The organism is Candidatus Saccharibacteria bacterium (assembly GCA_016191105.1).
Classification (GTDB): Bacteria; Patescibacteriota; Saccharimonadia; order CAILAD01; family BJGX01; genus JACPPH01.
In genome coordinates, this window is record JACPPH010000004.1 from 1 (window position 1) to 111,543 (window position 111,543).

Annotated in this window: 125 protein-coding genes and 4 tRNA genes; 82 read left to right on the forward strand and 47 right to left on the reverse strand. The window is 48.7% G+C overall.

The genetic code is table 11. From position 1 onward, the window contains the following. Positions 1 to 236: 236 nt before the first annotated feature. From HYX70_01775 to HYX70_01790, 4 genes are read right to left on the reverse strand one after another with little or no spacing between them, the layout of a single operon-like run. Positions 237 to 1,574 (reverse strand): phosphomannomutase/phosphoglucomutase, encoded by a 1,338-nt coding sequence (locus HYX70_01775; GenBank protein MBI2798013.1) that lies wholly within the window; start codon positions 1,572 to 1,574, stop codon positions 237 to 239. Between the two features lie 4 nt (positions 1,575 to 1,578). Next, on the reverse strand, positions 1,579 to 2,295 hold the full coding sequence (locus HYX70_01780) for a hypothetical protein (GenBank protein ID MBI2798014.1): 717 nt from the start codon (positions 2,293 to 2,295) through the stop codon (positions 1,579 to 1,581). 8 nt (positions 2,296 to 2,303) lie between these two features. Next, positions 2,304 to 3,356, reverse strand: a complete 1,053-nt coding sequence (locus tag HYX70_01785; protein MBI2798015.1) for a peptidoglycan bridge formation glycyltransferase FemA/FemB family protein — start codon at positions 3,354 to 3,356, stop codon at positions 2,304 to 2,306. Beyond that, the gene (locus HYX70_01790) at positions 3,356 to 4,321 is read right to left on the reverse strand and encodes a peptidoglycan bridge formation glycyltransferase FemA/FemB family protein (GenBank protein MBI2798016.1); all 966 of its coding nucleotides are present in this window, start codon (positions 4,319 to 4,321) and stop codon (positions 3,356 to 3,358) included. The genes HYX70_01785 and HYX70_01790 overlap by 1 nt, the downstream gene beginning before the upstream one ends. Before the next feature lie 138 nt (positions 4,322 to 4,459). On the opposite strand from HYX70_01790, the gene HYX70_01795 reads away from it, so the two are divergent. Beyond that, a complete protein-coding gene (locus HYX70_01795) occupies positions 4,460 to 4,831 on the forward strand; it encodes a hypothetical protein (protein ID MBI2798017.1) in 372 nt (123 codons plus the stop codon). 233 nt (positions 4,832 to 5,064) lie between these two features. Then, the gene (locus HYX70_01800) at positions 5,065 to 5,343 is read left to right on the forward strand and encodes a hypothetical protein (protein MBI2798018.1); all 279 of its coding nucleotides are present in this window, start codon (positions 5,065 to 5,067) and stop codon (positions 5,341 to 5,343) included. 349 nt (positions 5,344 to 5,692) lie between these two features. On the opposite strand, the gene HYX70_01805 is transcribed toward HYX70_01800, so the two are convergent. Then, entirely contained in the window at positions 5,693 to 6,304 is a 612-nt protein-coding gene (locus HYX70_01805; GenBank protein ID MBI2798019.1) for an NUDIX domain-containing protein, read from the reverse strand. A 314-nt stretch (positions 6,305 to 6,618) separates the two neighbouring features. On the opposite strand from HYX70_01805, the gene HYX70_01810 reads away from it, so the two are divergent. Then, entirely contained in the window at positions 6,619 to 7,005 is a 387-nt protein-coding gene (locus tag HYX70_01810) for a hypothetical protein (protein MBI2798020.1), read from the forward strand. A gap of 88 nt (positions 7,006 to 7,093) precedes the next feature. Further along, positions 7,094 to 8,194 carry a tRNA (adenosine(37)-N6)-threonylcarbamoyltransferase complex transferase subunit TsaD gene (gene tsaD / locus HYX70_01815; protein MBI2798021.1) on the forward strand — a complete coding sequence of 367 codons (1,101 nt, stop codon included), beginning with the start codon at positions 7,094 to 7,096 and terminating at the stop codon, positions 8,192 to 8,194. 402 nt (positions 8,195 to 8,596) lie between these two features. Here the strand turns inward: tsaD and HYX70_01820 are convergent, their stop codons facing one another. Next, a complete protein-coding gene (locus tag HYX70_01820; GenBank protein MBI2798022.1) occupies positions 8,597 to 9,379 on the reverse strand; it encodes a hypothetical protein in 783 nt (260 codons plus the stop codon). Between the two features lie 118 nt (positions 9,380 to 9,497). On the opposite strand from HYX70_01820, the gene HYX70_01825 reads away from it, so the two are divergent. Next, positions 9,498 to 11,879: a valine--tRNA ligase gene (locus HYX70_01825; protein ID MBI2798023.1), complete on the forward strand. Its 2,382-nt coding sequence runs from the start codon at positions 9,498 to 9,500 to the stop codon at positions 11,877 to 11,879. Further along, positions 11,860 to 12,714 carry a hypothetical protein gene (locus HYX70_01830; GenBank protein MBI2798024.1) on the forward strand — a complete coding sequence of 285 codons (855 nt, stop codon included), beginning with the start codon at positions 11,860 to 11,862 and terminating at the stop codon, positions 12,712 to 12,714. Before HYX70_01825 ends, HYX70_01830 begins: the two co-directional genes overlap by 20 nt. Before the next feature lie 540 nt (positions 12,715 to 13,254). On the opposite strand, the gene HYX70_01835 is transcribed toward HYX70_01830, so the two are convergent. The 3 genes from HYX70_01835 to HYX70_01845 form a co-directional block, all read right to left on the reverse strand. Further along, a tRNA-Ser gene (locus tag HYX70_01835) sits at positions 13,255 to 13,344 on the reverse strand. Between the two features lie 3 nt (positions 13,345 to 13,347). Next, positions 13,348 to 13,509: a hypothetical protein gene (locus HYX70_01840; GenBank protein MBI2798025.1), complete on the reverse strand. Its 162-nt coding sequence runs from the start codon at positions 13,507 to 13,509 to the stop codon at positions 13,348 to 13,350. Positions 13,510 to 13,618: 109 nt separating this feature from the next. Continuing rightward, positions 13,619 to 13,711, reverse strand: a tRNA-Ser gene (locus HYX70_01845). A 101-nt stretch (positions 13,712 to 13,812) separates the two neighbouring features. Between HYX70_01845 and HYX70_01850 the strand changes: the two genes are divergently transcribed. Both HYX70_01850 and HYX70_01855 read left to right on the forward strand, forming a co-directional pair. Further along, positions 13,813 to 14,880 (forward strand): hypothetical protein, encoded by a 1,068-nt coding sequence (locus HYX70_01850; protein ID MBI2798026.1) that lies wholly within the window; start codon positions 13,813 to 13,815, stop codon positions 14,878 to 14,880. A 69-nt stretch (positions 14,881 to 14,949) separates the two neighbouring features. Next, the gene (locus HYX70_01855; protein ID MBI2798027.1) at positions 14,950 to 15,561 is read left to right on the forward strand and encodes a hypothetical protein; all 612 of its coding nucleotides are present in this window, start codon (positions 14,950 to 14,952) and stop codon (positions 15,559 to 15,561) included. A gap of 131 nt (positions 15,562 to 15,692) precedes the next feature. On the opposite strand, the gene HYX70_01860 is transcribed toward HYX70_01855, so the two are convergent. After that, positions 15,693 to 15,769 (reverse strand) — tRNA-Arg (locus tag HYX70_01860). Between the two features lie 209 nt (positions 15,770 to 15,978). On the opposite strand from HYX70_01860, the gene HYX70_01865 reads away from it, so the two are divergent. Continuing rightward, on the forward strand, positions 15,979 to 17,463 hold the full coding sequence (locus HYX70_01865) for a fused MFS/spermidine synthase (protein ID MBI2798028.1): 1,485 nt from the start codon (positions 15,979 to 15,981) through the stop codon (positions 17,461 to 17,463). A gap of 94 nt (positions 17,464 to 17,557) precedes the next feature. On the opposite strand, the gene HYX70_01870 is transcribed toward HYX70_01865, so the two are convergent. Beyond that, a complete protein-coding gene (locus HYX70_01870) occupies positions 17,558 to 18,580 on the reverse strand; it encodes a membrane dipeptidase (GenBank protein ID MBI2798029.1) in 1,023 nt (340 codons plus the stop codon). Between the two features lie 148 nt (positions 18,581 to 18,728). On the opposite strand from HYX70_01870, the gene HYX70_01875 reads away from it, so the two are divergent. Beyond that, positions 18,729 to 19,100, forward strand: a complete 372-nt coding sequence (locus HYX70_01875) for a hypothetical protein (protein MBI2798030.1) — start codon at positions 18,729 to 18,731, stop codon at positions 19,098 to 19,100. A 563-nt stretch (positions 19,101 to 19,663) separates the two neighbouring features. Here the strand turns inward: HYX70_01875 and HYX70_01880 are convergent. Continuing rightward, entirely contained in the window at positions 19,664 to 20,161 is a 498-nt protein-coding gene (locus HYX70_01880) for an NUDIX domain-containing protein (GenBank protein ID MBI2798031.1), read from the reverse strand. 174 nt (positions 20,162 to 20,335) lie between these two features. Between HYX70_01880 and HYX70_01885 the strand changes: the two genes are divergently transcribed. Then, positions 20,336 to 20,425, forward strand: a tRNA-Ser gene (locus HYX70_01885). A gap of 263 nt (positions 20,426 to 20,688) precedes the next feature. Here the strand turns inward: HYX70_01885 and HYX70_01890 are convergent. Continuing rightward, positions 20,689 to 21,273 (reverse strand): Crp/Fnr family transcriptional regulator, encoded by a 585-nt coding sequence (locus tag HYX70_01890; GenBank protein MBI2798032.1) that lies wholly within the window; start codon positions 21,271 to 21,273, stop codon positions 20,689 to 20,691. A gap of 557 nt (positions 21,274 to 21,830) precedes the next feature. On the opposite strand from HYX70_01890, the gene HYX70_01895 reads away from it, so the two are divergent. The 13 genes from HYX70_01895 (at position 21,831) to cfa (ending at position 35,368) form a co-directional block, all read left to right on the forward strand. Next, positions 21,831 to 21,983: a YHS domain-containing protein gene (locus HYX70_01895; GenBank protein ID MBI2798033.1), complete on the forward strand. Its 153-nt coding sequence runs from the start codon at positions 21,831 to 21,833 to the stop codon at positions 21,981 to 21,983. Then, positions 21,973 to 24,150, forward strand: a complete 2,178-nt coding sequence (locus tag HYX70_01900; GenBank protein MBI2798034.1) for a copper-translocating P-type ATPase — start codon at positions 21,973 to 21,975, stop codon at positions 24,148 to 24,150. Before HYX70_01895 ends, HYX70_01900 begins: the two co-directional genes overlap by 11 nt. 10 nt (positions 24,151 to 24,160) lie before the next feature. Continuing rightward, positions 24,161 to 24,421, forward strand: a complete 261-nt coding sequence (locus HYX70_01905; protein ID MBI2798035.1) for a DUF2933 domain-containing protein — start codon at positions 24,161 to 24,163, stop codon at positions 24,419 to 24,421. Positions 24,422 to 24,429: 8 nt separating this feature from the next. Beyond that, positions 24,430 to 25,527 (forward strand): ABC transporter permease, encoded by a 1,098-nt coding sequence (locus HYX70_01910; protein MBI2798036.1) that lies wholly within the window; start codon positions 24,430 to 24,432, stop codon positions 25,525 to 25,527. Next, positions 25,524 to 26,273 carry an ABC transporter ATP-binding protein gene (locus HYX70_01915; GenBank protein MBI2798037.1) on the forward strand — a complete coding sequence of 250 codons (750 nt, stop codon included), beginning with the start codon at positions 25,524 to 25,526 and terminating at the stop codon, positions 26,271 to 26,273. Before HYX70_01910 ends, HYX70_01915 begins: the two co-directional genes overlap by 4 nt. Then, positions 26,273 to 26,908 (forward strand): isoprenylcysteine carboxylmethyltransferase family protein, encoded by a 636-nt coding sequence (locus HYX70_01920; protein ID MBI2798038.1) that lies wholly within the window; start codon positions 26,273 to 26,275, stop codon positions 26,906 to 26,908. The genes HYX70_01915 and HYX70_01920 overlap by 1 nt, the downstream gene beginning before the upstream one ends. A gap of 211 nt (positions 26,909 to 27,119) precedes the next feature. After that, positions 27,120 to 27,494: a hypothetical protein gene (locus HYX70_01925; GenBank protein MBI2798039.1), complete on the forward strand. Its 375-nt coding sequence runs from the start codon at positions 27,120 to 27,122 to the stop codon at positions 27,492 to 27,494. 4 nt (positions 27,495 to 27,498) lie between these two features. Then, positions 27,499 to 29,151, forward strand: a complete 1,653-nt coding sequence (locus HYX70_01930; GenBank protein MBI2798040.1) for an FAD-binding oxidoreductase — start codon at positions 27,499 to 27,501, stop codon at positions 29,149 to 29,151. A 1-nt stretch (position 29,152) separates the two neighbouring features. Then, positions 29,153 to 30,325 carry an FAD-dependent oxidoreductase gene (locus HYX70_01935; GenBank protein ID MBI2798041.1) on the forward strand — a complete coding sequence of 391 codons (1,173 nt, stop codon included), beginning with the start codon at positions 29,153 to 29,155 and terminating at the stop codon, positions 30,323 to 30,325. 151 nt (positions 30,326 to 30,476) lie between these two features. After that, on the forward strand, positions 30,477 to 31,367 hold the full coding sequence (locus tag HYX70_01940; GenBank protein MBI2798042.1) for a class I SAM-dependent methyltransferase: 891 nt from the start codon (positions 30,477 to 30,479) through the stop codon (positions 31,365 to 31,367). Beyond that, positions 31,351 to 33,042 (forward strand): AarF/ABC1/UbiB kinase family protein, encoded by a 1,692-nt coding sequence (locus HYX70_01945; protein ID MBI2798043.1) that lies wholly within the window; start codon positions 31,351 to 31,353, stop codon positions 33,040 to 33,042. The genes HYX70_01940 and HYX70_01945 overlap by 17 nt, the downstream gene beginning before the upstream one ends. A gap of 498 nt (positions 33,043 to 33,540) precedes the next feature. Beyond that, positions 33,541 to 34,068, forward strand: coding sequence for a sterol desaturase family protein (locus tag HYX70_01950; protein ID MBI2798044.1), 528 nt, complete (start codon positions 33,541 to 33,543; stop codon positions 34,066 to 34,068). An 82-nt stretch (positions 34,069 to 34,150) separates the two neighbouring features. Continuing rightward, positions 34,151 to 35,368 carry a cyclopropane fatty acyl phospholipid synthase gene (cfa, locus tag HYX70_01955; GenBank protein ID MBI2798045.1) on the forward strand — a complete coding sequence of 406 codons (1,218 nt, stop codon included), beginning with the start codon at positions 34,151 to 34,153 and terminating at the stop codon, positions 35,366 to 35,368. Between the two features lie 63 nt (positions 35,369 to 35,431). Here cfa and HYX70_01960 read toward each other — a convergent pair whose 3' ends face one another. Both HYX70_01960 and HYX70_01965 read right to left on the reverse strand, forming a co-directional pair. After that, positions 35,432 to 36,724, reverse strand: coding sequence for a hypothetical protein (locus tag HYX70_01960; GenBank protein ID MBI2798046.1), 1,293 nt, complete (start codon positions 36,722 to 36,724; stop codon positions 35,432 to 35,434). Further along, positions 36,724 to 38,226 carry a TldD/PmbA family protein gene (locus HYX70_01965; GenBank protein ID MBI2798047.1) on the reverse strand — a complete coding sequence of 501 codons (1,503 nt, stop codon included), beginning with the start codon at positions 38,224 to 38,226 and terminating at the stop codon, positions 36,724 to 36,726. The genes HYX70_01960 and HYX70_01965 overlap by 1 nt, the downstream gene beginning before the upstream one ends. A 534-nt stretch (positions 38,227 to 38,760) precedes the next feature. On the opposite strand from HYX70_01965, the gene HYX70_01970 reads away from it, so the two are divergent. After that, positions 38,761 to 39,171, forward strand: coding sequence for an NUDIX hydrolase (locus tag HYX70_01970; GenBank protein MBI2798048.1), 411 nt, complete (start codon positions 38,761 to 38,763; stop codon positions 39,169 to 39,171). 14 nt (positions 39,172 to 39,185) lie between these two features. Beyond that, positions 39,186 to 39,794, forward strand: a complete 609-nt coding sequence (locus HYX70_01975; GenBank protein ID MBI2798049.1) for an NAD(P)H-dependent oxidoreductase — start codon at positions 39,186 to 39,188, stop codon at positions 39,792 to 39,794. Positions 39,795 to 39,946: 152 nt separating this feature from the next. Here HYX70_01975 and msrB read toward each other — a convergent pair whose 3' ends face one another. Continuing rightward, positions 39,947 to 40,336, reverse strand: a complete 390-nt coding sequence (msrB, locus tag HYX70_01980) for a peptide-methionine (R)-S-oxide reductase MsrB (GenBank protein MBI2798050.1) — start codon at positions 40,334 to 40,336, stop codon at positions 39,947 to 39,949. An 83-nt stretch (positions 40,337 to 40,419) separates the two neighbouring features. On the opposite strand from msrB, the gene HYX70_01985 reads away from it, so the two are divergent. After that, entirely contained in the window at positions 40,420 to 41,178 is a 759-nt protein-coding gene (locus HYX70_01985; GenBank protein MBI2798051.1) for a transglycosylase SLT domain-containing protein, read from the forward strand. Continuing rightward, on the forward strand, positions 41,175 to 41,354 hold the full coding sequence (locus HYX70_01990; GenBank protein ID MBI2798052.1) for a hypothetical protein: 180 nt from the start codon (positions 41,175 to 41,177) through the stop codon (positions 41,352 to 41,354). Before HYX70_01985 ends, HYX70_01990 begins: the two co-directional genes overlap by 4 nt. Positions 41,355 to 41,755: 401 nt before the next feature. Here the strand turns inward: HYX70_01990 and HYX70_01995 are convergent, their stop codons facing one another. Continuing rightward, positions 41,756 to 42,409: a flavodoxin family protein gene (locus HYX70_01995; GenBank protein MBI2798053.1), complete on the reverse strand. Its 654-nt coding sequence runs from the start codon at positions 42,407 to 42,409 to the stop codon at positions 41,756 to 41,758. A gap of 48 nt (positions 42,410 to 42,457) precedes the next feature. Here HYX70_01995 and HYX70_02000 point away from each other — a divergent pair, with 48 nt between their 5' ends. Genes HYX70_02000 through msrA form a run of 3 tightly spaced genes read left to right on the forward strand, consistent with a single transcriptional unit; the run spans position 42,458 to position 43,542 of the window. Then, positions 42,458 to 42,769 (forward strand): hypothetical protein, encoded by a 312-nt coding sequence (locus tag HYX70_02000; protein MBI2798054.1) that lies wholly within the window; start codon positions 42,458 to 42,460, stop codon positions 42,767 to 42,769. After that, positions 42,762 to 43,079: a hypothetical protein gene (locus HYX70_02005; protein ID MBI2798055.1), complete on the forward strand. Its 318-nt coding sequence runs from the start codon at positions 42,762 to 42,764 to the stop codon at positions 43,077 to 43,079. Before HYX70_02000 ends, HYX70_02005 begins: the two co-directional genes overlap by 8 nt. Beyond that, on the forward strand, positions 43,066 to 43,542 hold the full coding sequence (msrA, locus tag HYX70_02010) for a peptide-methionine (S)-S-oxide reductase MsrA (protein MBI2798056.1): 477 nt from the start codon (positions 43,066 to 43,068) through the stop codon (positions 43,540 to 43,542). The genes HYX70_02005 and msrA overlap by 14 nt, the downstream gene beginning before the upstream one ends. Here msrA and HYX70_02015 read toward each other — a convergent pair. Together HYX70_02015 and HYX70_02020 are read right to left on the reverse strand one after the other, a co-directional pair. Further along, positions 43,536 to 44,288, reverse strand: coding sequence for a prephenate dehydrogenase/arogenate dehydrogenase family protein (locus HYX70_02015; protein MBI2798057.1), 753 nt, complete (start codon positions 44,286 to 44,288; stop codon positions 43,536 to 43,538). The genes msrA and HYX70_02015 overlap by 7 nt on opposite strands. Before the next feature lie 33 nt (positions 44,289 to 44,321). Continuing rightward, positions 44,322 to 45,002, reverse strand: a complete 681-nt coding sequence (locus HYX70_02020; GenBank protein ID MBI2798058.1) for an HAD family phosphatase — start codon at positions 45,000 to 45,002, stop codon at positions 44,322 to 44,324. 91 nt (positions 45,003 to 45,093) lie between these two features. Between HYX70_02020 and HYX70_02025 the strand changes: the two genes are divergently transcribed. From HYX70_02025 to HYX70_02055, 7 genes are all read left to right on the forward strand, one after another. After that, on the forward strand, positions 45,094 to 45,510 hold the full coding sequence (locus HYX70_02025; protein ID MBI2798059.1) for a DUF4234 domain-containing protein: 417 nt from the start codon (positions 45,094 to 45,096) through the stop codon (positions 45,508 to 45,510). Positions 45,511 to 45,755: 245 nt separating this feature from the next. Beyond that, positions 45,756 to 45,995: a hypothetical protein gene (locus HYX70_02030; protein MBI2798060.1), complete on the forward strand. Its 240-nt coding sequence runs from the start codon at positions 45,756 to 45,758 to the stop codon at positions 45,993 to 45,995. Between the two features lie 287 nt (positions 45,996 to 46,282). Then, on the forward strand, positions 46,283 to 47,530 hold the full coding sequence (locus HYX70_02035; protein ID MBI2798061.1) for a DUF3137 domain-containing protein: 1,248 nt from the start codon (positions 46,283 to 46,285) through the stop codon (positions 47,528 to 47,530). 75 nt (positions 47,531 to 47,605) lie between these two features. Next, positions 47,606 to 48,028, forward strand: a complete 423-nt coding sequence (locus HYX70_02040) for a hypothetical protein (GenBank protein MBI2798062.1) — start codon at positions 47,606 to 47,608, stop codon at positions 48,026 to 48,028. Between the two features lie 66 nt (positions 48,029 to 48,094). Continuing rightward, on the forward strand, positions 48,095 to 48,733 hold the full coding sequence (locus HYX70_02045; GenBank protein ID MBI2798063.1) for a GyrI-like domain-containing protein: 639 nt from the start codon (positions 48,095 to 48,097) through the stop codon (positions 48,731 to 48,733). Then, the gene (locus HYX70_02050) at positions 48,730 to 49,155 is read left to right on the forward strand and encodes a DUF1801 domain-containing protein (protein MBI2798064.1); all 426 of its coding nucleotides are present in this window, start codon (positions 48,730 to 48,732) and stop codon (positions 49,153 to 49,155) included. Before HYX70_02045 ends, HYX70_02050 begins: the two co-directional genes overlap by 4 nt. Beyond that, positions 49,152 to 49,715 carry a TIGR03086 family protein gene (locus HYX70_02055; GenBank protein MBI2798065.1) on the forward strand — a complete coding sequence of 188 codons (564 nt, stop codon included), beginning with the start codon at positions 49,152 to 49,154 and terminating at the stop codon, positions 49,713 to 49,715. The genes HYX70_02050 and HYX70_02055 overlap by 4 nt, the downstream gene beginning before the upstream one ends. On the opposite strand, the gene HYX70_02060 is transcribed toward HYX70_02055, so the two are convergent. Beyond that, entirely contained in the window at positions 49,716 to 50,087 is a 372-nt protein-coding gene (locus HYX70_02060) for a hypothetical protein (GenBank protein ID MBI2798066.1), read from the reverse strand. A gap of 7 nt (positions 50,088 to 50,094) precedes the next feature. Further along, positions 50,095 to 50,484, reverse strand: coding sequence for a VOC family protein (locus HYX70_02065; GenBank protein MBI2798067.1), 390 nt, complete (start codon positions 50,482 to 50,484; stop codon positions 50,095 to 50,097). Between the two features lie 46 nt (positions 50,485 to 50,530). Here HYX70_02065 and HYX70_02070 point away from each other — a divergent pair, with 46 nt between their 5' ends. Together HYX70_02070 and HYX70_02075 are read left to right on the forward strand one after the other, a co-directional pair. After that, a complete protein-coding gene (locus HYX70_02070; protein MBI2798068.1) occupies positions 50,531 to 51,055 on the forward strand; it encodes a hypothetical protein in 525 nt (174 codons plus the stop codon). Positions 51,056 to 51,078: 23 nt separating this feature from the next. Then, positions 51,079 to 51,399: a hypothetical protein gene (locus HYX70_02075; protein ID MBI2798069.1), complete on the forward strand. Its 321-nt coding sequence runs from the start codon at positions 51,079 to 51,081 to the stop codon at positions 51,397 to 51,399. A 119-nt stretch (positions 51,400 to 51,518) separates the two neighbouring features. Here HYX70_02075 and HYX70_02080 read toward each other — a convergent pair whose 3' ends face one another. From HYX70_02080 to HYX70_02100, 5 genes are all read right to left on the reverse strand, one after another. Beyond that, the gene (locus HYX70_02080) at positions 51,519 to 51,974 is read right to left on the reverse strand and encodes a hypothetical protein (protein ID MBI2798070.1); all 456 of its coding nucleotides are present in this window, start codon (positions 51,972 to 51,974) and stop codon (positions 51,519 to 51,521) included. A 2-nt stretch (positions 51,975 to 51,976) separates the two neighbouring features. Continuing rightward, positions 51,977 to 53,224 (reverse strand): replication-associated recombination protein A, encoded by a 1,248-nt coding sequence (locus tag HYX70_02085; GenBank protein ID MBI2798071.1) that lies wholly within the window; start codon positions 53,222 to 53,224, stop codon positions 51,977 to 51,979. Positions 53,225 to 53,485: 261 nt separating this feature from the next. Beyond that, the gene (locus HYX70_02090) at positions 53,486 to 53,809 is read right to left on the reverse strand and encodes an HIT domain-containing protein (GenBank protein MBI2798072.1); all 324 of its coding nucleotides are present in this window, start codon (positions 53,807 to 53,809) and stop codon (positions 53,486 to 53,488) included. 9 nt (positions 53,810 to 53,818) lie between these two features. Continuing rightward, a complete protein-coding gene (locus tag HYX70_02095; GenBank protein MBI2798073.1) occupies positions 53,819 to 54,835 on the reverse strand; it encodes a hypothetical protein in 1,017 nt (338 codons plus the stop codon). Beyond that, positions 54,825 to 55,352, reverse strand: a complete 528-nt coding sequence (locus tag HYX70_02100; GenBank protein MBI2798074.1) for a DUF308 domain-containing protein — start codon at positions 55,350 to 55,352, stop codon at positions 54,825 to 54,827. The genes HYX70_02095 and HYX70_02100 overlap by 11 nt, the downstream gene beginning before the upstream one ends. A gap of 109 nt (positions 55,353 to 55,461) precedes the next feature. On the opposite strand from HYX70_02100, the gene HYX70_02105 reads away from it, so the two are divergent. The 5 genes from HYX70_02105 (at position 55,462) to HYX70_02125 (ending at position 58,029) form a co-directional block, all read left to right on the forward strand. Next, complete coding sequence (locus HYX70_02105; GenBank protein MBI2798075.1) at positions 55,462 to 56,124, forward strand: GAP family protein; 663 nt, start codon at positions 55,462 to 55,464, stop codon at positions 56,122 to 56,124. A 1-nt stretch (position 56,125) separates the two neighbouring features. Beyond that, the gene (locus HYX70_02110) at positions 56,126 to 56,344 is read left to right on the forward strand and encodes a DUF2061 domain-containing protein (protein ID MBI2798076.1); all 219 of its coding nucleotides are present in this window, start codon (positions 56,126 to 56,128) and stop codon (positions 56,342 to 56,344) included. Next, the gene (locus tag HYX70_02115) at positions 56,341 to 56,646 is read left to right on the forward strand and encodes a hypothetical protein (protein ID MBI2798077.1); all 306 of its coding nucleotides are present in this window, start codon (positions 56,341 to 56,343) and stop codon (positions 56,644 to 56,646) included. Before HYX70_02110 ends, HYX70_02115 begins: the two co-directional genes overlap by 4 nt. Next, positions 56,643 to 57,350, forward strand: coding sequence for a DNA alkylation repair protein (locus tag HYX70_02120; protein MBI2798078.1), 708 nt, complete (start codon positions 56,643 to 56,645; stop codon positions 57,348 to 57,350). The genes HYX70_02115 and HYX70_02120 overlap by 4 nt, the downstream gene beginning before the upstream one ends. 454 nt (positions 57,351 to 57,804) lie before the next feature. Continuing rightward, positions 57,805 to 58,029 (forward strand): hypothetical protein, encoded by a 225-nt coding sequence (locus tag HYX70_02125; GenBank protein ID MBI2798079.1) that lies wholly within the window; start codon positions 57,805 to 57,807, stop codon positions 58,027 to 58,029. A 428-nt stretch (positions 58,030 to 58,457) separates the two neighbouring features. On the opposite strand, the gene HYX70_02130 is transcribed toward HYX70_02125, so the two are convergent. Continuing rightward, positions 58,458 to 59,930 (reverse strand): LCP family protein, encoded by a 1,473-nt coding sequence (locus HYX70_02130; GenBank protein ID MBI2798080.1) that lies wholly within the window; start codon positions 59,928 to 59,930, stop codon positions 58,458 to 58,460. Between the two features lie 88 nt (positions 59,931 to 60,018). On the opposite strand from HYX70_02130, the gene HYX70_02135 reads away from it, so the two are divergent. From HYX70_02135 to HYX70_02150, 4 genes are all read left to right on the forward strand, one after another. Then, positions 60,019 to 60,459, forward strand: coding sequence for a hypothetical protein (locus HYX70_02135; protein MBI2798081.1), 441 nt, complete (start codon positions 60,019 to 60,021; stop codon positions 60,457 to 60,459). Further along, positions 60,456 to 61,109: a hypothetical protein gene (locus HYX70_02140; GenBank protein ID MBI2798082.1), complete on the forward strand. Its 654-nt coding sequence runs from the start codon at positions 60,456 to 60,458 to the stop codon at positions 61,107 to 61,109. Before HYX70_02135 ends, HYX70_02140 begins: the two co-directional genes overlap by 4 nt. After that, a complete protein-coding gene (locus HYX70_02145) occupies positions 61,102 to 61,605 on the forward strand; it encodes a hypothetical protein (protein MBI2798083.1) in 504 nt (167 codons plus the stop codon). The genes HYX70_02140 and HYX70_02145 overlap by 8 nt, the downstream gene beginning before the upstream one ends. 119 nt (positions 61,606 to 61,724) lie before the next feature. Continuing rightward, positions 61,725 to 62,222, forward strand: a complete 498-nt coding sequence (locus tag HYX70_02150) for a VIT1/CCC1 transporter family protein (protein ID MBI2798084.1) — start codon at positions 61,725 to 61,727, stop codon at positions 62,220 to 62,222. On the opposite strand, the gene HYX70_02155 is transcribed toward HYX70_02150, so the two are convergent. Continuing rightward, positions 62,212 to 62,916, reverse strand: coding sequence for a class I SAM-dependent methyltransferase (locus HYX70_02155; protein MBI2798085.1), 705 nt, complete (start codon positions 62,914 to 62,916; stop codon positions 62,212 to 62,214). The genes HYX70_02150 and HYX70_02155 overlap by 11 nt on opposite strands. Positions 62,917 to 62,919: 3 nt before the next feature. Next, a complete protein-coding gene (murE, locus tag HYX70_02160) occupies positions 62,920 to 64,248 on the reverse strand; it encodes a UDP-N-acetylmuramyl-tripeptide synthetase (GenBank protein ID MBI2798086.1) in 1,329 nt (442 codons plus the stop codon). A 56-nt stretch (positions 64,249 to 64,304) separates the two neighbouring features. Here murE and HYX70_02165 point away from each other — a divergent pair, with 56 nt between their 5' ends. From HYX70_02165 to rpoD, 5 genes are all read left to right on the forward strand, one after another. After that, entirely contained in the window at positions 64,305 to 65,204 is a 900-nt protein-coding gene (locus tag HYX70_02165) for an arginase (GenBank protein MBI2798087.1), read from the forward strand. A gap of 45 nt (positions 65,205 to 65,249) precedes the next feature. Further along, a complete protein-coding gene (locus tag HYX70_02170; GenBank protein MBI2798088.1) occupies positions 65,250 to 66,452 on the forward strand; it encodes a hypothetical protein in 1,203 nt (400 codons plus the stop codon). A gap of 473 nt (positions 66,453 to 66,925) precedes the next feature. Continuing rightward, the gene (locus HYX70_02175) at positions 66,926 to 67,492 is read left to right on the forward strand and encodes a hypothetical protein (GenBank protein MBI2798089.1); all 567 of its coding nucleotides are present in this window, start codon (positions 66,926 to 66,928) and stop codon (positions 67,490 to 67,492) included. Positions 67,493 to 67,641: 149 nt separating this feature from the next. Continuing rightward, on the forward strand, positions 67,642 to 69,393 hold the full coding sequence (locus HYX70_02180; GenBank protein ID MBI2798090.1) for a DNA primase: 1,752 nt from the start codon (positions 67,642 to 67,644) through the stop codon (positions 69,391 to 69,393). A 71-nt stretch (positions 69,394 to 69,464) separates the two neighbouring features. Further along, positions 69,465 to 70,661, forward strand: coding sequence for an RNA polymerase sigma factor RpoD (gene rpoD / locus HYX70_02185; protein ID MBI2798091.1), 1,197 nt, complete (start codon positions 69,465 to 69,467; stop codon positions 70,659 to 70,661). 117 nt (positions 70,662 to 70,778) lie between these two features. Here the strand turns inward: rpoD and HYX70_02190 are convergent, their stop codons facing one another. Together HYX70_02190 and HYX70_02195 are read right to left on the reverse strand one after the other, a co-directional pair. After that, positions 70,779 to 71,243, reverse strand: a complete 465-nt coding sequence (locus tag HYX70_02190) for a GNAT family N-acetyltransferase (protein MBI2798092.1) — start codon at positions 71,241 to 71,243, stop codon at positions 70,779 to 70,781. After that, on the reverse strand, positions 71,240 to 71,626 hold the full coding sequence (locus HYX70_02195; GenBank protein MBI2798093.1) for a hypothetical protein: 387 nt from the start codon (positions 71,624 to 71,626) through the stop codon (positions 71,240 to 71,242). Before HYX70_02195 ends, HYX70_02190 begins: the two co-directional genes overlap by 4 nt. Positions 71,627 to 71,682: 56 nt before the next feature. Here HYX70_02195 and polA point away from each other — a divergent pair, with 56 nt between their 5' ends. Both polA and HYX70_02205 read left to right on the forward strand, forming a co-directional pair. Next, entirely contained in the window at positions 71,683 to 74,466 is a 2,784-nt protein-coding gene (gene polA, locus HYX70_02200) for a DNA polymerase I (protein MBI2798094.1), read from the forward strand. Then, complete coding sequence (locus HYX70_02205; protein MBI2798095.1) at positions 74,463 to 74,894, forward strand: NUDIX hydrolase; 432 nt, start codon at positions 74,463 to 74,465, stop codon at positions 74,892 to 74,894. Before polA ends, HYX70_02205 begins: the two co-directional genes overlap by 4 nt. A gap of 609 nt (positions 74,895 to 75,503) precedes the next feature. Here the strand turns inward: HYX70_02205 and HYX70_02210 are convergent. Both HYX70_02210 and HYX70_02215 read right to left on the reverse strand, forming a co-directional pair. Further along, positions 75,504 to 76,052 carry a hypothetical protein gene (locus HYX70_02210; protein ID MBI2798096.1) on the reverse strand — a complete coding sequence of 183 codons (549 nt, stop codon included), beginning with the start codon at positions 76,050 to 76,052 and terminating at the stop codon, positions 75,504 to 75,506. Between the two features lie 133 nt (positions 76,053 to 76,185). Next, positions 76,186 to 76,728, reverse strand: coding sequence for a class I SAM-dependent methyltransferase (locus tag HYX70_02215; protein MBI2798097.1), 543 nt, complete (start codon positions 76,726 to 76,728; stop codon positions 76,186 to 76,188). A 141-nt stretch (positions 76,729 to 76,869) separates the two neighbouring features. On the opposite strand from HYX70_02215, the gene mutM reads away from it, so the two are divergent. Together mutM and HYX70_02225 are read left to right on the forward strand one after the other, a co-directional pair. Continuing rightward, entirely contained in the window at positions 76,870 to 77,751 is an 882-nt protein-coding gene (gene mutM, locus HYX70_02220; protein MBI2798098.1) for a bifunctional DNA-formamidopyrimidine glycosylase/DNA-(apurinic or apyrimidinic site) lyase, read from the forward strand. Then, complete coding sequence (locus HYX70_02225; GenBank protein ID MBI2798099.1) at positions 77,724 to 78,314, forward strand: AAA family ATPase; 591 nt, start codon at positions 77,724 to 77,726, stop codon at positions 78,312 to 78,314. Before mutM ends, HYX70_02225 begins: the two co-directional genes overlap by 28 nt. A 94-nt stretch (positions 78,315 to 78,408) precedes the next feature. Here the strand turns inward: HYX70_02225 and HYX70_02230 are convergent, their stop codons facing one another. Both HYX70_02230 and HYX70_02235 read right to left on the reverse strand, forming a co-directional pair. Beyond that, the gene (locus tag HYX70_02230; GenBank protein ID MBI2798100.1) at positions 78,409 to 78,555 is read right to left on the reverse strand and encodes a hypothetical protein; all 147 of its coding nucleotides are present in this window, start codon (positions 78,553 to 78,555) and stop codon (positions 78,409 to 78,411) included. 9 nt (positions 78,556 to 78,564) lie between these two features. Further along, a complete protein-coding gene (locus tag HYX70_02235; protein ID MBI2798101.1) occupies positions 78,565 to 78,870 on the reverse strand; it encodes a hypothetical protein in 306 nt (101 codons plus the stop codon). A 146-nt stretch (positions 78,871 to 79,016) separates the two neighbouring features. On the opposite strand from HYX70_02235, the gene holA reads away from it, so the two are divergent. The 3 genes from holA to HYX70_02250 all read left to right on the forward strand — a co-directional run bounded on the left by holA (position 79,017) and on the right by HYX70_02250 (position 80,976). After that, positions 79,017 to 79,949: a DNA polymerase III subunit delta gene (gene holA / locus HYX70_02240; protein MBI2798102.1), complete on the forward strand. Its 933-nt coding sequence runs from the start codon at positions 79,017 to 79,019 to the stop codon at positions 79,947 to 79,949. Between the two features lie 310 nt (positions 79,950 to 80,259). Further along, positions 80,260 to 80,487, forward strand: a complete 228-nt coding sequence (locus tag HYX70_02245) for a hypothetical protein (protein MBI2798103.1) — start codon at positions 80,260 to 80,262, stop codon at positions 80,485 to 80,487. Positions 80,488 to 80,724: 237 nt separating this feature from the next. After that, positions 80,725 to 80,976: a hypothetical protein gene (locus HYX70_02250; protein ID MBI2798104.1), complete on the forward strand. Its 252-nt coding sequence runs from the start codon at positions 80,725 to 80,727 to the stop codon at positions 80,974 to 80,976. A gap of 111 nt (positions 80,977 to 81,087) precedes the next feature. Here the strand turns inward: HYX70_02250 and rpsT are convergent, their stop codons facing one another. Next, a complete protein-coding gene (rpsT, locus tag HYX70_02255) occupies positions 81,088 to 81,486 on the reverse strand; it encodes a 30S ribosomal protein S20 (GenBank protein MBI2798105.1) in 399 nt (132 codons plus the stop codon). Positions 81,487 to 82,030: 544 nt separating this feature from the next. On the opposite strand from rpsT, the gene HYX70_02260 reads away from it, so the two are divergent. Continuing rightward, on the forward strand, positions 82,031 to 82,450 hold the full coding sequence (locus tag HYX70_02260; protein MBI2798106.1) for a helix-turn-helix domain-containing protein: 420 nt from the start codon (positions 82,031 to 82,033) through the stop codon (positions 82,448 to 82,450). 104 nt (positions 82,451 to 82,554) lie between these two features. Next, positions 82,555 to 83,658 carry a DHH family phosphoesterase gene (locus HYX70_02265; protein MBI2798107.1) on the forward strand — a complete coding sequence of 368 codons (1,104 nt, stop codon included), beginning with the start codon at positions 82,555 to 82,557 and terminating at the stop codon, positions 83,656 to 83,658. Here HYX70_02265 and HYX70_02270 read toward each other — a convergent pair. Beyond that, positions 83,650 to 83,934, reverse strand: a complete 285-nt coding sequence (locus HYX70_02270; GenBank protein MBI2798108.1) for a hypothetical protein — start codon at positions 83,932 to 83,934, stop codon at positions 83,650 to 83,652. The genes HYX70_02265 and HYX70_02270 overlap by 9 nt on opposite strands. Positions 83,935 to 84,271: 337 nt before the next feature. Between HYX70_02270 and HYX70_02275 the strand changes: the two genes are divergently transcribed. From HYX70_02275 to truB, 6 genes are all read left to right on the forward strand, one after another. Then, complete coding sequence (locus tag HYX70_02275; protein MBI2798109.1) at positions 84,272 to 84,685, forward strand: hypothetical protein; 414 nt, start codon at positions 84,272 to 84,274, stop codon at positions 84,683 to 84,685. Between the two features lie 114 nt (positions 84,686 to 84,799). After that, positions 84,800 to 84,946, forward strand: a complete 147-nt coding sequence (locus HYX70_02280) for a hypothetical protein (GenBank protein ID MBI2798110.1) — start codon at positions 84,800 to 84,802, stop codon at positions 84,944 to 84,946. A 212-nt stretch (positions 84,947 to 85,158) separates the two neighbouring features. Next, positions 85,159 to 85,524: a hypothetical protein gene (locus HYX70_02285; GenBank protein ID MBI2798111.1), complete on the forward strand. Its 366-nt coding sequence runs from the start codon at positions 85,159 to 85,161 to the stop codon at positions 85,522 to 85,524. 199 nt (positions 85,525 to 85,723) lie between these two features. Further along, positions 85,724 to 86,335 (forward strand): hypothetical protein, encoded by a 612-nt coding sequence (locus HYX70_02290; GenBank protein ID MBI2798112.1) that lies wholly within the window; start codon positions 85,724 to 85,726, stop codon positions 86,333 to 86,335. Positions 86,336 to 86,462: 127 nt separating this feature from the next. Further along, positions 86,463 to 86,759 (forward strand): GIY-YIG nuclease family protein, encoded by a 297-nt coding sequence (locus HYX70_02295; GenBank protein ID MBI2798113.1) that lies wholly within the window; start codon positions 86,463 to 86,465, stop codon positions 86,757 to 86,759. Between the two features lie 19 nt (positions 86,760 to 86,778). Next, on the forward strand, positions 86,779 to 87,414 hold the full coding sequence (gene truB / locus HYX70_02300; GenBank protein ID MBI2798114.1) for a tRNA pseudouridine(55) synthase TruB: 636 nt from the start codon (positions 86,779 to 86,781) through the stop codon (positions 87,412 to 87,414). A gap of 42 nt (positions 87,415 to 87,456) precedes the next feature. On the opposite strand, the gene HYX70_02305 is transcribed toward truB, so the two are convergent. After that, positions 87,457 to 87,744 carry a GIY-YIG nuclease family protein gene (locus tag HYX70_02305; protein MBI2798115.1) on the reverse strand — a complete coding sequence of 96 codons (288 nt, stop codon included), beginning with the start codon at positions 87,742 to 87,744 and terminating at the stop codon, positions 87,457 to 87,459. Positions 87,745 to 88,258: 514 nt separating this feature from the next. On the opposite strand from HYX70_02305, the gene rpsO reads away from it, so the two are divergent. The 4 genes from rpsO (at position 88,259) to HYX70_02325 (ending at position 93,825) form a co-directional block, all read left to right on the forward strand. Beyond that, positions 88,259 to 88,525, forward strand: coding sequence for a 30S ribosomal protein S15 (gene rpsO, locus HYX70_02310; protein ID MBI2798116.1), 267 nt, complete (start codon positions 88,259 to 88,261; stop codon positions 88,523 to 88,525). 300 nt (positions 88,526 to 88,825) lie between these two features. Further along, positions 88,826 to 90,967, forward strand: coding sequence for a polyribonucleotide nucleotidyltransferase (gene pnp, locus HYX70_02315; GenBank protein MBI2798117.1), 2,142 nt, complete (start codon positions 88,826 to 88,828; stop codon positions 90,965 to 90,967). Positions 90,968 to 91,019: 52 nt separating this feature from the next. Further along, positions 91,020 to 91,601: a uracil-DNA glycosylase gene (locus tag HYX70_02320; protein ID MBI2798118.1), complete on the forward strand. Its 582-nt coding sequence runs from the start codon at positions 91,020 to 91,022 to the stop codon at positions 91,599 to 91,601. A gap of 145 nt (positions 91,602 to 91,746) precedes the next feature. Then, on the forward strand, positions 91,747 to 93,825 hold the full coding sequence (locus tag HYX70_02325; GenBank protein ID MBI2798119.1) for a ribonuclease J: 2,079 nt from the start codon (positions 91,747 to 91,749) through the stop codon (positions 93,823 to 93,825). Positions 93,826 to 93,846: 21 nt separating this feature from the next. Here HYX70_02325 and HYX70_02330 read toward each other — a convergent pair whose 3' ends face one another. Next, entirely contained in the window at positions 93,847 to 94,404 is a 558-nt protein-coding gene (locus HYX70_02330) for a transposase (protein MBI2798120.1), read from the reverse strand. Between the two features lie 599 nt (positions 94,405 to 95,003). Then, the gene (locus tag HYX70_02335; GenBank protein MBI2798121.1) at positions 95,004 to 96,761 is read right to left on the reverse strand and encodes an ABC transporter ATP-binding protein; all 1,758 of its coding nucleotides are present in this window, start codon (positions 96,759 to 96,761) and stop codon (positions 95,004 to 95,006) included. Positions 96,762 to 97,038: 277 nt separating this feature from the next. On the opposite strand from HYX70_02335, the gene HYX70_02340 reads away from it, so the two are divergent. The 4 genes from HYX70_02340 to HYX70_02355 all read left to right on the forward strand — a co-directional run bounded on the left by HYX70_02340 (position 97,039) and on the right by HYX70_02355 (position 102,544). After that, the gene (locus HYX70_02340) at positions 97,039 to 99,198 is read left to right on the forward strand and encodes a DNA translocase FtsK 4TM domain-containing protein (GenBank protein MBI2798122.1); all 2,160 of its coding nucleotides are present in this window, start codon (positions 97,039 to 97,041) and stop codon (positions 99,196 to 99,198) included. Continuing rightward, positions 99,195 to 100,238, forward strand: a complete 1,044-nt coding sequence (locus HYX70_02345; protein ID MBI2798123.1) for a DUF4115 domain-containing protein — start codon at positions 99,195 to 99,197, stop codon at positions 100,236 to 100,238. The genes HYX70_02340 and HYX70_02345 overlap by 4 nt, the downstream gene beginning before the upstream one ends. A gap of 630 nt (positions 100,239 to 100,868) precedes the next feature. Then, positions 100,869 to 101,900, forward strand: coding sequence for a recombinase RecA (gene recA, locus HYX70_02350; protein MBI2798124.1), 1,032 nt, complete (start codon positions 100,869 to 100,871; stop codon positions 101,898 to 101,900). A gap of 29 nt (positions 101,901 to 101,929) precedes the next feature. Then, the gene (locus HYX70_02355) at positions 101,930 to 102,544 is read left to right on the forward strand and encodes a RecX family transcriptional regulator (GenBank protein MBI2798125.1); all 615 of its coding nucleotides are present in this window, start codon (positions 101,930 to 101,932) and stop codon (positions 102,542 to 102,544) included. A 355-nt stretch (positions 102,545 to 102,899) separates the two neighbouring features. Here the strand turns inward: HYX70_02355 and HYX70_02360 are convergent, their stop codons facing one another. The 4 genes from HYX70_02360 to HYX70_02375 form a co-directional block, all read right to left on the reverse strand. Next, positions 102,900 to 103,433, reverse strand: coding sequence for a PRC-barrel domain-containing protein (locus tag HYX70_02360; GenBank protein ID MBI2798126.1), 534 nt, complete (start codon positions 103,431 to 103,433; stop codon positions 102,900 to 102,902). A 165-nt stretch (positions 103,434 to 103,598) separates the two neighbouring features. Then, positions 103,599 to 104,021, reverse strand: coding sequence for a histidine phosphatase family protein (locus HYX70_02365; GenBank protein MBI2798127.1), 423 nt, complete (start codon positions 104,019 to 104,021; stop codon positions 103,599 to 103,601). After that, positions 104,018 to 104,587, reverse strand: coding sequence for a hypothetical protein (locus tag HYX70_02370; GenBank protein ID MBI2798128.1), 570 nt, complete (start codon positions 104,585 to 104,587; stop codon positions 104,018 to 104,020). Before HYX70_02370 ends, HYX70_02365 begins: the two co-directional genes overlap by 4 nt. Continuing rightward, entirely contained in the window at positions 104,584 to 105,141 is a 558-nt protein-coding gene (locus tag HYX70_02375) for an alpha/beta hydrolase (protein ID MBI2798129.1), read from the reverse strand. The genes HYX70_02370 and HYX70_02375 overlap by 4 nt, the downstream gene beginning before the upstream one ends. A gap of 545 nt (positions 105,142 to 105,686) precedes the next feature. Here HYX70_02375 and rpsF point away from each other — a divergent pair. From rpsF to efp, 4 genes are all read left to right on the forward strand, one after another. Next, a complete protein-coding gene (rpsF, locus tag HYX70_02380) occupies positions 105,687 to 106,079 on the forward strand; it encodes a 30S ribosomal protein S6 (GenBank protein ID MBI2798130.1) in 393 nt (130 codons plus the stop codon). Beyond that, the gene (ssb, locus tag HYX70_02385) at positions 106,079 to 106,558 is read left to right on the forward strand and encodes a single-stranded DNA-binding protein (GenBank protein MBI2798131.1); all 480 of its coding nucleotides are present in this window, start codon (positions 106,079 to 106,081) and stop codon (positions 106,556 to 106,558) included. Before rpsF ends, ssb begins: the two co-directional genes overlap by 1 nt. Positions 106,559 to 106,567: 9 nt before the next feature. Further along, entirely contained in the window at positions 106,568 to 106,786 is a 219-nt protein-coding gene (locus HYX70_02390; GenBank protein MBI2798132.1) for a 30S ribosomal protein S18, read from the forward strand. A 79-nt stretch (positions 106,787 to 106,865) separates the two neighbouring features. Beyond that, complete coding sequence (gene efp / locus HYX70_02395; GenBank protein ID MBI2798133.1) at positions 106,866 to 107,426, forward strand: elongation factor P; 561 nt, start codon at positions 106,866 to 106,868, stop codon at positions 107,424 to 107,426. A gap of 2 nt (positions 107,427 to 107,428) precedes the next feature. On the opposite strand, the gene HYX70_02400 is transcribed toward efp, so the two are convergent. Then, positions 107,429 to 107,980 carry a hypothetical protein gene (locus HYX70_02400; GenBank protein MBI2798134.1) on the reverse strand — a complete coding sequence of 184 codons (552 nt, stop codon included), beginning with the start codon at positions 107,978 to 107,980 and terminating at the stop codon, positions 107,429 to 107,431. 177 nt (positions 107,981 to 108,157) lie between these two features. Further along, complete coding sequence (gene ychF / locus HYX70_02405) at positions 108,158 to 109,234, reverse strand: redox-regulated ATPase YchF (protein ID MBI2798135.1); 1,077 nt, start codon at positions 109,232 to 109,234, stop codon at positions 108,158 to 108,160. A 114-nt stretch (positions 109,235 to 109,348) separates the two neighbouring features. Here ychF and HYX70_02410 point away from each other — a divergent pair, with 114 nt between their 5' ends. Further along, positions 109,349 to 109,603, forward strand: a complete 255-nt coding sequence (locus HYX70_02410) for a hypothetical protein (protein MBI2798136.1) — start codon at positions 109,349 to 109,351, stop codon at positions 109,601 to 109,603. Between the two features lie 271 nt (positions 109,604 to 109,874). Here HYX70_02410 and HYX70_02415 read toward each other — a convergent pair whose 3' ends face one another. Continuing rightward, on the reverse strand, positions 109,875 to 110,912 hold the full coding sequence (locus HYX70_02415) for a DUF4325 domain-containing protein (protein ID MBI2798137.1): 1,038 nt from the start codon (positions 110,910 to 110,912) through the stop codon (positions 109,875 to 109,877). Between the last annotated feature and the right edge of the window lie 631 nt (positions 110,913 to 111,543).

A 111,543-nucleotide genomic window follows, 5' to 3' on the forward strand; every position in this document is an offset into this window, starting at 1 on the left:
ACGTCAATGTCACAAACAAATATTTAAACTCATCTATGGATCTCTGGGGTGTCCGAAGTGTAACTCCAAATTACTATTTCGTCGTAGTTATGGCCGGTGTGCAGATTGTCAAATCAAGTACTTCGCCAAGGCTGGCAGCTGGTTAAGACAGAGTAATTTAGGTTTTCGAGCTATCTTTTTGCTACTCTCTGGCTGCTTACAAAGATTTTTTGTTCAGAGTTCGTTTGGTGAGCCAACTATTTAATGAGGCTGGTTAGCTCATTTACTTTTTGCTCGAGCAGCCCTTGATTTGTAGCCTCTACGTTGAGCCTCAACACTGGCTCGGTGTTGCTGGGACGCAGGTTAAACCACCAATCAGAGAAGTTAACGCTCAAGCCGTCGAGCTCCGATACCTGGCCATCAGTAAACTGGGCCTTTACACGCCCGATGGTTGCAGCCTTGTCTTTGGCGTCAAAATTCATTTCGCCAGAGTCAAAATAGCTGCCGTTTAGCTCGGCCACTAGGGCCGAAAGGGGCTTTTCGGCCTGGCTCATAATGTGCAGCACAGTTAATGCTGCCAACAGCCCGCTGTCAGCAAAGTAGTTGTCTCGAAAGTAAAAATGACCCGAGGCCTCGCAGGCAAAGATGGCATTGTGATCACGCATATCGGCCTTTATAAAGCTGTGCCCAACCTTGGTGCGAATAAACTTACCACCGTTTTGTTGCACCACATCGGGCACAATATTCGAAACTATAACGTTGCCCAAGATTGTGCCACCAGGATCCAAGTGCAGAAAATATTTAGCCAAAATCGCGCCAATTTTGCTAGCCGAGATCCAATTGCCCCGCTCGTCGATCAGGAACACCCTATCGGCATCGCCATCGAAAGCTAGGCCGCAGTCTAAATTATTTTCTACAACCAACTTCTGAAGATCCTTGGTGTTTTCGGGTAGCGCCGGGTTGGCCAGGTGATTTGGAAAGCTGCCATCGAGCTCTAGAAATAGCCCATCGATCTTAAGCGGTGTTAGCTGTTGCAGTGGCGGCACCAGAATTGCGGCCATACCATTACCGGCATCGAGCCCAATTTTTAGTGACTTAAACCTATCGCCAGACAGCTTAACAGCGTGTTCTACCCAGCTGTTTAAAATGTTTTTTTGCGTGACCTTGCCAGTTTCAACGGCTTTTTTGTATTGATCAGCTTCGATCTCTTGCTCGATCTCTAGCAAACCACTATCTATGCCAATTGGCACCACGCCCTCGCCAGTGAGCTTAATGCCGTCATATTTGCCGGGGTTGTGGCTGGCTGTAACCATTGCCCCGCCGGCCAAGCCAAGGCTACCGACCGCATAGTACATCATGTCGCTGGTGATTAAGCCCAAACTTATAACCTCTCGATCTTGCTTAACCAGCCCAGAAATAATAGCCTCTGCCAAAGCTCTAGAGTCGGCGCGCATGTCCCAGCCCACTGCTACCACGCCACCGGGCAAGTGATCGGCCAGCGCTCGACCAATGGCATAGGCCACCGGCGGATTCAGCTCTTGCGGGCTCAAGCCACGAATGTCGTAGGCCTTAAATATGTTTGGATTAAATTTCACAAGTCTATTCTACCCCATAGTTTTTATTGATGTCGTCAGCTATAACCTTACTTCGGTTTCCGGCAAGTTTTTTGCCATAGGCATAATACAAAAAAGACTCAGCGTAATCTTCCTGGGGAGCACTGTCGCCATACCTGGTGGGTGCTTCGCCCTCAAAAGTTGGGGTGGAACTGTGTCCATGCACTCTTTCATCTAAAATATGGCCAACTTCATGTACCAGATTGGTTTCTGCGACCAAGCTAGCACCACTCTCCCCAGATAAGCGGGTCCAGTCACCAGGGTTGAGAAAACCAAGCTCAACTGTAGTTGTCTCTGCATCTTGCACCGAAAGTAAGCCTTTTTGTCGGTCAACAATAACGGCATTTTGTTTGCCAAGAGCCAGTCCGCCACCCTCGATTACTCCATCGGCGACATATACCTTCAACCCAGGCATGGCTTTATCGAGCGAGGTGCCAAAAACCGCCTCTAATCGGCTGGTGGCATTTTGAACAGCCTCTAAGAGCTGGGGTGGTGCTTGTTCGGATCCACACAAGATTACTTCTGCCGCATCGCTACCTTCTCCTTGTTTGATCAGGGTAGTCTGCTGGTCGGGTGGATAGAGCGATTCCAGTTTGGTCAGGACGGCTCGTTCCTCTGCGGATTTCTGTAGCTCGTTCTTGAGTTGATGTGCTCCCTCGGGAGCTCCATTGGCGGGTTCTATGTTGTGTACTGTCTCGGCCATCGTATCTCCTAGTAAAACAAATTCTTGCGTAGCCACACTTCGCGCTTTACCGCCAAACGCTCACCAAATTTTTGCCAGCGGGCGTACTTACTGGCATTTAGTGGCCAGTCGTACACGCCTACGTACTCGGTAACTTCGGCGTTAAAGCCTTGTTTAAAACGCACTAGCCCGGCTAATGGGTGGCTATCATCTTCGAGCTTATTGCGCGGCGGCATGCCGTGCAGGTCGTACTTAGTTACACCGTGCCCTTTTAGCCACTTCATAACCTCCCACTGGGCCAAGTAAGGTGCCATGAGGTTGCTGTGAGTGCGGGTGGAGCCACCGTCTTTGTAGAGCGCACGAGTGCCTAGCCAGGTGGCAAAGACACCGCTTAAGATCTCGTCGCCCATGTAAGCAAAGAACATTTGCCCCTGCCCTGCCCTGCTGTAGAGCTTCCAAAATGTACTCATGTAATTCCAGCTACGCATATGAAAACCATTGCGCTTTTGGGTTTCCAGCAACAGACCATACATGGTGCGCATGTTGGCCTCGGTTAGTTCCATTGGTCTTACTACCACCCCTTTGCGGGCCGAGAGGCGAATGTTGTAGCGGTGTTTTTGCTTGAAGCTCTGCAGAATTTCGTCTTCGCTCGGCGAGAGATCGACCACAATGGTGGATTTATTCCATTGCAGATCGAACCTAGCCTTGGCTAGACCCAAGTCAGTTAAATCGGTTAATAGAGTTTTGTCGAGCATTAGCTCGGGCTCGAATTTAACCAAGAAGGCATTCTTGAGCTCATCTTTGAGCCCACTCATTATGTCTTTGAGTTGGGCGGGGGAGCTAATGGCAGGACCTTTGGGGCAATACCAGATTTCGCCAAAATGGGGGAGGTTGCGAACCAAAAACAGCATGGCAATTTGGCGGCTGCCATCTTCATATACCAAATGTTTGGGTTGCCAGCCGAAACGGGACTTAAACTCGCCATACACCTTAGCTTGCAAGGGCTCGTCGTGCAGCGGATTGGTGGCTAGCAGTGCATCCCAATTGGCGAGTTCAGCATCTGTGGCAGTGCGAATGCTCATTAGCCCTTACCTAGTTTTTTAGCAATTCCATACAATTTGTATTTACCTTTTGAGATCGGCATATCCCAAGTGCCAGCACCTTTTACAATCTCGCCACCGAATCTGGCTTTGAACTTGGTGTGCCCTATCCAAGGATGATCCTCCCAATCGAGCGGCACCACGCCGCCATAGTCAAAAGCTCGCAGGCCATGCTTCTTGGCGTCTTCGACCGACCACCATAGCAAAGCAGGCCCGGCGTGAACTTTGCGGTTGAGATAATCGTTGGTTGCGGCGTAAACGTAGTAGCGGGTACCATTCCAGTCAATGCAGATTGAGCTAGCCACATAATCTGAGTCGGTGCGGGCAAAGTAGAGCTTGCAAGCGCCAAGGGGCATAAGGGTATTTAGCAGAGCTTCGTAGTAGCTATCGGGGTGCATGGTTATGCCTTGGCGTTTGGCGGTGATGGCTTGTTGAGCCAAAAACTTGGGTAAATCAGCTGGGTTGTTGCTAATCTCGAGTCGCAATCCCCGCTTGGGCGCGGTGTTTACATAGTTGCGATGACTGCTGCTTACGTTGCGCCAGAGTTCATCGCGCTCGGGGGTGAGATCCAAAATCATGCGGTAGCGTGGCTGCATTTCTTTGACTTCGGTTAGGCCAGCTTGTTTTAGGCTGGTTTCTGGCATATCTAAGATTGGATCCATGCGCACAAAGGCTACTTTGGCTTGTTCGGCTGCTTGTTTAACCGACTCAAGCGAGGCTTTAAAAGCCGCCTCGTCTTTTAAGGTTGGCCCATACGACAGATACAAATAATTTAACTTGGCTGCGCTAGTGCGAACAGCGCCCAGCCAGCTCCAGCCATGGCCAAAGTCTTGCAGAGTATGTCGGCCCTGAGCTTGCTGAAACTTTTTCCACAAACTGGATTGGTAAAGGTGACCGCCGAGCTGTTTGAGCTGTTCGTCCCACTGTTTATCATCAACTTCGTGCATGAGCATATTGTAACAGTTTGAATCATCACTATTCTACTTGACTAAAGGAGTGTTTTATTGTAATATCTACCAAGTTCGCTAGTCCCAAACTCTTAAGGGACTGGCAACAGCTCCTTACTATTTGACCGGGAGGTCATTATGCTAGATAGTGTTGCAAAGGCAGCGAGGGCACTCGCAGCTTGGCGAGCAGTCGAATCAGATGCTGTCGAAGACATGGATGCCGCAGTAAAGAAGGCCTCGATTGCTACGGCTCATGAAATGTTCCTTCGGGAAGTCTACGCCATTGCCTTCGATTTGGTTCCGAAGATTCTGGATCACGGTGAGATTGCCGTGGTGAGCGAAGTTCACTACAGCGCCGTTGCGGGGGGCGGTGGGTTCATCGTTCAAAATATGAACTTCGACCACCAGAGCCTCGGTGTTCTATTGATGCCAAACCAAGTTTCGATCGAGAACTGGCTTCAGCTCATGATCGATCTGCCCGAGATCCTCGAGACCTTGGGTGTCAAGTAGTTCCAAACAACGATCCGACCCAAAAGGAGGTCACAGCAATGCCCCACTCATTCGTTCTTGCCAGCCCGGCTGCGCAAGACACGCTCATTGACGCCCTAGACGCAGATAACGCAGAAGAGCAATTTCTCTACATGACTGCACTGGGCGTTGCAGACGTCTTCAATCGGATTGTCGACGAAAAGCTCGTGCCCGGTGAGACATCACTTGCGCACATTGTAGTTCGCCGCCGCTCCATGCCAGCAGACCTCGTGGTGATCACTGAGGCCGACTGGACCGAAGATCGAGTTGACTATTTCGACGAGCTTCAAGAGGGTCTGCACGACGAGCTACGTGACACATTCGCAATCTGGGATGAGTCACCGCTCAAACTCGAATCCCACCTCGTCATTGTTGGCATGCCTCCGCAAGCAGGACCTCACGGCGTCTTGCCGCGCCTGCCCGACAAAGACAGCACGCTCACGGTTCCCGAGACAGCTCGACTCGAACACTGGCGCGGGCTCTCGGGTCCGTAGTCAGAAGAGGTGCAGTAGTAAGGAGCACCCGACTCGACCCTCGTGGCCGGGTCGGAGTGACTCCCAAGCTTATAATTCGCTTGTAAGTTTAGGAGTTTACTGAACTCCGGCATTAAAGCAATCAGCAGCACCGGCTGGTCTAAACGCTTCTGTTTCGAGCACGAGCGCCGTCTTTGCACAGAACAGAAAGTGTAGACTAGTTGGTGTTAGCTAGATTGTGTCCATGCCGGACGGTTTTGCTACCTTTTGCCAAGACAAAAGGTAGTCGTGCACCGAAGGTGTATGAAAACAGATTCTTCGACTTTCTGCTGAGCAGGATCGCTCAGAATGACAGCAGCTATGGATTCGACTAAAACAGATCCTTGGTGTATTCTACCGATCGTTCTACAAACACATCTTTGGCGTTTACAATGTCAATCTCAATATCGAAACTCGTGAACACCTTGGGCTGCTTGAGCGCATCGGCCCTAGTCATCCATTTGTTGCGACCACCCTCGAACTTGGTGAGTAATTTACCCGCAGTTTTGGTGCAGCGCACCACAAAGAATATTTTGTCTTCGAGCTGATCGCCGGTTTCTTGCTGATAAACCAGTTCGTGGTAGACCCCCGAAATTTTATGATCGGCCGTTAGGCCTGTTTCTTCCATAAGCTCCCGGGCGGCGCATTGCACGATCGTTTCGCCCCAGCGGATTTTGCCAGTTGGCAGACCCCAGAATCCAAAGTAAGGGTGTTTAAGCCGTTCTTGAAACAAGTACTCTTTTTGACCTTTACTGTTCTTACGCTCAGCGCACAGAATTACCGCCACCTTGGGCTGACGCTCAATGGTGTTGTTGTCGGTATCGAGTTTGTTGGCGTGCTCTTTGCCGCGGGGTGTGAGCGCGTAGGTGCCGCGAGCCACCTTCTCGACCAATCCCAGCTCCACCAGCTTTTGAATGTGAAAGTTAAAGTGGTCACTACTCATGCCGGTGCTTTTTTGTAGCTTGGCAAAGTTGGCTTTCGGGTGAAACAGCAACTCACGCAATATCGAAGTCTGAGCGTCATGGATCTTTACTTCATGACTCATTAGTTGTCCCCTTTCTCTTATAGTTCGCGCTTGTCACCTTATTGTCTAAAACGACGAAACGCGCGCTTATCTTAAGAGAGCTCTCACCTTGCACTATAGACTGAGCTAAAAGATAAAAAAAGTAAAGTCGACTTCAGGTTTGCTTGAACTTTGTTCACATCTGGAGTAAAGTAACGGCGATCCCATTCAGCTAGACCCCTAGGAGGTTCGGGATGTTCCGAAAAGTAGCCGGCGAGAAAGTCTGGAGGCAAACCAGCTTCTGCGGTCTTGGGCACGACCTGCTCCAGGGCGGTGCTCTGATTGCCCATCGAACCACGATCGGCAAGTGCCTGAAAGTGGGCTTCGGGGTGGTGGTCGTCCACGATGCCGAGATCGGTGACAATGTCACCTTGGAAATCATGTCCCATGTGGGGCAAGGCTCCAAGATCGGCAGCAACACCACAGTGAAGTACGAAGCTCGCATCGGCGACAACTGCATCATCGGTGAGCGTTGTCTGATCGGCCGTCGTAGCATCGTTGCCGATGGATCGGCGGTGCCCAATGGCACCGTCGTGGAAGACAACACCTGGTTCGCGCCGACGTTCGCACAAGCCGGTTGACGGCGGGTCAGCTGACGGGAGTAGGGCCGCAATGCGGCTCTGCTCCCTTCGCTTTTTAGTAGATAATTAATCCTATATACTTTTATGCATGAATATTCTAGCGATCGAAACTAGTTGCGATGAAACAGCTGCTGCCGTAGTTCAGGATGGCAGCAAGGTTTTGAGTAGTGTGGTGAATTCGCAGGTCGAAATTCATGCGGCTTATGGTGGTGTGGTGCCCGAGGTGGCAGCTCGCAGTCACATCGAAGTCATCTTACCGGTGATCGAACAAGCCCTGAGCGACGCCAAAGCAACTTGGGACGACATCGATGCCATTGCCGTAACTCGTGGCCCGGGTTTGATCGGCTCACTCTTGATCGGTGTTCTTACTGCCAAAACCTTGGCGTTTGCGAAGAACAAACCACTTATTGGGGTGAATCACATTTGGGCTCATGCTTTTGCAGCCTTCTTGACCCCCACTCCCCCAGCCTTCCCTTTCTTGGCGTTGACCGTTTCGGGCGGCCACACTACCCTTTCGCTGTATCGCGAAGACTTAACTCGAGAGGTCTTGGGCCAAACGCTCGACGATGCCGCTGGCGAGGCCTTCGACAAAGTTGCCAAGCTGATTGGCCTGCCCTATCCTGGCGGGCCTCACATATCCAAGGCAGCAGAGAATGGTGACGAGAATAAATATAAGTTTCCGATAGCCAAAACTCCAGGCAAATATGACTTTAGCTTTTCGGGTTTAAAGACCGCGGTATTACGACAAGTGCAAGAGATTACCGGCGTTAACCCAGGTAACTCTAGGTCTGTCATTCTGAACTCGAGTGAAGAATCTCAGAGATCCTTCGGCAGGCCTCAGGATGACAATAAAGGCAAGCTCACTAAAACCTATACCCTAGACAAACAAGTCCAAGCCGATATTGCGGCTAGCTTTCAAAAAGCTGCTGTGCAGGCCTTGGTGCAAAAAACTTTGAGTGTCTATACCGTGACCCAGCCAGCCAGCATGGTGGTGGGCGGCGGTGTGGCCGCCAACAAATATTTGCGCACCAAACTCACACAGAGCCTACCTAACGCGCTTTTTTTGCCGTTTGAGTTGTGTACCGACAACGCGGCTATGATTGGCGCTATGGCCGCCAAAATGGCCGAGCACAAGCGTTACAGTTCGATCGACGAACTAACAGCCGATTCGAGTTTAGAAGAACTCTAGGCGGCTACTTCTCCGGCATTAAAGCAATCAGCAAGTGAAAATAGTTTTAACGCTCAGTGTTCGAGGACTGTTTGATCCGCATGCCAGCGGAGAGTTCCGCAGCTTCAGCTTGAGAGCAAGCAGGCTGCCACCGGTTGTGAGCCTATGCCAGAAGCTTTGGCAACTTTCCGCTACAAAGAAGGCCAGTGCGGACAGCACAAGATTCAGCTTTCGGCCGAATGGCCGACTTACTTTTTAGCAGTAAAAAGTTAAGCAAAAACTGCCGACATGGGCTCAAATGCTGGAAACGCCAACGGCGGCTTCATTTTCTGTTCTGCCGCAGAGACGGCGCTCGTGCTCGAACAGAAGCGTTCAGCCTTGTTGACTTTCTGATTTTCGAATGTCGGAGAAAGGAAAAGCAAATTATTTACTAACGACTTGGCGGAGGCCATCAATGCGCTTTTGCACTTCGGCCTTCTTGGCGTTGTGAGTGTCGATCTCTTTTTGCAGGCTCTGGATCTGTGTGGTCTTGTCGGCAATCTGCTCGTCGAGGCGCTTGCTCTCGCCCTCGAGCTTCTCGATCATCTGGCCCACGTTTTTGTCGACGTCTTCGACAACCTCTTCACTGCCCTCTTCTTCTGTGCTGGCCGGTTCGGTGTCAGTACTGTCCTCGTCGTCGGTTACGGTTAGGCCGTTGTCGTCTGGCTGTTCGTCGGTAGTTGCCTCGTCGCTGGCGGGTTCGGGAGAACCAATCGTTGCAGCTGGCTTGTCATCCACCTTGTCGGCTGGGCTGACTGGCATTTCGGTGGTATCGGCCTCTTCGGCTTGTACTTTATCGTCGCTGGCAGCTGGGTTAACATCGTCGTCGCTGGCTTCGGGTACTGGAGTGGTATCATCACCCATCATCTTGGCGGCAGCGGCATCGTCGCTATTGCTGGCAGCGGCATTGGCCTCCGACGGCTTGTATTGGGGTTCAAAAACCTGACCCATTTGTGGTGCATTGGTGCCAGCATCATCGGTTTTGATGTGTGAGATTGCCGGCGCTGGTGCGGCCGATTGTAGTGGTACCGTGTTGGCGGCCGGATGTGGTGTAGCGCCAACTACGGCCGGGATGTCATCGGCTATCGTGGGTGTGCCATCATCAACCATCGGTGCACGTTGATCCCACTGATCATCTATTTCGAGCGGACTATAAATATCTTTCATTGCGACTCCAATCTCCCCCATACTGTCGTACCTCTTTTGCTTATTGTAAAGATACCAAGGCCAACTGTCAAACATTCTTATGCTTGGAATTTAACCTGAAAATGGTACAATTGTGGTAATGAAAAAGGCAAACAAAGTGGAGTTAGCCAAAGCTTATGAGCCGGCCAAATACGAGGCCGACATTTATTCTTTGTGGGAGAAATCAGGTGCATTTAAGCCCAGCCCTAACGCCAAAGGCGAACCGTTTTGCATCATAATGCCACCGCCCAACGCCAATGGCAGCCTGCATGCTGGACACCTAATGTATGTGGTCGAGGATATTGCCGCTCGCTATGCGCGCATGCAGCAGCGCCCCACCCTTTGGCTACCGGGCACCGATCACGCTGGCATTGAGACACAATTTGTCTACGAACAGGTGCTGGCCAAGGAGGGCAAGACCCGTCATGATCTGGGCCAAGAGGCTTTTTACAAGGCAGTATGGGATTTTGTGGAGGCTCATAAGGGGAATATTGGCAAACAAATGCGCTCCATGGGCTTTTCGGCTGACTGGGGCAAAGAAAAATATACTCTCGATCCAGATATAGTTGGGATTGTTTACGATACCTTCGAGAAACTTCACAAGGACGGACTGATTTATCGCGGCAACCGGATTGTTAATTGGGATCCAACCACCAAATCAGCTTATGCTGATATTGAAATTACTCATCGTGAGCAAGAAGATGAGCTCTACACTCTCGACTATGGCCCCGTTCAGATCGCCACTGCTCGCCCCGAGACCATTTTTGCCGATGTGGCCGTAGCTGTTCACCCAGCCGATAAGCGTTTTAAGAACTTGGTGGGTACTGAGGCCGTTATACCCCTGGTAGATCGACCCATTCCAATAATTGCCGACGACTACGTTACTACAGATTTCGGCACCGGTGCGCTTAAGATTACACCCGGGCACGACAAAAACGACTATGAGATCGGGCTGCGTCACAACTTGCCACAAATTAGTGTGATTGATCTGGAGGGCAAAACTATCAACATGCCCGAAAAGTATGTAGGTTTGGATGTAGATGAAGCCAGAAAACTGGCTGTAGAAGACCTCAAGCAGGCTGGTAAGCTTATTAAAACCGAAAAGCTGGTTCACCAGGTGGCAATCCAAGATCGTAGTAAGGCTAGAATTGAGCCGTTGATTACCGAGCAGTGGTTTTTGCGGGTTACCGAGCTTAACAAAGCCGTGGTTAAGGCTATCGAGAGCGATCAGGTTAAATTCTACCCAGCCCGGTTCAAAAAACTAGCTCTCGATTGGTTGGCACAAGAGCACGACTGGTGCATAAGCCGCCAGATCTGGTGGGGCATTCGCATACCGGTTTACTACAAAACCTCTTCGGATCCAAGCAAAGATGCCTATATAATCGCTCGATCGGAAGAAGAAGCCGAAAAATATTATGGCAAAGGTAACTACCGAGCTGAAACTGACACCTTCGATACTTGGTTTTCATCTGGTCAATGGCCATTTGCCACACTTATGAGCACTGGTGAGTTTGACCAGTTCTACCCAACCTCGCTTATGGCCACTGCTCGCGACATCTTACACAAGTGGGTTACCCGCATGATTATGTTTGGCCTGTACAAAACTGGCGAAGTCCCCTTTCGCGATGTTTACCTCTGGGGAATGGTTACAGATGAAAAAGGCCAAAAACTGTCTAAATCTAAGGGCAACTACGACGACCCTATGAAGATTACGGCTGAGTATGGAACAGATGCCTTGCGGTTGGCTCTAAGTATTGGCATTACACCTGGAAATGATGGAAAGATTAGCGACGAAAAAGTTAAGGGCTACCGTAATTACTGCAATAAGGTTTGGAATGTTGCCCGCTTTGCGCTGAGCTCCCTACCAGACAGCTTTGACCCTAGCAAGATCGAGCTTAAAACCCCAGCCGACCACTGGATAGTCCAACAGATAAACCAAGCCATAAAAGGCTCTACCCAGAGCCTTAACAGCTACAAATACTCCGAAGCCGGGCAAACAGTCTATTCCCTACTCTGGGACGATCTGGCCGATAAGTACCTAGAGCATTCTAAGTCTGATCTAAACCCGGCAGTTTTGGTTTACGGATTGGAGACGGTTTTGCGACTTCTCCACCCCTTTGCCCCGTTTGTAACCGAGACTATCTGGCAGCAGTTGCCTTGGACCAACTCAAATCTTATAACCGAACAATGGCCGAAAGTTGTCCACAAGCCATCCACAGCTATCGCGCTGAAGTTTGATCTGGAAATCATCGAAATTCTAGCAGGCAAGCAAAAAGAAGTGGATAAAACCAAAACGCTCAAGCTCAAAAAAGAGATTGAGGCCAAGCAGAATCTTGTTAAGATCACTAAATCTAAGCTCGAAAACAGTAGTTTTGTAGAAAATGCCCCCAAAGACGTAGTAAAGGGAGAGCGAGCCAGATTGGTTGAGGCAAAAAAGCAATTAAAAGAGCTCGAGGCGGCGCTTGAAGAAGCCAACTCCTAAACCAGAACAAAAGTTTAATTTTTGGCTGCTAGCGAGCTTGGTATTAGTAGCTTTGGGGCTGTTGATTGCTACCTGGACACCTCAGATAATCAGCTGGCGAAGCAAGCTAGTCGATAAACTGGTGGCGGAGTCGAATACCCAGAATACACTTGGCTATCTGAAAGCCGCACACGCCCTGGCGCCAACCGACTCAGTGGCCACCGAGGCTTTGGCCAAATATTATGCCAGGCAGGGTAGTGGCACGGCAGTGCTCGCAACCTATGAACAGGGCATAAAGCAGCCCAATCAGATTTATCTGGGGAATTTGGCGTTGAGCCTGCAGCAATACGACCAAGCCTTGCAGCATTTTTATGTGGCTGAGCGCCAGCAGCCAAGTGCGGCTAGCTTGAGTGGCCAAGCGGCAGTTTTGTTTAATCTAGGTAGGGTAGAGGAGGGCTGTGTTAAGGCCGGCAACGCCCAAAAACTTAATCTAAATAACACCCAAGCCGCTGGAATGCTACAGATCTGTAATCTACTCAAGGCCAACCCTAATGAGGGCTCTAGGGCCGACGCTCAATTGCTAGTTCAAAATCAAATAGCCAGAGTGGGGGAGAAGTGGTTGCTGGCCACAAATGTTAAAACGCCCAATGATTGGCTAAACCTAGCTCGCCTAGCTGCAGCCCGTGGCGATGCCAAGCTTGCCATAACCCGCGCCGAAGAGGGGATTAAGCTCGATCAAGCTAGTTTGCAACTCAATGAGGTGCTGGTCCAGTACTACAAATGGGCGGGGGACAGTTCTAACGCTCAAAAATACCAGCGGCGCGCTCAGCAACTGGAGTTCGAAGCCTGGCAATAGGTTCCACAGGCAATAATTTGGTGATTTGTCAAGTTTAAGGCATAAGTACTATTTTCGGTTATAAACGAGAGACGCCCCTTGCGGGGAGCCTCTCGTCGATTGTAGACGAAAGCCCGAGGGGGGCGTGTGTTCTGGTGACCGGCTTGCGGTTAGTGAGCGGAGCTGCCGACAGACGTGTCAGTGACGAGCATGTCGCCGGCTACAAGATCGAGTGACTTGAACTTCTTTTTGCTGAGAAGACCCATTGGTGCCTCCAAGGGTGGTTGGCTGGCCAAAACCAGCAAACGGATTTGAACACTGCGATTCTACTATAAATCAGATTGATAATCAATCAAAAAAGACCCTCTTTCGGGTCTTTTTAATAGTTCCTGGCGGAGAGGGTGGGATAGCGGCTACGCCTTCTTCGCTTGTTCGTGCTCGAAGTAAACTTCTGCGCCTCAACTTCGCTACGCCGAACCCTCGCAGCTAAAGCTGCTTTCGTTGGCTTCTCACTACTGTCATCAGAAGAAAACATCCGAGACAAGCTCGAACACTTTCTTCTGGCGGAGAGGGTGGGATTCGAACCCACGAGACCGTTGCCGGCCTGACGGTTTTCAAGACCGTTCCCTTCAACCACTCGGGCACCTCTCCAGGCTATTTGTTGCTTCGTTTGTGGTTGATCCAAATATTTTTGAGCCAACCTAACGACAATGTCGAAAGTACAAAACCAATTGTTGGGATAACAGCATTCAGATAGAACTTATCTACTCCTAACAAGTAAAACAGCATGGCCATAAGTAGATAAGTGAGAATCATTATGGCAAACAACCTTGTTTTACTAGTCTCCCAAGCCTTATCTAATTCAACTCGGTTGTTGCGAGATTGCTTGAATTTCTTTTTCTAAGTCTGCCATTTTGATAATTTCTGGCGGAGAGGGAGGGATTCGAACCCTCGCGGGGGATTACTCCCCCCTACCGGATTAGCAATCCAGCCCCTTCAGCCTCTTGGGTACCTCTCCGTGCTGGCTTAAAAAGTACCGTGTAATTATACTCTACAGGTTGGGAATTGCCAAGAGTAAGTCGTGGACAGGCGCGGGGGAATATAGGATAATAAAGTTCAATGAACGACGATCCAAAACCAGGCCAAATTATTGAGCCGGGGTCAGGCTCAAACAGTACGGGCGGCAACAATGCACAACCGACTGGTTTTAGACCTGCGCCTAATCCGTTCGAAACCCATGCTGGCGCGAGTGCGGCACCAAGTGACATGCCGACAGCCCCAGCGGCACCACCACCAGTGCCACCAGTGCAACCACCGCCTCCACCCAGTATGGAGCCAGCAGTAAGCCCAGCCGAGACACCACCCACACCAGGATCTGGACACCCGGCTACACCTGAGCCAGTAGTTCCGACACCACCAGTTCCAGCAGCTCAACCCGCTCCGGTGCCCCAGCCACCCGTTGCTCCTACTGTTGCACCAACCGACAACCCATTGAATACCCAAGACGCAACTCCAACTCCGCCACCAATTGCTCAAATGCCCACAGATATGGTTAATACAGAACCACTTCCACCCGCGGCAGCGGCTCCTGTATCCCAAACCACCGAACCGCAGGCGACCCAAGATGATGGCAAAAAAGCCAAAAAACCAGGGCTTTTGGCCAAATTAGGTCTTGGCGGCAAGAAACCCGAAGCCGATAAACCTCAGCCAGCCGGCCCGCCTGTGCCCGAGGGTACGCAGATTAGCTGGCAAGCGCCAGAGTTTGTGCAAACTCACAAGCCGGTTGGCTGGTATTTGCTAGTTGCTGGATTTTTTGCGGTTCTAATTGCCCTGGCCATACTGACCCGACAATGGCTCTCGATTGGGCTGTTTGCTCTAATGGGCGCAACTTTGGCAGTCTATGCCAATCGCAAACCGCGAGTTTTAAATTATGAAATGACCAATAATCACTTAATGGTTGGCCAAAAACGATACGGCTACGGCGACTTCAATGCTTACTATCAAGGCCATGACTATAACCAGACTGTATTTGATTTGGTGCCAGACAAACGCTTTGGTACCCTGGTGAGTCTGCCGGCGCCGCACGACATGATCGATCAGATAGATGGGGTATTGGCTGGCAGCTTGCCCAAGGTCGAACCGCACGACGATGCGATCGATAAGTTCTTTCGAGCCCTTCGCTTTTAGCTATTGACTAAAAGCACCAAAAGTTGTATTATACTCCAGATCTTTGTTCATCGACGTCTGGAGATTTATATGAATACGCAAGACAAGCGCAGTGTGGCTCTAACCGGAGCCATGGTGGCCGCAGGCTTCGTGGCGTACCCCAACATGAGAAGGGGGGTTGCGCTCGGTGCCCGCCGCTGGCGCAATGATTGGCGAGCAACTGGCTTCGACATCTTGTTGTCCACCAGTGGCCAGGCGTTCTTCTGGACGCTGGGTCAGGACTTCATTGGTCTGAGCATGCGACCCAAGTGGCTACCAGGCGTGGGGCACGTGCTGGCACGCAAGTTGCAGCCACTCATGCCGCAGACTGCCAGCTTTGCCTGGACCATGAAGTTTGCCGAGATTGCCTGCGACGCCTTGAAGATGCCGGTCGAAGGCAGGCTGTACAGGCAGTCCGGCATCATTCCCGACGGCTGGGCCTGCTTGATTACTCAGCCAGGCTGGAGCTTCATCGAGGTGGCCGACAAGCTGGCCGGGGTGATCCTTTGCCCCGAGCTGGTCAATGACCACCAGCAGGTGGAGGACAGCATGAGCAGCATCTACGGCTCAGTCACCCGGTTGGCCCTGTGCTCGTTGTTCTTCTCGACCTTCGGTTCCAAGTCGCTCGAACGCAAGCGCCATCCGCAGAAGGTGTTCGGCTAGACCAAACCAACGCCCACTTCTTAGCGAGCGAATTACGCCCCTAGGAGGTGGGCGCAATTCGTTTAGTTGTCATTTCGACCAATGTAGATAAATCCGCAAGTAGATCTCTCGACTTCGCTCGAGATGACAAGTGGCGCGCCCGGCAGGATTCGAACCTGCGGCCTCTGGCTCCGCAAGCCAACGCTCTATCCAACTGAGCTACGGGCGCTTGTTAGACAACTACTGATAATCCCACAAAAGTTTGCTAATTCTTGTTGAGGTAGTCGCAAGTTGTCTTTCTCTCAATCCGACAAACAACTTATTTGATTGGTTGGACTGATTAGAGACAAATAATTTTAACTTGGGAATTATAGCTTATTTTTGTTAAGAAATAAATACTAACTGTATAGATGGGGGCGGGCAGGGTATAATCTCAATATGACAAAGCTCTTTGGTTGGTTAAAAAAATACCGGCTCAACTTTGCGGCTTTTGTAAATGGAGCTGTCGTTTTGGTAACAGAGCTAGTGGCTGTGCGGTTATTGTCGCCTTATTTTGGCAGTAGTTTTTTTGTCTGGACTAGTATAATTGGAGCAATATTGCTTAGCCTTAGCATTGGCTACTGGCAAGGTGGCAAATTGGCCGACAAAACACCAACCTCCAAGTTGTTGGTGATGATTTTGCTAACGGCCTCTTCTTTGCTGCTGGTATCAGTAGTTGTCCAGCGTGCTGTACTTGGTTGGAGCGTAGGTTTGTTGGGTGGAGAGGTTAGGGTGCAATCTTTGGTGGCTGCGCTGCTGCTTTTCGCGCCAGCCAATGTGTTTTTGGGTATGGTTAGCCCATTTATTGCCCGCCTAGAACTTCATAGGGTTAGCCTTACTGGCGAAACTGTTGGCAATATCTTTGCAGCTGGTACCGTGGGCAGTATTGTGGGTGTATTTTTGACTGGTTATGTATTGTTTGGCCTGGTTGGTAGTACGAGACTACTGATAGCAATGGCACTGCTTTGCATACTCAATACTTTTTTGGTTGACACGAAAAGCCTATTGCTTTGTAGAACTATCTTGCTGGTAACAGCTCTAGTATTGTTGTTACGACCGCCAAGCTTTAAGCAAGCCGGCTTTGAAATCCTGGCCGACGTCGATACAGCTTACAGCCGCTATATTGTGAGTAATATTAACTACAAAAATAGCAAAGCTAGGATCTTACAGACCGATCTGCGGTCTGCTCAGTCGGGTATTGACCCAGCAAAGCCCGGGGAGCTCATATTTGACTATGCCAAGGCTTTTGATATTTACAAACTGTGGTTGCAGCCCAAGCGGGCAGCTCTCATAGGCGGGGGAGCCAGTATATATGCTAGTCATTTTGCGGCTCAAAACCCCAACTCTCAGATAGACGTAGTAGAAATAGACCCGGCTTTGCAGCAGATTGCGACACAGTACTTTGATTTTGCACCGAGACCAAATATAGATCTGGTGAGCCAAGACGGCCGGGTGTTCTTGCGGGCAGCCGCAGACAAAAGTTACAACGTAATCTTCGTAGATGCTTATAACAATACTTCGATTCCATTTCAGCTGGTTACTAGGCAAATGGTTGAGCAGATGAGTCGGGTGCTGGCCGACGACGGAATTGTGGTAGCAAATGTTATAAGCCAAAACAATCCTACCAAACAGCAGTTTTTGAATGCAGTTGCCCAGACATACCAGTCGGTCTTTGTAAGTCTAAAAGTTTATCGGGCACCAGAGTTGGCTTACACCGAAGGAAAGGCTAACTATATTCTTGTTGCCCAAAAACAGACTACGGCACCGAGCCCGACCGAAGATGCGTTTATAAAGCAGCTGCTTAATCGAAAGCTTAGTTTGCGAGGTGGCGGAATGGTTTTGACCGATGAGCTAGCTCCGGTTGAACAGCTACAAATTGATTAGTTGCCATATAAGCCTATAAACGAGAGAACCCCGCCCCAAGGGGACGGGATCCTCTCGGAGCGGGGTTGTGGTATTGCAGTAGGCGGGCTGAGCTCTACTCGGGCAGGTTGGCGAGAAGCCACCGGCGAAGTGACTCGCCAAGGATGTCTTCTCGCACTTCCGCTGGTCCAAGGTGAGCCGCCACGAGACTGGTCTTGATGCGGGGCATGCGCTCGACTGTGTTGAACTGCGGCATGGTGTCAGGGCTGCGGGAGCCTTTCACACCAGTGGGGTCGAGCTTGGCACGCATCTTCTCGAACTGCACAGCTTGCGCCCCGGTGTCGACTTCGTGATAGACGGCGTCGCTGCCGATGCACACATTGGCGGAACCGAGCTCGCGGACAGCCTTGCTCAGATGCCACAGGAATGGGCCGATGCCATCGTGAGACTCATCCAGCCCGAAGGTGAGGGTGTAGATGCCCACTAGGCCACCGACGGCTACTAGTCGCTTGAGCAAGTCGAGCGGCAGGTTGCGAGGGCGCGCCGGATCGGTGGTGCCGGCAAAGATGTCGGCAATACCGCCGTGGCTGGCCATGAGCTTCGGCTTGCAGTCGGAGTTGTGTCGCAACTCTCCGAAGTGCAGAACGCTTTGGGCGCTCATCAGCCCCACATGGCTGAGGTCGATGATCATGCCCAGCTGAGCGCTCTGCTCGATCAAGTGCCAGCCCTCTTCTGTGAGGGGCTGCTGGGGTGTCAGAAACCCACCACCGAAATTGTTGGTGTCTTCGTAGCATGGCGTGAGGACTCGCACACCTGCGTCGTAGAACTGCTTGAGACCATTGGCGATGCCGTTGTCAGGCGTGGGCATGTTCTGCAAGCTGAGCACCACGCCCGTAACGCCGCTTACTCGGCTGAGATATCGAAGATCTCCCTGGCTCAAGATGAGCTGCAAGTGATCTTGTTTCTCGATGCACAAGCGAAAGTCATGGACGCTCTCGAGGGTCTGCCCGAAGTTCAGTCCAACCGGGATGGCAGCCGTGCAGATTGCGAGGTTGAGATGCTGCGGCAGTTCGGGTACGGCGATAGGCGGCTGCATGGGAAGGTTGAGAAATGCAAGAGAATCGGCATAGAAAGTCATTGCGGTCTCCTTGTGGAGTCGAGGTTGAGTAGAAACGTAAACTGCAAAGAACCCATGAAATCATCAAAAGCGTAAGCTTCAGATCATCTCACGAATGTGCTAGATATTACAATAAAAGGTTTAGAAAGTCAATGTTATAATTTTATGCTTGATAATTGTTTTGGTGGTGGTACGATTTGATTGTCCACACACGACTAAAAACAAAGAAACGGAGGAAATCGTGGGGGACACGGCGACTGGGCAGGCGCAAACGACCAGCGAGATTGCTGCGGCAATCGCTGAGAAGGAAAAAGAGGGGCGGCAAGACGTCCTGACATACGAGCAGAAAAGAGCCAAGAAGTACCAAGACCTGCTGGACAACTATCCATATGTGGGGTTGTTGCCGGCGGATTCGGTCGACTTCAACAAGACCTACCCTGGGCTTTTTCCGAAAGAAGTCTTCAATCCCGACGGCAGTCGCAAGTCGGGCATGAAGACCAAGGCAGAAAAGATGGCTGAGGCCAGTTCTGCTTCAAGCTGAGAGCAACTCGAGCTCAAAGCAACATTGGCGAGGGGCATCGATGATCTCTCGCCATCAGGGTCGCGAAGTAATGTTCGCGGCTCTTTGCATTGGCAATAATTTAGGGCGTATACTTACGGTGACCCTATCACCCTATCCGGAGGTATTGTTTGTACCAACATCATACTTACATCCAGAGACGACATTGAGCAGCACCGGCACGGGGGTGCCGGAGACTTCTCGGTGTTTGTACTCATATCCGAGGTACCGGCTCTGCACGAGCTGGGTTTCGTCCGCAGTGCCCACTGCGAAGTCTGCTTTGATTGGCACTTCCGGGTCGTAACACCGCAAGGAGTTGAACTCCACGCGGAAGAAAGCGACTTCAGGGATCTGGCCGAGGCAGTGATCGCGTTGATCGAGGTGAGCTCGTTCCTCGTTGACTTTGATCGGCAGGGTACTGCCAGGGCGGCGTGACGGCTGAAACCCGAACTGTGCACAGGAAGCTAGCTGTGCCTGGGCACCCCGTGTCCAGGCACAGCTTCTTGCCCGAGCTATTAACTAGTTTGACAGTTTGGCCAAGAACTTTAGAACAATGAATCTTGCTGTGGAGCTTTTGGAATATCTAGCTCCAGCTGTTTGGCTAGCTCTTCTAAAAACACCACTTGGGCTGGATTGAGTTTGTCTTTAGCTGTTGGCAAATCGAACCATTCGGCCTTATCGATCTCTGGGAATTCTTGCCTGCTGCCTGAACGTGGCGGCCATTCCATCTCAAATGTATTGCTTTTGATTTTGCTAACATCTAAGTCGCCTTCGACGGCCCAAGCCGAAATGATCTTGCCACTTTTGAGCTTAGCCTCGCCAAGCGCCTGGTAATTAGCGTAAGTAGTATCAACGCCTAGTTCCTCACGAAACTCACGTTTGGCGGCCTCTAGGCCATCCTCATCGCTATATTCACCCTTGGGCATGCTCCACACGCCAGCATCTTTGCGAGCCCAAAAAGGACCGCCGGGATGAACCAGCAATACTTCGACCTCTTGGCCGACCCGGCGATACAGTAATATTCCAGCACTTTGCTTAGGCATAATAACTTATTATATCAGGTTAATATTGGTATAATAACATCGTGCTTTGTGGCTTAAATACGATTTGGCAAGAGCAAGAATTGCTATTTGTTGAATCGAAGAGGATAGCTACTTGTGGATACTGGAACAGCAAAACGTGTTTTTGATGAGAAAGTTGAAGCAATAGCTGGACGTGGAGAGGTGCAGGAGTGGTTGAACTGGTCGCTCTCGAAAAGCGATAGGCCTTCACGGGTCTCGTGGGTTCGAATCCCACCCTCTCCGCCAGTAGCAAATGTCCGAACTTGTCTCGGGCATTTGCTACTGATGATGTGTGAGAACCAAAGTATTGCGTAGCGCAGGCCTAGGCGTAGCGAAACTTACCCGCAGAGTTTACTTCGGGCACGGGTGAGCGAAGGAGGCGATAGCCGCTATCCACTGCGGTGGAATTTTTTCGGAGTCTAACGACAACAAAATAGGCAAAAAGGGCCTGTCAGAACCTTATTATTGTTTTAAAGACTCGTTTTGTAGCTTAGCCCGCCCGAGGACTGTCAAATGGCTCCCTGAACTCCTAAACCGTGCGCCTCTTCAAGGGCGGTAAGATTGGAGATAACAATAATACCAAAAGAAACCCTAACTAATTTTTCAGCCTTGAGCTTTTGCAGCTCTCTACTTACTGTTTCGCGGGTAAGTCCAGTTTGTGCGGCTAATTCTCCAGCCGTGATGTTCAACTTAATTTCACCCTTCGGCGACGGCTTACCAAAGCGTTTGGCGGCTATAATCAGTTCTAACATTAGCCGACTGCGCGCACTGGCACCCATTAAGTGAGCCATTTTTAGCAAAAGCCCATCGGTACCACGATAAAGACGGCTTAACAGGTTGAATGCTACGTCAGGATTGTCGCGGGTAAAATTCACCATATCTTCTCTGGGCGCCAGCCACAACTCTACCGGCTCCATGGCTTCAAAAAAATAGCTATTCTCAGTTTGATTTATAGCCCAGGACATCGGAAAGAAAGCTGGTGGCTTGAATATATTAACGATAATAACCGTCCCTTGTTCGGTGATGTCGTATTGGCGGACTGTGCCGCTGGCCAGGTAAAACACACCTGGCGGATTCTCATCTGCCCGGACCAAAACTTCGCCTTTGCGGTATTTTCTGTTCTGATACTGCTTAAAAAAATGCTCTACTTTAGTTTGAATTTCACTGTCTATATCTCAAGTCCTCACGTTTTCGGTAGATTATGTTTTGAGAAGTAATGGTGTGTACTCCTGATCATTTACTGAGCGCACATCTTTCCATATATTATGCTAAAGAGTAACCTGATCCAGCCACTTTTTTTCGGTGGTGTAAAACCGAAAGATACATGCAGCACAGAGTCGTCTACGTTGTGGTATTTGGAATGATTGTCTACGTAATTAAGAACACCCTGCACAGAGGCATTGACAAATTTACTCTCTCCGTAATGCTTCTCGTATTGTTTTGCTTTCTCACGCATATACATTGCCTACTTGTATTTTAACAGAGATTCCGCGGCCATCTGCGAATTATTGTTATCTCGATGGGTCTAGCTTGTGATCTGGATTCCAGCTAGTTGGCATCTTTCATCACTGCGCAGTGGTCTGATAAAATTATATAGTTAAGGCTGTAAGGGAGAAAAATTATGCTAGAAGATGCCATGCACGATGAAACCATGCCGACCTATGCCATAGACGTGGTCTGTGGTATGGAAATACCCGTTAGGGGCAAAATGCTGAGAAGCGACTACAACGGGGAGACCTATTACTTCTGCTCATTGCATTGCAAGGAGCACTTTGATAACGCACCCGAGCGCTATGCGGGCTAAACTTAAGCAGATAACAAGTAACGAGGATCAGCATATGAGCAACCAAGATTTACAAACCATGGCACACGGCGGTCACGATCACCATGCGCACATGATGAAAGAGGGCAAAGCCAGCCTGTTGCAAAAATTCAAGATGAGCATGAGCATGACTATGGGCATGGAGCATACCGGTCTAGCCGGGCGCGAAATGGCCAAAGCCATGGAACTTGATATCCGTAATAAATTTTTCTTTGCGCTTGTTTTATCACTACCGATTATCGCCTACTCGCCTTTGGGTAAAAACTTTCTCGGTCTAAATTTGCCTGAACCGATCGCCGCGCCGTGGCTACTGCTAATTCTGACAACCCCAGTATTTTTTTACTCCGGCTGGATCTTCATTTACTCGACATACAAGGCATTGCTGGCCAAAACTCTGAATATGGCCGTGCTGATCGCTGTCGGCATCTCGGCCGCGTACTTTGCCAGCGTCCTGCTTACACTGCGCGGAAGTTCCGACTCCTACTATGAAGCAGCGGCGTTGTTAATCACGTTCGTACTGTTCGGGCACTGGATGGAAATGAAATCGCGGCGCGGCACCACCGACGCCTTGCAGGCCTTGTTTAACCTGGTGCCGCCCCAAGCCAGGGTGTTACGCAAAGGCGTGGAATCACTGGTTCCAACCAGTGAAGTTGTGGTTGGCGACACGGTTGTACTAAAACCCGGCGACAAAGTACCGGTTGACGGTGAGGTCGTGCGGGGAGAATCCGCTATCGACGAGGCGCTGGTGACCGGAGAATCAGTGCCGGTTACCAAGGGACCAGGCGACAATGTCATTGGTGGCTCGATCAACGGTTCAGGTACCTTGCAGTTCAAAGCCGTAAAGGTGGGCAGTGACACGGCGCTGGCGCAAATTGTGAAGATGGTGGAAAACGCCCAGAATTCAAAAGCACCAGGACAAAGAATTGCCGACAAATTTGCCGGTTACCTAGTGGTCATAGCGGTGGGTGCCGGGCTGCTGACATTCTTTGTCTGGTCTGTACTTGCTGGTGAATACTGGCTGAGCGCGCTGACCTTTGCCATCTCAACGGTGGTCATTGCTTGCCCAGACGCTCTGGGGCTGGCCACGCCGACAGCCGTAGCTGTGGGCACTGGCCTCGGCGCAAAGCACAACATTCTCATTAAAGATGCCACCACGCTCGAACAGGCTTCCAAAATCGAGGCGATAGTGCTGGACAAAACCGGTACGCTTACTGAAGGCAAGCCGCGGGTTACGGATATTGTTACCGCCAAAGCTATACAGGAGAGTGAGTTTATCAGACTGGTGGCTGCCGCCGAGAGTGGCTCCAGCCACCCGCTGGCTCAGGCTGTGCTAGATGAAGCCGCCCGTCGCAAACTTAAGCTGCCGAGCGGGCTGAGCGGTTTTAACAACATATCCGGCCACGGTGTTGAGGCGACCGTGGAGGGCAAGAAAGTGCTGGTTGGCACCGCTAAACTAATGAATGATCGCAACGTGGATCTTAAACCTTTAAATAATGATATTGATCGGTTACTCAAAAACGGAAAAACTCTCATAATCGCTGCCATTAACGGACAGGCTGCTGGCGTTCTGGCAGCCTCCGATCCGGCCAAGCCAACTGCCAAAAAAGCCATTGAAGCCATGACGCGTCTTGGTCTGGAAGTCGTCATGATCACCGGAGATAATCGCCAGACAGCGGATATTATCGCTAGGCAACTGGGCATTAAGCGGGTATTCGCCGAAGTCCTGCCTGAAGACAAAGCCAACTACGTAAAAAAGCTGCAGAAAGAGGGCAAGTTTACTGCCATGGTTGGCGATGGTGTGAATGATGCTCCAGCACTAGCCCAAGCGGACATCGGCATTGCCATTGGCGCGGGTACTGATGTAGCCATCGAAACAGCCAAAATTGTGCTGATGAAATCTGACCCGGCCGATATCCTGCGAGCCATTCGTCTAAGCAAAGCGACGGTGCGCAAAATGAAACAAAACCTCGGCTGGGCCAGCGTCTATAACTTAGCGGCCATTCCGATAGCCGCCGGCATTTTATACCCGGCGTATGGTATTTACTTGCGACCGGAGTTCGCAGCACTGCTGATGTCCGTATCGTCCATATTTGTCGCCACTAACGCGGTGCTATTAAAGCGAGCCGAGCGCCAACTCGTTGAGATTTAGGAGGAAGACCATGCGGATAAAAACACTCTACAAACAGCCAAAAGTAGCCGTACCATTCGTGATTTTAAGCATTATAGCGGCCTACTATCTCATAACCGAGCATAATGCCCATGTCCGCTCAGCTCTGCCAGTAGTTCTGTTGTTGGCATTCTTGCTACTCCATATGGGGATGCACGGTGGGCATGGCAAAGGTCTAGAAGATTCATCGTCTGCGTCGCGCAACAATCCAAGCGCAAAACCACCCCACCAAGGACACGAGGGGGGCAAATAATGTTTCTGTTGGCAAGAAAAAACCTGTTCCAAGAAAAAACCCGACTGGCCATAAGCGTAGGTGGCGTAGCCTTCAGCGTGTTGCTGATGATAATGTTACAAGGCCTGAATGCGGGTTTTAGCAATATTCTCGGTCAGTATCTCGGGTTAGTGTCAACGGACTTGTGGGTGGCCAGTGCCAACACTGGGAATATCATGGATCCGTCTTTTTTGCCGCCGACACTAGGGGAACGGCTAGAAAAAATTGATGGCGTAGCTAGTGCTCGTCCATTCGGCATGCAAAACATAACGACAAATGTAAATGGCAAAGACCTGGCGTTTTACATGATTGCCTACGATTCTTCGACTGACGCCGGGAAACCGCTGAAGGTCGGTGAAGGCCAGACGACTCCGGGCAGCGGCGAGATTGTTATTGACCGTATTGTCGCTAAGTCCAACAAGATCAAGATTGGCGACAGTATTACATTCGCGGACAAAAAATTAAAGGTTGTTGGTTTATCCGAAGGCACTTTTATATTAAGCACTTCATTTGCGTTTATAAATAAAACTGATGCCAGCGCGGTATACGCCTTGCCAACCACCACAAACTATTGGCTGGTCTCTGTAACTCCAGGTGCTGATGTGCAAAAAGTTCAAGCCGCGATCAACAGTCAAATCCCCGGCGTCAATGCCCATATCAAGGATCACTTCGTGCAGGTTAACATAAACCTAATTAGAGATATCGTTACGCCGGTCTTCGGCGCCCTGGTCGTACTTGGAGCACTGATCGGCTTGGCGGTTATTGGTCTGACCATATTCACGTCTACCATCGAAAAAGCCAAAGAGTACGGCGTTTTAAAAGCCATCGGGCTGAAAAACCGTCAGCTATATGCCGTTGTGATCGAACAAGCGTTAATTGCGGCAACGCTGGGTTTTATATTGGGAGCTGCTCTGGCCTATGCCTTAAACCCGTTAATCGTTAGCGCTGTTCCACAGTTTGTGACTCAGCTGCGGCCTTTAGACATAGCCTGGATATTTGGGATAACGGTGGTGATAGCGATCGCATCTTCGTACATTCCGCTGCGGCGGCTGAATCAAATTGATCCGGCGGAGGTATTTCGGTCATGAGTATCGTAAGCGTTAAAAATATCAGTAAAATATTCGGTAGCGGCCATACGGCTGTTAAGGCCGTGCAAAACGTGTCACTGCAAATTAAGCCGGGTGACATCGTACTAATCATGGGGCCTTCGGGTTCTGGTAAGACTACGCTTATTTCAATGGTCGGTGCGCTGATGAGTCCGACAGACGGCGATGTACGGGTGGAGGGTCAAGGCCTGGGCTCGCTGAAGCCTGGCCAGTTAGCTGATCTGAGGCTGAAAGAATTTGGGTTTATATTCCAATCGTTTAATTTGCTCTCGGCGCTTAGCGCCGAGAAAAACGTGATGCTGCCTTTGTTGGTTGCCGGCTTGTCTCAAAAGCAAGCCAGGTGCAAAGCGCGCGCTTCGCTAGAAAAGCTCGGGCTTGGTTCGCAGTTACGTAATTTACCTAAAGACTTGTCCGGTGGCGAGAAGCAGCGGGTGGCCGTTGCCCGGGCACTGGCCAATGATCCCAAAGTTATTCTGGCCGATGAGCCGACTGCTAATCTAGATAAAAAAACGGGGGTCAATGTTATGGTTATGTTGTGTGAGATCGCTTGCCGCGAAAACCGCGCTGTGATTATAGTGAGTCACGACGAACGACTTAAGGCTGTTGCCAAGCGGGTTATAACTATCGAAGATGGAAAGTTGGTGCGCGAAGAAGCAGGCCAGCATAACCGGCACTGCCGCATGCACACAGCAGCAGGGCTTCGTGGAGCCCAGAAAGGCGAAAGCTAATGGAATCGCAGGCTTATAATTTATGGTGGCTGGTGATTCTCAACGCAGCTATATTCGTTATCTTTGCGTTTAGTTTCACCAAGCCTAGAACTAAGCGTGATTGGCGCTCGCTCGGGGCGTTCTCGGCTTTCATATTGGCGCTGTTTACCGAGATGTATGGCTTTCCGTTGACCATCTACCTGCTTTCGGGCTGGCTGAGTAGCCGCTTTCCCGGCATGGATCTGTATTCGCACAACATGGGGCATTTGTGGCAGACGGTTTTTAACCTGCCTGGCGACCCCCATCTTAATTTGTTGCACATCCTCAGCATTACCGCTATTTTTGGTGGTTTCTGGATATTGGCTTCAGCTTGGAGCGTTCTGTACAAAGCCCAGCGAGCTGGCATGCTAGCCACAACAGGCTTGTACGCTAAGGTGCGCCATCCGCAGTACGTTGGATTCGTCCTTATAATGATCGGCTTCTTGCTACAATGGCCGACTATCCCGACGCTTATTTTGTTTCCGCTACTCGTGTATATGTATGACAAATTAGCTAAAACTGAGGAGAAAGAAATGCTTAGTCAGTTTGGTAGGGTCTATAAAACTTACGCGGCTTCGGTATCAGCTTTTTGGCCGGGAGGTCGCAGCGCAGCGTAACAACCCGGGGGCAAGGAGAACCCTATGAAACGCTAACGCTTGGGTATAAAATGAATGAAGGAGGATTTAGTAATGATGGACTATAACATGATGAGTGGCAGCAGCAACGGTGGCATGATGCTGTTCGCTTGGCTAACTTACGTGCTGGTTATTGCGCTGTTGGTTCTAGGCATAGTCGCGCTTTGGAAATATATAAACAAGAAATAAGAAAGTGAGCAACATGAAACGCGCTATGCAAAAAAAATTACTATTTCGTTTGGGCTTTGGTCTAATCTTTCTCTCAAGTGCTGTACAAGCGTTTGTGGCTCCCGGTGAGTTTAGGGAATTGGTCGCCAAATTACCAATGTTACCCCAACTCATTGACCCCGCCTTGTTTGTAAAATTGATCGGTGTGAATGATTTGGTCTTGTTTGTGCTCATCCTCAGCGGTAAGTGGCCGCGCCTGGTTGGTCTTTGGGCTGGACTATGGATTGTGGGCGTAATTATCGCCCAAGGAATTTGGACTTCAGAAACCATATTTCATCTTGGTATCGTAGCCTTAGCAGTTTACCACGCCGCGCCAAGTCAGTCACGAAAGGCCACGTAAACGTATGGCGCTCGATCACGCCGATTCACTCAAAAAGATTATCAAGGGAGATGTGGAGGCCGGCCAAAAAACCCTCAGCTTTTATAGTCACGACACTAGCTTGTTTGAAGTTAGGCCGCGCCTGGTGGTCTTCCCGAAAAACGCCCGCGATGTTTGCCAACTGGTGGAATTTGTTAACCGCCATAAAACCGCCGACCCCTCATTGTCTCTAACCGCCCGCAGTGGCGGCACGGATATGTCTGGCGGTGCTATTAATGATTCAATTATTGTGGCGTTTGAACGTTATATGAACCACTTTGGTAATGTGCAAGGGAGTAAAATATTAACCCAACCAGGTGTTTACTATCACGATTTGGAGCCGGTGACGCTGGCGCGTGGCTTGCTAATGCCTTCATATCCGGCATCACGTGAGATTTGCATGGTCGGCGGCATGGTAGCCAACAATGCCGGCGGTGAGAAATCTTTAACCTATGGCAAGACTGACCGCTATGTTTCGGAAGTTAAAATTGTTCTACACGACGGCAAGGAGCACACTATTAAGCCGCTAGGTGGGGTTGAGCTGCAAAAAAAGCTAGCCGAGCCAGGTCTCGAAGGGGATATTTTCAGAAGCGTGCATAAAATGGTAACGACCCATGCCGAACTCTTGTCCGCATCCAAACCTCGGGTTAGTAAAAACTCGACCGGCTACAACCTGTGGGATGTCTGGGACGGCAAAACTTTCGATTTAACCAAGCTCATTACCGGCTCGCAAGGCACGCTGGGTCTTATAACCGAAGCTACCCTTAAGCTGGTGCCGTCTCAGCCTCTTTCGGGCATGCAAGTCGCCTTTTTGCCATCACTGGAGCGACTAGGCGAAGTTATTAACTCGCTGTTGGAGTTACGGCCAACCAGCCTGGAATCTTTTGATGACCACACCTTAAAATTTGCCTTTAGATTTTTTCTGAGCTTTCGCAAAACCCTGGGCTGGCGGCGGTTTATCTGGTTGGGACTGAGTTTTATCCCAGTGCTTGGAAAGCTGCTGCGTCATATATTTCATCTGCCCAAGGTCATCTTGCTGATCGAATTTGAGGGTAAAACTCAAGCCCAAATTGACACGAAATTACGCTCGGTAGCCAATCGTCTGACGGCCTATAATATCGATAGCCAAGCGGCCGAGGATCGCCGCCACGAAGAAAAATTCTGGATTATGCGCCGCGAAAGCTTTAACCTGCTGCGTAAAAACATTAAGCGCAAACACACCGCGCCGTTTATTGATGATTTGGTTGTGCCGCCGGCTTGCTTGCCGGAGTTTTTGCCGCGGCTGATAGAAATTCTGGAGCGCTACAAACTGCTTTACACTATTGCTGGACACATGGGCGATGGCAATTTTCACATCATTCCGCTGATGGATCTGGCGGATAAGCGGGAGCGAGACAAGATCCCAAAAGTACTGAAGGAGGTTACCGACTTAGTACTTCACTACGGCGGGTCTTTGTCTGGCGAACACAACGACGGCTTAATACGCGGACCATTCCTGCCGCGTATGTATAAGCCAGAGATGATGTCGCTGTTCAAGTCCGTTAAACAGCTTTTTGACCCGCACAATATTTTTAATCCACATAAGAAAACAGATGCGGCCTGGGAATACTCCGAGGCTCATATGCGCAGGAGGTTTTAACGTGAAGGTTGTAATTGTTGGCGGTGGCTTCGGCGGAGTGCGGGCGGCTCTCAATTTGGCTAGGCGGCCGGGGTTTGATGTTACCCTTGTTTCCAAACAGAGCTACTTTGAGTATCACCCTGCTCTTTATCGTTCGGCTACCGGGCGCTCGCCACTCGAAGTTGCCATACCGTTGGCCGACTTCTTTGCCAGTGACAACAATCTTGAAGTGGTTGAGGACGAAATCGTGAGCCTAGATCACCAAAAAAAGTCTGTGACCGGCAAGTCCGGATCAGTCTTTCGGTATGACGCCCTGATTTTGGCTACGGGGGCGGTGACACAGTACTTTGGCATCAAGGGCTTGCGCGATTACTCTTACGGCATCAAAACGATCCAAGAAGCTTTGGAGCTAAAACGCCACCTGCACGAGGATTTGGTTGCTGGGCACCGCGCTGAGCGTAGCTACGTAGTCATTGGCGGCGGAGCCACCGGTGTTGAGCTGGCAGGTGAACTGGTTGGCTATCTTAATCATGTGCGCCGTCGCCATGGTATTAATACAAAATTTAGTGTCGATCTGGTTGAGGCCAGTCCGCGTGTGCTACCCAGTTTGCCAGAAAGCTTTACCAACCAGATCGAGCGACGATTGCAGCGCCTGAGAGTAAAGTTGCACCTGAAAACACTGGTAAAAAGTGAGTCCGCCGACCAGATAAAACTGCTCCGGGGCGATATTGAGTCGCATACGGTTATCTGGACAGCCGGCATAGCCAATAATCCATTTTTTGCCCAAAACCCCAACGCATTCAAGCTTGATAAGAGCGGCAAGGTGGTGGTTAACGAATACCTGGAGGCTATGCCGGGGGTATATGTGATTGGTGATAGTGCCGCGACCCAGTTTAGTGGCATGGCTCAAACCGCCATTCACGACGCTAACCTTGTAACCACCAATCTCAAACGGCAACTGAAGCACAAAACACGGCTGCCTTACCAGCCGGCCAAGCCGATCTATGCTATCCCGGCTGGGCCAGGTTGGTCTGCGGTGCTTTGGGGTAGGACTAAAATCTATGGTCGCCCAGGCTGGCTGCTGCGTCGCTTGGCTGACCTGCGGCTTTACCTAAGATTCTTACCACTTAAGAAAGCCCTGACTACCTGGAGGTACGGTTTTGATCTGGAGGAATCATGTCCGATATGTCGCTAACTCCAAAATATTTCTTGAGCCGGCCAGCTGATACTCGCTTGGCTTATGTCTTCGGGGTCTTCTTAAAAGAGTTGGATTTACTGGCCACGCCGCCGGTATTCGTGTTTTTCAGACTATGCTACTGGCCTGTTGAAAGAAGGGTGATGAACAGATGTGTTTAGCTTGCCAGCAAATTGAGAAACTACTAGCACCGACCAGAATTCAAATTAACGGCAATCGGTCTCATGACATCCAGGTACATGATGAACGCTTGTATTACCGAGTGTTGCTCTACAGATCCCTGGGCTTTGGCGAGGCCTACACGGACGGCTGGTGGGATAGCGAACGCATTAACGATCTGATTTTTAGGCTTATAAAAAATCATGTTGGGCACCGCGCTTTATGGCCTACCCTGGCGTTGTACGTAAGTGTCAACTTAACAAACAAAGTCAGTTTTGGCGGCTATGTTGCCGAAAAACACGGTGCTCGTGTAACTGTTATGACTGTGTCGAAGGAGCAGGTAACTCCCGACTGCCGCAAGCTCAAACATTTGCCTGTGACTTTTGTCCTCCAAGACTATCGGCAGGCTTCGGGTAGTTTTGACCATGTTGTTTCACTCGGTATGGTCGAACATGCTAGAACCAGTAATTACACTGCGCTCATGAAAGTTGTGGACAGGGTCATGAAACCGGCTAAGGTGCTTCTGCTGCATACTATTGGCTACAACCTTAAAACCTCTGAAGTTGATCCGTGGATTGAACGCTACACTTTCCCTGGCGGCATAATTCCTGGAAGGCACAATTTGGCAACTGTCGTTGAGAAGATGTCCGCCATCGAAGACCGGCATAATTTTGGTGTGGGCTACGATACGGCACTTCGAGCTTGGCATCATCGGTTAGAGTCAGCCTGGTCTAACCTTGAGAAAACTTATGACGAACGGCTCTACCGTATGTGGCGATACTGCCTGTTGGCCGGCGCCGACGTCTTTCGGGCGCTAAATGTAAAGTTGTGGCAAGTGGTTTTATGTCGCGGTAAGTCAGGAGGTTATGAAAGTGTCAGTTAACGATTTCTTAGGCCGAAAAACCGCCAGTGATTTAAACCGCTTGCGTGTTATTGCTTCGACTCTTTTTGAAGAAGGTTTTGCGTTTTTGGTGAGTAAGTTGAATCTTTCCTGGGCGGTAACGCTAGAATGTCGGATTAGGTGTTTTGTCAAATTCTGCCGCGGGCATTGGGTGCGTCAGCCCAGCGCCGCCGAACTGCCCGTCCGGCTGCGACTGGCGCTCATTAAGCTAGGTCCAACTTTTGTAAAACTGGGTCAGGTTTTGAGTCTACGCCCAGATATTGTACCATCAGATGTTGCCACCGAGCTGTCTAAACTCACCAGCCAGGTACCGCCAGTACCATACGAAGAAGCTAAGGCTGTCATTGAGGCGGAGCTAGGCCAGCCAATCAGCCAACTGTTCAAGGAATTTGAGCACCAATCATTGGCGGCCGGCTCACTGGCGCAGGTGCACAAGGCAGTGTTGCCTGACGGGACGCGTGTAGCGGTTAAAATTCAGCGCCCCGGTATCAAGAAGCTTATCCAAAAGGATATTAGAATTTTGACCAAGCTAGCTGGTCAGGCCGAAAAACGGCAGCCGGAGTGGCGAGCCTATCGTCTGTCTGGCCTGGTGGACGAATTCGCTGATACTATTGCTCGCGAACTGGATTTTACAACAGAGGCGATCCATGCCAAACGTTTTGCGCTGATGTTCGAGGGTGATCCCACTGTTAAAGTAGCGGCAGTGTTCGCGGATTATTCTTCGTCGCGGGTGCTAACCATGGAACTAATAGAGGGGGTACGGCTGGATAACGACAGGGCGCTGGCAAAAGCCGGCATTGATAAAACGGTTTTAGCTCAGAACGGCGTTAAGGCGTTGCTCAAGCAGGTATTTGTTGAAGGGTTTTTTCATGCCGATCCGCACCCCGGTAACTATTTTGCACTGCCGCACGGAGTTTTTGCCTTTATAGACTACGGTATGGCCGGCCGTCTGACACTCAAAGACCGGCTGGGGTTGGCTTCATTTTTTATAAGTTTTCTCGATCAGGATTCCGAGTCGGCCATCAGTCATTTACTGTGCTTGGCCGATACCAAAGAAGCTACCGATCTGCCGTCGCTAGAGCACGATATTGACGACATTTTGCACGAGTGGTATGGTATCAAGCTCAAAAAAGTAAACCTGGCGAATACCTTTTATCGCATTATCGAAAGTGGCCGCAGACACCAGGTTTATTTTCCGTCATCTTTTGCTTATCTTGGTAAGGCTCTGCTCACCACCGAAGCCATGGGACGATCGCTTGATCCAGAGTTTGATATCGCCGTCCAGCTTAAGCCTTACGCCCAAAGTATCATCAAGGCAGAACTGAATCCGGCGAAACTGAAACGTCTAATTAGCAGTCAAAGCTTGTCGCTGGCCTACTTTGCCAGGTCTTTGCCGCAGCTGGTCGGCACATTGCTTGAGCGGCTGGCTAGCGGCGAGATAAGCGTGCGAGTCAACCAATCAGAACTGAAAAGCCTTCAAAAAAGTATTAGCGCCGAAGGTTCTAAGCGACTAGCTACAACGGTACTACTGGTCGTAATCATCGCGGCCGGCATAAGCTATCTAATACAGGCCAGTATTGTTAATCTGCACTTTTCGCCCGGGATTTTTGGTCTTGTACTTTTAGTAGTTATGCTTTGGTGGATAAGGAGAAGCTAATACGAAAGCAGCTCGTGATAATGAACTATCGATGGAACAGCTACAGCCAAGCGTGTTGATTGTTGTCTTATGGCTTATGATCGCCCATTTTACCGGGCACTATCTACGCCTTAGTAATACTGGGCTTCTTTGCAATTAGTGAACTACATGACTGGCATAATTCCTATCTATTATTCCGTTTACTGGTTCACACGATCAAATATTTAGAGCGGTTTTTATTTGGCCAAAATGTGACACTGTGCAAACACAGCCGGGCTGTGTGTTCCATCTTCATATGATTTTACAAAAAAAGCACAACCGGTCTGGTTGCGAACCATTTTAGCCACCAGACTATATGGGGCAGAAACAGAGTGAAAGCTGCCATACCCGAATGTCTTGCCACGGTGGAATATTGCTGTTGCTTGCATGTACAGAAAAGTTTATGTACATTTCAGCAGATATAACATTTTTGCGTAAACAAACATTTGTTTAAACGCTTGATCAGGTTAAAATAAAGTTATGACAATTTTGCTACAAATTATTAGTTTTACATTTATTGGCCCTCTATTTGTGGAGGTGGGTGGTTACTTTTGGCACCGTTTTGCCGAGCATCAAGGTTGGCTAGGAGAGTCGGTACGGGCTCGTCACATCGTGCATCATCAAGAAGATTATCCAGTTGAGGCTCTGAGGCCGGCAAAGCAGAAATATCAGAGCGCTAACTCGTGGAGCTGGTATGTGTTGGCACTAATTTTGATGGCCTTGGCTTATGTGTTGTTTCCACCCAAATACAGCTTACTAATGATAGCTGGTGGTTTGCTGTACGCCACCTTTGTGGTTAGCAAGTTTCATAAGAGCTTTCATTTGCAACGCACCTGGCTCCAGCGCTTTGCTTGGTACAAAAAGTTAGTTAAACTGCACGATATTCACCACTATGCGCCCGTAAACTACGGCATTAATTTCTTTTTCATGGACAGATTGTTTGGAACCTACCAGGAAACCCAGCCACAAAAAGCCCTACCAACCTTTACCAAACCAAAACATGCTTAAGCTGTACAACAGATAGAAAAATGTTATACTATTGCCCAGGCAAAAGCCAAAAAACCCGAACAAACCAAAAAGGAATGACAGGATGACAACCGAACGCCAAATGAAGTTCCGCAAGCGTGCCGAAAAGCTGCTACGTGGCACCGGGGTCAAATTGATCTGGCCTGGTTCCCGCACCCCTGCTCAGCCCTGGGACATCGTGGTCCACAACGAAGACCTGTACGAACGGGTCTTCAGCGCTGGATCCCTTGGTCTGGGTGAGGCCTACATGGATGGCTGGTGGGATTGTGAGGATCTGTCCGAGATGTTCAGCCGGGTTTTGAGGGCGAACATCCAAGATCGGGTAAGCCGCAACTTGCCCTCGCTGTGGCTGATCGCCCGCTACCACTTGCTGAACCTGCAGGCCGGTCGCCGAGCCGCAGCCAACGCCAAGGCTCACTATGACATCGGCAACGACCTGTACGAGCCAATGCTGGGGCCAACCATGGCTTACAGCTGCGGCTACTGGTACCGCGAGGGCATGACGCTCGATGAGGCTCAGCGGGCCAAACTCGAGCTGATTTGCCAGAAACTCAAGTTGCCTCGAAAGGGCAGCGGCAAGCCCATGACCGTTCTCGATATTGGTTGTGGGTGGGGCAGCTTCTTGTTCTACGCCGTTGAGCACTACAACGTCACCGTTGTAGGCATTACACCGGCCGAAGAACAAGTTGCCTACATCAACGCCCGGATCAAGAACGAAGGTGTGGGCAACGTGCGTGTGGTGCAAACCGATTCGCACAGCTTTGCTCGCAGCCGGCGACGTCAGCGCTTCGATCGGATTGTGAGCGTAGGCATGTTCGAGCATGTTGGGCCCAAGAACTACCGCCAGTTCTTCGAGGACTCCAACAAGCTCCTGGCCGACAACGGGCTCATGCTGTTGCACACCATCGGCAACGAAATCCCTACTCAGGCGGGCGATCCATGGATCGACCGCTACATCTTCCCCGGGGGAGTCATTCCCAGCAACGGCCAGATCGCGGCGGCGCATGAGGGCATTCTCCACCTGGAGGACTTGCACAACTTCAGTGCCCACTACGACCCCACGCTCATGAGCTGGCATGACAACTACGAGAAGGCTCGTTCACAGCTCGACCACGACAAGTACAGCGAGCGAGAACACCGCAAGCAGGAGTACTACCTGCTGCAGTGTGCCGGCATGTTCCGGGCGCGGCGAAAGCAGCTGTTCCAGTATGTGTTCAGCAAGGACGGCATGCCCGGGGGCTACAAGAGCGTTCGCGACGAGATTTTCGCTGACGCAGCCTGAGCCCCAAGCAGTTCGGTTTTAGGTTGAGGGGGGTGGGTCTGTGGACCCACCCCCTTGGCCGAGCTACTTAATTGTTACATCGGTTTCAAATGTAAGAGATGGTTTTTGATAAGCTTCTAGCTGCACAAAATTAGTTTGTGGATCCATAAGCTTAGCAAAAAAGTCACCAGTAATTACACAGTTTACCGCGCCTACAATGCTGCCATTTTCAAAATAAAGTGCCGATGGCACTGGCAGGGAGTAGGTGCCAATCACTTCGTTAAGTGTGTGAATCCCCATGGGTGTAAGTAATAAAATGAACTTAGGGTTCTTTTTGGTGTAATCTTCAAGACTCTGTGCAGCAATCTGTGCTCTCGAAAGCGACCCCAGGGCTCTAGGTGGCACGCCCAGTTGCTTGGCCGACTGCAAATTGCAGATTGGATCTGTTAAGCAGCCATTTTTTATCACATCGAACTTTTGGGCCACTACACCTTCGCTGGTGAAGTTAAAGCTCTCGGGTTTCATTGCTATGGTTTGGTCAACGCTCAAATTAAAGTCATCTTTGGCTATTTTTTTACGCTTCTTGAAGTCTTGGGCATCAAATCTTGTAACGCCAGCCTCGACTGATACCCCACGGATGTTGTTAAAAATATAACAGTCTAGTAGGCCAAAGCCACCATAAGGCTCAAATACTACCGGATAAGTGCCGGATTTTATCTCGGCCTTGGCTCCTCGCAAGGCGTTGGCATACTCTGCAATCGTCTGGAGCTTGCTGAGTTCGGTTTGATCCACCAATCCATTGGCGCGTTCGCTCGCTCCGATCTCAGTATTGTATTCCACCCCAAACTCATTAAGTGTTTCTGAAGATTTCATATCTAGACCTTGAGAGCCTGCAAATCTTTGCCGTGCATGCTTGAGTTCTACCTCCCCCTCAATGTTATCAAGGCCATAACTTAGCTGAGTCTGCATGAAGTTCTTGGCAAGCTCGGTAATTTTTTCTGGCTGGCTTTCAATAATGTCTATAACCTCTTGGTCTGCCAGCTTTGTTGGCTTAAATGCGGACTGTACGGGTGCCAACTGGGCCTCAGTGGCCAATTTAGTGGCCGAGTTTTTAATAAACACAGCTAACTGGTTGATATCTTTGAGCCGCTCCGGGCTAGCATTGCCTTGCGCCACTCGACCATCCTGCAAAACTACCAAATACTGAATACCACTATTGTGATGTTCTTGAATTGGGCGGTAAATCATACCAAGCTGATCTTGTAAGAATCCAGCTTTGAGAGAGGTGTTTTGGTGAGCAAATAGCTGCCAATCCTTAACTTCAGCGTCACGATCGAGCTTGGTTAGTAGTTGGTCGAAGCTGTCTGCAAAACTCATTAGGCTATACTCACCTGATTAGTTGGTGCAAAAAACATTAATTGATTGCCGCCGGTGTTTACATGGGCAACTTGTTCAGATTTACCACAAAAACCAGCTACATTCTTTTGTACTTTGCCCAGTCCAAACTCTAGCGACTTAAGCGCCTCTACTACATTACCTGAGAACGAAACTGGCTTGTAAGCAGTCACCCCTTGCTCGCTCAGTTCATAAACAAACCCTGTGCCAAACATAAAGTCGCCAGTTGCGGTACTAACGGCGCCACCAGTCATTTGACGGAGCAAAACTACCTTGGGATGTTTAGCAAAGAAGCCATCATTCTTGAGCTCTACTTGCAGAGTCTCTGGATCGAGCAAGTCCTTTTGGTCGGGGTTGGCTAGCTCTTGTAGCTTAGTCATGTTCACAAAGGTATTGCTCATGCGTGGAATGGCCGGCGCATAATAGCCTTCGCTTCGTTCGCAGTTCTTATTGGTTACTCCAGTTTTACTGGCGGTAAACACATCGCTAATCGACTCACTCAAAACCCCATCTTTAATAATCGTAACTGGCTGGCGAGCATTGCCAAAGGCTCCGTAGGGGTGGAAGCCGTGGGCCAGCTCATCTTCGTGGTCCTCGATTGTTACGTCTTTAGCGGCAACCATAGTGCCAGCAATGAATTTTTTCTGTTCATTACCTAACGCACTACCGCCACTAGCCACGAGATCCGATTCGGCTGGGTGGCCCAAGGCTTCGTGAGCTACCATTCCGCCCAAATCAGCATCGACCAAAATTGGATAATGACCCGCTGCTATGCTCGGCGCACCGAGTTGACTGCGCATTTGTTCTACCAGTTCCCCAACATCTTTTTTGTGTTGTTCTATAGAGCCAAACATTAGCTCGGGTGAGTTGTCGATGAGGCGTATGCGTCCACTGGCGGTGCCGCTCTTACTCTTAATTGTGAGCGTTAGGTACATGCGACTTTTGGGCACGCACCAATCTACATCGGTGCCGTCGCTACGGACTACCCGCCAAGTATCGATATCGGCATGGAACTGCAGCAGTGTACTAGCCCCGGGGTCGATTGATTTAGCAAAACCTTCGAACTTACCAAGATTGGTAGCAATCAGTGCAGGGTCGAGCTGAGCGACATCGTAGGTTTGGTAGTGTAGTTTGTCTTGGCCAAGGTTTTCTTGGGGACCCAGTTCGTAAACTTGCTCGGCTGTGGCCAAACCGGCTGCCTCATTGGCATCGGCTATCTTGGCAAGATCGGCGGCCAAGGCTAATACACTTTCTCGACTAAGATCGTTGCTAGAGCCAAAAGCTACATGGCCCGATTTGGTAAACACGTAAATGCCGGTGCCGACATCGCCATCAATGCTTAGTTTGTCGATAGCACCGTTTTTAAATACTACATTGTAAAAATCTTTGCGGTGCAAGCGCATAACGGCGTAGTGCCCGGTGCTTTTAGCCTGGGCCATGACCGCCTCAATAACTTCATCATACTCGCGCAATAATTTGCTCATAAGTTCATTATACAGCTGATCAACAGATATGAAAACCAATTTAAAACGACGTGGCCGGCGCAGGGAGCTCTTGCGAGCACCCCGCTCCGGCCGTCGTCATCGTGCTACTCAGGATCCAAGGCCCGAAGTACTGCTGCTTCTTCGGGTGAAACCGGGAAGTCCTGAAGAAACTGAGTAGCCTTACGGCGGAAAGGATGGCTGAAGAATAGATGGTACAGACCATTAGCTCCAGGGAGCCGCCAGACCCATCCGGGCCAGCGGTCCCCACAGAGCCAATGGTGGGTAGCCACATCCAGCCGTAACAGCGCAATATGGACCGGAGGCGCCCACCAAGGGACATCTACGATCCAGACAACGTCCTTATCCTCCCGCCGAAGTAGATACCAAGTACGCATGGTGCCCTTTCAGGCCGCCCTCCCCGGTGGAGGGCTGTCGCCTTGCGCTCATGGCTTCTCCTTTCCGTAGGCGGAGCGATGACAGGCCGATTATAGGCCTGTTTTATCTGCAGCGCAAGCTTTTGCTATACTAAAAGCTATGGAAGATCACGCAGTCTATGTGGTGGTGCGCGACGGCAAATGCTTGTTTGTGCAGCGCAGTAAGCAAAAAAAGGTTCTGCCGGGCGCCTGGGCCTTTGCTTCGGGCACTGTAGAGCCAGGCGAAAGCTTGTTCCAAACCGCTGAGCGCGAGGCCATGGAAGAGGTGGGTATGAAAGTTAAAGCCAAAAAGCTGCTAACCAAACGCGACCTGCCAGACGTTGGGGTTAGATTGAACTTTGTGATTTGCGAACCTTTAGGCAAACCAACCAAGCTTGACCCAGCCGAGGCCGAGCAATTAGCCTGGATGAGCATGACTGATTTTTTTGATAAGTACACTGACGAACAAATTGGACACGGCCTGCGCTGGCTGCGCACACAGCCCAAAATCTGGAAAGCCGAAGGGTTGTAACCTATAATCTACTTATGAAACTTACTGTTATTTGTGCTAACTCGCGAAAGGATTCGGAGTCACTCAAGGTCGCCAAGTGGTTTAAAGGGGCTATTGGCAACGACGGTCAAACTGTTAACTTGATAGATCTACATGTCTCACAGTTGCCGCTAGAACTCGATAAGTTGTGGGACGAAGACCCCGACACCATGTTGATTTGGAATCCAATTAAGGACGCGCTTACAGCTGCCGAAGCCTACGTGGTGGTAACTCCAGAATGGAACGGCATGGCCAACCCCTCGTTTTTTAACCTAGTGGACTATACAGATGGCGAAATGGCCTATAAGCCCGCGCTTTTAGTAGGTGTTTCAGCCAGTCGCGGCGGTGCCTATCCAATCGCCCAAATTAAGGGCTTTGCTAGCAAGAATACTCACATCGACTTTATCCCTGAGCATGTACTTATTCGCGACGTCGAAAAAGTGTTTAATAAGTTTGAGCCCGAAGAAGAATCAAAATATGGCGATGCCTACCTAAAAGATCGTTCCAAATATGCGCTGAAAGTTTTGTATGAATATGCTAAGGCCCTAAAAGGCTTGCGCGATAGCGGCGTAATTGATCATAAAACCTACCCCAATGGCATGTAGCTAGCTCGTGCTAATCCATCGCCACGAGGCATAAACAAAATATAGCAAGAATGGTAAGTGAACCACCCAGCCAAACCACGGCACCAAGTGAGCTTGCCAGGCACCAAATAGGGTTGTTGTGAATACGCCGTTAAAAATGCATAGTGTAAGGGCTATTGTTTCTTTTTTAAATCGAGCGCAGCAGAGTTAATGCAAAATCGTTGGCCTGTAGTTTCTTTGGGGCCATCCTCGAACACATGGCCCAAGTGAGCGCCACAGTTGCTGCAAACAACTTCCGTACGATGCATGCCATGTGAGTTATCGGCGATCATTTTGACCGAGCCAGGCACTGCTTGGTCGAAACTTGGCCAGCCGGTGCCACTATCAAATTTAGTGCCGCTCTTAAACAGCTTCTGCCCGCAAACCGCGCAATGATAGGTGCCGTCGGCATGTTCGTTCCAATACTTGCCGCTAAAAGCTGCCTCGGTGCCCTTGTTTTGGGTAACCTCGCGAGTTTGTTCGGCGAGTGAATTTATTTTCTTTTTAAGCTCATCTTGATTCATAAGCTTATTCTATACTGTTCGAGCTTATGTGAGAACCAGTTCTCAGCTTTGCCTCGAACAATAGAGCACTTTGCCGTACAATAATGCTTATGGAGATAGCACCCCGACCTAGACCCAAAACTGATGACGAAATCGATGCTGGCATGCGCTCGAGAATTCGCAATCTGAGTCGAGTGGGGGCACTTGGCTTGGGCGCTATGGTTGCGGCCACTGGCTATCAAGCTACACATACCGAACCCACGCCAGCTAGCGAGAGGGTAGAGGCCGCCACAACCACAACCCTGGCACCAGAGACTACTACCACGACCGAGCAACAAACCACGCCAGCCAACTGGCTGCCCGAAGGTGTAAAAGCCAAATGGCCGCTGATAGTTGAGGTTGCCAAAGGCTACCAGATTGACCCACAACTGGTAGCAATTATCATAGCCGAAGAATCGGGTGGCAACGAACACGCTGTAAACCCCAGTGGTGCCAAGGGGCTATTTCAGTTAATGCCAGACACCGAGAAGGTTATGGCTAGCAAGCTTGGCTATACGAACTATAATATCTACGACTCCAAGACCAACCTAGAGCTTGGTACGGCACTAATCCGTTATCTCAACGACCACTACATTGCGCCAGCCGGAGTTGATCTGGAGACTCCACAAGGAATTGCTATGCTGGCTTACGGCATGAGTGGCGGCGAGGGTGATTTGCAGACATTTATTCGTACCGGCTCACTTAATTCAACCAGCTATGCTAAGCAAAACCAGGCGGTAGCCAACCTTTGGGTGAACATGTGGAGCGACCGGGGTGAGCCTACGAGCCCAACATTTGAACAACTAAGAGGAGTACAGAAGTGAGTCGAAACAAAAAATCATCTAAGTTCTTGATAGTATTAGTCTTGATTGTGGCTGTTGCAGTCGTCGTGATCTATCTGGTGGCGAAGGCCATGTCGTCGAACACTGACTGTCAGCAGAAGCTCAAAGACGTTCAGGCTTTAAGCCAAAATGGCTCAGCTGTTTCTTGCCAAAACTAAGGTAGTTGGGCTATCTCCGACATTCGAAAATCAGAAAGCCAACTAGGCTGAACGCTTCTGTTCGAGCACGAGTGCCGTCTCTGTCACAGAACAGACAGTGAAGCCGCCGTTGGCGATTCTAGATTTGAGCCCATGTCGGTGAGTTTGCTTCTTTGCTCATTCAAAGAAGCCCCGTGCGGGTAGCACATAGATTCAGCTTTCGGCCTGAACGGTCGACCATTCTTTTGAAAACACCATAAAGTTGTGCAAAAGTGTTTTGGCCTGTACTACGATTCTATCAGCGCTCAGCCAGTCGCAACTTCCTGTTGCTGTGCGGTTCGCCAGCCAGCGAATTCTCGCAACAAAGAGCGTTGCTTAGTGGCTTCGCTTGCTGATCGCAGCAACGGCCGGAAGAGCAGTTTTTAGTCGCTGCTGGCTTTTTTGGCCTCGGCAATTAACTCATTTAAATTAGTTGGGATCGGATTGTCTTGGATTAGTTTGGCCATATAGATGGTGTTGGCCACCATGTAGCGGCAGGTTTTGTTGGTGTACAGGTGCTTATCGCCACCGGCCTCTATGTAGCTGGGGCCGGGGCCGGCATTGCCCACCCAATAGCAGTCAACGTTGGGTGGCACCGTGCAGCCTAGGTGGGTGAGGTTGAATAACGTATTGGCGGCTACATCGTGAGCACCATCTTCGTTGCCAGTAACAATCACTCCGGCCACCTTGTTGTATAGCGGGAACTGGCCAGTTTTGGTATCGCCCTCGTCGTAGGTGCCGTCGAGTCGCTCCAGCACCAACTGACTAACGCTACCGCGCACCCCAAACCAAATTGGTGTGCCAATTATCAAAATGTTGCAGTCTTTGATCTTACTTAAAATCTCGGGCCACTGATCGCCCTCGCCCTCGTTGGAACTAACACCAAACTTAACGTCGTAATCACGTACTCGCACTACTTCGGTTTCGACACCTTGAGCCTTGTAAAGCTCCACGGCCTTGTCGATTAGAGCGCCGGTGTTGCTAACTGACGGCGAAGGTTTAAGGGTGCAGTTTAAGAATAGTGCTTTTAAAGCCATAGTGTTTCCTCGTTATCATTACATTTTAGCATGGGTTATAATGGTGGCATGAGTGAACTACCGCCAGATAGTGGCGATAACAATAAACCCCAAGAACCTACTGAAGGCGAAAAAATGGCTGCCGATGAGTGGGAGGGTCGCTCGGCTGATGCGGTCGAAAAAGATCGGCAAAAACTTTTGCGAAAGGTAGAGGCAGAGCAAGCCAATCATTCCCGACCTACGCCATATGAAAAAACTGGCCACCAGAGGCCAGCCTGGACTGATGACCCAGAAGAAAGGCAAAAGAATTACGAAAAATGGGTAGACGAGATTAGAAGAGAACAAGGCCTTAAACCTAAGTACGAGGAACAAGATGAGTAAAAGTATGCAAGAATTCCAAGAACAGATAAGGCTCTACGATGCCGTTTACTATTTCCCAAAAGAGTCCAAAGGATGGCAAATGCGTCATGCGCTTGGACACTTAAATAAGTCCTTGGCAGTAATCGCTACTTATTTGGATGATGTTGATCACGGCCGAGAGCCGTCGCGTGATGACATGGTCGACAAAGCGATTCCTGATTTGCTGCAGTATGCTTTAAGGCTATCAAATATGTTTGAAGTTGATCTAGAGCAGCAGTTTGCAAAACGGCAAGACGCAATAGAGGAGAGCAAGAAAAATGCCAAAAACTGAACTAGCTGACTTTGGCGGCGGCTGTTTTTGGGGTGTTGAGGAAGTTTTTCGGACTGTGCCTGGCGTAGTAAAAACCGAAGTTGGCTATGAGGGTGGCCACGTCGACCATCCAACTTACGAGCAAGTTTGTAGCCACACTACTGGGCATGCCGAGACCCTTCAAGTTACTTTTGACCCCACCAAAGCTAGCTACGAAAAGCTACTCGATCTGTTTTTTGAACACCACAACCCAACTCAGCTAAACCAACAGGGCCCAGATGTAGGTGAGAATTATCGGAGTGTAATTTTTTATCATAACGACGAACAAAAACGGGCGGCAGAGGCCAAGATTGAGCAGTTAACAGCTGCCAAAAAGTTCAAAAAGCCAATTGTAACCCAAGTGGTGCCGGCCAAAACTTTTTGGCGCGGCGAAGAATACCACCAGCAATACTTGCATAAGCGCAACTTAGGCGTTTGCTACTGAACGTTATTCTTGTCGTGGGTCTCGATTTTGTGTTCTAGTTCTTGCACACGTTTTACAAAATTACGGCGCACCTGCTTGGCAAACGAATTGTAATTTTGAATAGTATGAAACAGCTCTATAGAGTCGTTTTGCAAGTTACCCCGAACGGCTTGTAAGAGTTTGTATGACTTTGTGGGCAATTTAAGCTCAGGCAGCGGCAGATTGTTGAGGCTGCGACTAATCAGGTGGGTGAGTGCTAGCGCGTAGGCCATCTCGCGATCGTGATCTTCGGGCGAAATTTCAACAACTTCTAACTCCAATGCATTTTGCAAAAAGTCTTTGATCCTGGCCAAGGTTTTGGCGTCAATCCGAACCGGGCAAAGCGCTACTGGCAGGCCAGCAATGCCATGTTTACCACTCTCTGGGCCAAACACGGGGTGTGTGCCAAGCACCTGAACATTGGTTGGCAGTATTTTGTTCATAAGTTTAACCGGCATAACTTTTACCGAGCAAACATCAATAACCAATGTGCCTGGTCGCAGCAGAGGCTTAATTTTTAGCAACACTTCTTCTATGGCCTGGGCATTAACCGACAAGACTACAATGTTGCAGTTAGCAGCCTGCTCGAGGCTAACAAAACTAACACCTTTGGGCGGGTTGCCAACTTTCCGGCGAGTCGAAACCAACACCTCGAAATGCCGTGCCAAAATCGGCGCAATAAAGGCGCCAAAGGCGCCAAAACCAATAACTCCAATTGATTTTTTCATCTAACAGATTATAGTTGAGGTTTACGTAGCTGTCTAATCTGCGTGTTGGGCAACAATTTGGCGCAAACCTGCAATATCGATCTGGTTATAGTCGCTAATAATCTTTTCGGCTCCGGCTATGGTTTGGGCCGAATTAAAGTTATTTACGTAACCAATTATGGCCATGTTGGCGGCATGGGCGGCGCCAACATCGTTGGCTGAATCGCCAACCACCACGCACTTTTTGGCGCTTACGCCGAGTTTTTTGGCAGCTAGCTCGAATGTATCGGGGGCTGGCTTGTCGTTACTGACATCGTCTGAGGTTACCACGGCCGAGAAGTATTGCGAAAGCTGGTTGTGGTTGAGCAGCAGCTGCGAAAGTTGATGGGTGGAGCCGGTGCCAACTGCCATTGGCACCTTGTGTTCTTGCAAGGATTTGAGTAAGGGTATCAAATGAGGGCTAATAACCAAGTCGTGGGTGGAGTAGTATACCAAGCGCTTGGTGTTAATTGCAGCTGCCATTTCGAGCGGGTGGGTATCGATGTTAAAGGTTTCTTTAAACACCTTAGAGGTCACCTGAATTGGTTTGCCGAGCATCGATATAAACAAATTCCTATCGGGCTTAATGCCAAACTCGGCCAGGTACTCTTGCCAAAATTTGTAATTAACCGGCAGGGTGTCGACCAGTGTGCCGTCCATGTCGAAAATAACGCCCAAATCGTGTGCTTCTCTCATACTTTTGATTATAAGGTTCACTGCCCTGGCTGTCGAATGAAAGCTAAAATTGGGGTACAATCTAGTTAATAAAGGAGTTGAGTCAATGCATATGAAGCGAAGGTCGTTACTTGCAATATTTTTGTTAAACATAGTTACTCTCGGGTTGTACCAAATCTATTGGTACTTTATTACCAAGACGGAGATGAACACCCTAAATGCCAAAGCGCTCAAGGTGCCGTTCTTTTTGTGGTTCTTTATTCCAATTATCGACATCTGGTGGTTTTGGCGTTTTGCCAAGGCAATCGAAGCCACCACCAAGGGCGCAATTGGCCGCTGGGCAGCCTTTTTGGCACCGGTAATAATTTGGGTGGTGGTAGGCATATTCTTTGGCTTTACCCGCAGCATATTCATATCACCTCATAGCCTAGTCGATTCCTCGCTCTGGATAAGCCTGGCCATCACCAACGTTCTTATTCTTCTGCCAATCTTCTATTATCAATCCAATCTCAACAAAGTTGCACGGTAGTTTTATTGTTCGAGGATCTGCTAGCTGGCGGAGACGAGAACTATTTCTTATGATGTAGTTCTCACCAAGGCTCGAACAATAAAGCCAGTGCTTGAATTGTCTCAGTTTGCTGGTATTATGATGTCCAAGCTCATTGAGAAGTCGAGAGAGGGGAAGTGAGAGTATGGGAATGTACGGCAAGGATGATGTCGACCCGACAATCGAGCGCGAGATGCGGGAGGGTTGAAAGCCTCCCGCGACGGCTCTTGGCTGTACCGGACTTTGCTGTCGAGCTGGAACTGAGCCAGCTCGAACAGGAGCTGGTAGCCTGTGCGGGCTGTGGTTTTGCCCTCTTGCCTGGCGAGGATCGCAAGACTGTGCAGTTCGAAGACGGCTCGGAGGCTCTAGAGGCCGTGGTTCACAACACAGTGTGTGAGAACCGCTGGCGACAGCGCGTATCGTTAGAACAAACAGAGGAAGGAAAGGATCTGCCCTCCATGCCCTAGCGGGCCGAACCAGAGAAAGGAAGACGCAGATGGAGAACCATCCAAGCCCTTGCAGTAGGTGTGAGGAGGTCGGCGGGCCAACCGAAGGCATGACCCAAAGGTGTCGGTACTGTGCACAGAGCTTCTGTCTCGGACACATCGACGCTCATGAGAAACAGTGCGATGGTCCATTCCGTCCGATGCTCGATGGGTCGATGCGATGACCTGCCTGGGGAGTCCCAGGCGGGCTCCCTTCTGAGGGTTTAATGTTTTTGATTAAATCTTGAGAAGGGAAGTATAATTAAGCTATGAATTTGGAGCAGCTCAAACAAATCAGCCATTCCGTGCACCTAGCCCGTGGCGGCGGCGGCGGCTCTAGTTCGGGCGGCGGCGGAGGCGGCGGGTTCTCGGGCGGGTCGAGCTATTCGTCTAGCTCATCTGGTTCTGGCTCATCTAAACCTTTGACTGGTTGGGGCTTGTTTTTCTTCTGGGGGTTCTGGGCGGTTTTTATAATCTGGATACTCTGGGCAGTGTTTAGTAAGTCTAAGGGCGCAAAAAAGCTTGGCGGCACCCCGGAAGGCTATATAGACCCCAAAAAATCCGGCACCGACGAAGAAAAAAAGTTGGCTGAGCAGGTTTCGAGCACATTTTTTGGATTCCAAAAAGCTTGGAGTGAGTTCGATGCCAAAACTATGCAAAAGTTGTGCAGCCGCGAGTACGCCAAGCGTATGGTACTAGAACTGACTGTGCTTCAAAACTATGGCCGTAAAGACCAAATGAGTAGTGTAAAACTCAACCAAGTGTTGCTAAAAAAACAACAAGACTACTCGCAGGGCTTCGAGGTTATAACTGATGGCCAGGCCAAAGACCAGCTGATCGATCAAAAAGCCAATAAAGTACTGTTTACCGACTCTAGTCCGTGGCGCGAGTACTGGGCCTTTGTAAAAGAGGACGGTAGCTACAAGCTTGATCTCATCCGACAAGACACCGCCGAGGCTAGCAAATTCGATGCTGGCATAGCTGAATTTGCTACCCAACAAGGCTTTTACTACGACCCAGACTTTGGTTGGCTTATGATGCCCAACCGTGGCGCAATCTTTGGCCCAGCCGGCTTTGGCAATGCCGACATTAACAACCATGTGGTTGGCTATTACAAGAACAATGTAGTGGAGTTTTATAGCTACGAGCCCAAAGCTGGAGCTGGCATGCAGCCTATTACGGTGGCTCAAGCTATATTGCCCAAAAATTACGATGACATTTTGGTAACAATGAAGAGCTGGTATGGCTTTAAACCGAAGCTCAAAGGCCTTAACAAGGTTGAGACCGAAAGCGTGGAGTTCAACAAAAAGTTTGCAGTCTGGGCGGCCAATCAAGATCAGGCCACCAGCTTCGAGCTACTGGCCACCAACTTTATGGAAAAGATCTACGCGCTCGAGTTCGAGATCAACATCGAAGTGGTCGACAACGTATTGTACTTATATAGCCCCAGCAAAAACATTGCCTACCAGGACATGCTCGACGTATTGATTTGGGCTTTTGCCGAGATGAAGCTTTAGCTTTCTTTTATAGACTAATGGCGAGATAATAAACTCGAGATATCCGATAATCGAATAAGGTAGGTGTGAGTTATCATGGCGACCAAGGTCAGCAAGAAAGATGGGGCGCGGGTGGCCGAAGTTCAGAAGTGGAGTGAAGACCAGAAGGAGCAGTGGCGGAAGCTACCAGGGCTGTGTGGTCAGCTCAACACGATAGCCCTTGCCCATGGCGTACAGAGCGGGTTGGTTTACTCGAGCCCAGACTTCAGACTTTGTGCTTACGAACGGATTTGGGTAATCCGTGATTGGGAAGGCGGAGGCTCAAGACTGCTAGTCGATACCGACACTCTAGTGATCCATACCCACACCAAAGGGTTGCCAAATAAAGGCCACAGGAGACGGTTCTTGGGGATCGCTGATTCAGCCGACATCTTGTGGCTGGCTGGCCACCTTGACTTGATCGATGTTGCTCCGATCGTCAAGGACCTAAAGCATCGGATAGCAGTAAGGGGCGGGTAGAGTGACTAGCAGGGGTTCGAAGATTGGGTCTTCGGGCCCTTTCTTCGTTTGGTATACTATTAAGCAATGGATATTCAACGCTTCGATATAGCAAAGCTCTACCCAGGGCTGTATGCAGCTGAGCAAAAGCGCCCCAAAGTAGTACAGGTGCCAGCTCTGAGGATTTTGGCAGTTCAAGGCCAAGGCGACCCAGGAACTGAGTCTTTCCAGCACTCGGTCGAAGCCCTATACGCCACGACTTACGCCATTAAGTTTATGCCCAAGAAAGGTTACGAGGTCGAAAACTATGAGGATTTTAAAACTTCAGCCTTAGAGGCTCTGTGGAGCATGCAAAACGGCCAAGAGTTCGATGTTAAACGCAAAGATCTATGGCAGTGGGAGGTGTTTATAGTGGTGCCTGGATTCTTCACTCCCAATCTAGTGGCTCAGGCAACTAATATGTTAAAACCCCGTAAGCCCAACCCTAAATACGAAGATCTGCATATTAAAACGCTCGAAGAAAAGCAGGCTGTGCAAATACTACATGTGGGTAGTTATGAAAACGAAGCAGCCAACCTAAAGCTTCTACAGCAATTCTTAGATAAAAATAATCTAAAAGTCTCGGGCCCACACCACGAGATTTATCTAAGTGATCCTAGACGAGTGGCCGAAGGCCGACTTAAGACCATCTTGCGCTGGCCGGTGGTAAAAGAGAGTGTGCAATGAACAGTAGTACAAAATCTTCGGCCAAAACTCCAGCAGACTACATTAATCAGCTAGAAGAGCCGCGCAAGAGCGAAATTGCTGAACTCAATAATCTTATTCGGGCCACTGTGCCAAAACTTAAGCCATTCATGCAATCTGGCATGTTGGCTTACGGCAAATATCGATTTAGATATGCCAGTGGTCGTGAGGGTGACTGGATGGTGATAGGTCTTGCCAGCCAAAAGAACTACATATCGCTATATATTTGCTGCATTTTGGCAGATACTGGTCAATATTTAGCTGAACAATACAAAGATAAGCTACCTAAGGCCAGCATTGGTAAAAGTTGCATTCGCTTTAAGCACTTGGGGGATGCCGACGAACAGGTGATTAAGGAAATTCTAAAGAAAGCCGAAAAACTAGGAGGAATGTCGGCCGTATGAGCCCAAGCCAAGCCCTAAAACAAGCTTGTGAAGTTGCGAGCAAGCAAATTGATATGATCAAGCCTGGCCAATGGCATGTTGTTACGCCCAATACTGATTGGGATTTGACTGCTCTGGTTAAGCACATGGTTTACGAGGTGCTTTGGGTACCCGACCTAGTTGAGGGCAAGACGGTTAAAGAGGTGGGTGATAAGTATGATGGTGACATATTGGGCAAAGATGCCAAAAAAGCCTGGCTAGCAGCCTCGCAAAAGGCCGTGGCGGCATTTACAGATCCAGGCGCCATGACCAAAACAGTCCATTTAAGCTACGCCAACGTGATGGGTGAGCATTATTGCAGCGAGATTGCTAGCGATGTGTTTATTCACTCTTGGGATGTGGCCAAGGCTGTTGATACAAATACCGATCTAGATAAAGAATTGGCGGAATTTACTTACAAATTCATGCAGCCCCGAGCTGCCGAAATGCGCCAAAGTGGCCTGTTTGGCTCGGAAGTCAAAGTGGCAAACGATGCTGATTTGCAAACTAAGCTACTAGCTTTATACGGTCGTAGAAACTAGCTAGTCTATAACACGGTCGTGGGTTGTGGCTGCTTTAGATTCTTTTGATTTACCGCTGCCACCACTAAACACCGTAGCAATTACTGCAAAGCCAATCAGAATAAATATGGCTGATTCTAGCCACTGTACTGATGCAAAAAGACCCAATCGGTCGAGTAACAAGACAATACCAACGCCCATGATCCCAAGCGGGATGCCAATATGCTCACTATTGCTACCAATGGCAATCACACCCACAAATATTAACAGCATGGGCCAATATTGCCCAAGCGCACTGGTTACGGCTAGCTTTTGGCCAAGCAGTGAAAGTACGTACAGGCCCAAAACGATGATCGCTGCTCCCAACACCAATTGTGCTACGCGTGACTTCATAGCCAAATCATACTCCCTTTAAACTTTTATAAAAGCACAGCTTATAACCATCGGGATCGCGCAACACAAATTCGCGATTGCCCCAGGGCCAATCGCGCGGCTCGCTAGAAGGTTTTAAACCTTTATCAACCAATCCGCGGTAAAAGCCGTCGATTTCGTCGACGTTTAGATATATATACAATCCAGCACCCTTATCTTTAGCCAGTGCGTCGGCCTCGAACTCTTTATTGCCTTTGGCGGTGGCTTGATTTACCAGCCAGAGCTTAAAACCGTTAAGATCCATTATGGCAATGTCGTCGTCGCTGTGGTCTACACTAAGGCCTAAATCCTCATAGAACTCGGCTGATTTTAAGTGGTCGGTCACATATAGAGTAATAATATCTAGTTTCTTGATCATACTCGTATTGTAGCACTCGTCATGCCAAAGTAGTATTATGAGCTTGATGGCAAGAAGCACCAAAAAGATTCAACTTATTTGGTTGGCGGTGGCTACAATTTTGGGACTTATTTTGGTAGCCGGGCTGGTAGTGATATTGGTTAACCGCCAAAAAAAGCCCACTTACTTTAACGACAATTCGGTTAAAATTATCGACTTCGAAAGTAGCACCGGACCAGTTAGTCCACAGTATCAGTCTAGTCGGTCGCTCATAATTACACCCACCAGCTGTACCTACATTGTTACGAACTTTGGTCAAAACGCAGCTCCGGTTACCACTAATTGCCAGATAAGCCAACAAGGGTTCGAGGCTATAGCGGCTGCCTACAAAGACCAGGATGTTCAAAACAAGCTCGGTGGCAAGCAAACCCAGAATAATTTAATCGGCGGTCCAACCAATACAATTACCATTACTACTGCCGATGGCAATCAACTGAAAGCCAACGTAACACCCGAGCTTAAGAATCAGATTAGTAGTTGGCTAAAAACCGTACAACAATATGTGCCGCAAGTTGGCGAGATGCAGTACTAGTTTAAGGAAGGTATAATAAGTACATGTTTTTTATATGGAGTTCAGGCAAACGACGCAGGGCTCATAAGCTCAAAGAAAACCAATATGTGGTCTATGTTTATTCAAGCTTTAGACTCTTTTTTGTTTTCTCATCGGTGTCGAAAGGACAATATTACTTAATCGGCAAGGATAGAACAAAAGACAAAGAAATAAGTTTAGACGAGGCTAATAAACTCTGTGGTGACAAACTTCCACAAAACACCTGGTGGGAACGTTATGGCTTAGCAGTATTTGTTGGAGCTATTGGGATACTTGTTATATTTGGCGTGTTATCTAGCCTCATAAGCAACCCCTATCTATACTAGGGTTATTTATTCTTAGTAAATCTTAGTATCTTTTAGCTCATTGGCCATAAGGGCAGATCAATAGCTGACTGCAAACCGTGCAACAATATGTGCCGCAAGTTGGCGAGATGCAGTACTAGCTAGAGATTATCAAACGAGCTTGTTACTATTTCTGGATTTTTGATTCCAAGTTCTTTCGTAACAAATTCAATTTTTGGATTTTTACCTTTTAGAATCAGAAAGTTCCCGACAACCTTTATATTGTTTAAGGATATCTTCATTTGTGGATGCTTGAAGAACTTGCGACGGTTGATGATAATCCTCTTTAAGCCGAACTTTTCATCTAGGTTTGCCAGTGTTTGTTCCAAATCTTGGATAACATCCTTACTTTTTATTACGAACTTACCATGTACTTTCTCCATCACAATCAAGAAGCTACCTCTTTCATTTTCACTGATTTTTAGGATTCTATCATCGGGCTGATTGAAATATGTATAAGTGGAAGTTCTTTCTTTGCTCAGAGGGCAGCCTAAGCTTTTCAACTTTGCTTCAATCTTGTGCGGATCATTAACTCTAATTTTTAGTTCTTTTTGCATGCTTAGTCTTCAAAAATCTTAATATCTTTTAACTCATCGGGTAAAAAGCCCTTAAGGTGCTTAAAGCCCGATTCCCATTTAGTGCCTTTTTGGTAGCCAAGATCCTTCATAAGCTTAGTCGGGGCGTTGCGCAAATGTAGTGGTACTGGTGCGTCTGGGTGGTCGCCAGCAGCCTTAAATGCCTTGGCCATGGCATCTGTAACACCCCGGGACTTCTTGCTCTTTGCTAACACAACCGCACATTCAAACAAATTAAGCTGGCATTCGGGCAGGCCAATGCGCTCCACGGCCAGAAAGGTTGAAACAGCTAAGTTGAGTGCTGCCGGAGCGGCTAAGCCAATATCTTCGCTTGCAAAAATTATATTGCGGCGGGCAATAAACTTGGGGTCTTCACCCCCCTGTAGCATGCGAGCCAGATAGTATAGCGTGGCGTCGACATCAGAGCCGCGCATAGATTTGATGTAAGCAGAGATAAGATTGTAGTGATACTCGCCACCCTTATCGTACTTAGCAGTCATAGCCTGCATGGCTTGCTTAATGTCCTCGGGCTTAATAACTCGCTTTGTGATGGCTGCGGCGGCCTCCAGGCCGTTGAGAGCCATACGGGCGTCTCCTCCGCTGAGATCGGCTAACAGCTCTACGGCTTCGGGTTTAACGCCCTTGCTCTTTAGCTCTTGCACAGCCCTAACAATAATGGTTTTGATATCATCTTTGCTAAGGGGTTCCAGAACAACCACGCGCGAACGGCTGAGTAGGGGGCCAATAACCTCAAAGCTTGGGTTCTCGGTGGTGGCGCCTATCAAAATAACAGTGCCGTTCTCGACATGGGGCAAAAAAGCATCTTGCTGGGCTTTGTTGAATCTGTGAATCTCATCGACAAACAATACCGTCTTTCTGGGCTTGGCGCGCTGCTGCGTTAACGACTGCGATGCGCCTTTGCTGTATTTCGAATACAGCTCAGTTTGCTTCTCGTCGCTGCCTTGCATCGTATCCAACCCAGAAAGCCGTTTTTCAGCTTCATGAATAATTTTTCTTACATCTGCCAAGGTGGCCGTAACAGCCGAGATCTCAACATACTCAAAATCGCCCGAGCGAGCAATAATCCGCGCCAAAGTGGTTTTGCCGCTTCCAGGTGGCCCCCACAGAACCATACTAACAGGCTCGCCTTGCTCGATTACAGTACGCAAAAATTGGTTTTTGCCGACAATATGCTCTTGGCCAACTACCTCTGAGAGGGCAGAGGGCCGCATTTGGTCGGCCAATGGATTAAGACAGTGGCTTTTCACCACATTAGTATACAATTAAGGCGTACAAAAACCAAAAGTATGGCCTGTGCAGCCGGCACTTCTTTGTAGCCAAAGAAGCAAAGCTTCCGGCATGGACGCAAAACAAGAGCGCTAGCTAACCTCTCGCTTCCAGTTCTGCGGAACTCGCTTAAACGCTCAAACAGTCCTCGAACGTGGGGCACTCAAGCTTAGCCAGCTTTCTGTTTGCTTTAATGCCGGACAGAACTATTTTTTGTGATTGGGTTTTCCCGAAGCAACATGCCAATGTAGGTGCTTAGAGTCTTGATACTCGCCAAGGTTAGTTAGTACTTGGCATTTACCATGTTTGGCAACCACATCTTGGGCAACTGTTTGAACCACATGAAGGATAGCTAAAAGTATATCGTCATCAGCCTCCAATAACGATTCGACATGCTTTTTCGGAACCACAACAATGTGTACCGGCCAGTGTGGCTTAGTGTGTTTAAAAGCCAGCACTTTGTCGGTTTCTAAGACCTTTTCAACCTTGGTTTTGCCGCTGAAGACTTCATCGCAGTAAAAATCATCCATGAATGACTTTTACTTTTTATGAGCGGCTTTGTGGTGGGCGCGGTGGTGGCGGGGGCCGATGTACTTTTTCCAGAGGCGCTTGGAGAGCTCGACACCCTTGGCTATCAGATCGAACCGTTTAAGAACGTAGGCGATTATGGCAATCAGCACAAAGAACAGGCCGTAGCTACGGGTTTGATTAAACAAGAAGTTGGTAACATTGGCCATTAAGTCGTTGAGTTGGCCACCAATGAGTGCGTCGGTACTCTGTGGAACAACAAGTGTCAGGATTGGTGGGAACATATATGAGGCAACCACAATGAATAAGCCGGCCGCACCAAATGTCCACGCGGCAGTATGTAATAATCGACGGTACTGGCGCCACGATAGGGCAATAATGCCCAGAATGTCGAGAATAATAATCCACCACATAAGTGTTACACCGGCATTGATCATATTTAAGGTGTTGCGCATGCGGATCATCAGCACCAACGGGTTGGTTTGGCTGTCTTTCACGTTACTAACTAGCGTGAGTTGATTTGGTGTTGCCTGAATGATCGAATCGATCGGTTGGCTCAGCACTTCTGGTAGTTTGGCACTACCCACAAACTGTTCGGCTTGGGTTTTGTATTGTTGAGTGTTTAGCACGACCTGGTTGTTTTGGATTTCTGTTGGTGCTTTTGTTGTTACCTGGTAGGCGATCTTAAGGCCGGGCTCAGCGACCTTGGCCAGATTCTCGGGTGTAACAATTATGTCGAGTAGCTTCTGAGCTATAGCATTTTTAATAAAGTTGTTCTTGATGCCGTCGGGCAACTTATCGTTAACTTCGGCCTTGATGATATCGGCACTACTCTCGAGTACTTTGGCGCCACGCAAGAAGACCATTGTTTTGGCGGCGGTCGAAAAGTTAGCTTGTAAAACGCTGAGGTAACTGCACAGAATCAAGGCCACCACAAGCACAAAGCCCAGAAAACGCAACCAGCCAGTATGAACTTTTACTGGCTGGGTTGAGCGCTCAGATTTGTGAGCAGGCACTTTATTTGCCACCTTTGAGCTTAGGATAGGCGAATAGGGCTAGAATTCCCAGGACCGCACCCGACACCATGGCGTACAAGCCAATTACCCAAATTAGGGCAAGTATGCCAGAGAGCGGATTAAACAGCAGGTAGATGCCGAATATTAGAGCGAGAAAGCCAACAATTATTAATAACCAGGTACCAGGCAACTCTTTTCGCTGGGTGATGCCAACGTAGAGGTCGACCATGCCAAAAAACAGAGCCCAAACAGCTACCAATAGTACAATAATGTCGCCAGTTAGTTGCGGGCGACCAAGCAAGAATATACCTACGATTGCTAACACCACACCCATTATTACAGTCAGCCCGGCGTGTTTGTTTTGCTTATCAAAAGCAGGCTCAAACACCATAAACAGCCCTGATATTAAAAAGTTTAGGGCAAACAAAAATATCACCACCAACAGGGTAATTCCTGGCCAGGCAATAACTAATGCGCCTAAGATAATATTTACCAACGCGCGAACCAAGAGGGCGGCACGTGATGGCATGTAAGCGACTTCCATTTTTTACTCTCCTAACTTTATTGTTGTTTTGATTGTATAAACATTTTGGTCAGTTAGCAACTTAATAGAGCTTGGGCTGTTATAATTGTTGCGTATGCAAGAAACACTGGTTAAGCTTTTGCCGGTCGCGGTGGCTTCGGCAGTTAGCCCACTACTACTCACAGCTTCGATATTTGTATTGGCTAGCCCCAAGCGGCCAGTTGCCAAAGCATTTATGCTGGCAGTTGGCGGCCTGTTGGTACTGGTACCGGTTAGCATTTTTATTGTCTTTTTTGATAACCAAGTTGCAGCTATTCAGGCTGGCCCGAGTGGTAACGGTCGTGATGTGTTACACATGGTGGCTGGGGTGCTGCTGGTTGTGCTGATTTTGCATGATCTAAAGAAGAGAAAGACCAAAAAACATCAAAACCTACTTACGAAATCCAACGAGCTATGGAAGTATGTGGTTGGCGGTTTTGGTTTAATGTTGGTCAATGTCACCACACTTATGATGTACGTGCCAGCCGCAGCCATACTAAATCAATCCGGCCTAAGCGATGCCGGCCGGCTGTTGGGTTTGGCTGAGATGGTGGCTTTCTCGCTACTGCCGTATTTGATTGGGCCAGTTTTGGTGATTTTACTCGGCAAACGTTCGGGCTTGGTACTAAAACCACTAAGCCACTTTATGGATCGCTACGGCAACGATTTGATAGCTGTAATTTTTGGCATACTGGGTGTGTACTTATTCATTGAGGGCTTGTTAAACTTTATAAAGTAACATGAGAAAACTTCAACATTCTGAAACCACCGGCCGCTCGGTTGTAAAGAGCATTACTTATAGGATTTGCATTATTATTTCGATTTTTATTGTTAGCTACGTAACTACTGGCAAGCTCGATACAACTCTGCAAATAACCGGCATCACTACTGTTACTGGCATAATAATTTACTTTATTCATGAGCGAGTTTGGAGCTTAATAAGGTGGGGGCGTAAATGAGCGGGGAGTATTATTCAGTGCCAGAGCCAACTCGCAAGGAGCTCAGGTCTGAGAGACTACGCATAAACGTGGGTCCGCCTGAACAGAACACCGAGGCTGGCCTGCGGGTTGGCCAACAGCTTGTGCAGAGGGACGGTGGTGAAACTTGGAGTGTCGGTGCAATTAACACAGTCGACAAAGGTCCGCTAAGCGGTGAAAAAATGGTTCAACTGCAAGATGCTAACGGCAATACGTTTAATACCCCCCTGAGTAGGCTGCAAGAGATTTTGAAGACAGAGGGTGGAGCCTGGCGGCTAGCTTGAGTGTGCCAACGCTTAAAAGCCAGCTTAAAGCTGCTGGTAGCCCAGAACGGGCCAAGACCAGTGCTTACCTTTTTAAGACCGGCAAAGGCCAGTATGGCTATGGCGATGTTTTCTACGGTGTGAGCGTGCCACAGCAGCGCAAGATTGCCAAACAATTTCGTGATTTACCGCTTAAAGAGGTCGAGAGGTTACTGCAATCCAAAGTCCACGAGGAGCGCTTAACGGCCAGTATAATATTGGTTGATCAATACAAGAAGGCAGATGAAAAAATTAAGACTGAAATTTACAATTTTTATCTGGCTAATACCAAATACATAAACAATTGGGACATTATTGATGGCTCAGCGGAATTTATTGTAGGTGACTATTTGCAGGATAAAGATAAGGCAGTTCTAGTTAAGTTGGCAAAATCAAAGTCACTTTGGGAGCGGCGAATAGCCATTTTGAGCACCTTTGCCTATATAAAGCAGGGCGAATCAGCCGAAACGCTTAAAATTGCAGGGATTTTACTCCACGACCCAGAAGATCTAATTCAAAAAGCTGTCGGTTGGATGCTACGTGAGGCTGGCAAGCGTTGCAGCCGAGAGGAAGAAGAAAGCTTCTTGCAAGCTCACTACAAAACCATGCCACGAACCATGTTGCGCTATGCCATAGAACACTTCGATGAGCCCAGGCGCCAGGCCTACTTAAAAGGTACAGTTTAGACTTCAAAAATCTAAGCTTATCTGGTATAATCCACCACTGAGTACCCAAGAGCCCAAATAAAGGGGGAGTGATGAAGAAGGTACTGTTCATTGTTGGTCTGATTGTCCTGGGTGGGTTCTTTCTTGTGCTGCGTAGCGGTAGAAGTAAGTACCCTTCGGGATGTTGTCCAAGATGTGGTAGAGAGCTGGTGGGGGACAAGTATGAGACATACAAGTCGTGCCCCAAGCACGGCTTGTATATTCCATGAAGGAGGATAGGTATGATCCGTCGATCCTGGCCATTTGCGATCGTCGCGGGAGTGGCGTTCTTCTGGCAGCGTTCAAGAAGCCGATGCCATGACTGCAAGAAGGGACGCATGCGACGGTCGGAGCTTCACAGCCTCCGCAGTGGCCGTTGGTGTACGAACTGCGGCAGACGAACTGACACAGTTCCGGCGTTGAGCTGGCGGTTCTAGTGCAAGGTGCATACGAACAGCTGCGCGTAAAGGTTGCGCTCACGGACGGATGTGCCAACCTAAAACGTGCCGAGGGTCTGGAGGGTGGCCGCATGGTCTTCTTTCGCTGGCACAGTCCAGTTAATGGCCGAACGTTTCATATCTACGGCTTCGGCTCTAGCCTCGACGAGGCCGCAGCCGAGGCCCTGGAGTGGGAAGGATTCAAGCAAGTCCAAGACAAGTAGTTCGAGACCCGAAAAGGGGGAAGCAATGAAGTGGAAGGTAGTACTGTTGACCGTGGGGGCTGTGACGGCAGCTGTAGCTGTTGTTGTGCTCAGAGCCCCTCAGGCCGATACCAGGACGAACCGCAGACGGCAGAGGGCCAACGACCGAGCCAACCGGCTCTATGGCGGCGTCTACGGCTCGTGCTCTCCGGGTCCTCGCCGGCCCATCCTGCAGTCACTGTTCGACCCAAGCCCAACGGGGGTCTTGAGCCCCCACTAGTCACCGAGGAGGTGAGAAAATGAAGAAGCTCGTCTTCGGGCTTGTCTGCTTCGCCGCTGGAGTGTTCGCTGGCATCGTGGGGCAGGCCATCTACGAGACGAAGTGAAGGACGGGGTAACTCGTTGTTCACAAGAAGGGGCACGACTACCTAGGTCGGCCCCTTCTTCGATTATGGAGCTTCGTTGGTGGTGGGTTTTTGGGCTTGAGCGTAATCGCTACCTAATATAACCTCAAAATCGACAGTTGGGTTTTTAACCGGCTCGGGCGGTTGACTAACTTTTACGCCAGTGCCAACCATTTTTTCTAAATATGCAGCTGTGTTAGGCTTTTGGCCGCCGGTGTAATCGATAATCTGGGTGGCGGTGGCATCTTTACTACTGGCATTACCGACTGATTCAATAGTTACTATGTCGCCATCGGCGTCGATCCTGCTCTTGAGCTTGAGAGCCAAGCCAACCGTGGTGGTGCCGTTTTTGATTGTCGCGTTTGATTCCTCTTTCCAAACTGGGCCAAGACTGAATATGTCTTTTACAAAGGCCTGAATGTTGTCGAAGTTACCGGCCACTGGTAACAAGTCAGAGCTGTATGGATCTTGCTTTAAAAACCCGTTAGGTTTGGTCGAGAATACCACACTTATAAGATCGCTGGTTTTAACATCTTTGGTAAGGTCGCGCAGACGCATCATGTTATTGAGGCTGAGATCGGTTTTTACATTGTTGCCAACGGTATTGATTAGGTTTGTAACTTTGGCCGGATTAGACAAGGTTTGTAGGCTTAGAGCCTTCTCGCGCATGGCCTGCAATACCTGTTGCTGTCGAGCAGCTCGGCCATAATCGTCGCCGCAGGTACCTTTGCGACAACGAGCATATTTGAGAGCTGTAGTGCCATCCATGCGGTAATCGCCTGGTTTTAGGTTGAAGCCACAGGTACGCCACTGGTTGTTGTCGCAGGGGTATTCTGGATCGCTCAAGCTATCATTATTTCGTATGTCTACGCCGCCTACGGCATCAACAGCTTGTTTGAGGCCAGTAAAATTAGCAGTAACGTAATATTGGATAGGAATGCCTAGAGTTTCGCTTACGGTCTGCTCGGCTAGTTGTGGCCCACCGTAGGAGTTGGCTTGGTTTATTTTGGCATAGCCTTGGCCAGGTATATAAACTCGGGTGTCACGCGGAATGCTTATGAGCGAAACCTGCACAGGGTTGGATTTGGTATTAACGCTCATAACCATATTGGTGTCACTGAGTTGTTCACCATCGTGTCCAGGGTCGCCAACACCGAGTAGCAAAATGTTTACCCGGCCCTCGTTTTCGCCCTTGAGTTTACCAAAATTAAAAGGATTGGTTGAAATTTTGGAGACCTGAAGCAGGGCATAGATGGCATAGGCAATTGCGGCTGCCAGCAGCACCAAAAAGACGGTAAGTAGTACCTTCTTCCAACGCTTTTTCTTCTTTACGGGTTTTTCGAGGTTGTTTTTCATATCGAGCGGATCGGCCGGTTCTGTTGGGGTATCGGCTTGCACGGTCGGATCAAAAATAAAGTCGGGATCTGTTTTTTTGCCTGTCCGCCGGCTGGCGGATTTAGCCTTGTCGGCCTCGGGGTCGTAGGTAAATGAAGGCTCTGGTCGCTTTTTCTTTTTCATGTAGATTCTATTATAACGAAGAATTGCTGTAACAGTGACAGAAATAAACCGAAAACGCTAGTGGTTACTTTTGTTGTATACTTGGTTTATGAGTAAAAACAGTCATCAAAAGCACGAACTTAAGAAAAAACATAGCTCCACCAATCACACCAAGCAAACTGCCGATGTCGACTACAAGGCTCACAGCTTTGCCGACATTATTATTGTGCTGCTGATTATTGGCTTAGGTATAATCTTTATTTTGCCGTTCTATGCGTTTATGCCTTTGGCCGCCCAAATGGTGCTACTAATTTTATTCGGCACTACGATTGTGTTGTTTGCGGCCTCGCTGTGGCGCCAAAAACCAGCCAACATGGTCGTTACACACCCCCAAACGGCTGGGCACTTAGCCTACCTAGCAGCCGTGGTGGTTCTAGCGACGGTGATAATTTTGCAGATTTTAAACGGGCAGTTAGACATTTGGCTGATTGTGGTATTGGTGATTATTATGGTTGTTCGAAGTCTGCTAGTAATCTCGCACAAAGAATGAAGCACATAATTCTGTATTCTCATGGTTTTGGTGTACGTAAGGATGACCGGGGTCAGTTCACAGACATTGCAAGTGCACTGCCAGATTGTGAACATGTAATGTTTGAGTATAACGATTTTGATGAGGACTCCAACACTATGACCACTACACCGATTGATGTTCAGGCAGAAATGCTAAAGGGCAAATTCAATGAGCTGGCCAATAATAATCCTGATGCAAATATTGATCTTATTTATCACTCTCAGGGTTGTGTAGCAGCAGCCCTCTCGGGGATACCTGCAAGAAAAACCGTTTTTATAACACCTCCGCAGGTTGTTAGTTCTAACAGAGCCAAAAAATGGAAGGATAGACAAGGCGCAACCGTTGAGTCAGACGGCTCAATTATTGCCCCCCGGCGTGATGGAACCAAAACAAAAATCACCCCGGAGTTTATTAGTAGTGTTAGGGGTTTAGGCTTGGAAAAACTATACAATGACCTCTCAAATAAAACCACACTTTATGTGTTTATTGCTAATAACGATGATGTTCTAGGCAAGACAGAGTTTGATAACTTGAAAGCCGATATTAGACATCTACCTGGTGATCATAACTTTAGCGGTGATGATCGAGCAGCGATGGTTAAAGCTGTTAAAGAGATAATTAGTGAATAAGTACTGCATTACATTTGCTGGTGCACCGGGCAGTGGAAAAACACCAATTGCCCACTATTTGAGTGGGAATTTGAGCCTGCCAATCATAAGCAACGATGCAATTCGGAGTGAGGTAATTGAGGATCTTGGCCATTTTGATCAGGCCGAATACGTTCGCAGGCGCGACATACGAGCCAAAGCCGTGATCGATAAGGGGCAGCCATTTGTTTACGACTCAAGTGTAGATAGATCGTGGGACGAAAAGGCAGTGATGCTAACTTCAAAGGAGTTTAAAACTTTTGTGGTTAGTTTAGACTTGAGTCGCGATAAGCTCTACGATTTGTATACTCAGAAGAGCTATGACCAGACGGCTCATATTGATAGCTGGTTGGCTGATCATGAGGAATTTTTAAAGAAGTACTCTGGTGTTGTGAATTTGCATATTGATGACAGTAACTTCAAAGATCGACTGGAACTGAGCCTAAAGACTGTTCAAGACTGGTTAAATAATACATAAGCTCTAGTTATTTGTTCATTTGTCTAGCTTGGTCTTGACTTGAGGCTTGGTGCATATATTTCAAGCGTAAGTGTTATTAAAATTGGCGCATATTATTGGCTTCGATTATACTTTTAAGCATGGACTCATTGCGCAAACTTAATAGTCACTACATACGCAGCTCAGTTTTTGGCATCGAAGACAGCCTGGTGTCGACCACTGGCTTGATTGCCGGGGTGGCGGTAGGCACAACCAATAAGAATGTGGTTATATTGGCAGGGATTGTAGCTATTGCGGTCGAAGCGTTCTCAATGGCCGCCGGTGAGTTTATATCTGAGGAAACCGAGCACGACTTAGAGCCGGGGAGTAAACAGCAAAAACCAGCCGTGGCAGGCCTAGTAATGTTTGTTTCTTACCTGTTAGCTGGCTTAATACCGCTTTTGCCAATAATCGCACTCCCGCTACCTCAAGCTCTATATGCCACAATTGTGTTTGCGGCGGCGGGGCTATTTGTGCTCGGCCTAATCAAAGGCCAGCTTACGCGCAAAACATTGATCCGGTCTGGTATAAAAGTACTTTTGATAGGCGGCATAGCCACAATCATTGGAATTGTGGTGGGGATCTTCTTTAAGGTGTAGCTAGACTATTTTTGCGTGCAATTAAGTAATAGGTTGGATTATGTGCGCTAGAGTTGTAATACATTTTCTCAAGCTTGTTAAGGAGTTGAGATTTCTCGTCGATTAGCCTGTACTCGTCAAGTCCACTTTCGCGAATAGTTTTACCTAGATTTGGTGCTGACAGTCCTGGAATAGAATTACGAATCACCACCAAGCCGTTTGGCCTAAGAACCCTTGAGACCTCCAATATCAGCCGCCCCAGGTTGTCAGTAGCTGTTTCGCTTTTTATGGAGCTTTGTCCCCCAGGGAGATGAAAGAGTTCGTTTGCAACATCGGACATAAATACCTGGTCAACAGAACTGTCTGGCAAGGGGAGGCTTGTGCCATCACCTTGCACAAAGTTTAAATTACTGTCGCGCAGCTCCTCTTTTAATGATCTTGCTACTTCTTTAAAACCATCGAGTTTTTCACGTTCATAATCTGCTCCAAAACTTTCATGATTTGCTCGCAATCTAGAAGCCTGACTAGTCTGATTTGGACTAGCTGCTTCAACACCAATGTAGTGCCTATTGCCTGCAAAGTTTAGATTACCTGCGCCTGCTACTGGCGAATCACCTGGGCCAATTTCAACAAAAGTTTGAAAATTCTGGAGCTTATCAAGCAACGCATCTTGCTCGGGTTCTGATTCTGGCGGGGGAGTAAGCTTTTCGCTCATTTGCTATCCTTTGAGTTTTTCTAGCTCTTCGCGTACCACTTTGCGATCGTCCCAAGCTTGGGACTTGCCATCGATTACGATTGACTGTTCGGCGCCCTTACCAGTTATAAATACCAAGTCATCTTTGCGGGCTAGCTTTAGGGCTTTGCGAATGCCTTCGCGGCGATCCTCAATACAAAACAGATCTTTATCGCGCTTTTTGCCAGCTTTTTCGGCCCCTGCGGCCACGTCTTCGATTATCTTGATGGGGTCGTCTTCGTAGGGGTCAACATTGCTAACTACTACGTAATCTGCACTCTTAGCCACAATTTCGCCCATCTCAGGCCGTTTAGCTTCGTCACGACCGCCACCTTCGGCACCAAGCAGCACAATAACCTTGCTGTCTTTGTGCCTCATGGCTTTGGCGCTGTCCACAAGCGCAGCCATACTGGCCTGATCGTGGGCGTAATCTACCAGGGTGGTAAAGTTTTGCCCGACATCTATGGGCTCCATTCGTCCAGGCACTACGTTTAGACCATCAAAGCCTTTTTGAATCTGGCCAGGCAGCACGCCTAGCTCACGGGCAGCTGCGATAGCGCCGCCCGCGTTTATAACGTTGATCTTACCTAGAAGATTTATATGATAGTCCACGCCCTTGATTGTAAAATCAACACCCTTGGCTCCAGACTTAATATCGGTCGCCCGGTATTCACTGGGTTGGTCAACACTAAAAAATACCTTTTTATCACTGGGAAAGTCACTGTAGGCGGTAGCGTCTTTGGCATCTTGATTAACCACAATTAACTTGGCAATGATTTTGCCATTGAGTTTTTTACGTCGGTTCTTGCCGAGCTGCGCGAACACACGCTTGTTGTGCTTGTGTAAAACATCCAGCCTAAAGTTGTGAGCCGCCATGAGCTCTTTGGTAACGTTAGTAAATACCAGTACATCGAAGTTAATGCCAACGTGTCGATACTGGGTCTGGCCCTCGCTCGGCACCTCCATAACGGCAAACTGGCAGCCGGCCTTTGCCATCTGCTTGAGGTACTTTTGGGTAACGAAGGCTCCTGGTAGGGTCATATGGTGCTTGTTTAGCTCTTCTTGGCCGCCAATGCGAATATTGGCTGTGCCAATCTGGCCAACCTTGGCACCAGTGCCGCTAAGCGCAGCCCATAGCAAATTGGCAGTAGTGGTTTTACCTTTGCTGCCAACTATACCTATTACCACCATGTGCTTGGTGGGGTTGCCGCGCATGACTCTAGCAACTTGCGATTCTCCATAATGGAAGGCATTTATAAGTGGCTTAGGCGATATTGGTCGCAGCAAGTCTTTGGCTTTTTTAACAACTTTCATCTAATTATTATACAACGAAGTGGCATTTTGGTTGTGTCTGCTTATAATATTAAGCAATGCTCAAAATAATCTCAGCGCCAACATCACTAGGTAGCAGTAGTCCAGGTGCCGAAAAAGCACCGGCAGTAATTCTGGGCACTAGTCTGCGAGATGGTTTGACCCATAACCACATAGAGTTTTTAGAGTTGCAGCCAGTTGAAGAGAGAAAACTAAAGGATAGTTCAAGGCTCAAGAACTACTCTAGTGTAATCGACTTTAACAAGCGGCTTTATAAACAAGCAGTGGGCGAGGTAGGTAGCAAGGACACAATGCTTACTATTGGTGGTGATCACTCAGTAAGCTACGGCAGCTTTTTTGCCAGCAAGCAGCTTTGGCCGAAAGGCTGTATTGTCTATATCGATGCCCACCCGGACTGTTTGGGTCCGGATACAACTCAGTCGCGTAATCTACACGGCTTGCAGTTGGCAACTGCCATGGGCGACTCGCTGTACTCGGACTTTAAACTTAAAAAATTTGGCTACGACGAGGTGTTTTTGATTGGCATAAAAGACATAGACCCCCCAGAGCAAGAATATTTAGATACCAAAAAAATCACTTATTTTACAATGGATGACGTGATTAGCCTGGGCATAGCTGAGGTGATGGCCAAAGTTTTGCACACAATTGGTGATCGACCAGTCCATGTTAGTCTAGATATTGACGGTATAGATGTGGCCGAAGCGCCAGGTACGGGTATAATAAATACCGGCGGCTTGAGCTATCGTGAAGCCAGCTATATTTGCCGATATTTAGCTAAGCATAAAATTCGAGCAATTGATTTGGTCGAAGTAAATCCTGATCGTGATGTGAACAACAAAACCGTTCAGTTGGGTTCGGAGTTAGTGGTAGCATTGCTAGGCGGGCAGTGGACAGCTTACAATCAATACATGGCTCTCGAATCTAAGCTTCAAGCATAGCCATTTTACTCTGAAATTGTTATACTTCTTATTAACGAGTTAACCATGCAAAACGACCACGACAATACTTTTCCTTTGCCTAATTCTGGCGGTGCCGATGCTCAGCAAGCAGTGCCGGGTAATGACTGGCAGAATCAACAGCCAGCCGCTCCCCAGCCGGCGATTGATAATTCTGCGGCCGCTCAGCCAGCACCAGCCGCACCTGAGGTTAATACTCAGCAGCCTGCCGATGTGCCTGCGCCCGGGCAAGTAATAGCCGACCTAGAAGCCCATCAGCTGGCTAGTGCCGATTACTCTGGCGGGGTGGCTCCTAATCCAGCCGCTCCTCAGCCCCTTGGCGTACCGGCTGAGACAGCTCAACAGCCAGCACCTCAAGCTCCGGCTGCCAATACACTTGATCTTTCGAATCAACAGCAAGCAGCCCCGTCATTATCGCCCGAACAACCAGCTGTACCACCGGCAGCCGAACCACCAGCTGCTACCAACCAATATGGCATTACACCCGCTCAGCCCGTGTTAGCTCAGGTGCCTGGTGGAACAGAACCTGTGACAGCCGCGGCTATGCCACCAGGAGCCGAAGTAGCGCCGTCTGGGTTGCCAACTGATCTTAACGATGCCATGCTAGACCCCAACCTTATGGCAGCTACGGCACCCAAGCCTAAGTTTAGTCCGCTCAAACTAGTTTTAATAATCGCCGGAGTCGTAATCGGGCTATTCGTGCTGCTTAGCTTAATCGTTTACATTACCGGGCGAACCGCCCGCAAGCCAGCCATTGAGCTAAACGATGCAACTTCAACTGGCAGCCAAAGTTCCAGCTCTTCGAACGAGGCGGTAATGCCCGCCGGCTTTGTTAAGATCGATAAAGATTGTTACAGTTTTGGAGCTTACCAAACCAACACTATCCCAAGCGGTGGCGCTTGCAACTTTAGCGCTACCGAGGGTGGCTACAAAGTAGCTGTCAATCCGATAACCGACAGCTACGATAACCTAGATGTGTTTACCAACAGTGTTAAATCTAGTCTGAGCTCGCCAAGTGTGAGCAGCCTGATGCTAGATGGCATGAATGCCTCCAAGATTGTCTATAGCCAAAATGGCAACAACCAGGTTAAGTACTTGGTGTTGGTAAATGGCAAGAACTACAAATTCAACGATAAGGCTGTAACTGGCTTTACTATCGACATGGACTACACTACTCCCAATGCTCAAAATAATGCCAACAATTTGGTTAACACCTGGCGCTGGAAGTAGCCAAGCTTAAGAGCTAATTAGCCCTTGCCATAAGCATTTATTAGTGATACCATAAGGAATCTTTACCCAACTGCAGGATCAGCAACGGAGCTGAGTAGGGGCAGAGGGTGAGGGTAGATGTACCCCTTTACATTCATCTACACCGAAGAGGAGGATTTCGGTGAAACGAGAGAGAGTATTCAACGAAGCTGCACACGAACTGGTGTGCAGTGAGGCGGATCTTCGGATCCAAGAATGGCTCGATGGGAGGTCGCGGCGACAGCGACAAGTCGAACGTGACCCGGGCCTGAACGTACAGCTCACTGTCGAGGTGTACGGCGTGCTCAGGCGGAACTATCTGGTGGGCCAAGGCGTTGCGATCAGCGACACCCAGCTTGCTCGGTGCTTCCGACGCGCCAAGACACTCTCACACGAGACATTCGACCTCGTTCCTTCGACCGTGCTTGTGCACGCCTGAGCGGGGGGAGGACGACTTGAAGACGAGGATAGCAGACCTGAAGCAACTCGCCGTCGAGGCGACTGCCAAGGTCACATCATCACCCGCGGTCAGGAAGGCTCTTGAGGAGCAGTTGCTCGAGGAGCTGAAGCAGAGGATCGGACGTCGTTCGTTGACGACGGCTCGATCGGAAGCGGCGATCAAAGAGGTTCTCGATCAAGACCGCCTGCTCAGCATGGCGGCGTGGGCCTTCGTCCAGCTACCAGAACTGGAGCAGAGTCGGGAGGTGGCGCTCAAGGCGCTCAACCTGCTGAGTCAGCCCCACTTCGACGTGCTGCCCGAACAGCTCAACGACACGATTGAACTCGCCGACTTCTACACCCGCAACGCAACTCGAGTTGTCACGGCCGGTCCGAGGCAGGTGCTCGAAGGTGCGTCGAGGGCGCTCAAGATGGACGGGCGCTTCGTGGCGCGGCTACTCCAGTCAGGAGTACAGCTGCGTGACACAACGCCAACCTTCAGCAGAGCTCTGCGAACCCGGGAGGCGCTGCCAGGTGAGATCGGGAGCGTTCGAACGGTTCCGAGGGTGATGCAGCCCGCATAGGCTGAACTTCGCGGCAACAAAGGGGGCTCCGGGCCGGGGTGAGCGATCACTCCGGCCCGGACGGGCGACCACCAAACAGGTGGTCGTTTTCAGTTATTATCCAAAACTTGTTTGCATTTTATACGGCTTTGGTGGGTATAATAGATTCTATGAACGAGGTCGAAGAGGTAAAAAACAGACTCGATATTGTTGAGGTAATCGGCAGCTACGTGCCGCTCAAGCAAACCGGCCGTAACTTTAAGGGCTTGAGTCCATTTAAATCCGAGAAAACCCCTAGCTTTATTGTTAGCCCCGAAAAGAGCATTTGGCACGACTTTAGTAGCGATCAAGGCGGCGATGTAATTAGCTTTGTTATGCTCATGGAGGGGCTGGAGTTTCGCGACGCTCTGGAGATGCTGGCTCGCCGGGCTGGGGTGACTCTAAAACTGCGCTCGGCTGCTCAAGCCCGCAATGTTGGCAAAAAAGCCAGGCTGTACGAGGCCTTAGAGCTGGCCATGAAATATTATCACCTTTGCCTGTCACGTAATGAGCATGCCCGCAGTTATTTTGTGAAAGAAAGAGGCCTTGGTGCCGCAACATTAAAACAATACAAACTAGGCTATAGCCCAGACAGCTGGGATTCTTTGACAAACTTTTTGGTCAAGCGAGGATTCACTAACGGCGAACTTAAGGAGGCTGGCTTGGTTAGCAGCAAAGCTGGCGGCAAATCTGTATTTGATAGCTTTCGTGGCCGCGTCATGTTTCCGGTCTTCGATAGCCAGGGTAGAGTGGTTGGCTTTAGCGCCCGTTTGCTAGGAGAGGCCAAGGCAGCCAAGTACATAAACACACCGCAAACGCTGGTTTACGATAAATCGACGGCAATTTATGGCCTATACCAGGCCAAAGAATCGATCCGTAACACCGATAGCGTGGTAATTGTAGAGGGTAATGTCGATGTGCTAGCGCTCGCTAATGCCGGCTATGGCAATGCGGTGGCCAGCAGCGGCACCGCTCTAACTACGCAGCAGCTCAAAACGCTATCTTATCTAACCCACAATGTGTACATTTGCTTCGATAGCGATAGTGCTGGGATAGCGGCCACTCAAAGGACGATTGAGTTGGCTCAAGGTATGGATATTCGTTTGCGGGTGATTGAGCTCAAAGGGGCCAAAGACCCCGACGAGCTAGTGAGTAAGAACAAACAAGCTTGGGCCGAGGCCGTGCAGAAAGCTCTGTACGCACCCGACTATTTGCTCAAGTGGGCCAAAGCTAACTTTAACTACAAAACCGCACTAGGTAAAAAACAGCTGGCCAAGTTTTTGTTGCCTATGCTTGGTGGTTTTGAAGACGAGGTGGAGCGTGATCACTACATAAAAACTATTGCCCAAACCCTAGACGTTGGTGAAAATTCGCTGCGGGAACAGCTCAATAAGACCAACAGCGACCCTAAACAGCCCAAAGCCCAGGTGGGACAAAACACACCCCAGCCAATTCGTGAGCGAAAGCTAACCAGACAAGAAAAGTTGGAGCGAGAGTTGGCTGAGCTTTTGTTGGCTAGGCCAGAAACCCGTGAAGTCTTAATCGACATAGAGCCTACCAAAATTACTGAGTTGTTTCGGCCTTACTTTGAGGCATTAATTAAAAAACCGAAGCTAACCAGCGCCGATCTCGAGAAGCAATTGCAAGATAGGGCAAATTATGGTAAAATTCTGATGTTACGGGGAGAACAAACGTATTCCGATCTGTCGGAACATGACGTAAGGGTTGAAGCCCATTCCCAAGTGTTACGCTTGCAGAATTTACAAACACAACTTAATAAGCGGTCATTGAGCAAGGCTCTAGCCGAAGCTGAAGCCGCCCACGATCAAACCAAAGCCCAAAAGATCTTAAAGAAATACCAAGCCTTACTCAACGAAGAGTAGTTTATTAATTTGTCTTAATAATCCACATTTAAGCCTGGGAGTTTGAAACTAATTATTTGAAAGGAGTACCCATGCCTCAAAAAGCCACGAGAGCTACTAAGCTTAAGGCCAACAAAAAACCTACATCCAAACCTGTGCCAAAAAAAGCACCAGCCAAAAGGCCAGCAGCCAAGAAGGCCGTTGACGACGAGGTTACAAAAGAACTGTCGCCCGAGGTAGAAAGCCTGCTTGCAAAAGGCCGCGAGCAGGGGTTTGTTACCCAACAAGAAATTATGGCTACTGTGCCCGATGCCGAGGAGCATGTCGATGCTCTCGATGATCTGTACTCGCTGTTGATCGATCAGGGAATCGAAATTACCGATCAAAAAGACAAGCTTATCTGGGCTACCGAACCCGACGAGGACATCGAGAATGCCACTAGTGATGATTATATAAAAGATATTGCCGACGACTCAGTGCGGCTTTATCTGCGCGAGATTGGCAAGATCCCACTAATTTCGGCCGAAGAAGAGGTTGGGTTAGCCAAACGGATCGAAAAAGGCGATAAATCGGCCAAAGACGCCTTGGCCGAAGCCAACTTGCGTTTGGTGGTTAGTATTGCCAAAAAATACATTGGTCGCGGGCTCGATCTGTTAGATCTTATAGAAGAGGGTAATACTGGCTTGTTGCGGGCAGTTGAAAAGTTCGACTACACCAAGGGCTTTAAGTTTAGCACCTATGCTACTTGGTGGATTCGCCAAGCTATAACCCGTGCCATTGCCGACCAGGCCCGGGTGATTCGCATACCGGTCCACATGGTCGAAACGATCAATAAACTTATTCGAACTCAGCGTCGACTTACTCAAGAGCTGGGTCGCGAGCCGTTGCCCGAAGAAATCGGTACCGAAATGGAAATCGACGTTGAAAAGGTCAACCACATTCTAAAGATCTCTCAAGACACCACCAGCTTAGATGCCACCGTAGGTGAGGACGAAGATAGCTCTTTGGGTGACTTTATTCAAGACGAAGACACCGTGAGCCCCGAAGAGGCTGCAACTTATGAGTTGCTCAAAGAACATATCGATGACACCTTAGGTTTGCTTACGCCGCGTGAACAAAAGATTCTACGCATGCGCTTTGGGCTCGAAGACGGTCGCAGCCACACGCTTGAGGAAGTAGGCCAAGAATTTGGTGTCACTCGCGAGCGCATTCGCCAAATAGAAGCCAAAGCTTTAACCAAGCTGCGTAAACACAAAGACAGCAAACGACTCAAAGACTACATAAGCTAACACGGAGTGTCGCCCTGAGCATAGTCGAAGGATCTGTATCTAAAAAGACCCTCGTATGAGGGTCTTTTTAGATCGGCAAAACCATAAGTTGCTCGGGATCTTTTTCGCCGGGTACGTTCATGACCTGTCGCTTTTCGAGCCAGCCTTCTCGAGCACATGCATGGAGCGAGCGTTATGAATGCTTGGACTAGCCACTATGAATTTAACATCGTGATATTTCTCTAACACCACATCCTTGGTAAACTTTATGGCTATCGCTGGCCCAAGGCCTTTGCCCAGATAACTTTCGTTGCCAATAAACCAATCCATACCTACGCTATCATTGAGTTTCACAGCTTCTGCATAATCCTTATAATCTTTAACCCAATAAGATTGGGTCATACCAATGGGTGTATTATCTGCCACCACCACAAAGCAGCTTGTTGCACTTTTGCCTTCAACTCTAGGTCCGTATTTTTCTTCAATTGCTTCTGGTGTTGACGGCTCATGCCACCATTTTTTCACTTCGGGTGCATTCAGCCACACAGGAAACCAATCGAAATCAGCTCGAGATAAAGGACGAAAACTTATCTTGGTATTCATTGATTACTAGCAGGGAGACCTTCTGGATTGGGATTTGGTGGGCGATCTGGCAGGCGTCCACGCTGCCGATCGGCCTGTTCTTGCCTTTGTCGCGCTGCTGCCAGCTTAGCGCGCGCATCGGCCTTAAGTGTTTCTCTATCAACGGCTTTATTAGTTGTGTCGTTGGCCACAGCTTCGGGATCTTGAGCCTTGCCTTGCTGGATAGCCTGCTCACTAGGTACTCTCTCGGGTCTCGCTGCAGCTTCCTGAGCTTGTCTAATATTCAACAGATCATTTTTCAGGCGCTGCTCTTTGGCATCGGGAGTTAACTGATTGCGAGCAGCTGCGCTGGCTTTCTCTGCAGTGTTCGTTTCAAATAAATTGGCTTGAGCTGGATCGTTCATACCATAATTAAAGCATATGCTATCTGATTATGCTATCCATCGGGTATAATAACTACATGTCCAAGCGCCCTAAATTTGTAATTTTCGATGGCCATGCCCTGGTGCATCGTGGCTATCACGCCATTCCGTATTTAACCACCAAAGATGGTACCCCCACCAACGCCGTGTTTGGCTTTGCTACTATGATGCTTTTGGCGCTGCGCGAGCTCAAGCCCGACTATGTGGCTGTAGCTTGGGATGCGCCAGGGCCCACATTCCGCCACAAACAGTTCAAAGACTACAAAGGCACCCGACAAAAGGCCGACCAGGAGCTATACGACCAACTGCCGATTACCAAGGATCTAATTGAGGCCTTTAACATTCCGCTAATCGAGCAGGTTGGCTACGAGGCCGATGACATTATTGGTAGCCTGGCCGAAAAGTACCGGGCGCAAGCCGATGTAGTGATTGTAACTGGTGACATGGATGAATTGCAGCTGGTGAGTGATCGCGTGAGTGTTTATACCATGCGCAAGGGCTTTACCGACACTGTGATTTTCGATCCCAAAATGGTGCATGAAAAATATGGTGTTACACCAGAAGAATTCGTGGTCTACAAAGCTCTCAAGGGTGATAGCAGCGACAACATTCCTGGTGTGGCCGGCATTGGCGATAAAACCGCCACCGAGCTAGTAGCCAAGTATCAATCACTCGATAACATATACAAAAATCTCGACAATATTAGGCCAGCTGTAGTCAAAAAGCTCGAGGCCGGGCGGGAAAGCGCCTATTTGAGCCTAGATTTATCACGAATTGTGCGCGATATGAAGCTCGACTTTGATCTTAAGAGGGCGACAACTCACGACTTTGACCGCCAGAAGGTCTACGACCTATTCCAAAAGCTAGAGTTTAAGAGCTTGCTGGCTAAATTGCCGACACCGCCAGGTGGCAAGGGCTTGGTAGAAACCGAAACCAACAGCGAAAAGCTCGAGCGTTCACACTTGGTAAGTGCTAATTACAAGATTGTGCAAACTGAGGCAGATTTAAAAAAATTAGTCGAGCTGCTTTCTAAAGCCAAAGTTATTTCGTTTGATACAGAGACCACCGATACCGATGTAATTAAGGCCGACTTGGTAGGCCTAAGCTTTGCGGTGCACGAGGGCGAGGCTTACTATGTGCCAGTTGGACATGTACAGACCAAGCCAGACGACATAGACTTTGTGCTTATGGCCCAAGATGCTCCAGTCGATCTGGCCGGTGGGCAATTGCCTTTGGAGCTGGTAATAAAAGCTCTCAAACCGATCTTGGAAGACCCCAAAATTGGCAAAGTTGGGCACAATATTAAGTACGACTACCAGATTATGAATCGAGCTGGCGTTAAGCTAACCCCGATTGTGTTCGACACTATGGTGGCGGCTTTTCTAATCAACCCAATTGGGCGAGCTCAGAGCCTGACCGAGCTAGCCTATAGTGACCTAGGTATTCGCATGATCGAAATTACTGAGCTAATCGGCTCCAAGGGCAAAAACCAGCTCCACTTTGGCCAAACCGATGTCTCGCAGGCTGGCCAGTACGCTGCCGAAGACGCCGATATTGCGCTTCGTTTGTACCACAAGCTGCAAGCCGATCTTAAAAAGCTTGGTAAACTAACCGAGGTAGCTAAGACCTTCGAGTGGCCGCTTATTGAAGTGCTGGGCGATATGGAACTTACGGGCGTGACCCTCAACGTTAAGTTCTTGGCCAAATTTGCCAAACAAATTGATGGCGATATCGACAAATGCCAGAAAGCCATCTGGAAGTTGGCAGGGCAGCCGTTCAACATCAATAGTCCTGGCCAACTTCAAGAGATTTTATTTAACACGCTCAAGATCGAAACCGCAGGACTCAAGAAGACCAAGACCGGCTATTCTACGGCAGCTAGCGAGCTCGAAAAACTGCGTGGCGTACACGATATTATTGAACATTTATTCGAGTATCGTGAACTAACTAAGCTTAAGAGCACCTATGTCGATGCCTTGCCTAACGCTGTAGCCAAAGACGGCAAAATCCACACTAGCTACAACCAGACCATTGCCCAAACCGGCCGGCTTAATAGCACCAATCCCAACCTGCAAAATATCCCGGTTCGCACCGTCTTAGGTCGTGAAATCCGCAAGGCCTTTGTGGCCGATGAGGGCAATGTGTTGGTAAGTGCCGACTACAATCAGATAGAGCTGCGCTTGGCGGCCGCTCTAGCCGACGATAAGCCAATGATCAAGACCTTTCGTGAGCACCTGGATATTCACACCGCCACAGCAGCCGAGATGTTTGGTATTAAACCCGAAGAGGTAACTCCACAGCAACGTTATGGCGCCAAAACCATCAACTTTGGCGTGCTGTACGGCATGAGCCCGCACGGCTTGAGCGTGGCCGCCAAGCTAGATTACGATCAAGCCAAGGAGTTTATAGACCGCTACTTTAACCTACGTAAAGGCGTGGCCGACTATATTGAAAGGATAAAGAAGTTGGCTCACAGACAACAGTTTACCGAAACCTATTTTGGTCGGCGCCGGCCCTGCCCCGATGTTAAGTCGAATAACTTTGTTATCCGCAGTGCCGCCGAGCGCGCAGCCGTGAACATGCCCTTGCAGGGTACGGCGGCCGATATGATTAAGCTGGCCATGATACGGATCCACAAAGTTTTACCCAACGGTGCCGGTATAATCTTACAGATTCACGACGAATTGATAGTAGAATGCAAAAAATCTCAGGCCAAAGAGGTGGGCGAGATTATGAGTAAAGAAATGATAGGAGTGCACAAATTTGCGGTACCAATTGAGGTTGGGTTAAAGGTCGGCACCAGCTGGGGAGAGCTAGAGTGAACAATGTAAACTTACGGGTTGCTGCCAAGGCTGTAATTGCATACAAAAACAAGGTATTGGTGGTGCGCGAGGGCGGCAAATATGAAGATGGCAACAATATTGGCCAGTATGGCCTGGTGGGCGGCAGAATAGAACCCGACGAGTCGTTTTACGATGCTCTGGACCGTGAGATCTTAGAGGAGACGGGGCTTAAGGTTAAGACTACTAAGCCACTACAAGTAGGTGAGTGGTGGCCAGAGATCAAGGGCGTTAAAAACCACATTGTGGCTGTATTCATGATCTGTGAAGCCAAGACAGATAGGGTTGTGTTAAGCGATGAGCACGATGATTTTAAGTGGGTTAATCTGAACGAAATACAAAAGCTGCCGGTCATGGAACCAGATAGATCAGTTGCTATTGAGTTTTTAAGCTCTCTCCCAAAAACCTGACATTGTCATCTCGAGCGTAGTCGAGAGATCTCGGATCTTAGGGAGAGCGACAATCACGGAGGTTGGCGAAAGCACTCTACCGAGCCAGAGGTGGCTCTTCGTGAACACCTCCTTGAGGGTATGGTCGTGGTGAGGGTGGTTGGGCGGTGCAGCGGTCGAGCAGTACTACGAATACGCTGGCGATGAGGCCTAAGCATATGAGTAGCCAAAAGCCCTTCCATATGCCCCGAAGCATGTCTCCAAGGCAGCCCATGTCAGTAGTGGCAGTTGGGGTCGTCGTAGACCACGTTGCCATTTACGACTTGGCTAGAGGAGTAGTCGCCTTGCACTCCTTAACGCGCTGACGAGCTCCAAGCATCGCCAGAACCATCAGTATTGCACCGATGGTTAAGAAGATGATGATCAAGATTCTGAGTCGCCTGCGATAGATCGCGTTTAACTCAGCTTCATTATGGGCATGCGCCTCCATGAATCACTCCTTCTTGGTGATTGTCGGGTTGCGGGATATCGAACTGACATCCTCCCAAACAATTTAACACGTTAAACTGTTTGGGAGAACGACAACCATACTTTGCATTGCGCTCCCTCCGGGCAGGTGCCGGAATTGTGCTACATGCTTGGGCAACGCGGGGGACAGCGACCGGGCTCACAACAGCCTTGGTCAGGGTCTTGACTCGCATCTTTGCCAGCAGGCCGGCAGTTGGTACTGTCGCAGGCTCCTGGCTCGGGCACTGATCCTGGCGGGACCGTGCCCCGATCAGATACTCCAGGAACCGTGGCGGGTGGGATGCAGGGAGGCGTGGGGTCTTGGATGCAGTAGCGCGGTGGCACCACATCGCAGTTGCCTCGTGCCTCGCATACCACCGCCGGGTTGTTGAACACGCTCGAGCATTTGCTACCAGGATCCAGCTTCCTTGGATCGCCCTCGGTCATAGGCGGGCAGCCTCGCACATCCGGGATGGTGCCACCGAAGTGGGGGGAAACCACTGTCGTCTTCGATGGCGGGCACGGGTCGTTGGGCCCGTAGAACACCACATTGCCGCTGACCTGATCGGGCGGGCAGATGGTCTTGGTAGGGGCGCTGTCGTTCGGACCGGCCTGGCCGGTGCAAGAGGCGGCAGCCAGGATGAACGGGATGAGTATCGGTAGGCGCTTCATGTGAGCACCCCTTTCGTGAGTAGTATGGTTGTCGATTGTAAAGGTAGAGGAATGCTCCTCCCCTAAACACTCATTCGCTGGAGAGCGAATTAAGTACTTGGGGGAGGCCCCATCCACCTTTCGGTGGAAAGGACTACCCTGGAATTTGTGGTGGACCGACTACTTCGTCGTAGGTGTCGGGCGTGAGCCAGGGCTCCACGATGATGACGCCGCCGGTGTTGCGGTGTCGAGCCAAGTTCATGATCGCAACTTCCAGCTGTTCGGTATCACGCATGTAGCCGATCGAGCTGAACAGGCATGTCACCACATCGAAGAACGACGGGTTGCGGTCAAGGAAGCCCGGGGTACTCAAGCTGAAGGTGAGCATGTCGGCACAGATCAAGTTGACCTCTGGCAGGCGCTTGCGAGCCATCTCGAGCTGTTGGGGAGACAGGTCAATGCCGACCACCTTGCTGAACCAGGCGGCGAGATGCTGCAGGTGCAGGCCAGTGCCGCAGGCCACGTCGAGCAAGCTCATGTCACGAGGGTGCTTGCCGGTCCTTTGCTCGGCGATTTCGAGCACTCGGCTGGCCTCGACGCTGTAGTCCTTGAGGCTCTCATAGAGAGTGTCGTACCAGACCGCCGAGTGGGTGTAGGCAGTCATGTCTTCGGTTGTATCCATATTGGTGTTGGTCATGTCAAAACTCCAGGGATCGGGTTGCTAGCCTATGCCAGCAACGTGTAGCAAGATATTATAATAAAAGCTATATAAAGTCAATAGTCTTGACTGGTTCGTTGTACAGCTAAAAGTAAAGCCCATTTCAGGTATAATGTTGCTATGCCAGAGCTACCAGAGGTCGAAACAGTTCGAACAGGATTACAGCAGTTCTTGGTGGGCCAGACCATCCAAGCGGTGGCTTTTGATTGGCTTAAAAGCTTCCCAAACGACAAAAACCAAGTTGATAAATTCGTAATAAAAGCTGAAATTACATCTGTAAAGCGCCGCGCCAAGGTGTTATTGCTCGATTTAAACACAGGCTACACACTCATGGTGCATCTCAAAATGACCGGCCAGATGGTGTATCGGCCCAAAGAGGGTGAGGGCTTTGGTGGTGGGCATCCGTCAGATAGCCTAATAAGTAAATTACCAGATAAATCTACCCGAGTAACTTTTACGCTAAACCGCGGCAAGTTGTTTTTTAACGACCAGCGTAAATTTGGCTGGATTAAACTAAAAAAGACCGCCGATCTAGTTAGTGACGAGTTTTTGAGCAAACTTGGCCCAGAACCACTCGAGGATAGCTACACATTTGAACAGTTTAAGGCTGCAATACAAAGAAGGCAAAAAACCAGCATAAAAGCTGCCATTTTAGATCAGACAGTTCTGGCCGGGGTGGGTAATATTTATGCCGATGAGAGCCTATTTGCAGCCCGAATTCACCCAGCCACCCTGGTGAAAGATGTTAGCAGCATAAAGTTAAAGCGGCTCTACAATGCCATTCGCGAAGTCATGAACTTAAGCATTCGCTTAGGTGGCAGTAGCGATCGCAATTATGTCGATGCTCAAGGAAAAAAGGGTAGTTACCTTAAATTCGCCAAGGTTTTCAGAAGAGATGGGCAAGAATGCCCGGAATGTGGGGGCAAGATTGTAAAAATTCGTGTGGCTGGCCGCGGCACGCACATTTGCCCCAAATGCCAGAAATTGCCGAGGAAAAGGTGAGGTATTACTTCGGTGGCGCCAACGGCAGTGGTAAATCTACGTTAGTGTCGAGAATAGTAAAGCAAAAACAAGAGTTCATACCTTTTAAAGGCGCCACCGAACTCATGGAGGCCTTGGGCATACCTGGTGATTACGACAAGCTTAGGGCTATGGATCACTCAGTAACTACCGCCGCGTTTGGAAAGCTGGTTCAGGAGCAATCAAAAAAACACCGAAACCTAATAATCGACGCACACTACATGAACCTTAAACACGGTAAGTTTTATCCGGTTTGGGGCGACTGGCTTAGCTCGGTTGATGCTCTGGTGTTGGTAGAAGCACCTGCCAGCGCTATATTGGAGCGAATAGAACTCGATCCAAGTAAAGACAGGGCTCTGTTCCCGGCCGGGGCTACAGAAAAGCAAAAACTGAGCCTACTAAAAGCTTTGATCAGCACCAGCAAAGATGTGTTTTTGGACTGCGCAAACCAATACAACAAAAAGAGCTTGATTATTGAAAATACCGACCCAACTAAAGCTCTAGATAAGTTTATTAAATTTGATTTTAATCTCCCAAAAACCTAAATTATTTTAGATCTTTGGGAGAACGACAACCTTCGTCGAAACACCCCCGGCGACGCACTATGGAAGTGCGTATCTTATGGTGCCGGTATGTTGACTATCCGGTGACCCGCTTCTTCGCGAGTTTGATGACGAACTCGAGAAGCAGGGCGCCGGAGAGGGCGAGGCCGAACGTGGAGACGATGATGATTATGTACTCATCGCTCTCATTCAGCCTCCGGCGAATCGCACGAACGGGGTTCATCGAATCACCTCACTTGTGGTAGTTGCGGTGAGGGTTGACAGCAGCGATGAACGGGACGGCGACTGCGGCCAAGAGCGCCACAATCAGGCCCATCACACGGTCACGTACCTCGAACTGCTGATCGAGTGCCACGTAGGCACCGAGCACGATCGAAGCGACAGAGAGAACGAGAAGGCCGTAGCACCAGATAATGCGATTGCCAACTTCATCTGTGTCCATCGTGTCGAGGATTCGTGCGCGAATCCTCTGGCTGGTGGCGTCGTCGAGCTCTGGTCCTCCGCTGCGGAAATCCCGCAGGGGATCCAAATCATCCATGGGTTGACCTCCAGGGTCGTGGAATGGTTGTCATTTGGTTGTCGAAGGTCGCTCTGGGCGGTTGCCCAAAGGACCAGCGAACCTGAACATAGTACCATAAGAGCTATAGTATGTCAAGGCGCGCGTTTTAAGCTATAATTAAGGCTATGATTTTCTACTTTTATGGTGACAACAGTTTTGCCATGCGCCAGCAGATTGAGGCCATTCGAGCCCGATACAGCAAAAAAGCTGGTGGTGAGCTGGAGTTAGAACGCTTGGATATGGCAGAGGCCAAGGCCGAAGACCTATTGGATTCGCTGGGTGTTATGCCCATGTTTGCAACTAGTCGATTGGTGATTGCATACAATTTTTCTGCAAACCCTACATTGCTCGAAAAGTTTCAAGACGTGGTGGAGGCTGCGGTGGAGCCGACCATTTTGGTGATTGGCGACTCCAAACCCGACAAGCGTTCGCGAGCTTTTAAAGCGTTATCTAAATTGCCGCAGGCCAAAGAATTTACGGCCATTACACCTGGAGAACTGCAAACTTGGGCCCGGCTTACCGCCAAAAAACTAGGTGCCGAACTCGATGCGCGCACAGCTAGTTTGCTAATTGAGCGGGTCGGGCATGATCAATGGCAGCTGCACCAAGAGCTCCAAAAACTGGCTAGTTATAACAGCAAAATCACTCCCGGGTCGATCGATGAGTTGGTAGTGCCGAATCATGAACAAACAATTTTTCAACTCATAGATGCCGTGGCTCAGCACAAAACCGCCAGAGCACTAGAATTGTACAAGCGCTTGAGCCTAGATGGTGTGGCCGATCAGCAAGTTTTGGCAATGCTGAACTGGCAATATCGAAACTTGGTGATCGCCAAAGACAACCAAGGCGGCGAGTTGGCTTGGGCGCGCGACTTTGGCATAGCACCATTTGCGGCCAACAAAGCCGTTGGCCAAGCTCGAGAGCTCGAAATGACTGACCTGCGAACGGCCTACGCCCAGATTGTGTCGGCAGATTTTGCCATTAAAACCGGCGCCAAACCATCGGCCCTGGCGCTCGAACAGCTGCTGGTTGAGCTTAGCTTAGCCGAACAACCCTAAAGCTTGTAATTTTTGATTTTGCAGGTATGATTAGCTGGTAATATTCACGTGTCACAACCTTTAAGGAGGTGAGAGCGGTGAGTGAATGGCGTACCAAATATGAGGATCCGACGACCAAGGGCTACCAGCTTCATTTCCTCGGTGAGGAAGGGGATGGGTGGACAGTCATCGAGATGCACAATGGCACGAACGCCTGTGTCCCTGGTGGCAGGTGCGACGATCTCTGGCTCGAGTTCGACACGTCTGAGGGGGCGCTAGATCGAGCCAAGCTGGCAGTTCAGCAAGCAAGACAAGCTCAGGAGGCGGAATCATGATTTTGTTTGGATGGCGCACCGAAAGGATCGATAAGGCCGGGATGTGGTTGCACACCAAACCTGGCGTGGGTCGTGTCGAAGAGAACTACAACGGCACCGGCTGTTATCCAATCAGTGCTACTGGCGGGCCCCTACTGCCGCCAGGTGAGAAGTTGACCGGTGCGTTTGCTCTGTTGCGCGCCAAGCATATGGTTGAGACCAACGTCAATCAGTTTTACGGCTGAGCCGCCACAGTGGCATTTAAGCCCGAAGGAAGGAGCTTTCCCTCGGGCTTCTTCTATTTTTAGTAAAAATTTTTAGGCTTTTGAATCTAGCGAGCATTTTCGTATGCTACAATTAATTTGAAATTGGTGGCCAACCTTTAGGAGGGTGGGCCATCACCGAACCCAAAACAAAAGGAGGTTGCGTAGGGATTACTGGCAAGCGGGAAAGCTGCTTTTAGAGAAAGCAGAGGTGACGGCATGGCAACATTCGCAATCGAACGAAAGCAAGAAGAGGGCTTCGGGGTTTCGACCCTGACTGTGCTAAAGAGCGGCAGGCCATGGGCACGCATTACCTCGCTGGTGAGCGGGGAAGTGTGCAGCGTGTTCATTCCGCCAGACTCCGAGACCATGGTCAACGACAAGCCACTCCGGGAGCAGGAGGCCATTGACCTGGCCAAGGCCTTCAAGTATCCCCGGCAGAAGAAGCGGAAACAGCCAAAGGCGGCGTAACGCATCTCTTCGTTGGCGGACATAAGCGGGTCTGAGGGTGTGGTCCTCTCGGACCCACTCTCATTTATAATCAAAAACCACTCATGCTTACTCGAGTGGTTTTTGAGTAATTTACTTGTTTGGTTTAGCGGCTGGCTTCTTAGCCGGGGCTTTTTTGGCAGTTGTTTTAGCTGCCGGTTTCTTAGCGGTTGCTTTTTTGGCGCCAGGCTTGCCTGTCCGCTGTCCAGCGGATTCGGTGCCGAAGGGCTTGGCAGCAGCGGCATTGTAAGCCTTAGTTAGGCGAGACTTACGGCGGGCAGCTGTGCCCTTATGGAGCACGCCCTTCTTAACGGCTCGGTCTACCTCGGCAATGGCAGCAATCAGAGCTTTGCTGTCTTTAGGGCTACCGCTCAAGATTTCGGTGCGCACGACCTTGAATTTCTTCTTTACCGCAACCTTAACCGCCACATTGCGCTGGTTGCGCTTTTTGGCTTGGCGGTCACGTTTGATTGCTGATTTGATAATAGGCATAGCGCTCAGTATACCGCATTAAGGCCCATCTGTAAAGAACCGCGTAGTGGCAAGTGCAAGTATAGAATGCTACTAAGCTTTTGTGCGTCTAGTGCTGGCGGGGAGAGGTGGGGCTAGCGCTCAGTTGAACTCCTCCAAACCACCGGCAAAAGTCGAACCACACAACTGCCTGCCCTCTTTGCTTCCGTGGATCGGGAGATGACCCAGGGATAGAGGGGTCCGCATATCAGACGGCCAACAAGGAGGTGATCCATGACTCGCAATCGTGGATCCACCACTGCTGTCATCTCTTCCGCACAGGAGATCGGCTTCTAGGCCAGCGCCTACTGAAGTCGCAAGACAGTAATACCAACGGGCATAGCCGCTGCGGTGAACGCCCTGACCGCATCCATCGAGCGCTCAACCATCGCCTGCGTTGAGTGCTTATCACGACGAACTCGAGTGCCGCACCCCAGCTCTCGAACGGGACTACGCCCCCGGCCGTAAGGCCGGGGGCTACCCATTTTTGTTGAAAATTTTTGACACTCTGGCTTATAATAAAACCATGAATCTAGAGCTTGCAGCTCAACTACAAAACATCAGCCTAACCGACAAACAGGCTAGAGTTTACATTGCATCTCTATCTTTGGGGCCAAACAGTGCCCAAAACATTGCCAAAGCAGCAGATGTAAATCGGGCCACCACCTATGTAATCATTGAAGAACTTATGGGTATGGGCCTTGTGACGCAGAGCGAAAAGAGCAAGCGCACGGTATTTGTAGCCGCACCACCAAGTGCAATCAAACAGTACCTCGAAGATGTCAAAACAGATTTACAGAATAAGATTGACGAACTAGAGAAGCTACAGCCACAACTTGAAAAGTTGTCTACCCCAACGGATCTAGAGCACCTAAAGAGACAAATCATCCAGAGTCTTAACCAGGCTGAGATTGAACGGCTGATAGCAGAACTCCAGAAGTCCTAAGGCAGGCACAAGAGTCACCAAAGAGCTTGACAAAAGTACTTACGTTTGGTATAATTGCACATTGTCTAAATTAGAACCGTTAAATCAGTTCCAACCAAATCATTATGCAAAACGAATTAACTCCCAAACAACAGGTTACAGAGCTAATCCGCCAGGCCAACAACATATTGTTGGTTACGGGTCGTGAGCCCAATACCGACCAGTTAAGCTCGGTGGTGGCCATGCAGACTGTTTTAACCCGCCTGGGCAAACAAGCCGAGGTGATTATCTCTGATCAACTCCCCAAGAGTGCCGAGCTATTCCACACCGACATTATCAGTCGAGATCTAACTGGTATTCGCGACTTTATCATTAAGCTGCGTATGGGTAAAACCGAGGTAGAAAAGCTTAAATACCAGGTTAGCGACGATAGCCTAGATATTATAATTACGCCTCACAACGGCAATTTTAGTGCCAAGGACGCCACTTTTGACTATGGTAGTTTTCAGTTCGACCTAGTAATTGCTATGGGTGTTCCGCAAATCAACAAGCTCGATAAGATTTTGGAACAAAACCCAACCATATTCGACGGTTTGCATCTGTTAAACATCGACTATCATCGCATTAACGAGAACTACGGTAGTGTGAACCTGGTAGATACGGCTGCTAGCTCGACTGCCGAAATGCTTATTTCGGTGTTCGAATCACTAGGCCAAGGTATGGTTGACGAATACGTGGCTACTGCTATTTTGGCCGGCATTATGAGCGCAACCAGTAATTTTACAGCACCTTCGACCACTGCCAAAGCTATGACCATGGCGGCTCAAATGGTAGCCGCTGGTGGTAAACAACAAGAGGTGGTGCGCGTGTTAAAGGGTGGTAAAGCCCGCAGTGATAATCGCGATAACAACGACAAATCAGGTAGCAACAAGTCTGTACAAGAGGCTAAGCCAACAGATATGAATGCCAAGGGCGAGACTAAGCCATTCGCCAATCCGCATGCCGATCCACAGCCAGAGACTAAGGACATTCCAAGCGACAAGCCGTTAAAGCAACCCAAAACTGAAGCCGCGCCAGAAGTGCCAGCTGCCCAGCCATCAGGTGAGGCCAAGACGACTTCGGTTGAACAAAAACCTGAACCTGCCAAGGTGCAAGAACAACAAAATGGTTCAGCTAATCCTCAGGTCGATGAGCACAACGCCCCAATAGCTATCAGCCCCTTAGCTTAATCTGTTCTCCAATCCGACATTCTCCCGGCCGTTGCGGCGATCAGCAAGCAAGATAACAAAATACACTCTTGTTGCGAGAATTTGGTGTCTACCAAACCGCACAGCAACAGGAAAGTATTTTGCTGTAGAGCGCTGCTTTATCGTAAGCACAGGCCAAAGACTTTTGCTATCTTTTGGTCTTTCAAAAGATAGTTGCCCGAAGGGTAAAACCCTTTGAATCTTGCGCTGTCCGCACCGGACTTCTTTGTAGCGGAAAGTTGCCAAAGCTTCTGGCATGGGCTCAATCAAGTAGTATTCAGATAGATTTAACTTCGGGTTCTGCGGAACTCTCCGCTGGCACGCGGATCAAACAGTCCTCGCTTGCAGCACTTCGAGCTGCGCAAAGCTACGTCCAGCTGTTCGAATGCCAGACACGGGGGGCAGACCAGATAGCGCTTGACAAGAGCCTAACTTTATAGTATACTCTACAGATTCAATCTTCGCTGTTCGCTAGTCAGCGAAAGCGAATTGTTGAACGCTCCTTGCTATTGCCTGCATTCTTGCGGGCAATCTGATGAGAAATTTTGAAATCTAAATAGTCAGCCCACCACAACTTCGCCCTTAGGAGGCAATCATGGGTATCAACTATGCTGTCAGCGATCTGGGTGATGCCGACGGGTTGGCCGGAGAACCGATCGATCAGCGCGCACTCGATCTAGCCGAGGCGCTCGAGATGTTCGTCGGCCTCACACATGATGCGGGTGCGAACTTCACGGTTCAGATCACCCTCGTCGACGAGACCAAGGTGGTCGTCTACTACACCCACTACCTGGGTTTGGTACCGTCGTCCAACCCGGAGAGGCTGTACAACAGCAGCAACTACGGGTTCTTCTACGCGTTCGAGAAGGATCCCGAGGATCATCTCGACACCTTCGACCAGTTCCTGTTCACCGTGGGGTGCATCGTCAAGGCGGCGCCCTGGATCTGCACCGAGCGGGTGCTGCGCCGCATCGTCGCCGGCGACGATGCTGGCCAACCAGCAGCATGATCATCGTTGTGGTGGAATGTGGGGGCCCTTCGGGGCCCCTGCCACCACCAGGCTGACTATTTAGATATTCTCGTTAGCTTGCCCGTAAGGAACTGCAAACGATTGGAGATAATCATGGATAAGAATGCGCAGATCATCAAGCTGGGGGTCTACTCCGAGCTCAACCTGACCTACGCCACCCGCAACGTCTGGTTCGACGACATCCTCATCGGCCATGTGCCGGCGGAGGATCTCGTGGAGCCCGAAGAGATCAGCAGCTGAACCCCCAACGCAGGCAACAACGAAGCAAGGAGCTCCCGAGAACCGTTCTCCGCCAGCCGGCGGAACGCGGTGCTCGGGCCAGCTCCCGAGTTCTGATCCGCTGTCCAACGGAATTCAGGATTCAGGAGCTGGAGTGTTACTCTAGCAAAAGTTCCTTGCAGTATCCGTAACTTGTAGCAGTATGCTACAAGTTCAATCGATTGGAGTGACTCATGGAAGTGAAACACGAGAGAGGCGTCGTCGTGGCGTTCTATCCCGGGAGCGATTCCGGTGTTCTCGGCGTCTACGACGACAGGCTCATGCTGACCGACGAGGAGATCCTGTTCCATCTCGGTGATGGAACGATGATCAAGATCATCGATGACGACGCTGTCTTCGGTGAGCCGTTCGGCGATGACCAGAGCCCAGATGCGTCGTTGTTGCGGTGCCCCCGGGTTGGAGAGCTCGTCGTCTTCGAGAGGACCGAGCAGGACGGCGAGAACGTGAAGGCACGGCCATGGACGTACGGCTTCCTCTACGACAACTTCACGGGGGACATGAGGCCACCCTCCGGGGTGAGCAAGCGGCAGCCTGCCTGAAGCCCAACCCCAACAAGCAAGGAGCAACGGGCCGACTAGTTCGGCCCAGCTCCCGAGTTCTGATCCGCTATCCAGCGGAATTCAGGATTCAGGAGCTGGAACGCTTTAGTTCGAGCAAATCGCTCTTTGTTTTTGCAATACCTGGCCACGAGGTTCGTGGCAAGCAACCGACGGAAACAGACTACGAAAGGAAACCGTCATGACAACACACCTCTCCGAAGAGGCCCGCAAGATGATCGAGGACTTCACCACCGCCACCGTGAGCGCGTGGATGGATGCTGGCATCATCAAGACCAACTCCTGGGGCGTATGGCTCGAGGCCGACGACCCCAACGGCGACTTCGAGAACGCCGTCGATCACCGGTTCGGCTTCGACCACCCCGAGGGCAAGCACGACGCCGAGTGGTACATCGCCAACGCCAAGGGCAAGTGCGAAGCCTGCTTCGCCACCGGCAAGGACAGCCACGAGGCTGTTCGAACCTGGCAAGGCATGCTCAACGGCGTGGACGGCATCTTCCCTTGGGGCGGCGCGATCATCGACACCGACTATGGAATCTGCGTCGGCGTCAGCGGCTTCCGCGAGGACGAAGATCTGATGGTGGCCCGTGCCATCCGCAACTTCATCGTCATGCTGTTGGATCGCAAGGGGCAGAACTACATCGACGAGACCCGCGCACGCGGCAAGGACGATGCCCCCGATCCCAGCGACAGGTTCACCAGGGCCTCGAAGCCCGACGACTACGAGGACTTCGGCGAGGGTCCGATCGGCCGGGAGTTTTCGAAGACCACCCATCCGAACCTGACCACCTAGTCGACAAGCAATGCAAAGAGCCGAGCATCCGCCTCAGGCGGATGCTCACAGCTCTCAAGCTAATCAGTTATGATTGGTTTAAGAGCTGAATCCATAAGTCATTCTGAACTTGTTGCAGAATCTCAAAATTATGAGCAAACAATATTACGTATACCTGCTGACTAATAAGACAAATCAAGTTTTGTATACTGGTGTAACTAGTGATTTAGTCAGACGAGTTAATGAACACAAAAATCATCTCGTTGAGGGGTACTCTGATAAATACAATGTAGATAAACTTGTATACTTTGAAGTGCTTGACGATCCCGAAAATGCAATTAAAAGGGAGAAGCAAATAAAAAATTGGCATAGAGACTGGAAGCTAAGCCAAATAAAGAAAAGTAATCCCAATATGAAGGACTTGTATGAGAAGATCCTGAAATAAATTCAGGATGACAAGAACTATGCAAATAAAAGAAGGCATTCTACTCATAAACAAACCGCGCGGGCGGAGTAGTTTTAGTATGGTTGCCCAAGTGCGTCGAATTAGTGGTGTCAAACGGGTTGGCCATGCCGGCACCCTCGACCCGGAGGCCGAAGGCCTGCTGATAGTACTAGTGGGTAAGGAGTACACCAAAAAGTCAGATAGCTTTCTTAAACTCGATAAAACTTATGAATTCACTATCAGGTTGGGCCAATCTAGCACAACAGGAGATAAGGAAGGCGAGAAAACAGCTATCTCGAGCGATAAACCAACCGAAAAGGCCATTTTGAACGTTTTACAGGGCCTGCAGGGCGAGCTTAAGCAGGTTCCGCCTATTTATAGCGCTATCAAAGTAAACGGCCAGCGGGCCTATAAATTGGCCGCCAAGGGCCAAAAACCGGATTTAGAAGCTCGTGAGATAACCATTTACAGCTTAGAATTGCTCGATTACACCTATCCACAGCTAAAACTACGTGCCGAGGTTAGTAGTGGTACATATATACGGGTATTAGGTGAAACTATTGGGATGCAGCTTGGAACCGGGGCCTATTGCACCGAGATTATTCGTACCAAAATTGGCAAATATGACCTGAAAAATGCTATTATCTTAGATTAATTTTTCCATCTACCTCCTAGTCATTCCCGCGTAGGCGGGAATCTAAACAATTTCTTGGTACAAGTCATTCCATTCGGGATTAGAAGATTCTATTTTGCGAATCTTCCAAGATCGATTCCACTTCTTCATCTGGTTCTCTCTGACAATTGCCTCGTTGATATCGTCATATTGAGCGAACCAAACGAGCTTAGTAACGTTGTACTTTTTGGTGAACCCAGCTACTAAGTGATTTTTATGCTCGTAAACTCGTTTAGCCAGATTACTGGTAACACCAATATATAGAGTTCCATTGCGATCACTTGCCAATATATAAACATACCCAACTTTCATGAGCAGATATTATACTGGATTCCCGCCTATAAGCGGGAATGACGGGTAGAGGGTGTTGTTCAACGGCCGTTGCTACGATCAGCAAGCGAAGCCGCCAAGCAACGCTCCTGATTGCGAGAATTCGCTGGCTAGCGAACCGCACAGCAACAGGAAGTTGCGACTGGCTAAGTACTGCTAGATCGTAAGCACAGGCCAAACGGTTTTGCTATCTTTTGCCAAGACAAAAGATAGTTGCCCGAAGGGTAAAAACCCTTCAAACCTATGGCTTTAAGCAGCCGGCACTTCTTTGAGACCCAAAGAAGCAAAGCCTCCGACATGGGCTCACACCTGGTGGCTGCTTGCTCGCTCGCAAGCTGAAGCTGCGGAACTCGTCCGCCAGCTGGCGACTCAGACAGTCCTCGCTTGCAGCGTTTCGTGCTTAGCATGCTGTGTCCAGCTGTTCGAATGTCGGCAAGAAGGCTAATACCTTTGGGGGCTTGATTAATTACCTGAAATCTGCTAATATTTAAAGTCTATGATAGCTCAAACCACCAAGAAAAAGCTCATAAAAGACTACTCAACCCACGGCAAAGACACTGGTTCGGCCGAGGTTCAGATTGCTCTTTTTACCACCAAGATCAACGAGCTAACCAGCCATCTTAAGACCCACAAAAAAGATAATCACTCCAGGCGCGGATTGCTAGCTATGGTAAGCAAACGCCGACGCCTGCTGGATTACTTGCAAAAGAAGAGTCCTGATCGATACTCAAAGCTCATCAAAAAACTGAAACTTCGCCGCTAGTCGACGAGTTTATTTGACAAGCTTCAGCGTTGCAATTTCCGTTGCTCGCTACACGTAGGCTTACTACGCTTTGCTGCACTACTCAATTGCGCCTTGAATCTTGTACAAATATTCCTCGTCTTAAGGATTGCAGGCCTTCCAATTTAGCAATTTTGTGCTATATTGTAAGCGTACATTAAGTAACACATTTACTCTGCCGGTTAGTGATAGGATTAAGTGATCATCGCCTAAAAAACGATACTGATCAATTGCTTCTAGCACTAACTTAACAAAACCAGCGCAGAGTATATTAGGAGATACATGGATATAATTCATCCATTTGGGGGTAAACAGGTAGAACTCGAAACCGAGTTTGCCGGCAAAAAACTAAAAATGACTACAGGCGACATGGCTTTTCGGGCCGATGGCGAAGTTCGGGTTGCATATGGCGACACCGTGGTGTTGGCCACAGCTGTGGTAGCACCCGAGGTCAAAGCTGACACCGACTTCTTTCCGCTATTAATCGATTACGAGGAGCGGCTCTACGCCAGCGGTAAAATCAGCGGCAGTCGATTCATGAAGCGCGAAGGCCGACCGAGCGATCAGGCGGTGCTGACCTCACGACTAATTGATCGACCATTGCGCCCACTCTTTCCCAAAGGTTACCGTAACGACGTGCAAGTTGTGGTAACGGTCTTGAGTGCTGATCTCGAGCACGAACCAGATGTTATTGCTATAATTGCTGCCAGTACAGCACTAATGCTAACCGGCGCACCTTTTGATGGTCCGGTGGGTGCAGCTCGGATTGGTTTAATCGATGATAAGCTGGTGGCCAACCCAACTACCACCGAGCAAGAAGCTAGCAAGCTAAACCTGACAGTTGCTGGCACCAAAGATGCCGTGATGATGGTAGAGGCCAGTGCCAACGAGGTGAGCGAAAAGACTCTGGTCGAAGCCCTGGAGCTAGCCGTTAAAACCTGGCAGCCGGTGATTAAGGCTCAGCAAGAGCTGGTGGAAAAACTCAAGGTTGAACCACGTGAATACCAGCTCTTTACCCCGAGCGAAGAAGCCCAGACCAAAATCGCAGAATTTCTAAAAGACCGCCTGGGCGAGACCATTCGCAACGAAAATAAGCAAATGCGCCACGAAGCCTTGCAGACGCTCGAAGCCGAAGTCTTAAACGAATTTGGCACGCTCTCCGATGAGCTCAAGCCAGATAGCAAAGAACGCTTTGGTCACCCAGATGTATTGGCTGCATTCGAAAAGATTATTGATCGCGAGATTCGTCGCTCGATCTTAGAAGAGGGCAAGCGACCCGATAACCGTAAGACCACTGAGATCCGACCAATCAGCGGGCAAGTTGGCCTACTGCCACGCACCCATGGAAGTGCCGTGTTTACTCGTGGCACCACCCAAGCCTTAACCCTAACCACACTTGGGTCGACCTCGGCTGCACAGCTAATCGACACCATGGAAGAAGATCGCGAAAAACGCTACATACACCACTACAACTTTCCGCCGTTTAGCACTGGCGAGGCTAGACCCATGCGCTCAACAGGGCGCCGCGAGGTTGGCCACGGCTACCTGGCTGAACGAGCTTTGCTGCCAGTTATTCCAGTAGTCGAAGATTTTCCCTATACCATTCGAGTGGTTTCAGAAATGCTTAGTAGCGCTGGCTCAACCTCGATGGCTAGTGTTTGTGGCAGCACCATGAGCCTCATGGATGCTGGTGTGCCAATCAGTAAACCGGTTAGCGGCATAGCCATGGGCCTAATGATTGATCACGACAATCCTAAAAAGTATGTAATCTTGAGCGACCTTCAAGACGCCGAAGACTTTGCTGGTGACATGGACTTTAAGGTAGCTGGCACCGATGCTGGCATTACGGCGCTACAGATGGACATTAAAGTAAAGGGCATTACTCTAGAAATCATGAGCGCTGCCCTCAAGCAGGCCAGCCAGGGCCGAGCTCACATACTATCGAAGATGCTTGAGGTAATTGCTGAGCCCCGAGCCGAAACCAGCCAATATGCGCCACGCATTACCAAACTGCAGATTAGCCCAGATAAAATTCGCGAGGTGATTGGCAAAGGCGGTGAGACTATTCAAAAGATTATTGCCGAAACCGGTGTGGAGATCGACATCGAAGACTCTGGTCTAGTAATGATTGCCAGTACCGACCAAAAAGCTGCCAAGGCCGCTACCGAATGGATTGAATCGATCGTGGTGGAGCCCGAGATTGGCAAGGTTTACGACGGCACTGTAGTTAAGGTCTTAGATTTCGGCGCTTTTGTAGAGATCTTGCCCGGCAAAGAGGGCATGGTGCACATTTCTCAAATCCGTGACGAGCGAGTTGAGGACATTCACAAGGAGCTCAAAGAGGGTGATAAAGTAACAGTTAAGTTACTCGAAATAGATTCTCAAGGACGACTCAACCTGTCTATAAAGGCTGCTAAAAAATAGCTGCCCAAGTTCGTGTTCGCAGACTGCTGCGGGCGTCACTGGGGCAACTCGTATGACCAAAGCTGAAAAACAGGCCAAATTAGACGAAATTGCCAAACCGATCTTGGATCGCAGCCTTGAGCTTGAGATCGCCAAGTCTTGTCTTAACCCGGTGCCGGGTGAGGGTAACCCAGCTGCCGAGATTATGTTTGTGGGCGAGGCGCCAGGCGCCGAAGAAGACAAGCAGAGCCGGCCATTCGTGGGGGCCAGCGGTAAGTTTCTAGAGAGCATGCTCGAAACAATTGATCGCAGCCGGCAAGACGTATTTATAACCAACATTGTAAAGTTCCGACCACCCAACAACCGCGATCCCTCCCGCGAAGAAATCCAAGCTTGCCTGCCGTACCTACTAGCTCAAATTAAAGTCATCGACCCCAAACTAATCGTGTTTCTGGGCCGCCACTCTATGAACGTATTTTTTCCGGAGCTGCGGATAAGCCAAGCTCATGGCCAGCCAGTTAAGCGTTCTGGGCGGGTGTTCTTGCCGCTTTATCACCCTGCGGCCGCACTCTATAACGGTTCCATGCGCGCTATTTTGCAAGAAGATTTTGGCCGCATTCCAGCGATCTTACGCAAAGTTGAACAACAAAGCTGACATAAAAGTGTCATCCTGAGCGAAGCCGAATTAGTAAACATTCGACCCCGGTCAAGATGACAATAAAGTCATACTCTAAACAATTAAACATGCTCACTGACATGTTGAGCAACAGATAGAAAGGAGCTTTAAAAAGCTTATAACTATGAAAGAAGACAAACTAAAAAGCCGTCCGTTGACGGCTCAAGATTTGGGAGCCGCTACACAAGCTAAGGCTAAGAAGCCAACAGCGTCTGCCAGCTCACCAAACAAACGAACACAAAATAATAACACTAAACCCGCCCAGAACAGGTCGAACAATTCGAGCAAACCAAGCAACCACCCTCGCGGCGGTAAGACCCAAAACGACAACCGACCAAACGATGGCGGCAAGCCAAATGGCAACCGACCCAATGGTGGTGGTAAACCACGCTCTGGCGGCGGTGGTGGTCAACGCCGGCGTTTCGACAAACGTCCTAGTGAGTACATGACCGGTACTTTTAACAAACTCGATCAAAGCAAGACCGCAGCCAAGGCGGTGGGGCTATCTAGGGCCGATGCCGGTAAGCTCAAAATCATTCCTTTGGGTGGTTTGGGCCAAATCGGCAAGAACGTTATGGCCTTAGAGTACGAAAATGACATGATTGTAATGGATCTAGGCTTTATGTTCCCCGGCCCCGAACTACCTGGAATTGATTACATTATTCCTGATATTAGCTACCTCGAGGAGCGCAAGCACAAGATCCGTGGGCACTTTATTACCCATGCTCACTTAGACCACATAGGCGGCATTCCATTTATGTTGCCCAAGATGCCGGCGCCAATTTATGGTGCCAAATTCACTGTAAAGTTTATTGAGCGCCAACTAGAGGAGTATAAGCTGCCATTTAAGCCCGAGATGCATATTGTCGATCAAGATAACGGCCAGAAGATCCAAGCTGGTGTCTTTAGTATTGAATTTGTGCGAGTTAATCACTCCATTCCCGATGCCTGCGCCCTTGTGATCCGCACCCCGGCCGGCACCATCTTTAACACTGGTGACTGGCGGTTCGACCCCGATCCATACGACGGCAAGCCAACTGATCTAGCCAGGCTCAAGCAGATTGGCGATGAAGGTATATTACTATTGATGTGCGACTCCACCAGCTGTGAAACCATGGGTCGAAGCCCACGTGAGCAAGAAATTACCGAGACCCTCGATGAGATCTTTGCCCGCAATTACAACAAGCGGGTGATTATATCGTCGTTTTCATCACAGATTAGCCGTATGCAAATGATTATAGATGCTGTTGCCCGAGCTAAGCGCAAGATGGTGATTACTGGTCGCAGCATGCTCAGCAATGTCGAGCTAGCTGTAAAGATGGGCTACATTAAGATCCCGGCCAACACCATAATTCGTTCCCAAGACGTCAACAAATATCAAGATGGACAGGTAGCGATCTTGGCTACCGGCTCGCAGGGTGAGGAGTTTGCAGTGCTAAACCGCATGGGTCGAGGTGAGGTCAAAGACATTAAGATTCGCAAAAACGATGTCGTGGTCTTGAGTTCGTCGATTATTCCAGGCAACGAAAAACCAATTTGGGGCATGATCGATAACATTTTGCGTTGGGGGCCGTATGTATACAGCAACGATCTGCGTCGCTTTGACGATCTAGATATTATGCATATTTCTGGCCACGCCTACTACGAAGAGGTGGAGCAGATGATTAAGCTGATTCGACCTAAATACTATCTGCCAATTCACGGTGAGTTGCACCACTTGGTGCACAACAAACAGATCTGTATTCGCAGCAAAGTGGTATCAGAAGACAAGATTTTTGTAATCGAGAACGGCCAAACTCTAGTGGCCGAAAAGGGTACCGTTAAGTTGGGAGCTAAGATACCCGTGCCAGACGTGCTGATCGATGGCGCAGGTATTGGCGACGTTCAAGAGATTGTACTCAAGGACCGTATAGCCATGTCCGAAGAAGGCGTGTTTACGGTGATTGCCACGGTGCAACGCAAAACCGGCAAACTGCTCACCAGCCCCGATATTATTAGCCGCGGCTTCATCTACATGAAAGATAACGAAGAGCTAGTTAACGGTGCCCGCCAGATCGTTAAAAATATCTTCGCGGGTCGACAAGGCAATGTGCCGCCTAGCTCACCAATTATCAAAACTCGTATTCGCGACGAAGTCAGCAACTATCTCTATAAGGTAACCAAGCGCAACCCGATTGTATTACCAGTGGTGATAGAGGTTTAATCTAAGGGTCGTACCCTTAGATTAAACCTCGCCTGGGTCAATGGCCAGTTCGTGCTTAATCTTATCGAGCTCATCTCGTGTCGGCTTGTATTCATCCACGAACTCGAGATAGTCTTGGTTCTCGAAAAGGTTTAAGATCCGATGGGGAAGTAACCAATCTGAGCTACATAGACCGGTATAATATGACAAGCTTGACCACTGCCAGTGCTGGTAGTCGTTGGGATTAAGATGAATATAGCGCGATATGTGGAGCAAATAACTGTCCGAGCTAATTCTAGAAGCCCGGTAACGTTGTTGAAAAACTGGCCCAATCCGTTTATAGCGATCGTTGAAATACATACCATAGGCCACACCAACGCTTTTCATTAATAACTTCATGGCATCAACGGTCTGTTGATACAGAAGGAGATGAAAATGATTAGGCATCAAGCAAAATGCCAAAAGCTCTACGGTGCCAAAGTATGTGGGGTATTGTACGCCAGCCGAATTTTTTGCTGGGGTACTGCTCAAATAGCGCTTTAGAAGCCCCACAAACACAGCATAATCTCTATCATCATTGAAAATGACTTGACGATTCACCCCACGATTATAGACGTGGTAAAAACTCTGAGGAGCGTATTGTTTGTAAATATTCCTACCAGGCATGACGCTCATTCTAAGGGTACGACCCTTAGAATACAAGCATGATAGTTTTGGTTGAGAATAATAGGTGTTCTCTAGCCAATAATTAGCCGGCGCGGCTTGACAAGCCATATTAGTTATGGTAAGTTCCAATTGACAGGAAGGCCAAAATCTAGCCTTCGTGCCGTAGCTTGCAGGTTGATAGAAGGGAGTTAGCACTGACGAGATAGCGACAAAAGCGAAACGAAAGGACGATCCCATGGAGGTTAACTGGAGAAACACCAGCGGAAGCCGCCGCGAACACGACAGGGTTGCCAGTCTGAGTACCGACAAGATCGAGGGGCGACTGTCCCGACTTCACAGCCCCGACGGGCGTAGGTCACCGTACGGCATTACAACTGCCGACGAAGAAGAGGCGCTCCTGTCTGAGCTCGACGCTCGCAGGTACCCCAACGTCGAGTGACACAAACCCTCACACCAACACCAACCTCAAAAAGCAAAAAAGGCGATCAATGACGATCGCTTGGGCAGCTCAACGACGAGCTGCCCTTTGCGTTTTAGAGCTCGATTTTACCCGTGGCCGACTGCATATCGAATAGCTTTTTGTACAAGCCATCATTTTTCATGAGTTCTTCATGGGTACCACGCTCTTCTATTTTGCCCTTCTCGAGCACCAAAATCTCATCGGCGTGCCGCACAGTACTCAGGCGGTGGGCGATTATGAGCGCCATCCGACCCCTCATAAGCTTTTTAAGACCATCTTGAACTAGTCGCTCACTTTCGCTATCCAATGCACTGGTAGCCTCGTCTAGGATTACTAGCTGTGGGTCTTTAAGTATAGCCCTGGCAATGGCCACTCGCTGCTTCTGTCCACCACTAAGCTTTATGCCGCGTTCGCCGACTAGCGTGTCGTAGCCACTTGGTAATTCAGATATAAATTCTTTGGCATGGGCTTGTTCAGCCGCTGTATAAATAGCTTCTTTCTTTGCGTGTGGGTTACCAATTGCCAGATTATCTTTCAGCGATGTGTTGAATAGGGTTACGTCTTGCATGACCATGCCCATATGTTTTCGGATTGATTCTTGGGTAAAGCTATCAATATTGCCACCATTTATTTCTATCTGGCCAGAGGTAGGTTCATAGAACCGAAGCAGCAATTTGGTAATCGTACTCTTACCAACGCCCGATGGGCCGACTAAGGCTACAGTTTTTCCAGGAGCAATAGAGAAGTTTAGATTCTTAACGGCACCCTTCTTGCCCTTTTTGTAGTCGAAACTAACATTTTTGAACTCGATGGAATCTAGGCTCTCTAGGTCTTTGGCATTGGCTTTGTCTTCTAGGGTTGGCTTGGTTTCAAATATATCCATTAGTCGACTCACATTTACCTCAATACGGACATTGTTGTCGAAGAACCGACCAACACTTAGGGCAACACCACTTAGCTGAAGAAGATATAGTGCCACTAGAGCTACATCGCCCGGGCTATAGGCTTTGTGCAAGGCGCCAAAACCGACAATAATAATACTAATACTCATGCCAACATTGAATATGATGTCTCTAAAGAATATGTGGCGAGCCCATATTGTTAGATACGTCTTATATTTACCCTCAGCCCTAGTGAGTTCTCGCTCATATTTTTGGTACTGCGATCCGGCCGCATTAAAAGATTTAATTACGCCGAATTGAGAAAAAGTCTCTAACAAAATCCCACTGGCTTCTTCCTCGGCTTTTCTACCGGCCTTTTGCAGGTGTCTGGTTTTCTTTGCATTACGGATAAAGAGTAGTGTTTGAGCCGAAATGGCTAGTAGCATTACACCCACAATCGGCGGTGAGACGAAAAAGATAAACAAGAGATTGATAACGGTTTGGCTAACTCCTCCCAATAAACCCCAGCTAAAGTTCCCAATCCAACTGATAATACCGTTAACACCGGAGATTATCTTGTTAGAAAGTGCCCCGCTCTTTTCCTGCTCAAAAAAGTCTAGTGAAAGAGATGACAGTTTTTGAAAAACCTGTCTACCAAGTATTTTCTCGAGCCGATAGTACAATCCTTCGTTTACTCTCCATTGGACAGTCTCGAAGAAACTAGAAAAAACACTTATTAATATCAGTAAAATGCCTAAAAATATTAATGCCTGGAGGGTGGAGACATTCGGCGCAAGACCAGATAGGCCAGCAACTCGATTTATTATTAACTTAAGAACCTGTGGACGCAGAGCGTTGAGAATAGATGCAATAACACTTAAAGTAATCAGCACTGCCATGTAGCGCCGTAAATAAGGGATTAGCTTCAGTCCTTTTCGGATGTTTTTCATAAGAGGTTTATTGTATCTGGAAAACTAATATTTGACAAGGCTATTTTTTATGTTTTGGTTGTGCTATAATAGACAGCAACAAGTACAGTTTTGTTGTTCGAGGCTAGTGCCAACAACTACAACAAGCCAAAGTTCTCATTTCATTCGAACCATAGGGCCTAAAACCACTAGCATTATTTAGCCAAGTGTGGTATAATATACATCATGCTCAAGTAATTGAGTATTTTAATCAGGTTAGTATCTGTTACGTCAGCGACCAGGAGGGTATAATAGCGCTATGGTGCGAAAGAAGCACAAAAAGAAACCAGCTAAGCTCCAAAAAGGCAAAAAGCTTAACAAAAAAGAGCAGCAAGAAAAGGCTGAAGCTCAAGCTGAGCTTAAGCGCTCGATAGTACGCGAGATAGTTGCCATTATTTTGATTGCTTTGGCAGTCTTTTTACTGCTGGCCAGCTTTGGTTTGGCGGCCACTGCAGGCGCTTGGATTCTGGGAGCTATTAAGGTGGTGATTGGCTTAAGTGCCTATGTCTTGCCGCTCACATTATTATTGACGGCCTGGGTGCTGTTCTTGCCCGAAAAGTATCAGCTCAGGGGCTATAACATATTGGGTCAAATGGCGTTTTATGTGTTTTTGAGTAGCATATTTGCCTTTATATTTAAATCGAACAGTCCGGACATAACTGTTTTGGCCAACCAGGGTGGCTTGGTGGGCTATGGTTTGTACGCGCTAATGTCACCAGTGCTAAACCAGTGGGTGGCGATCTTTATCCTCAGCGCATTATTAACTATCAGCATTGTGATTGCCGCTAATGCCCGACTCAAGGACATAATTATCAAGACTTTGTCGCTATTTGGCTTGCGTCGCAAGGATGGCGAAGATGGCAACGAAGAAACCGAACCAAAATTCCAAATTAATACCAAACTACCCATAAAGGGCACGATTGGCAACGAAGACCAAGACCAGCCCAAAGAGAAAGAGGAGGCCTTAACTGGTGCGCTTGACAAAGACTGGAAATACCCAAGCTTGGATTTACTAGAAGAGGGTGGTAGCAAGGCCGACGCCGGCGACGTTAAGGCCAATGCCAAGCTTATACAAGACACCTTGGCTCACTTTGGTATCGATGTATCGATGGCCGATGTAAATATTGGCCCCACGGTTGCTCAATACAGTCTTAAGCCACCAACCGGTGTTAAGTTGAACAAGATTACTACCCTAGACCGAGACCTAGCCCTAGCCCTAGCTCAGCACCCAATCCGCATTGAGGCACCAATTCCAGGCAAGAGCTTGGTCGGCATAGAGGTTCCAAACAAGAAGGTGGCCATGGTGCGCCTGCGCGACATTTTGGCTAGCAAAGATATGGATCAATACAAGTCCAGACTGGATTTTGTGTTGGGTCGTGATGTATCGGGCGAGATTGTGGTGGCCGATCTCAACAAGATGCCACACTTGCTGATAGCTGGTGCTACCGGCGCCGGTAAGAGCGTTACCATAAGTGCGCTAATTGCCAGCCTGCTGTATCGCAATAGTCCGAGTGAGCTTAAGCTCATATTGGTCGACCCTAAGCGCGTCGAGATGACCCCTTACAACGATATCCCGCACTTATTAACACCGGTAATAACTGAGCCCGATAAAACTATCAGCTCACTCAAGTGGGCGGTTGCCGAGATGGAGCGCCGTTATAAATTATTCTCAGAAACCGCCAACAAGAACATCTCTGAATACAACTCTAGTAATCGTGAAGATGCCATGCCATTCATTGTAATTTTAATTGATGAGTTGGCCGACCTAATGATGGTGGCTGCCAAAGAGGTTGAGGGTTTGATTGTGCGCTTGGCTCAGATGGGCCGGGCGGCTGGTATGCACTTGGTGCTGGCCACCCAGCGCCCGGATGTCAATGTGATTACGGGTATAATTAAGGCCAACATACCAAGCCGAATTGCTTTGCGCACCGCCAGCCAGATAGACTCACGCACCATTCTAGACCAAGCTGGAGCCGAGAAGCTGATTGGCAATGGTGACATGTTGTTTGTGAATGCCGAACTCACTAAGCCTAAGCGTATTCAAGGCGTCTATATAGCCAATAAAGAAACTGAGAATCTAGCCAAATTCTTACGCGAACAGCGAGCTGCTGAATACAACGAAGAGGTGACTGCTCAAGCTGTAAAGATGCCGGGTAGCCCTGGCAGCCTAGAGAGTGCCGATGATGACATGTTTGAGCAGGCCGCAGAGGTGGTGATACAGAATAGCAAGGCCAGCGCTAGCTTATTGCAGCGACGCCTGAGGGTAGGGTATGCCCGTGCCGCTCGGCTAATAGACTTACTTGAAGAACGGGGTGTTGTTGGTCCACCCGATGGCGCTAGGCCACGCGAAGTTTTGGTTTCAGATATTTCTGATCTTATGGGCGGAAGCTTGGGCGGAGGCGAGGAACAGCCTAAGTGAGCGATGAACAGCTTAAAGAATCGGCGAAAGGCACCGACTCGCCGGCCAAGATTTCATTACATGTGGCTTTGCCGGAGCTACTGCAAAAACGCCGCAATGAGCTGGGCTATAGCTTAAAAGACGTCGAAAAAGCCATAAATGTTCGCGAGATTTACCTGGGTCAAATTGAAGCCGGTGATTACGACAAACTACCCGACGATGTCTACGCCAAGGGATACGTTAAAAACTATGCTGACTACTTAGGATTCGATACTAAGCCGATCATGCAGCTTTACACAAATGAACGTGTGGCTCACAAACAAGCCTCGGCCGACTCGCATAGCCGGCAAAAGTCATCGGGCTTTAACCTTAAGCCAATTGGTAGCGGGGCGGTTGTAGTTACTCCCAAGGCCATCGCTATACTGATAGGCGTGGCTACCTTTGTTATTGCTGCTGGCTATATATTGTGGCAGTTTGTGCTATTGGCGGCGCCACCCAAGATTAACCTAAATTCACAGATCCCAGGCACGGTTAACACCAGCTATATAATTGTCAGTGGCCAGATCGATGCTGGCAGTGATTTATTTATCAATAGCTCGCCGGTTCAAATTAGCCCCGACGGTAGCTTCTCGGAACGTATTGCGGTTGAGGATGGTGATAACACCATAACTCTGATGGCGCGCAACAAGCTGGGTAAAACCAGCACTATGTCGAAAAATATTGTGGCTCGCCTGCCAAACTCAGCCAACGCCGATCTCGCGAGTCAGTTACCAGCCAACCCAGTCGACGGGGTGCAGATTGTTATAAAGGTAAATAAGCAAGCCACCTGGATTGTGGCTAAGGCTGACGGGCAAGATGCTTTTCACGGCACCATGCTACCGGGCTCCCAGCAGCTTATAAAAGCCAAGCAGAGCATAACTCTTACTACCGGTAATGGCGGCGCCACCAGTGTGGTTATCACCAACTCATCGGTAGCCCGCAAGAACCTTGGCCAACTTGGCAGAGATGGTGAGGCCAAGATTGATTTAACATTTAACAAAGACACCCAGTTTAGCCAGTAGTGCTTTACAGTATAGTTTTGAGCTGGTTAAATACCAATTAGGCTTTGTTCGTCGAAAACCTGGAGGAACCATGGACAACAGCACTGCATCAGACCGGGTCCGTAGCTCGAGAGACCAACTGGTCAGATATCTTGAGGAACTTGGTGGCTATTCGGAGCAGCAACTAATCCAACTGATTGGGACCTGTGGAACCAATCACCAACATCGAGCTAGCTGTGATAGGCACTTCTATCTGATCAAGCACCTCATCCACTGGCTTAAGTTTGGGCCCGTCTGGGTTCGAATCGACAGCCCGACCGGCCTAAGGTTCGCGCTGCCCGGGCCGAAGTACGAGATGTCGTGGTGGCAGATGGACTGGCCCGAGGGCATTCGGGTTTACTGCGAGGGCTAGACGTGCAAGGCCGCGTCCGCTGGGGAACCCCAGCGGACGCAGGCATGTTATTTACAGTGTAATATTTTTGCTTTACGCCCTCATTCAAACCTGATTAAATAAGAGTACTAAAAATTTGCGAGAAAAAGTGTTGACATGTACGTTTCTTGTTCGGTACACTATCATTGAACATAATACGAACAAGGAGAAAGCCAATGCCAACAGCAACACCAGTAAAACAAGAAGGAAAGACCGAAATTATGGACAAGCCAAAAGCCAGTAGGAGTAGCTCAGATTCAGTCAGCAGCTCGGAACGAAAATCTCGAATTAAAGCTGTAGATCTGGCTGTTGAACAAATCGAGCGCCAATTTGGCAAAGGCTCAATCATGAAGTTGGGTGAGGGGATGCAGGTTGCGGTTGAGACAATCCCAACTGGCAGCTTATCACTAGACCTTGCCTTGGGGGGAGGCATACCGCAGGGTCGAATTGTAGAAATTTATGGTCCAGAATCGAGCGGTAAAACCACGTTGGCCTTGCACTCTGTTGCTGAGGTTCAAAACAGGGGTGGCTTGGCAGCTTTTATCGATGCCGAACATGCCTTGGATCCTGAATATGCCGCCAAAATCGGCGTTAATCTAGACGACTTATTAATATCGCAACCCGACACGGGCGAACAGGCCTTGGAGATTTGTGAGACCTTAGTGCGTTCTAGTGCTGTCGACGTGGTAGTGGTTGACTCTGTCGCAGCCCTAGTGCCACGAGCCGAAATAGAGGGCGAGATGGGCGACAGCCACATGGGCTTACAGGCTCGTTTAATGAGCCAAGCTTTGCGCAAACTTACTGGTGTTATCGCCAAATCTAACACCACCGTTATCTTCATCAACCAGCTACGCATGAAGATTGGTGTGATGTTTGGTAATCCAGAGGTAACAGCTGGCGGTAATGCTCTTAAGTACTACTCGTCGGTGCGTCTCGACATTCGTCGTACAGAGCAAATTAAAGATGGTGATAACATTATTGGTAACCATGTAAAAGTAAAGGTTGTTAAGAATAAGATTGCTGCGCCATTTAGAATTGCCGAGTTTGATATTATGTACAACCAAGGCATTAGCAAGGCCGGCGACATGGTAGATCTAGCCGTCAAACACGGCTTAGTCGAAAAGGCCGGTGCCTGGTATGCCTACAAGGGTGAGAAGATTGGCCAGGGCCGTGAAGCTGCCAAGCAGTTTTTGAGCGACAATCCCAAAGTTATGAAAGAACTCGAGAAAGAGATCCGCTCTCAAGCAACTTAGAGCCAGTATTTAGCCACCTGCGAGTTGTTATGCCTACTGTCACCGACATTACTCAACAAAAAAAACGTACTCAACTCTACAATATCTTTGTAGACGGTGCGTTTTTTTGTTCGCTTAGCGATCTACAACTTAGTTTATCTGGCATTGGCATAGGGGACGAAGTTGAGCCAGATAAGCTAGCCGAGCTCAAACACTCTTCATTGTATTCTAAAACCTATGACCGAGCCTTGTATTACATAAGTTTTCGGCCACGTAGTACACACGAAGTACGCAAATACTTACAAGAGAAAATTGAAGATAGTGATCAAATAGAGCCTGTAGTTCAAAAACTTTCTGAGCAACAATTGCTAGACGATCAGCAGTTTGCTCGCAACTGGATAGAAAACCGCAACCTGCTCAAGCCTCGTTCAAAACGACAATTGCAGCAAGAACTGCGACAAAAGGGTGTAGGCAGTGAGATCATTGAAGCTGTTTTGGCTGAGCAAAACCACGATCAAGAACTACAAAACATTCAAAAACTAATTGCTAAAAAAAGAAAAGCCAGCCGCAAGACTGATGATATGACTCTTATTTCGCACATGAGCGCACGCGGCTTTCGCTACGCCGACATCAAAGCCGTACTAGGGGCCGAGAGTGCCGGCTAGCTACGCTTGAGTACGAATCTAAAAATCACGGCCGCCAGTACAACCCACAAAGCAATTACAACCACTTCACACTCCTCATTGCTAGGTATTATATTTGTTAAGCTATAATACTTCAATAGAAAAAACTTTTGTTTTTACAATCTCTGACACTCGATCTTCTTCGGCCGTTGCCAACGATCGGCAAGCGAAGCCATTAAGCAACGCTCTTGTTTGCGAGAATTTGGTTGTTACCAAACCGCGCTAGCCTCCAAGAAGTTTCGACTGGCTGAGCACTGCTAGACTGTAAGCATAGGCCAGGCGGTTTTGCTATCTTTTGCCAAGACAAAAGATAGTCGCCCGAAAGGGTGAAAGAATTTCAGCTTTTGGCCGGCAACACGCTTGGGCTAGTTTTTTGCAGTTTTATGGTGCTGTCTTTAACTACAATGGTTTTGTTATCATCTTTTACATCGACAACCATATTACGATCAATAATATGAGAGGCGTAAAAAAACTGCCAAATAGAACGTGATTTTAAGTAAAGCTTAGTTGCTGTGAAATCATTAGTGCTTAAGCTAAAGTCGTTAACCCGGCCTAGTTTTTTGCTGCTTTGGGTAACTACATTGGCACCACACAACAAAAAAGGCTGCTTTATATATGGCTTGAGTCGCACTAAATCCTCGTCTTCGGCTAGATCATTTGCAGATTCTATAATTAGTTTATTGTTATCGACCAGCTTTATGTCGTGCGGCAATAGGTAGCGTGGCCTAAATTTGGTCTGCAAATGAACTTGTAACATAACGATTTTAAAGTCATCGGGGTTAACAATGAGTTTTTGCACCCGACCCAGAATACCACCGTCCTGCACGCTAAAAACAGGCAGTTGAATAATATGACTAGCTAAGTGTGGCATGCTTACAGTATACCTGGCCAACTATTTCTTTTCGAACTCTTGCGCTATCTCAAGGTAACAGCAACGCAAATGTGAAACTTCTTTACCGTGTTATTTGAATCTGGTGGGCTAAACAAAATCGCACCAAACTCGGTTAACTCCTTGCCGCACTTGTCGCAAACCGGCTTAATTGCCATCGTTATTTACCATATCTAAGTTTAGATTTTCATCTAAGCTAATGCCACTGAGCTTATTTATACCAACGATCGCTATAGTCGGCTGCAGCAGCTTTATCAAGGCTAATATGTTGACCTCGTGCGAAACTATTAAAGCTTGACCGTTAGCCGGCAGTTGACCGAGCAGCTTTTTGGCCAAATCTAACAAACTTTTGGCGCCGGCTGGGTCGGACGACAGCATTAACACCGGCTCGATGGCTGGTTTTTGGCCGGTCAAAAGCCCGGCCGTAGTTTGTGTGCGTTTGGCCGGAGAGGCTACCACAATATCAAAATGGGGGAGCTTTTGCGCCAACTCCTTACAAGCACCAACACCTTGCGGTGTGAGCTCATCGCCCTCACGATCGGCATGCCGCAGTATTATTACTCGTTTCATAGCGCTTTTATAATGACATTAGCCATCTTGCTGGTGGGCCATTCTCCGTTGACAACAATGTCTGCCAGTTTGCTTTGTGGCTGAACATAGTTTCTGTGTCCGGGGATTAGCCTTTTATTGATGTACTCAGGCAGATCCCACCGGCTAACACCGTCTGATCTGTCAAGCCTTCGTTGAACAATCTGCTCTTCTGGCAAATCAATAAACACTTTTTTGTCAAAGAGCTTTACAGCGGCCGGATCGTAGAAGATTAAAAAGCCTTCTATAAAAGTGAATTTATTTGGATCAAGCTGTTTACTGGTTACCCCAGAGGCAGTGCTCTCCCTAGATTTGGTCCGCAGATGTATAGTCTTTCCTTGCCTTAGACTTTTTAGGTCGGTTATAAATTCATCGTAACGATAGAGAGAGGGATTTTCCCAATCTTCAACAACTTCTGGTAAGTTTTCTTCACCAACGAAGTAATCATCAAACGACAGGCCGGAGAATTCATCGCCGAGTCGCTTTTGAATTTCTTCAATTAGTGTAGTTTTGCCACTACAGCTGCCACCAGCAATTCCGATAATCATTTGCCTAGTTTCTGTTTTAGCACTCTTAGCAACTCTGGAAATTCTTTTTTATCCTTGTCATAACCAAAGTGTCCTTGATCACTAAACTCGTGATATTCAGAGCCGAGTCTGTCTTTTATGAATCTAGCTTCTTCGATCGGTATCCAAGGGTCGTCGGTAGAGGCGAATACTACAGCCCACTTTTGATTATCTTTAATTGCTTTCCAGCCCCAAGGCTGATCAAAGTAGCCACTCTTCTTCTCGGTCTCATCGCCCAGATCGGTGTAGTAGCCACCAACTAATATTGATCCTAACAGCTTGCTGTTTTCGGCATACTTCAGAGCCGCTATTGCTCCAGTTGAATGACCAACTAGTATGGTATTTTCATCTGCACTAAGCTTATCTTTTAAATATGGAATCCAGTATTTAGCTCTGCCCAGTTCAGAATCAGGCATATCTGGGGCTAAGCATTTAACATTTAGCTTTTCTAGCTCGCCTTTAAGCCATGGCAGCCAATTGTCTGAGCCTTTGCCGCCACCATTGCCGTGCAGCAGAATCACTTTTACGTCTTTCATGTTCACAATTATACCAAACCTGGTGATACAATAAAATTATGGAAATAAGATTGGCCGACAGCTCAGACACAAAACAACTAGGTGAAATGCGTTGGGATTTTCAGATCGAAGAGCCAACTGAAACTGTTTCTAGTGGTAAAAACCCTTAGGGGCGTATTGTTTGTAAATGTTCCTACCAGGCATGAAGCCCATTCTAAGGGTACGACCCTTAGAATACAAATTGGTTCGGCGCAATTGTAGCGCTTGGATTGGTGTACATACCACCGTACCAAACTACAGGCTACTCACCTTGCTGTTGGGGCATAGGGTGATTTAGTATATGACATAGGTGTCTTGTCTCCCTGTTTATTAGTCATTTACAAGTCTGATAGACACCCGTTTTTGTTGCTAAGCTAGTGAACCCATTACAGTAGTGTTGACCCGGACCTGATTACCAAGTATAATTACATGGTTTTAAAAGCTAATTGACCTTTTTACTAAAGCATAAATACAAACAGACTTTAGTGAAGCTCGCAACAAGCGAGGGATCCAAAGAAAGGAAATAAATGAGACAATACGAAGTAGCAATTTTGCTACACCCCGATCTAGAGATCGACATAGAGTCGGCCACCTCTAAGATCGAAAAGATCCTGACTGCCAATGGTGGCAAGATCGTAAAAAAAGACAACTGGGGCAAGCGTAAGCTAGCCTATAAGATCAAAAAACAGGAGTGGGGAATTTATGTGTTCTACACTGTAGAACTACCGACCGAGGCTCCACAAAAGATCACCAACACCCTGCGAATTACCGAAGAGGTAATGCGCTATCTTGTGGTAAGTTTAGAGCGAATTCGCTACGTAAATAAGCCAACCGAGGGTGCTAAAAAAGAAGCTCCCAAGGATAAAACCGAAAAGGCTGCGGCTGAAGAAGGCGAAAAAGAAGAGAAAGGGGAAGAGTAATGGCCAAAGATTTTAACCAAGCAATTGTAATGGGCAATTTAACCCGTGACCCGGAACTGCGCACCACACCGAGCGGACAATCTGTCGCTAGTTTTGCTGTAGCCACCAACCGTAGTTGGCAAGACCCCAGCGGTGAACGTAAAGATGCTGTGGAGTATCACGACATTGTAGCCTGGGGTAAATTAGGTGAACTGGCTAGCAGCTACCTACAAAAGGGCCGCAAAGTGCTGGTAGTAGGCCGCTTGCAAACCCGCAGCTGGGAAGGCAACGACGGTGTTAAGCGCCAAAAAACTGAGATTGTTGCAACTGATATCAACTTTGTGGATCGCATGAACGCTGGTGGCGACGCCGGTAGCGATGCTGGTTTTAACCAAGACCCAGATGCTCAAGCACCAGCAAAACCAGCTACCAAAAAAGACGGCGTAAAAATCGAAGACATGGGTGACGGCGATATTAACCTAGACGACATTCCGTTTTAAGGACTTATGATGGCAGAATTCTACAAAAGCAAGCAAAATAAGTTTTACGCCGAAAAGCTCGAATACATCGACTACAAAGATGTTAAGACTTTGCAGCGCTATCTAAATAGTGTTGGCAAAATCGAAGGTCGCAAGCGCACTGGTGCTAGCATGAAGCACCAACGACAGTTGGCAAAAGCACTCAAGCGGGCAAGACATATGGCTCTTTTACCGTTCGTGGTACGCTAGCATGCATACTGTTCGAACAGAGTGAGAACTATAGTTCTCGGCAAGCCTCGAACAATAAAGCTTACGGAGACAATTTACTATGTATGGCCCAACTGACCTACGAAAAGAAACCTTAATTGAACTCGATGGCGCGCCCTACCGGGTGGTTGAATATGCTCAAAAACAGATGGGCCGCGGTGGTTCGACCGTTAACACTAAGATCAAAAATCTCATTACTGGCCAGGTTTTGGATCGCACATTCAAGAATGATGAACGCGTTAAACCAGCAGAAATCGATCACAAAACCGTACAGTATTTGTACCGCAGCGGTGATAAATTGAACTTTATGGATATGAGCAGTTACGAAACGCTTGAGATTGAACAACAAATTGACTCTAATATCCCCAAGTACTTAAATGAAGGCTCAGAAATAGAAGCCCTGATTTTCAACGGCCAAACCATTGGTTTTGATTGGCCCAAGAACGTAGTGCTCAAAGTTGTATCAGCTCCAGGTGGTGATAAAGGCAATAGCGCCAGCGCCACCACCAAAGAGGTGGAGTTAGAAACAGGGCTAAAAGTACAGGCTCCACAGTTTATAAGGGTTGGTGACACGGTAAAAGTCGACACCCGCACTGGTCAATACCTAGAGCGCGCTAAATAGTCTTATACGGCCGGCAAAAAACCAGCCCTACTCCAGTTCCACAATACGGGGTGCATCTGCACAGGCGTAACGTCACTGTCTTTCAATAGCTCCCTCCATGCCGCAATTACTTCCTCTTGATTTGCACCCTCTGGCACCAAGCCAAGCTCAATACTCGACTGGATTATGTGTGTATCTGGAATAATCGAAATCTCATACGGGTTTAACCACTTAACGTCTGTGTATTGCGAAAGTATGTATGGCCAATAGTTTGAGAGTTTTGGGCCAGACAGGTATGGAAATGATTTCTTCTTAGTAACTTGAAGTATTTCTAGAAGTTTCAAAATATCATTTTGTGCTTGCCCAATTATCATTCTTGGGTCATCATCGAACTCGCCGTGAAGAGTTGCGGCAATCGTGGTCCAAATGAGAGTGTGCTTGTTAGGCTGGAGCGCAAGTCGATGCTTGCCTAGGTCAGCCTGAATTTTTTTGTAAGTAGTTTTTGCTAACTTCTCGGGGAAATATAGATAATTAGTGGTTGGATCATCCCAGGTAGCGAGGGCCGACTTCCACATCGCAGGACTATTGCGCTGAAAGTTAATGCAGGCAGGAAGGGTAAAGTATAGGTAGTTTTCTCGACTCCCACGACCCAACCTGGGATTAACCTCATGCTGGGCCAGAGTAGGGATGTCTCCTTCGGTATAATGCTGTAGAAGCCTCTTAACTCGTTTTAGTTGCTCAGCAGCATCCATTTAACTATGCCTAATTACTACAATATCACCATCTTGCATGGTGTAGTCCTTGCCTTCTAAACGGACTTTGCCAGATTCCTTGGCGCCGGCCCAACCACGGCCAGCCACAAAATCTTCATAGGTTACAACCTCGGCTTTAATAAAGTTTTTCTCGAAATCACCATGAATTACTCCAGCCGCCTGTGGCGCCGTGTAGCCAGCTCGCATAACCCAACCACGGGTTTCTTTGGGCCCAGTGGTAAAGAATGTTTCGAAGCCTAGAGTTTGGTAGCCGAGACGAATTAGGCTTTCTAGGCCCGACTCGGTTTGACCTAAACCGGCGAGCAGTTCTTTGGCTTCAATTTCTGATAAATCTTGCAGTTCAGCTTCAACCTTGGCACACAAAAACACTGCAGGGCAGGGGCTAACAATTGCTTCCAGCTCTTTTTTGAGTTGCTCGTTACCAAGTTGTGTTTCATCTAAATTAAAGACGATTATGAATGGCTTGGCGGTTAAAAGCTGCATGTCGTGTAAATCATGCATTTCTTCAGCAGACAAGAATGATCCGGCGAGCTTAGCTTCATCTAACCCGGCCTTAGTTTTTTCGAGTAAGGCCTTGAGTGGTGCCAGCTTTGGGTCGGCTTTGAGCTCGGACTTTATTCGCTCTAGGCGACTTTCGACAGTAGTCAAATCTGCCAAAATTAACTCAGCATTTATAGTTTCGATGTCAGCCTTAGGGTCAGTCTTATTTTCGACATGAGTTATTAGAGGGTCTTCAAAAGCTCTCACAACCTGCACAATGGCGTTGCATTCTCGTATATGGCTTAAGAATTTGTTGCCCAGGCCTTCACCCCGGCTGGCGCCACTAACAATGCCAGCGATGTCTACAAACGTACAGCTAGCAGGAATAGTTTGGGCTGAGCTTGAAATCTCGGCTAGCTTTTGCAAACGCGTATCTGGCACATTAACCACGCCTACGTTCGGCTCAATAGTGGCAAAAGGGTAGTTCGCGGCCAATACTTGGTTTTTGGTGAGGGCATTAAAGAGAGTGGATTTACCCACATTGGGCAGGCCCACAATGCCAATCGAAAGACTCATAAGTTGCAATTATAACAAATTAACAGGCATAATTCCAGATACAGCAGTCGACAAATAGCATACAAATATGTTATTATCTATTTCTCTTTGTTCCTACTAGATCGGGGGATGCGTATGAAGAAGACGCTATTGTTAGTGGGTGCTTCAGTTGTGATCATGACTGGTGGTGTGGCAGCCGCCAGTTCAAGTCTCGATGCAAATACTGATATCGCAAAAGTCTTTCTCTTTAAAATTCTACCAAAAAAGATAGTGGATGATGACGATCGATGGCCAGAGTTGAAAGAAGCAGTGGATGCTTTAAGTCCATTAATAATTGGTTTGTATGATGTTTATATGAATGAGTTTGACAAATATCATTTGGCAACTTAAAGAAAGTCTAATAATGAATCCTCTAGATAACTTAGAAGAAAAACGACATGATCAGTTTAATATACAAACAAATCAGCTACTTGGTCAGATTGAAGAGTACCTTGTTAATGAAGGTGTAGAGCAGTATGAACCTCGCTATACTAGTATCCGCAAAAAACCAAATGCAAAGATGCTAGGAATATGCCTAACGAGCAAGTGTTGGAATTAATAAACCAGTTGCGAGAATTGGCTTGCTTTTTATACGATCGTTACCAAGCTAGTAAGCTAAAAACTAGGTAGTCTCGGTTCGATCTACCATAAACTTTACTGCTTCGTTCATATTGATCGGAACTATCTCGATATCGGGATGCTTGGCGTGAAAAACTCTAAATATCTCATCAGAAAAAGCTTGTCCAACGGTTGGGACATGCTTAAAGTCTAAGATTATACGCCTAAACTTATTTAGACCAGCTAGCAGACGCCTTGCTTGCGAACGAGAAACATATATTGTCCGCATAGTGTAAAGCTTAATTTTGATTTCTGTTTGGTCGAAAGCTGGCTCCTCAGGGTCTACTTGGTAATTAGAGAATACACTACTTAAGTGTAACTTTGTTTTTACATTTATATTAAACATAACTTCAGTTCCTCGGAGATCTGGCTTAGATTCCTCCACAAAAACATCCTGAATTCTATTATCTATTCTTAATTTGTAACCAAAACTTTCCAGAGTAAATAAATCTCCAATCTTTGATGTAAAGAATATGCCTTCTCCAGAATGAGCCTTGGGAGCAGTAGTTGTTTTTCCTTTCAATAAGTCTTGTATCGCCTCAATCTCAGACTTTAAGTTTCTTTTCTTCATTACATTGCGAAAAACACCTATACCAAAGTCACGTACAACAAACGTAAGAATATCTTTTTCCTGGCTAATTTCAATCTCAATATACTTAGTTTTCGAGTGCTCAATAGCATTATTTAGCATTTCTGAAAATGCATAAGCAAAAATGCTCTGTACATTTTCTAGGAGATTATTTAAGAATGGTTTTTCTTTTTTAATCCCATCTAGTACTTCGTATTCTTCCAGCTCTTTATTCACCAGTCTTTTTTTAATTCGTTTGCCCAATGCATCGGCATACTGAGGAAGCGCATAGACCGACCACCTGCCACTTCCTTCTCTTACTAGAGTACCGTCTTTAACCATGCTATTCACGACTGTACTTACATAAGATCTCGCATAGGGTTTTTGTGTATGTTCGCGCAACGCTTTAATGACATCAACTGTCTTAAATTGCTTCTTCTCCCTGGCTATTTTTAAAATGGTTTCTTTAATCATAATGCTCATCTTAATTTATATGTTAGGTACTATATCACTCTATGTCAGGCTGTATGTCAAGTACTTTATAATTCTATGTTATATTATCTGTTAAACACTAGTTTTATGGCTATGTTAGTAAGTAAAAGTGCTATGTAAGATTCTATGTCAAGTTTTAGTTAGATAAATGACTATATCAATTAAAGGAGTATTTTTTAATAAATTCGTTGGAATATCCACGCTTACCTTGATCGGGGAGTGGCATCTTGAATGTCAGCTTGAATGGTATGGTTACAGCCTGACTATGCCAATCGAAAGACTCATAAGTTGCAATTATAACAAATTAACAGGCATAATTCCAGATACAGCAGTTGACAGATAGCATACAAATATGTTATTATCTATTTCTCTTTGTTCCTACTAGATCGGGGGATGCGTATGAAGAAGACGCTATTGTTAGTGGGTGCTGCAGCTGTGATCATGACTGGTGGTGTGGCAGCCGCCAGTTCGCAGGTTCCATACCCGCAGCCGCCAGACTTCCCAACGCCGCTCGGCTGCTACGACACCACCCAAGGGCCCGATGGGCCTCAAGTGGGGTCTACCTGGGTGGCAACCATCACCACATCGCCAGCTCAACCGCCTTTCGATACCC

Coding starts and splice junctions, on each gene's coding strand:
- HYX70_01780 (MBI2798014.1), bottom strand. CDS start 2,295: ATGGCCGAGACAGTACACAACATAGAACCCGCCAATGGAGCTCCCGAG.
- HYX70_01785 (MBI2798015.1), bottom strand. CDS start 3,356: ATGAGCATTCGCACTGCCACAGATGCTGAACTCGCCAATTGGGATGCA.
- HYX70_01790 (MBI2798016.1), bottom strand. CDS start 4,321: ATGCACGAAGTTGATGATAAACAGTGGGACGAACAGCTCAAACAGCTC.
- HYX70_01795 (MBI2798017.1), top strand. CDS start 4,460: ATGCTAGATAGTGTTGCAAAGGCAGCGAGGGCACTCGCAGCTTGGCGA.
- HYX70_01800 (MBI2798018.1), top strand. CDS start 5,065: ATGCCAGCAGACCTCGTGGTGATCACTGAGGCCGACTGGACCGAAGAT.
- HYX70_01805 (MBI2798019.1), bottom strand. CDS start 6,304: ATGAGTAGTGACCACTTTAACTTTCACATTCAAAAGCTGGTGGAGCTG.
- HYX70_01810 (MBI2798020.1), top strand. CDS start 6,619: ATGTTCCGAAAAGTAGCCGGCGAGAAAGTCTGGAGGCAAACCAGCTTC.
- tsaD (MBI2798021.1), top strand. CDS start 7,094: ATGAATATTCTAGCGATCGAAACTAGTTGCGATGAAACAGCTGCTGCC.
- HYX70_01820 (MBI2798022.1), bottom strand. CDS start 9,379: ATGAAAGATATTTATAGTCCGCTCGAAATAGATGATCAGTGGGATCAA.
- HYX70_01825 (MBI2798023.1), top strand. CDS start 9,498: ATGAAAAAGGCAAACAAAGTGGAGTTAGCCAAAGCTTATGAGCCGGCC.
- HYX70_01840 (MBI2798025.1), bottom strand. CDS start 13,509: ATGATTCTCACTTATCTACTTATGGCCATGCTGTTTTACTTGTTAGGA.
- HYX70_01850 (MBI2798026.1), top strand. CDS start 13,813: ATGAACGACGATCCAAAACCAGGCCAAATTATTGAGCCGGGGTCAGGC.
- HYX70_01855 (MBI2798027.1), top strand. CDS start 14,950: ATGAATACGCAAGACAAGCGCAGTGTGGCTCTAACCGGAGCCATGGTG.
- HYX70_01865 (MBI2798028.1), top strand. CDS start 15,979: ATGACAAAGCTCTTTGGTTGGTTAAAAAAATACCGGCTCAACTTTGCG.
- HYX70_01870 (MBI2798029.1), bottom strand. CDS start 18,580: ATGACTTTCTATGCCGATTCTCTTGCATTTCTCAACCTTCCCATGCAG.
- HYX70_01880 (MBI2798031.1), bottom strand. CDS start 20,161: ATGCCTAAGCAAAGTGCTGGAATATTACTGTATCGCCGGGTCGGCCAA.
- HYX70_01895 (MBI2798033.1), top strand. CDS start 21,831: ATGCCGACCTATGCCATAGACGTGGTCTGTGGTATGGAAATACCCGTT.
- HYX70_01900 (MBI2798034.1), top strand. CDS start 21,973: ATGCGGGCTAAACTTAAGCAGATAACAAGTAACGAGGATCAGCATATG.
- HYX70_01905 (MBI2798035.1), top strand. CDS start 24,161: ATGCGGATAAAAACACTCTACAAACAGCCAAAAGTAGCCGTACCATTC.
- HYX70_01915 (MBI2798037.1), top strand. CDS start 25,524: ATGAGTATCGTAAGCGTTAAAAATATCAGTAAAATATTCGGTAGCGGC.
- HYX70_01920 (MBI2798038.1), top strand. CDS start 26,273: ATGGAATCGCAGGCTTATAATTTATGGTGGCTGGTGATTCTCAACGCA.
- HYX70_01930 (MBI2798040.1), top strand. CDS start 27,499: ATGGCGCTCGATCACGCCGATTCACTCAAAAAGATTATCAAGGGAGAT.
- HYX70_01940 (MBI2798042.1), top strand. CDS start 30,477: ATGTGTTTAGCTTGCCAGCAAATTGAGAAACTACTAGCACCGACCAGA.
- HYX70_01945 (MBI2798043.1), top strand. CDS start 31,351: ATGAAAGTGTCAGTTAACGATTTCTTAGGCCGAAAAACCGCCAGTGAT.
- HYX70_01950 (MBI2798044.1), top strand. CDS start 33,541: ATGACAATTTTGCTACAAATTATTAGTTTTACATTTATTGGCCCTCTA.
- cfa (MBI2798045.1), top strand. CDS start 34,151: ATGACAACCGAACGCCAAATGAAGTTCCGCAAGCGTGCCGAAAAGCTG.
- HYX70_01960 (MBI2798046.1), bottom strand. CDS start 36,724: ATGAGTTTTGCAGACAGCTTCGACCAACTACTAACCAAGCTCGATCGT.
- HYX70_01965 (MBI2798047.1), bottom strand. CDS start 38,226: ATGAGCAAATTATTGCGCGAGTATGATGAAGTTATTGAGGCGGTCATG.
- HYX70_01970 (MBI2798048.1), top strand. CDS start 38,761: ATGGAAGATCACGCAGTCTATGTGGTGGTGCGCGACGGCAAATGCTTG.
- HYX70_01975 (MBI2798049.1), top strand. CDS start 39,186: ATGAAACTTACTGTTATTTGTGCTAACTCGCGAAAGGATTCGGAGTCA.
- msrB (MBI2798050.1), bottom strand. CDS start 40,336: ATGAATCAAGATGAGCTTAAAAAGAAAATAAATTCACTCGCCGAACAA.
- HYX70_01985 (MBI2798051.1), top strand. CDS start 40,420: ATGCTTATGGAGATAGCACCCCGACCTAGACCCAAAACTGATGACGAA.
- HYX70_01995 (MBI2798053.1), bottom strand. CDS start 42,409: ATGGCTTTAAAAGCACTATTCTTAAACTGCACCCTTAAACCTTCGCCG.
- HYX70_02000 (MBI2798054.1), top strand. CDS start 42,458: ATGAGTGAACTACCGCCAGATAGTGGCGATAACAATAAACCCCAAGAA.
- HYX70_02005 (MBI2798055.1), top strand. CDS start 42,762: ATGAGTAAAAGTATGCAAGAATTCCAAGAACAGATAAGGCTCTACGAT.
- msrA (MBI2798056.1), top strand. CDS start 43,066: ATGCCAAAAACTGAACTAGCTGACTTTGGCGGCGGCTGTTTTTGGGGT.
- HYX70_02015 (MBI2798057.1), bottom strand. CDS start 44,288: ATGAAAAAATCAATTGGAGTTATTGGTTTTGGCGCCTTTGGCGCCTTT.
- HYX70_02020 (MBI2798058.1), bottom strand. CDS start 45,002: ATGAGAGAAGCACACGATTTGGGCGTTATTTTCGACATGGACGGCACA.
- HYX70_02025 (MBI2798059.1), top strand. CDS start 45,094: ATGAAGCGAAGGTCGTTACTTGCAATATTTTTGTTAAACATAGTTACT.
- HYX70_02035 (MBI2798061.1), top strand. CDS start 46,283: ATGAATTTGGAGCAGCTCAAACAAATCAGCCATTCCGTGCACCTAGCC.
- HYX70_02040 (MBI2798062.1), top strand. CDS start 47,606: ATGGCGACCAAGGTCAGCAAGAAAGATGGGGCGCGGGTGGCCGAAGTT.
- HYX70_02045 (MBI2798063.1), top strand. CDS start 48,095: ATGGATATTCAACGCTTCGATATAGCAAAGCTCTACCCAGGGCTGTAT.
- HYX70_02050 (MBI2798064.1), top strand. CDS start 48,730: ATGAACAGTAGTACAAAATCTTCGGCCAAAACTCCAGCAGACTACATT.
- HYX70_02055 (MBI2798065.1), top strand. CDS start 49,152: ATGAGCCCAAGCCAAGCCCTAAAACAAGCTTGTGAAGTTGCGAGCAAG.
- HYX70_02060 (MBI2798066.1), bottom strand. CDS start 50,087: ATGAAGTCACGCGTAGCACAATTGGTGTTGGGAGCAGCGATCATCGTT.
- HYX70_02065 (MBI2798067.1), bottom strand. CDS start 50,484: ATGATCAAGAAACTAGATATTATTACTCTATATGTGACCGACCACTTA.
- HYX70_02070 (MBI2798068.1), top strand. CDS start 50,531: ATGGCAAGAAGCACCAAAAAGATTCAACTTATTTGGTTGGCGGTGGCT.
- HYX70_02075 (MBI2798069.1), top strand. CDS start 51,079: ATGTTTTTTATATGGAGTTCAGGCAAACGACGCAGGGCTCATAAGCTC.
- HYX70_02080 (MBI2798070.1), bottom strand. CDS start 51,974: ATGCAAAAAGAACTAAAAATTAGAGTTAATGATCCGCACAAGATTGAA.
- HYX70_02085 (MBI2798071.1), bottom strand. CDS start 53,224: ATGCGGCCCTCTGCCCTCTCAGAGGTAGTTGGCCAAGAGCATATTGTC.
- HYX70_02090 (MBI2798072.1), bottom strand. CDS start 53,809: ATGGATGATTTTTACTGCGATGAAGTCTTCAGCGGCAAAACCAAGGTT.
- HYX70_02100 (MBI2798074.1), bottom strand. CDS start 55,352: ATGCCATCACGTGCCGCCCTCTTGGTTCGCGCGTTGGTAAATATTATC.
- HYX70_02105 (MBI2798075.1), top strand. CDS start 55,462: ATGCAAGAAACACTGGTTAAGCTTTTGCCGGTCGCGGTGGCTTCGGCA.
- HYX70_02110 (MBI2798076.1), top strand. CDS start 56,126: ATGAGAAAACTTCAACATTCTGAAACCACCGGCCGCTCGGTTGTAAAG.
- HYX70_02115 (MBI2798077.1), top strand. CDS start 56,341: ATGAGCGGGGAGTATTATTCAGTGCCAGAGCCAACTCGCAAGGAGCTC.
- HYX70_02130 (MBI2798080.1), bottom strand. CDS start 59,930: ATGAAAAAGAAAAAGCGACCAGAGCCTTCATTTACCTACGACCCCGAG.
- HYX70_02135 (MBI2798081.1), top strand. CDS start 60,019: ATGAGTAAAAACAGTCATCAAAAGCACGAACTTAAGAAAAAACATAGC.
- HYX70_02140 (MBI2798082.1), top strand. CDS start 60,456: ATGAAGCACATAATTCTGTATTCTCATGGTTTTGGTGTACGTAAGGAT.
- HYX70_02150 (MBI2798084.1), top strand. CDS start 61,725: ATGGACTCATTGCGCAAACTTAATAGTCACTACATACGCAGCTCAGTT.
- HYX70_02155 (MBI2798085.1), bottom strand. CDS start 62,916: ATGAGCGAAAAGCTTACTCCCCCGCCAGAATCAGAACCCGAGCAAGAT.
- murE (MBI2798086.1), bottom strand. CDS start 64,248: ATGAAAGTTGTTAAAAAAGCCAAAGACTTGCTGCGACCAATATCGCCT.
- HYX70_02165 (MBI2798087.1), top strand. CDS start 64,305: ATGCTCAAAATAATCTCAGCGCCAACATCACTAGGTAGCAGTAGTCCA.
- HYX70_02170 (MBI2798088.1), top strand. CDS start 65,250: ATGCAAAACGACCACGACAATACTTTTCCTTTGCCTAATTCTGGCGGT.
- HYX70_02180 (MBI2798090.1), top strand. CDS start 67,642: ATGAACGAGGTCGAAGAGGTAAAAAACAGACTCGATATTGTTGAGGTA.
- rpoD (MBI2798091.1), top strand. CDS start 69,465: ATGCCTCAAAAAGCCACGAGAGCTACTAAGCTTAAGGCCAACAAAAAA.
- HYX70_02190 (MBI2798092.1), bottom strand. CDS start 71,243: ATGAATACCAAGATAAGTTTTCGTCCTTTATCTCGAGCTGATTTCGAT.
- HYX70_02195 (MBI2798093.1), bottom strand. CDS start 71,626: ATGAACGATCCAGCTCAAGCCAATTTATTTGAAACGAACACTGCAGAG.
- polA (MBI2798094.1), top strand. CDS start 71,683: ATGTCCAAGCGCCCTAAATTTGTAATTTTCGATGGCCATGCCCTGGTG.
- HYX70_02210 (MBI2798096.1), bottom strand. CDS start 76,052: ATGAAGCGCCTACCGATACTCATCCCGTTCATCCTGGCTGCCGCCTCT.
- HYX70_02215 (MBI2798097.1), bottom strand. CDS start 76,728: ATGACCAACACCAATATGGATACAACCGAAGACATGACTGCCTACACC.
- mutM (MBI2798098.1), top strand. CDS start 76,870: ATGCCAGAGCTACCAGAGGTCGAAACAGTTCGAACAGGATTACAGCAG.
- HYX70_02225 (MBI2798099.1), top strand. CDS start 77,724: ATGCCAGAAATTGCCGAGGAAAAGGTGAGGTATTACTTCGGTGGCGCC.
- HYX70_02230 (MBI2798100.1), bottom strand. CDS start 78,555: ATGAACCCCGTTCGTGCGATTCGCCGGAGGCTGAATGAGAGCGATGAG.
- HYX70_02235 (MBI2798101.1), bottom strand. CDS start 78,870: ATGGATGATTTGGATCCCCTGCGGGATTTCCGCAGCGGAGGACCAGAG.
- holA (MBI2798102.1), top strand. CDS start 79,017: ATGATTTTCTACTTTTATGGTGACAACAGTTTTGCCATGCGCCAGCAG.
- HYX70_02245 (MBI2798103.1), top strand. CDS start 80,260: ATGATTTTGTTTGGATGGCGCACCGAAAGGATCGATAAGGCCGGGATG.
- HYX70_02250 (MBI2798104.1), top strand. CDS start 80,725: ATGGCAACATTCGCAATCGAACGAAAGCAAGAAGAGGGCTTCGGGGTT.
- rpsT (MBI2798105.1), bottom strand. CDS start 81,486: ATGCCTATTATCAAATCAGCAATCAAACGTGACCGCCAAGCCAAAAAG.
- HYX70_02260 (MBI2798106.1), top strand. CDS start 82,031: ATGAATCTAGAGCTTGCAGCTCAACTACAAAACATCAGCCTAACCGAC.
- HYX70_02265 (MBI2798107.1), top strand. CDS start 82,555: ATGCAAAACGAATTAACTCCCAAACAACAGGTTACAGAGCTAATCCGC.
- HYX70_02270 (MBI2798108.1), bottom strand. CDS start 83,934: ATGCCAGAAGCTTTGGCAACTTTCCGCTACAAAGAAGTCCGGTGCGGA.
- HYX70_02275 (MBI2798109.1), top strand. CDS start 84,272: ATGGGTATCAACTATGCTGTCAGCGATCTGGGTGATGCCGACGGGTTG.
- HYX70_02280 (MBI2798110.1), top strand. CDS start 84,800: ATGGATAAGAATGCGCAGATCATCAAGCTGGGGGTCTACTCCGAGCTC.
- HYX70_02285 (MBI2798111.1), top strand. CDS start 85,159: ATGGAAGTGAAACACGAGAGAGGCGTCGTCGTGGCGTTCTATCCCGGG.
- HYX70_02290 (MBI2798112.1), top strand. CDS start 85,724: ATGACAACACACCTCTCCGAAGAGGCCCGCAAGATGATCGAGGACTTC.
- truB (MBI2798114.1), top strand. CDS start 86,779: ATGCAAATAAAAGAAGGCATTCTACTCATAAACAAACCGCGCGGGCGG.
- HYX70_02305 (MBI2798115.1), bottom strand. CDS start 87,744: ATGAAAGTTGGGTATGTTTATATATTGGCAAGTGATCGCAATGGAACT.
- rpsO (MBI2798116.1), top strand. CDS start 88,259: ATGATAGCTCAAACCACCAAGAAAAAGCTCATAAAAGACTACTCAACC.
- pnp (MBI2798117.1), top strand. CDS start 88,826: ATGGATATAATTCATCCATTTGGGGGTAAACAGGTAGAACTCGAAACC.
- HYX70_02320 (MBI2798118.1), top strand. CDS start 91,020: ATGACCAAAGCTGAAAAACAGGCCAAATTAGACGAAATTGCCAAACCG.
- HYX70_02325 (MBI2798119.1), top strand. CDS start 91,747: ATGAAAGAAGACAAACTAAAAAGCCGTCCGTTGACGGCTCAAGATTTG.
- HYX70_02335 (MBI2798121.1), bottom strand. CDS start 96,761: ATGAAAAACATCCGAAAAGGACTGAAGCTAATCCCTTATTTACGGCGC.
- HYX70_02340 (MBI2798122.1), top strand. CDS start 97,039: ATGGTGCGAAAGAAGCACAAAAAGAAACCAGCTAAGCTCCAAAAAGGC.
- recA (MBI2798124.1), top strand. CDS start 100,869: ATGGACAAGCCAAAAGCCAGTAGGAGTAGCTCAGATTCAGTCAGCAGC.
- HYX70_02355 (MBI2798125.1), top strand. CDS start 101,930: ATGCCTACTGTCACCGACATTACTCAACAAAAAAAACGTACTCAACTC.
- HYX70_02360 (MBI2798126.1), bottom strand. CDS start 103,433: ATGCCACACTTAGCTAGTCATATTATTCAACTGCCTGTTTTTAGCGTG.
- HYX70_02365 (MBI2798127.1), bottom strand. CDS start 104,021: ATGAAACGAGTAATAATACTGCGGCATGCCGATCGTGAGGGCGATGAG.
- HYX70_02370 (MBI2798128.1), bottom strand. CDS start 104,587: ATGATTATCGGAATTGCTGGTGGCAGCTGTAGTGGCAAAACTACACTA.
- HYX70_02375 (MBI2798129.1), bottom strand. CDS start 105,141: ATGAAAGACGTAAAAGTGATTCTGCTGCACGGCAATGGTGGCGGCAAA.
- rpsF (MBI2798130.1), top strand. CDS start 105,687: ATGAGACAATACGAAGTAGCAATTTTGCTACACCCCGATCTAGAGATC.
- ssb (MBI2798131.1), top strand. CDS start 106,079: ATGGCCAAAGATTTTAACCAAGCAATTGTAATGGGCAATTTAACCCGT.
- HYX70_02390 (MBI2798132.1), top strand. CDS start 106,568: ATGGCAGAATTCTACAAAAGCAAGCAAAATAAGTTTTACGCCGAAAAG.
- efp (MBI2798133.1), top strand. CDS start 106,866: ATGTATGGCCCAACTGACCTACGAAAAGAAACCTTAATTGAACTCGAT.
- HYX70_02400 (MBI2798134.1), bottom strand. CDS start 107,980: ATGTGGAAGTCGGCCCTCGCTACCTGGGATGATCCAACCACTAATTAT.
- ychF (MBI2798135.1), bottom strand. CDS start 109,234: ATGAGTCTTTCGATTGGCATTGTGGGCCTGCCCAATGTGGGTAAATCC.
- HYX70_02410 (MBI2798136.1), top strand. CDS start 109,349: ATGAAGAAGACGCTATTGTTAGTGGGTGCTTCAGTTGTGATCATGACT.
- HYX70_02415 (MBI2798137.1), bottom strand. CDS start 110,912: ATGATTAAAGAAACCATTTTAAAAATAGCCAGGGAGAAGAAGCAATTT.